The following is a 109,805-nucleotide window of genomic DNA, read 5'->3' as shown; positions in this document are numbered from 1 at the left end:
GGGCGTCTACCTGAAGAAGGTGGCCGTGTCCTCCACGATGGGCGTTGGCGCCCGCGTGGACATCAGCTCGATCGCGCTGAACGCTGCGGCCTGATCGGCCGACGTGACAAACCGGCGGGTGCGGCCGTCTTGACGCATCCGCCGCTGAATTGGTGGGCCGGCATCGTCTTCGGATGATGCCGGGCCATCCAAGACCGCTGGCGGCGTTCTCCGGAACGCCTTAATCGGAAGGTGGGGCTGGCCCCGCCGCCCCGCCAGCGCAGATGGCGTCCCCGCCGTGAACGACAGAGATTCCAGTGATGGGTGCTCTTTCTCCGACACGGCAAGGTCGCTGCAACCCAGGTGTGTCCGCGGGTGTTCGCACCCCAGGACACGTTGATGTGAGGAGTAGACCTTGAGTCTCAACCGCAACGAAAAGGCGGCCGTGATCGAGGAAGTGGCAGCGCAAGCCGCCAAGTCCCAGACCCTGGCGCTGGCCGAGTACCGTGGCCTCACCGTGGAAGCCCTGAACAAGCTGCGCGTCGATGCGCGTGCCAAGGGTGTGTATCTTCACGTGCTGAAGAACACCCTGGCCCGTCGCGCCGTCGCCGGCACCCCGTTCGAGGTGGCCGCGGAGAGCATGGCCGGTCCGCTGATCTACGGCTTCTCGGAAGATGCCGTCGCCGCCGCCAAAGTCATCGCCGACTTTGCCAAGGGCAACGACAAGCTGATCATCAAGGCGGGCGCATACGCCGGCAAGGCTCTGGACGTCGATGGCGTCAAGGCCCTGGCGTCGATCCCCAGCCGCGAGGTTCTGCTGTCGCAGATCGCCGGTCTGCTGAAGTCGCCGGTCCAGCGCACCGCCGCTGTGCTGGCCGCGCTGGCCCAACAAAAGGGTGGCGCCGAGGCGCCTGCCGAAGCTGTCGCAGCCTGATTGCTGCGCACGCCCTGCATCCCATTCACTGAATCACTGAAATAGGTACATCAAATGGCATTCGACAAAGACGCCTTCCTGACCGCCCTGGATTCCATGACCGTCATGGAACTGAATGACCTGGTCAAGGCCATCGAAGAGAAGTTCGGCGTGTCCGCCGCCTCCATGGCGGCCCCGGCTGCTGGTGGCGCTGCCGCCGGCGGTGCTGCTGCTGCCGAAGAGAAGACCGAGTTCAACGTCGTGCTGACCGAAGCCGGCGCCAACAAGGTCTCCGTCATCAAGGCCGTGCGCGAACTGACCGGCCTGGGCCTGAAGGAAGCCAAGGACATGGTCGACGGCGCTCCGAAGGTCGTGAAGGAAGGCATTGCCAAGGCCGACGCCGAAGCTGCCGTGAAGAAGCTGACCGAAGCCGGCGCCAAGGCCGAGCTGAAGTAATTCGCTTCTCGCTCAAGAGGCTGGGGGTCCGAAAGGCCTCCGGCCTTTTGTGCTTGAGGAGACCCTTTCGAGAGCAGTTGGAAAATCCCGAGTGATAATCGGGGGTTTTCCAAGTGTTCTCTGATCCGACTGCAGAAGAACAGGTTTGGTCGGGCTCCGGTGCAACGCCGGGGTTGTCCGCCAGCGGCTGGTAGTGGCCAGCCACCAAGCTTTCAGGCCCTCCATGGTGGACGCGTGCCTGCAAAAGCCAGTCGCCTTGCGAGGAGCGCGCCACGGCCGGGCGCCCTCGTCGCTACGGAGTGTTCAATGGCGCAAGCAACCCCCTACAGCTACACCGAGCGCAAGCGTATCCGCAAGAGCTTCGGCAAGCGTGAGAGCGTTCTCAACGTCCCCTACCTGCTGACCACGCAGCAGGACTCGTATGCCGCCTTCCTGCAGAAGGATGTGCCCCCGACCCTGCGCAAGCCCGAAGGGCTGCAGGCCGCCTTCCTGTCCGCGTTCCCGATTGTTTCGCACAACGGGTTCGTGGAGATGAAGTTCATCGAATTCAACATCGCCAAGCCCACCTTCGACGTGCGCGAATGCCAGCAGCGGGGTCTGACCTTCGCGGCCGCCGTGCGCGCCAAGTTGCAGATGATCATCTATGACCGTGAGGCGCATCCCGCCAAGGTGGTCAAGGAGATCAAGGAGCAGGAGGTCTACATGGGCGAGGTGCCCCTGATGACCGACTATGGCTCGTTCATCGTCAACGGCACCGAGCGCGTCATCGTCTCCCAGCTGCACCGCTCGCCGGGCGTGTTCTTCGAACACGACAAGGGCAAGACCCACAGCTCGGGCAAGCTGCTGTTCAGCGCCCGCATCATCCCCTACCGTGGCTCCTGGCTGGACTTCGAGTTCGACCCGAAGGACATCCTGTACTTCCGCGTTGACCGTCGCCGCAAGATGCCGGTCACGATCCTGCTCAAGGCCATCGGCCTGAACCCCGAGCAGATCCTGGCCCACTTCTTCAAGAACGACAGCTTCCGCCTGATGGAGTCGGGTGCCCAGCTGGAGTTTGTGCCGGAGCGCCTGAAGGGCGAAGTGGCTCGCTTCGACATCACCGACAAGGACGGCAACGTCATTGTCGAGAAGGACAAGCGCATCACCGCCCGCCACGCGCGTCAGCTGGAACAGACCGGCACCCAGTTCATCTCGGTGCCCGAGGACTTCCTGGTGGGCCGCGTCGTGGCCCGCAACATGGTCGACCCCGACACCGGCGAGATCATTGCCAAGGCCAACGATGAACTGACCGAGACGCTGCTGAAGAAGCTGCGTTCGGCCGGCATCAAGGACGTGCAGTGCATCTTCACCAATGAGCTGGACCAAGGCGCGTACATCAGCCAGACCCTGGCGCTGGACGAGACCGTCGACCAGCTGGCCGCCCGCGTCGCGATCTACCGCATGATGCGCCCTGGCGAGCCGCCGACCGAGGATGCCGTCGAGGCGCTGTTCAACCGCCTGTTCTACAGCGCCGACACCTATGACCTGTCGCGCGTGGGCCGGATGAAGTTCAACGCCCGCGTGGGCCGCGACACCGCCGAAGGTGCGATGACCCTGTCCAACGAGGACATCCTGGACGTGGTCAAGATCCTGGTCGAGCTGCGCAACGGCCGTGGCGAGGTGGACGACATCGACCACCTGGGCAACCGTCGCGTGCGCTGCGTGGGCGAACTGGCCGAGAACCAGTACCGCTCGGGCCTGGCGCGTATCGAGAAGGCCGTCAAGGAGCGTCTGGGCCAGGCCGAGACCGAAGCCCTGATGCCGCACGACCTGATCAACTCCAAGCCGATTTCCGCGGCCCTGAAGGAGTTCTTCGGTGCGTCGCAGCTGTCGCAGTTCATGGACCAGACCAACCCCCTGTCCGAGATCACGCACAAGCGTCGCGTCTCGGCCCTGGGCCCGGGCGGTCTGACCCGCGAGCGTGCCGGCTTCGAAGTCCGTGACGTGCACCCGACCCACTACGGCCGCGTGTGCCCGATCGAAACCCCGGAAGGCCCGAACATCGGCCTGATCAACTCGCTGGCCCTGTACGCCCGCCTGAACGAGTACGGCTTCCTGGAAACGCCGTACCGCCGTGTGGTGGACGGCAAGGTGACCGACCAGATCGACTACCTGTCGGCCATCGAGGAAGGCAAGTACGTGATCGCCCAGGCGAATGCGTCGCTGGATGCCGAAGGCAAGCTGATCGACGAGCTGGTGTCGGCCCGTGAGCGTGGTGAATCCGTGCTGCTGTCGCCCGAGCGCGTGCAGTACATGGACGTGGCGCCGGCGCAGATCGTGTCGGTGGCGGCCTCGCTGGTGCCCTTCCTGGAGCACGATGATGCGAACCGCGCGCTGATGGGCGCCAACATGTCGCGTCAGGCCGTGCCGGTGCTGCGTCCCGAGAAGCCGATGGTCGGCACGGGCGTCGAGCGCGTGGCCGCGGTCGACTCCGGCACCGTGGTGACCGCCCGCCGTGGTGGTGTGGTGGACTATGTCGACACCAACCGGGTGGTGATCCGCGTGAACGACGCGGAAACCGTCGCCGGTGAAGTCGGCGTGGACATCTACAACCTGATCAAGTATCAGCGTTCCAACCAGAACACCAACATCCACCAGCGCGCCATCGTCCAACGCGGCGACCAGGTGGGTGCCGGTGACGTGCTGGCCGACGGTGGCTCGACCGATCTGGGCGAACTGGCGCTGGGGCAGAACATGCTCATCGCGTTCATGCCCTGGAACGGCTACAACTTCGAAGACTCGATCCTGATCTCCGAACGCGTGGTGGCCGACGACCGCTACACCTCGATCCACATCGAGGAACTGGTGGTCATGGCCCGCGACACCAAGCTGGGCTCCGAGGAAATCACCCGCGACATCCCGAACCTGTCCGAGCAGCAACTGGCTCGCCTGGACGAGTCCGGCATCGTCTACATCGGCGCAGAAGTGAACCCCGGCGACGTGCTGGTCGGCAAGGTGACCCCGAAGGGCGAAACCACGCTGACCCCGGAAGAAAAGCTGCTGCGCGCGATCTTCGGCGAAAAAGCGTCCGACGTGAAGGACACCTCGCTGCGCGTGGACCAAGGCACGCAGGGCACGGTGATCGACGTGCAGGTCTTCACCCGTGAAGGCATCCAGCGTGACAAGCGCGCCCAGCAGATCATCGACGACGAGCTCAAGCGCTTCCGCCTGGACCTGAACGACCAGCTGCGGATCGTGGAAGCCGACGCCTTCGACCGGATCAAGAAGCTGCTGGTCGGCGCTGTCGCCAATGGCGGCCCGCAGAAGCTGGCCAAGGGCACTGCGATCAGCGAGGAGTACCTGTCGAGCATCGACAAGTACCACTGGTTTGACGTGCGCCCGGCCGAAGAGGCCCTGGCCAACCAGCTCGAGTCGATCAAGAACGCGCTGGAACAGACCCGCCACGGCTTCGACCTGGCCTTCGAAGAGAAGCGCAAGAAGCTGACCCAAGGCGACGAACTGCCGGCCGGCGTGCTGAAGATGGTCAAGGTCTACCTGGCCGTCAAGCGCCGCCTGCAGCCGGGTGACAAGATGGCCGGCCGTCACGGCAACAAGGGCGTGGTGTCCAAGATCGTCCCGATCGAAGACATGCCCTACATGGCCGATGGCACCCCTGCCGACGTCGTGCTGAACCCGCTGGGCGTGCCCTCGCGGATGAACGTGGGTCAGGTGCTGGAAGTCCACCTGGGCTGGGCCGGCAAGGGCCTGGGCGAGCGCATCGGCGACATGCTGCAGCGTGAAGCAGCCGTGGCGGAGATCCGCCAGTTCCTGGACCAGATCTACAACAAGTCCGGTGGCAAGCAGGAACACCTGGACGATCTGTCCGACCGGCAGGTGCTGGACATGGCCCAGGAGCTGACCAAGGGTGTGCCGTTCGCCACCCCGGTGTTCGACGGCGCCGAGGAAGAAGAGATCCAGCACATGCTGCAGCTGGCCTTCCCGGAAGACGTGGCCGCGAAGAAGGGTCTGACCCCGACGCGCACCCAGGCCTGGCTGTCCGACGGCCGCACTGGCGAGCCCTTCGAGCGTCCGACGACCATCGGCTACATGCACTACCTGAAGCTGCACCACTTGGTCGACGACAAGATGCACGCCCGTTCGACCGGTCCGTACTCGCTCGTCACCCAGCAGCCGCTGGGCGGCAAGGCGCAGTTCGGTGGCCAGCGCTTCGGTGAGATGGAAGTGTGGGCCCTGGAAGCCTACGGCGCGGCTTACGTGCTGCAGGAAATGCTGACCGTGAAGTCCGATGACGTGAACGGCCGCACCAAGGTCTACGAGAACATCGTCAAGGGCGAACACGCCATCGACGCCGGCATGCCGGAATCGTTCAACGTTCTGGTCAAGGAAATCCGTTCGCTGGGTATCGACATGGAACTGGAGAAGGACTGAGCGCCTTTGCGCGCCCTGTTGGTTTCCATTCCCCCTGATCGATACACAGTCAACCTGGAGAAAGACACATGAAAGGCTTGCTGGACCTGTTCAAGCAGTTCACCCCCGACGAGCACTTCGACGCGATCAAGATTGGGCTGGCCTCGCCCGAGAAGATCCGCTCGTGGTCCTTCGGTGAGGTGAAGAAGCCCGAGACGATCAACTACCGCACGTTCAAGCCTGAGCGTGACGGTCTGTTCTGCGCCAAGATCTTCGGCCCGATCAAGGACTACGAGTGCCTGTGCGGCAAGTACAAGCGCCTGAAGCACCGCGGCGTGATCTGCGAGAAGTGCGGCGTTGAAGTCACGCAGACCAAGGTGCGTCGCGAGCGCATGGGTCACATCGACCTGGCCGCGCCTTGCGCCCACATCTGGTTCCTGAAGTCACTGCCGTCGCGCCTGGGCCTGGTGCTCGACATGACGCTGCGCGACATCGAACGCGTGCTGTACTTCGAAGCCTACGTGGTGGTGGACCCCGGCATGACCCCGCTGAAGAAGTTCGGCATCATGTCCGAGGACGACTACGACGCGAAGCGTCAGGAGTTCGGTGACGAGTTCGTCGCGCTGATGGGGGCCGAAGGCATCCAGAAGCTGCTGGCCGACATGGACCTGGACGTCGAGATCGACCGCCTGCGCAACGACATGACCGGCAGTGAGCTGAAGGTCAAGAAGAACAGCAAGCGCCTGAAGGTCATGGAGGCCTTCAAGAAGTCGGGCATCAAGCCCGAGTGGATGGTGCTGACGGTGCTGCCGGTGCTGCCGCCGGACCTGCGTCCGCTGGTGCCGCTGGATGGCGGCCGCTTCGCCACGTCGGATCTGAACGACCTGTACCGCCGCGTCATCAACCGGAACAACCGGTTGGCCCGCCTGCTGGAGCTGAAGGCCCCTGAGATCATCGTGCGCAACGAAAAGCGCATGCTGCAGGAAGCCGTGGACAGCCTGCTGGACAACGGCCGCCGCGGCAAGGCCATGACCGGCGCGAACAAGCGCGCGCTGAAGTCCCTGGCCGACATGATCAAGGGCAAGTCGGGTCGCTTCCGCCAGAACCTGCTGGGCAAGCGCGTCGACTACTCCGGTCGTTCGGTCATCACCGTGGGCCCGACCCTGAAACTGCACCAGTGCGGTCTGCCCAAGCTGATGGCCCTGGAGCTGTTCAAGCCCTTCATCTTCTCGCGCCTGGAGGCGATGGGCATCGCCACCACCATCAAGGCGGCGAAGAAGGAAGTGGAATCGGGCACGCCGGTGGTCTGGGACATCCTTGAAGAAGTCATCAAGGAACACCCGATCATGCTGAACCGTGCCCCGACGCTGCACCGTTTGGGCATCCAGGCGTTCGAGCCGGTGCTGATCGAAGGCAAGGCCATCCAGCTGCACCCGCTGGTCTGCGCGGCCTTCAACGCCGACTTCGACGGTGACCAGATGGCCGTCCACGTGCCGCTGTCGATCGAAGCCCAGATGGAAGCCCGCGCGCTGATGCTGGCCTCCAACAACGTGCTGTTCCCGGCCTCGGGCGAACCGTCGATCGTGCCGTCGCAGGACGTGGTGCTGGGTCTGTACTACTCGACCCGCGAGCGCACCAATGCCAAGGGCGAGGGCATGATCTTCTCGGACACCGTGGAACTGCGCCGTGCGCTGGACTGCGGGGCCGTCGAGATCACCGCCAAGATCAGCGTCCGTCTGACCGAGTGGACCAAGGACGACAACGGTGAGTTCCAACCCCAGCTCAAGCTGGTGGAAACCACCGTCGGCCGTGCGCTGCTGTCGGAGATCCTGCCCAAGGGCCTGCCGTTCGCGAACATCAACAAGGCGCTGAAGAAGAAGGAAATCTCGCGCCTGATCAACACCTCCTTCCGCAAGTGCGGTCTGAAGGAAACGGTGGTGTTCGCCGACAAGCTGCTGCAGTCGGGCTTCCGTCTGGCCACGCGTGCCGGCATCTCGATCGCCATCGAGGACATGCTGGTGCCGCCGCAGAAGCCGGGCCTGATCGAGCGTGCCGAGAAGGAAGTCAAGGAGATCGAGCAGCAGTACGTCTCGGGTCTCGTGACTGCCGGCGAGCGCTACAACAAGGTCGTGGACATCTGGGGCAAAACCGGCGACGAGGTCGGCAAGGTCATGATGGCTCAGCTCTCCAAGCAAAAGACCATCGACCGTCACACCAAGGAAGTCGACCAGGAGTCGTTCAACTCCATCTACATGATGGCCGACTCCGGGGCGCGGGGTTCTGCCGCCCAGATCCGCCAGCTGGCGGGCATGCGCGGCCTGATGGCCAAGCCGGACGGCTCGATCATCGAGACCCCCATCACCGCGAACTTCCGCGAAGGCCTGAACGTTCTGCAGTACTTCATCTCCACCCACGGGGCCCGGAAGGGCTTGGCGGATACGGCGCTGAAGACCGCGAACTCCGGCTACCTGACCCGTCGTCTGGTGGACGTGACCCAGGATCTGGTGGTGACCGAGGACGATTGCGGTACCGAAGCCGGCTTCGCGATGCGCGCGCTGGTCGAGGGCGGTGAAGTCATCGAATCGCTGCGCGACCGCGTGCTGGGTCGCGTGACGGCCGTCGAGGTGCTGCACCCCGAGACCCAACAGGTCGTGGTGCCGGCCGGCACCATGCTGGACGAGGACACCCTGGACATCGTCGAAGCCGCCGGCGTGGACGAGATCAAGGTCCGCACCCCGCTGACCTGTGAAACCCGCTACGGCCTGTGTGCCAAGTGCTATGGCCGCGACCTGGGCCGTGGCGGCCTGGTGAACACCGGTGAGGCGGTGGGCGTGATCGCCGCGCAGTCGATCGGTGAGCCGGGCACGCAGCTGACCATGCGGACCTTCCACATCGGTGGTGCGGCTTCGCGTGCGGCGGTGGCCTCCAGCGTGGAAGCCAAGTCCGACGGCATCATCGGCTTCAACGCCACGATGCGCTACGTGACCAACGGCAAGGGCGAGCTGGTGGTGATCTCCCGTTCGGGCGAGATCGTCATCTCCGATCCGCACGGCCGTGAGCGCGAGCGTCACAAGGTGCCGTATGGCGCGATCCTGAACGTCAAGGCCGACCAGACCATCAAGGCTGGCACCATCCTGGGCAACTGGGACCCGCTGACCCGCCCGATCATCACGGAATTCGCCGGCAAGGCGCGTTTCGAGAACGTCGAGGAAGGCGTCACCGTGGCCAAGCAGGTGGACGAGGTCACCGGCCTGTCCACCCTGGTGGTGATCGACCCGAAGCGCCGCGGCGCGGCCAAGGTCGTGCGCCCGCAGGTCAAGCTGCTGGACGCCAACGGCCAGGAAGTGAAGATCCCGGGCACCGACCACTCGGTGACCATCGGCTTCCAGGTTGGCGCGCTGATCCAGGTGCGCGACGGCCAGGACCTGTTCCCGGGTGAAGTGCTGGCACGCATCCCGGTGGAAGGCCAGAAGACCCGTGACATCACCGGCGGTCTGCCGCGGGTGGCCGAGCTCTTCGAAGCCCGCTCGCCCAAGGACAAGGGCACGCTGGCCGAGATCACCGGCACGGTGTCGTTCGGCAAGGAAACCAAGGGCAAGGTCCGCCTGCAGATCACCGATCCGGACGGCAAGGTCTGGGAAGAGCTGGTGCCCAAGGAAAAGAACATCCTGGTGCACGAAGGCCAGGTGGTCAACCGTGGCGAACTGATCGTCGACGGCGCGGCCGATCCGCAGGACATCCTGCGTCTGCTGGGCCTTGAGGAGCTGGCGCGCTACATCGTCGACGAAGTGCAGGACGTCTACCGTCTGCAGGGTGTGAAGATCAACGACAAGCACATCGAGGTGATCGTTCGCCAGATGCTGCGTCGCGTGCAGATCGTCAACCCGGGCGACTCGTCCTACATCGCCGGCGAGCAGGTCGAGCGCTCGGAGCTGTTCATCACCAACGAGAAGCTGCGTGGCGAGGACAAGGTCCCGGCCACCTACGCCGACGTGCTGCTGGGCATCACCAAGGCGTCCTTGTCGACCGACTCGTTCATCTCCGCGGCCTCCTTCCAGGAGACCACCCGCGTGCTGACCGAAGCGGCCATCATGGGCAAGCGTGACGAGTTGCGTGGCCTGAAGGAAAACGTGATCGTGGGTCGTCTGATCCCGGCCGGTACCGGCATGGCCTACCACCAAGCCCGCAAGGCCAAGGAAGAGATGGACGACGCCGAGCGCCGCGCCATCGCGCTGCAGGAAGCCGAGGAACTGGCCTCGGCCCAACTGGCCAGCCTGGACGCTGCCTCGTCGGAAGGCGAACCCAGCGCCGAATAAGTCTGGCGACAGACCAGGCTCGCAAGGGCGCCCCTCGGGGCGCCCTTTTTCGTTGGGGCGGACGCTCGGGGCGGTTCAGGGCGGCGGGTTCAGCCAGCGTTCCGGCGGCAGCACGGCCAGGCCGGTCAGCGCCTGGCAACGGCGGGCCAGCTTGAGCACTGCCTTGTCCCGGCTCACCAGCCAGCGGGCTCCCGCCAGCAGGGCCAGATCGATGAACTTTTGATCGTCCCGGTCCCTGCAGCGCGGCCAGGGGGCCAGGGGAGGGGCGGGGGCCGGGCGCAGCTCGACCCAGCGGTCGAAGAAGGCCAGCACCTCGGCCGGGGTACGAGGCCAGCCGCCGCCAATGCCCCGTTCCAGTACGCAGGCCAGCTCCTGGCGCATCGCCGGGGTGGCGATCCAACGCCAGGCCCCGGCTTGCCGTGCGCTCAGCCAGTCGCGGCAGGTGGGGTGTTCAAAGAAACACCAGTCCAGCACGGACTGGGTGTCGATCACCACGCAAGGGGTGGCGGCGGAAGAGGGGACTGACACGGGGGGAGGGCCGGCTTGCATGTGAAGTGAGGCTGCCACTATAATCGAGGGCTTTTCGGCGCATTCACGCCGGGAATACGCCTGCCTGCGGGCTGCTTTGGCTGAACCGGTTGACGGGGCGCCGGCGCAGAAGACGCAGGGGGCATTGTGGTGTCGGGGGGTGCAGGCCTGCTTGCCAAGGGCAGGAGGGCACGCCCGGGCACCTTTTTGTCGTCGTAACTTCAAACGGGAACAAGTTACTCATGCCCACCATCAACCAGCTCGTGCGCCACGGCCGTCAGGTCGAAACCACGAAGTCCAAGTCGCCTGCGATGCAGAACTGCCCGCAGCGCCGCGGCGTTTGCACCCGCGTCTACACCACGACCCCGAAGAAGCCGAACTCGGCGCTGCGGAAGGTCGCCAAGGTGCGCCTGACCAATGGTTTCGAGGTCATCTCGTACATCGGCGGTGAAGGCCACAACCTGCAAGAACACAGTGTCGTGCTCGTGCGCGGCGGCCGTGTGAAGGACTTGCCTGGCGTGCGCTACCACATCGTCCGCGGTTCTCTGGACCTGCAAGGCGTGAAGGATCGCAAGCAGTCGCGTTCCAAGTACGGCGCCAAGCGCCCCAAGAAGGCCTAAGCCGCTTTCTTGAAAACAGGATGTCACACCCGGCCCTCAGGCTGTGGTGCTGAAGATTGCGGTGAGTCCAGGATGTCTGGATGCCACCGAGTAAGTGAGGGTCCTGCCGCCATACCTCTGAGCCGGCGGTTCATGGTCTCTCGCGGTGTCGGGATTGCGAATCCCGCTGCCAACTGAAGATGAAGGAAGAGAAATGCCTCGTCGTCGCGAAGTCCCCAAGCGCGAAATCCTGCCGGATCCGAAGTTCGGGTCGGTGGATCTGTCCAAGTTCATGAACGTGATCATGGAATCCGGCAAGAAGGCCGTGGCTGAACGCATCATCTACGGTGCGCTCGAGCAGGTCGAACAGAAGGCCAAGAAGGACCCGCTGGAGGTCTTCATGGTCGCGCTGAACAACGTCAAGCCGATGGTCGAAGTCAAGAGCCGCCGCGTCGGCGGTGCGAACTACCAAGTTCCCGTGGAAGTTCGCCCCGTCCGTCGGATGGCCCTGGCCATGCGTTGGCTGAAGGAATCGGCCCGCAAGCGCGGTGAGAAGTCGATGGCGGCCCGCCTGGCCAATGAGCTGTTGGAAGCCTCGGAAGGCCGTGGCGGCGCCATGAAGAAGCGTGACGAAGTGCACCGCATGGCCGAGGCCAACAAGGCCTTCTCGCACTTCCGCTTCTAAACCCTGTCCCCAGGCCGCCGCCGGTCATCCCCGGTGGCGGCAATTCCTCTTTGGAGTGAACCATGGCTCGCAAGACCCCCATCGAGCGCTACCGCAACATCGGTATCTCGGCGCACATCGACGCTGGCAAGACCACGACGACCGAACGCATCCTGTACTACACCGGTGTGAACCACAAGATCGGTGAAGTGCACGATGGCGCCGCCACGATGGACTGGATGGAGCAAGAGCAGGAACGCGGCATCACCATCACGTCTGCGGCCACCACCTGCTTCTGGAAGGGCATGGACATGTCCTATCCGGAGCACCGCTTCAACATCATCGACACCCCGGGACACGTGGACTTCACCATCGAGGTGGAGCGTTCCATGCGCGTGCTGGACGGCGCCTGCATGGTCTACTGTGCCGTGGGTGGCGTGCAGCCCCAGTCGGAAACCGTCTGGCGCCAGGCCAACAAGTACAAGGTGCCCCGTCTGGCGTTCGTCAACAAGATGGACCGCACCGGCGCGAACTTCTTCAAGGTCGTTGACCAGATGAAGACCCGCCTGAAGGCCAACCCTGTGCCCATCGTGATCCCCATCGGCGCCGAAGACAACTTCACCGGCGTGGTGGACCTGATCAAGATGAAGGCCATCATCTGGGACGAGGCCTCGCAGGGCATGAAGTTCGCCTACGAGGACATCCCGGCTGAGCTGGCTGCATCCGCTCAGGAATGGCGCGAGAAGATGGTCGAGGCTGCTGCCGAAGCCAACGAAGAGCTGATGAACAAGTACCTGGAAGAGGGTGACCTCTCCGAGGAAGAGATCAAGCTCGCCCTGCGTCAGCGCACCATCGCGACCGAAATCCAGCCGATGCTGTGCGGCACCGCCTTCAAGAACAAGGGTGTGCAGCGCATGCTGGACGCCGTGATCGACTTCCTGCCGTCGCCGGTGGACATTCCCCCGGTGAAGGGCACGGACGAGGACGAAAACGAAGTCACCCGCAAGGCCGACGACAACGAGAAGTTCGCCGCGCTGGCCTTCAAGCTGATGACCGACCCGTTCGTCGGCCAACTAACCTTCGTGCGCGTCTACTCGGGCATCCTGGCTTCGGGCGCCAGCGTCTTCAATCCCATCAAGGGCAAGAAGGAGCGCATCGGCCGGATCCTGCAGATGCACGCCAACCAGCGTGAAGAAATCAAGGAAATTCTGGCGGGCGACATCGCGGCCTGCGTGGGTCTGAAGGACGTGACCACGGGTGAAACCCTGTGCGATCCGGATGCCGTGATCACGCTGGAAAAGATGGTCTTCCCCGAGCCGGTGATCTCGCAGGCCGTGGAACCCAAGACCAAGGCCGACCAGGAAAAGATGGGCATCGCGCTGGGCCGTCTGGCTGCAGAGGATCCCTCCTTCCGCGTGCGCACCGACGAAGAGTCTGGTCAGACCATCATTTCCGGCATGGGCGAGCTGCACCTGGAAATCATCGTCGACCGCATGAAGCGCGAGTTCGGCGTGGAAGCCAACGTGGGCAAGCCGCAGGTGGCCTACCGCGAAACCATCCGCAAGGCGGTGGAAGACGTGGAAGGCAAGTTCGTTCGCCAGTCCGGTGGTAAGGGCCAGTACGGTCACGTCGTGCTGAAGATCGAGCCGATGGAGCCGGGCAAGGGCTTCGAGTTCGTCGACGCCATCAAGGGCGGCGTGGTGCCGCGTGAATTCATTCCCGCGGTGGAGAAGGGCCTGATCGACACGCTGCCCAACGGCGTGCTGGCCGGCTTCCCGGTGGTGGACGTGAAGGTCACGCTGACCTTCGGTTCGTACCACGATGTGGACTCGAACGAAAACGCCTTCAAGATGGCGGCCTCGATCGGCTTCAAGGACGGTTGCCGCAAGGCCAACCCGGTGATCCTGGAGCCGATGATGGCCGTGGAAGTCGAAACGCCGGAAGACTATGCCGGGACGGTGATGGGCGACCTGTCCAGCCGCCGTGGCATGGTGCAGGGCATGGACGACATGGTCGGCGGTGGCAAGATCATCAAGGCCGAGGTGCCGCTGTCCGAGATGTTCGGCTACTCGACCACGCTGCGTTCGGCCACCCAGGGCCGTGCCACGTACACGATGGAGTTCAAGCACTACAGCGAAGCTCCGAAGAACGTGGCCGACGCGATCATCACCGCTCGCGCGAAGTAAGCCCCTCACCGCCGGCGGCCCCTTGGCCGCTGGCGTGTCGAGAACGTTCAATGGTCTTCGGCGCCCCGCACGACGGGGTGGGTCTGCTGCCCGTGGCAGGCCTGTGCTGGAGACCCTAAACCGACACGGGCGATTGTTCTTTACCGGAGATTGAGAAATGGCAAAAGGCAAGTTTGAACGGACCAAGCCGCACGTGAACGTGGGCACGATTGGTCACGTGGACCATGGCAAGACGACGCTGACGGCGGCGATCACGACCATCCTGTCGAGCAAGTTTGGTGGCGAGGCCAAGGCCTACGACCAGATTGACGCGGCGCCGGAAGAAAAGGCCCGTGGTATCACGATCAACACCGCGCACGTGGAATACGAGACGGCCACCCGTCACTACGCCCACGTGGACTGCCCGGGACACGCCGACTATGTGAAGAACATGATCACCGGCGCGGCGCAGATGGACGGCGCGATCCTGGTGTGCTCGGCCGCTGACGGCCCGATGCCCCAGACCCGCGAGCACATTCTGCTGGCCCGTCAGGTGGGCGTGCCTTACATCATCGTGTTCCTGAACAAGTGCGACATGGTCGATGACGCCGAGCTGCTGGAACTGGTGGAAATGGAAGTGCGCGAGCTGCTGAGCAAGTACGACTTCCCGGGCGACGACACCCCGATCATCAAGGGCTCGGCCAAGCTGGCGCTCGAAGGCGACAAGGGCGAGCTGGGCGAGAAGGCCATCCTGAACCTGGCCGACGCGCTGGACACCTACATCCCGACGCCGGAACGCGCCGTGGACGGTGCCTTCCTGATGCCGGTGGAAGACGTGTTCTCGATCTCGGGTCGCGGCACCGTGGTGACCGGCCGTGTCGAACGCGGCGTGATCAAGGTCGGCGAAGAAATCGAAATCGTCGGTATCAAGCCGACCCAGAAGACCACCTGCACCGGCGTGGAAATGTTCCGCAAGCTGCTGGACCAAGGTCAGGCGGGCGACAACGTCGGTATCCTGCTGCGCGGCACCAAGCGTGAAGACGTCGAGCGCGGCCAAGTGCTGGCCAAGCCCGGCTCGATCACCCCGCACACGCACTTCACCGCCGAGGTGTACGTGCTGAGCAAGGACGAAGGCGGCCGCCACACCCCGTTCTTCAACAACTACCGTCCCCAGTTCTACTTCCGTACCACGGACGTGACCGGCGCGGTGGAGCTGCCGAAGGACAAGGAAATGGTGATGCCGGGCGACAACGTGTCGATCACGGTCAAGCTGATCGCCCCGATCGCGATGGAAGAGGGCCTGCGCTTCGCCATCCGTGAAGGCGGCCGCACCGTCGGCGCCGGCGTCGTCGCCAAGATCATCGAGTAATTGCATGACCTGCCGGCCCAGGCGTTCTCGCCGGGTCGGCCTCATCGCTCTTTACAAGGAACCGTCATGCAAAAGCAAAAGATCCGCATCCGTCTGAAGGCCTTCGATTACAAGCTGATCGACCAATCGGCCCTGGAAATTGTCGACACCGCCAAGCGCACTGGCGCGATCGTCAAGGGCCCGGTGCCCCTGCCGACCCGCATGCAACGTTTCGACATCCTGCGTTCGCCGCACGTCAACAAGACCAGCCGCGACCAGTTCGAGATCCGCACCCATCAGCGCCTGATGGACATCGTCGATCCGACCGACAAGACCGTCGACGCCCTGATGAAGCTGGACCTGCCGGCTGGCGTGGACGTCGAGATCAAGCTGCAGTAATTCACTGCCGCATGGGTGGGGCAGTTGCGGCTTGCGCCGTAACTGCTATACTCGCAAGCTTTTGGACGATTGGCCGCCTTCGGGCGGCCTTTCGTCCACTGTCCGTTTCGGGCGATCTCTCTTCGGGGAGAGCGCGCGCAGCGGGAACCGTCGGCCCGGCCAATCGATGTCGGGTCTGTGAAAACCAGCCCTTCGAGTCCTTGGAGACCAGAAGGGGCGGAGAAAAACCATGAGTCTGAGCAACCGTCTCGGCTTGCTGGGCCGCAAGGTGGGCATGATGCGTGTGTTCACGGACGATGGCGACGCCATCCCCGTGACCGTGCTGGATGTGTCCAACAACCGCGTCACCCAGATCAAGACCGTCGAGACCGACGGCTACAACGCCGTTCAGCTGGCGTTCGGTACGCGCAAAGCATCGCGCGTGACCAAGCCGGAAGCTGGCCACCTCGCCAAGGCAGGTGTCGAAGCCGGTGAGATCCTGAAGGAATTCCGCGTCGAGGCGTCGGTCGCTGCCGAATACAAGGCTGGCGCCACCGTGCCCGTGACGCTGTTTGCCGCGGGCGAAAAGGTCGATGTGCAAGGCACCTCGATCGGTAAGGGCTACGCCGGCACCATCAAGCGCCACAACTTCGGCTCGCAGCGCGCGTCGCACGGTAACAGCCGTTCGCACAACGTGCCGGGCTCGATCTCCATGGCGCAGGATCCGGGTCGCGTGTTCCCGGGCAAGAAGATGACCGGTCACATGGGCGACGAGACCGTGACCACCCAAAACCTGGACATCGTCCGCGTGGACGAAGCCCGCCAGCTGCTGCTGGTCAAGGGTGCGGTGCCGGGCGCCAAGAACGGCCATGTGGTCGTGCGTCCTGCCGTCAAGGTCAAGGGCAAGAAGGGAGCCAACTGATGCAACTCGAGCTCCTGAACGAACAAGGTCAGGCCACCTCGAAGGTGGATGCTCCTGACACCGTGTTTGCCCGCGACTACAACGAAGCGCTGGTGCACCAGATCGTGGTGGCCTACCAGGCCAACGCCCGTTCCGGCACGCGCAAGCAGCTGACCCGTCGCGAGGTTCACCACTCGACCAAGAAGCCCTTCCGCCAGAAGGGCACCGGCAATGCACGTGCCGGTATGACCTCGTCGCCGCTGTGGCGTGGGGGCGGTCGCACCTTCCCGAACACCCCTGAAGAGAACTTCTCTCAGAAGGTCAACAAGAAGATGTATCGCGCCGGCATGGCGACCATCCTGTCCCAGCTGGCCCGCGATGGCCGTCTGGCGATCGTGGATTCGCTGACGGTGGACGCGCCCAAGACCAAGCTGCTGGCTTCGAAGTTCAAGGCCATGGGTCTGGACTCCGTGATGGTCATCACCGACCAGCTGGACGACAACCTGGCCCTGGCCTCGCGCAACCTGTCCAACGTGCTGGTTGTCGAGCCGCGTTACGCCGATCCCCTGTCGCTGGTCTTCTACAAGAAGGTGCTGGTGACCAAGGCCGCCGTGGAGCAGCTCAAGGAGATGTACGCATGAGCGCCAAGTTCAATGAGGGCCGTCTGGCCCAGGTGCTGATCGCGCCGGTGATCTCCGAGAAGGCCACCCAGGTCGCTGAAAAGCACAACCAGGTCCTGTTCAAGGTCCTGCGTGACGCCACCAAGCCTGAGATCAAGGCGGCTGTCGAGCAGCTGTTCAAGGTCGAAGTCGAGTCCGTGGCAGTGGTCAACGTGAAGGGCAAGGTCAAGCGCTTCGGCAAGAACATGGGCCGTCGCGACCACGTCAAGAAGGCGTATGTCTCGCTGAAGGCCGGCCAGGAGCTCAACTTCTCCGGGGAGGCCGCGTAAATCATGGCAGTCGTCAAAGTCAAACCAACCTCCGCCGGCCGTCGTGCCGTCGTGAAGGTGGTGCACAAGCACCTGCACAAGGGCGCTCCCGAAGCTTCGCTGCTGGAACCCCAGAAGCAGAACTCCGGCCGCAACAACAACGGTCACATCACCATCCGTCACAAGGGCGGTGGTCACAAGCACCACTACCGCGTGGTGGACTTCAAGCGCAACAAGGACGGCATCCCTGCCAAGGTGGAGCGCATTGAGTACGACCCGAACCGCACGGCCCACATCGCGCTGGTGTGCTACGCCGACGGTGAGCGTCGTTACGTCATCGCCCCGCGTGGTCTGGAAGTCGGTTCCACCATCCTGAGCGGCTCGGAAGCGCCGATCAAGGCTGGCAACACCCTGCCGATCCGCAACATCCCCGTGGGTTCGACCATCCACTGCGTGGAGCTGCAGCCTGGCAAGGGTGCGCAGATCGCTCGCTCGGCCGGTACCTCCGTGACGCTGATGGCCCGCGAAGGCGCTTACTCGCAGGTCCGCCTGCGTTCCGGTGAAGTGCGCAAGATCCACATCGATTGCCGCGCCACCATCGGTGAAGTGAGCAACGAAGAGCACAACCTGCGTCAGTACGGCAAGGCTGGCGCAATCCGCTGGAAGGGCATCCGTCCGACCGTCCGCGGTACTGCCATGAACCCGGTGGATCACCCGCACGGTGGTGGTGAAGGCCGCACGGGCGAGGGCCAGGCTCCGGTGTCGCCGTGGAACACGCTGACCAAGGGCTACCGCACTCGCAACAACAAGCGCACGCAGACTTTCATCGTCTCGCGTCGCAAGAAGTAAGGGCTGGACCATGGCACGTTCACTCAAGAAGGGTCCGTTCGTGGACCATCACCTTCAGGCCAAGGCCGAAAAGGCTGTGGCCACGAAGGACAAGAAGCCGATCAAGACCTGGTCTCGTCGTTCGACGATCCTGCCTGACTTCATCGGTCTGACGATTGCCGTGCACAACGGCAAGCAGCATGTTCCCGTGTACGTGACCGACCAGATGGTCGGCCACAAGCTGGGCGAGTTCGCGCTGACCCGCACGTTCAAGGGTCACCCTGCGGACAAGAAGGCCAAGAAGTAAGGAGCACCGACGATGGAAACCAAAGCAATCGTCCGTGGTGTGCGCCTCTCTGTGGACAAGGGTCGCCTGGTGGCGGACCTGATCCGCGGTAAGAAGGTGGATCAGGCTCTGAACATCCTGACCTACACCCAGAAGAAGGCCGCCGGTATCGTCAAGAAGGCGCTGGAAAGCGCGATCGCCAACGCCGAGCACAACGACGGCGCTGACATTGACGAACTGAAGGTCACCTCGATCTACGTGGAGCAGGGCACGACCCTGAAGCGTTTCGCCGCTCGCGCCAAGGGCCGCGGCAACCGCATCAGCAAGCCGACTTGCCACATCTACGTGACCGTGGGCAACTGAGGCTAAAGGAAGACCATGGGACAGAAAATCCATCCGACCGGCTTCCGCCTGCCCGTCACGCGTGCGTGGGCGTCTCGCTGGTATGCGAACAACCGCAACTTCGCCGGCATGCTGGCCGAAGACCTGGAGGTGCGTGAGTACCTGAAGGCCCGGTTGAAGAACGCCGCAGTGTCGCGCATCCTGATCGAGCGTCCTGCCAAGAACGCCCGCATCACGATCTACTCCGCCCGTCCGGGTGTGGTGATCGGCAAGAAGGGTGAGGACATCGAAAACCTGAAGGCCGAACTGACCAAGCGTCTGGGCGTGCCGGTGGCCGTGAACATCGAGGAAGTGCGCAAGCCCGAAATCGATGCTCAGCTGATCGCCGACTCGATCACCCAGCAGCTGGAAAAGCGCATCATGTTCCGTCGCGCCATGAAGCGCGCGATGCAGAACGCGATGCGTCTGGGCGCCCAGGGCATCAAGATCATGTCCGGCGGCCGTTTGAACGGCATCGAAATTGCCCGCACCGAGTGGTACCGCGAAGGTCGCGTGCCCCTGCACACCCTGAAGGCCGACATCGACTATGGCTTCTCCGAAGCCAAGACGACCTACGGCGTGATCGGCGTGAAGGTGTGGGTGTACCGCGGTGACCGCTTGGCCAATGGCGAGGCTCCCGTGATCAAGAGCGAAGGCCCCGAAGAGGATCGCCGTCCGCGCCGCAACGCCCGTCCGGGCGCGCCGGCCGGTCGTGGTCGTCCGGGTGACCGTGCCCCGCGTGGCGACAAGCCCGCCGAGGCCGGCGCTGGCCCGGCTGCCGTGAAGCGCGTCCGCAAGGCCGCTCCGGTTGCCGGCGAGGGCAAAGGAGAATAAGCATGCTGCAACCATCCCGTCGCAAGTTCCGTAAGGAACAGAAGGGCCGCAACACCGGTGTCGCCACCCGTGGCGCTGCGGTGTCCTTCGGTGAGTTCGGCCTGAAGGCGACCGAGCGCGGTCGTCTGACCGCCCGCCAGATCGAGGCTGCCCGTCGTGCCATCTCCCGCCATATCAAGCGCGGTGGCCGCATCTTCATCCGGATCTTCCCGGACAAGCCGATCTCGCAAAAGCCCGCCGAAGTCCGTATGGGTAACGGTAAGGGCAACCCGGAGTACTACGTGGCTGAGATCCAGCCCGGCAAGGTGCTCTACGAGATCAACGGTGTGCCGGAAGAGCTGGCCCGTGAAGCGTTCACGCTGGCGGCTGCCAAGCTGCCCCTGCGTTGCACCTTCGTGGCCCGCCAGGTTGGCGCCTGAGAGGAGCATTCATGAAAGCATCTGAACTGCGCGCCAAGGATGTCGCTGCGCTCGAGAAGGAAGTCTCTGACCTCCTGAAGGCGCACTTCAACCTGCGCATGCAAAAGGGCACGCAGCAGCTGGGCAACACCTCGCTGCTGGGCAACACCCGTCGTGACATCGCGCGTGCCAAGACGATCCTGGCCGAGAAGAAGGGAGCCGCCAAGTGAGCGAGACCCAAGCCACCAAGAACACGCGCACCCTGATTGGTCGCGTGGTGAGCGACAAGCGTGCCAAGAGCGTCACCGTGCTGGTGGAAAGCCGCGTCAAGCACCCGCTGTACGGCAAGATCGTCGGTCAATCCCGCAAGTACCACGCCCACGACGAGAAGGGCGAGTTCCACATGGGTGACACCGTTGAGATCGCCGAGTCGCGTCCGATCTCGAAGACCAAGAGCTGGGTGGTGACCCGCCTGGTCGAAAAGGCCCGTCTGGTCTGACGGGGCTGCGGGGTGGCGTTCCACGCCATCCTCGCAGGGAGCCGGAAGGTGCCGAAGGTGCCTTCCGGTTTTTTCGTTTTGCAGTCTGTTCGCTGTTGACAGTGGTGGGTGGACTGTGGATAATGCTGAGCTTCGCCGGAGAAAGGTACGGCTGTACTTTCGCTTTGTGCTCCTTGTGTGAGGGGTGCCAGGTGGAAAACCCAGTCGAGGCCGCTTTGGTTTCAGCCCAACCGGCAGGTCTATGACCTGCAAGACGGGCCCAATACTGACCGCTCACGCGTCGCCAAGGGGGTGATGGGGTGCGGGAGCAAGTTGGGGAATTGACATGATCCAAATGCAATCGCGGCTCGATGTCGCGGACAACACTGGCGCCAAGACCGTCATGTGCATCAAGGTGCTGGGCGGCTCCAAGCGTCGCTATGCCGGCATCGGTGACATCATCAAGGTCAGCGTCAAGGATGCTGCCCCGCGTGGTCGCGTGAAGAAGGGCGAGGTCTACAGTGCCGTGGTCGTGCGCACCGCCAAGGGTGTGCGTCGCCAGGACGGCTCGCTCGTCAAGTTCGATGGCAATGCCGCTGTGCTGCTGAACAGCAAGCTGGAGCCGATCGGCACCCGTATCTTTGGCCCGGTGACGCGTGAACTGCGCTCCGAGCGCTTCATGAAGATCGTGTCGCTGGCACCGGAAGTCCTCTGATCGGCCGGGTGCGGAAAAAGGAAACGCGATGAACAAGATTCGCAAGGGCGACCATGTGGTCGTGTTGACCGGTCGTGACAAGGGCAAGCGTGGCACCGTGCTGGAGCGCATTGATGCCGACCATGTGGTGGTCGAAGGCATCAACGTGGCCAAGAAGCACGTGAAGCCGAACCCGATGAAGGGGACGACCGGTGGTGTGGTCGACAAGACCATGCCGATCCACCAGTCGAACGTCGCCATCTGGAACGCGGCGGCCGGCAAGGCGGACCGCGTGGGCATCAAGACCGCTGCCGATGGCAAGCGCGTCCGGGTGTTCAAGTCCTCCGGTGAAGAGATCAAGGCTTAAGGCGGGTATCCAGCATGAGTCAACAGCAACAAGCCGCAGTCGTGTCCCGGCTGCAGGCCTTCTACAAAGAGAAGGTGGTGCCCGACCTGATGGCCAAGTTTGGCTACAAGTCGGTGATGGAAGTGCCGCGCCTGACCAAGATCACGCTGAACATGGGCGTGAGCGAGGCCGTGGCCGACAAGAAGGTCATGGAGCACGCCGTGGGCGACCTGACCAAGATTGCCGGTCAAAAGCCCGTGGTCACCAAGTCCCGCAAGGCCATCGCCGGCTTCAAGATCCGTGACGGTGTGCCCATCGGCTGCATGGTGACGCTGCGCAGCGCCCGGATGTTCGAATTCCTGGACCGCTTCGTGACGATCGCACTGCCCCGCGTGCGCGACTTCCGTGGTATCTCCGGCCGTGCTTTCGACGGTCGCGGCAACTACAACATCGGCGTCAAGGAACAGATCATCTTCCCGGAAATCGAGTACGACAAGATCGACGCGATCCGTGGCATGAACATCTCGTTCACGACGACCGCCAAGACCGACGAAGAGTGCAAGGCCCTGCTGGCTGCCTTCCGCTTCCCGTTCAAGAACTGAGGTGACACGTGGCTAAACTTTCCCTCAAGCAGCGTGAAGACAAGCGCGAGAAGCTGGTGGCCAAGTACGCGAAGAAGTACGCCGAGCTGAAGGCCATCATCGACAACGCGAACAAGTCGGACGAAGAGCGTTACCTGGCTCGCCTCGAGCTGCAGAAGCTCCCCCGCAATGCCAACCCGACCCGTCTGCGCAACCGTTGCGGCCTGACTGGTCGTCCGCGCGGCACGTTCCGCACCTTTGGTCTGGCCCGTAACAAGATCCGCGAACTCGCCTTCAAGGGCGACATTCCTGGCGTGATCAAGGCCAGCTGGTAATCGAGGCGAATTGGAGAAAACGCTATGAGCATGAGTGATCCCATCGCCGACATGCTGACCCGCATCCGCAATGCGCAGGCCGTCGAGAAGACCACGGTTGTGATGCCGTCGTCCAAGCTCAAGGTGGCCATTGCCCAGGTGCTGAAGGACGAAGGCTACATCGACGGTTTCGCCATCAAGGGCGAGGCTGGCAAGAATGAGCTGGAAATCGGCCTGAAGTACTACGCTGGCCGCCCCGTCATCGAGCGCATTGAGCGCGTGAGCCGTCCTGGTCTGCGCATCTACCGCGGTTGTGGCGCCATCCCTCAGGTCATGAATGGCCTGGGTGTGGCGATCGTCACGACCCCGAAGGGTGTGATGACCGATCGCAAGGCGCGCGCTGCCGGTGTCGGTGGCGAAGTGCTGTGCTACGTGGCCTAACGGAAGGAGTCGAGCAAATGTCCCGCGTTGGAAAGATGCCGATCGCCGTCCCGCAGGGCGTGGACGTCAAGATCGCTGCGGACCAAATCACCGTGAAGGGCGCCAATGGCAGCCTGGCTCGTGCGACGAGCACGCTGGTGACGGTCAAGCAAGAGGGTGCCTCGCTGCAGGTGGTTCCGGTCAATGAAACGACCGAAGCCAATGCGATGAGTGGCACCGTCCGCGCGCTGCTGGCCAACATGGTCAGCGGTGTCAGCAAGGGTTTCGAGAAGAAGCTGACCCTGGTCGGCGTGGGCTTTCGCGCCCAGGCCCAAGGGCAGAAGCTGAACCTGCAAATTGGCTTCTCGCACCCGGTCGTGAAGGAGATGCCTGCTGGCATCGCCGTCGCCACCCCGACTCCGACGGAAATCATCATCAAGGGCGCTGATAGCCAGGTGGTGGGTCAGTTGGCTGCCGAGGTGCGTGCCTTCCGGCCGCCCGAGCCTTACAAGGGCAAGGGTATCCGCTACGCCGATGAGCGCGTGGTCCTGAAAGAGACCAAGAAGAAGTAAGGAGCGACACCATGCTGAACAAGAAAGAACAGCGTCTGCGTCGTGCGCGCCAAACCCGCGCCCGCATCGCCAAGCAAGGCGTCGCTCGCCTGACGGTCTACCGTTCGAACACCCACATCTACGCGTCGGTCATCTCCGAAGACGGCGCCAAGGTGGTGGCTTCGGCGTCGACCGTGGAAAAGGAACTGCGCGAGCAGCTGTCCGGCAATGGCGGCAACGCTGCTGCCGCGGCCCTGGTCGGCAAGCGCATCGCCGAGAAGGCCAAGGCCGCTGGCGTCGAGAAGGTGGCCTTCGATCGTGCGGGCTTCGCCTACCACGGCCGCATCAAGGCACTGGCCGACGCGGCGCGTGAAGCCGGTCTGCAGTTCTGATCGCGAAGGAATACAGAAATGGCAAAGTTCACTCCCCGCGCTCAGGCGGAAGCCAATGACGACGGCCTGAAGGAAAAGATGATCGCGGTCAACCGCGTGACGAAGGTGGTCAAGGGTGGTCGCACCCTCAGCTTCGCCGCGCTGACCGTGGTCGGTGATGGCGATGGTCGCGTTGGCATGGGCAAGGGCAAGGCCAAGGAAGTGCCGGTTTCGGTGCAGAAGGCCATGGAATCGGCCCGCCACAGCATGGTGAAGGTCAGCCTGAAGAACGGCACCATCCACCATCGCGTGGAAGGCCAGCACGGCGCTGCCCGCGTGCTGATGATGCCCGCTCCCGCGGGTACCGGCATCATCGCTGGCGGCCCGATGCGTGCCGTCTTCGAAGTGCTGGGCATCACCGACATCGTGGCGAAGAGCCACGGCACGTCGAACGCCTACAACATGGTGCGCGCCACGCTGGACGCGCTGAAGAACCTCACCACCCCGGCTGAAGTCGCTTCCAAGCGCGGCAAGTCGGTGGAAGAGATCTTCAACTGATCGGCTCAGGAGAATCGCAATGACTGAAGCCAAGAAGACCCTCAAGGTCAAGCTGGTCAAGAGCCCGATCGGCTGCAAGCAGTCTCACCGCGAGACCGTGCGTGGCCTGGGCCTGCGTCGTCTGAACAGCGAGCGCGTCCTTGAGGACACGCCCGCTGTGCGCGGCATGATCAACAAGATTGCCTACCTGGTCCAGGTGCTGTAAGGCGCCCACCGGTACAAGGAAAAGCAACATGGAACTCAATAGCATCAAGCCCGCTGACGGTGCCAAGCACGTCAAGCGTCGCGTGGGTCGCGGCATCGGCTCCGGCCTCGGCAAGACGGCCGGCCGTGGTCACAAGGGGCAGAAGTCGCGTGCCGGTGGCTACCACAAGGTCGGCTTCGAGGGCGGCCAGATGCCGATGCAGCGTCGTCTGCCCAAGCGCGGCTTCAAGTCGGCCCTGCTGAAGTACAACGCCGAGGTCACGCTGAGTGAGCTGCAGGCGCTGGACCTGGCGGAAGTCGATGTGCTGGCCCTGAAGCAGGTCGGCCTGGTGGCCCAGATCGTGAAGAACGTGAAGGTCATCAAGTCGGGCGAGCTGTCCAAGAAGGTGGTCCTGAAGGGCATCGGCGCGACTGCCGGCGCCAAGGCCGCCATCGAGGCCGCTGGCGGCCAGGTCGCCTGAGTCTGATCGTCATCAGAGGATCCCACGCTCGTGGCAACCGCTCCCAATCAGCTGGCCAAGACTGGTAAGTTCGGCGACCTGCGTCGCCGGCTGACCTTCTTGTTGCTGGCCCTGGTCGTCTACCGGATCGGTGCGCACATTCCCGTGCCCGGCATCAACCCGCATCAACTGCAGTCCCTGTTCCAGGGGCAGCAGGGTGGCATCCTGAACCTGTTCAACATGTTCTCGGGTGGCGCCCTGTCGCGGTTCACGGTGTTTGCGCTGGGCATCATGCCCTACATCTCGGCCTCGATCATCATGCAGTTGATGACCTACGTGGTGCCGAGCCTGGAGGCACTGAAGAAGGAAGGTGAGGCCGGTCGTCGCAAGATCACCCAGTACACGCGCTACGGTACCCTGTTGCTGGGCATCTTCCAGTCGCTGGGCATCGCCCTGGCGCTGGAGGGCTCGCAGGGGCTGGTGCTGGACCCCGGCTTCGGCTTCCGGATCACCACGGTGGTCAGCCTGGTCGCCGGCACCATGTTCCTGATGTGGCTGGGTGAGCAGATCACGGAGCGCGGGCTGGGCAACGGCATCTCGATCCTGATCTTCGGCGGTATCGCGGCGGGCCTGCCCAGTGCGATCGGGGGTCTGTTCGAACTGGTGCGCACCGGTGCGATGAGCGTGATCGCCTGTCTGTTCATCTTGGCGATCGTCGTCCTGGTGACGTTTGCGGTGGTGTTCGTCGAGCGCGGTCAACGCAAGATCCTGGTGAACTACGCCAAGCGTCAGGTGGGCAACAAGGTGTATGGCGGTCAATCGTCGCACCTGCCGCTCAAGCTGAACATGTCGGGCGTGATCCCGCCGATCTTCGCGTCGTCGATCATCCTGCTGCCGGCGACGGTGGTGGGCTGGTTCGCCACCGGTGACAACATGCGCTGGTTGAAGGACATCTCGTCGGCCCTGTCGCCGGGACAACCGATCTACGTGCTGCTCTACGCTGCGATGATCGTGTTCTTCAGCTTCTTCTACACGGCCCTGGTGTTCAACAGCCGGGAAACGGCCGACAACCTGAAGAAGAGCGGTGCCTTCATCCCCGGGATCCGTCCTGGTGATCAGACAGCCAAGCACATTGACAGGATCCTCTCGCGTCTGACCTTTGCCGGCGCGATCTACATCACCCTGGTGTGCCTGCTGCCCGAGTTCCTGGTTCTGAAGTACAACGTGCCGTTCTATTTCGGCGGCACCTCTCTGTTGATCATCGTGGTGGTGACGATGGACTTCTGGGCCCAGGTGCAGTCTTACGTGATGAGTCAGCAGTACGAATCATTGCTGAAGAAGGCGAATTTCAAGGCAAGCTGAACAGGCTACGGTTCAGCGTGGGTTGAACATGGCGAAAGACGACCTCATCCAGATGCAGGGTGAAGTTCTGGAAAACCTGCCCAACGCCACCTTCCGGGTCAAACTGGAAAATGGGCATGTGGTTCTGGGTCACATCTCCGGCAAGATGCGGATGCACTACATCCGGATCCTGCCGGGTGACAGGGTGACGGTCGAGATGACGCCTTACGATTTGAGTCGCGCTCGCATCGTCTTCCGGGCGAAGTGAGTGTTAGAGAAGGTCAAGGAGAAGATCATGAAAGTCGCAGCATCTGTGAAGAAGATGTGCCGCAATTGCAAGATCATCCGCCGCCACGGCGTGGTGCGCGTGATCTGCACCGACCCCCGCCATAAGCAGCGGCAAGGTTGAGCTGAGAGCGAATCCAAGGAAGCACCATGGCACGTATTGCTGGTATCAACATTCCGCCGCAAAAGCACGCGGAAATCGGTCTGACCTACATCTACGGCATCGGCCGTACGACGGCGCAGAAGATCTGCGAAGCGGTCGGCATCCCCTTTTCGAAGAAGGTCAAGGACCTGACTGACGGCGACCTGGAAAAGATCCGGGACGAAGTCAGCAAGCTGACCATCGAAGGCGACCTGCGCCGCGAACAGTCCATGAACATCAAGCGTTTGATGGACCTGGGCTGCTACCGCGGTTTCCGTCATCGCCGTGGTCTGCCGATGCGCGGCCAGCGCACCCGTACCAATGCCCGTACCCGCAAGGGTCCGCGCAAGGGTGCTGCCGCGCTGAAGAAGTGAGCCCGGCTCGAACCGAACATCTGAAGAGATAAAGACATGGCCAAGTCCCCTGCCAACAGCGCCGCGCGGCGTGTGAGCAAGAAGGTCCGCAAGAACGTGGCGGACGGCATCGCCCACGTGCACGCGTCGTTCAACAACACCATCATCACCATCACCGATCGTCAGGGCGGCGCGCTGTCCTGGGCGTCGTCGGGTGGTCAGGGCTTCAAGGGCTCGCGCAAGTCGACCCCGTTCGCTGCCCAGGTGGCTGCCGAAATGGCCGGCCGCGCTGCGCAAGAGCAGGGCATCAAGAACCTGGACGTGCGCATCAAGGGCCCGGGCCCCGGCCGCGAGTCCTCGGTGCGTGCGCTGGCTTCGCTGGGCATCCGGATCAACTCGATCTCGGACATCACCCCGATCCCGCACAACGGCTGCCGCCCCCAAAAGCGTCGCCGCATCTAACTTGCAGTGAGGGCGCTGCCCTCGCTATAATTTAGAGTTACCTGAAACGCCGACTGCGGAGCAATTCGCCGTCGGCTGTTTCAACTCTCAGTCCGATACAGCCGCGTGTCTTGCGCGCCTGTGCAGGACGCCACCGTCTGAGCGCATCCAACAATACCCGCCAGACTTGCGTGGTCCGCCGTGCCGTTGCCTGTGCAGCCTTCGGTCGGGTCGCGTCAGATTAGACAAAGGACACTGCAGTGGCACGTTATCTTGGCCCCAAGGCGAAACTGTCTCGCCGCGAAGGCACTGACCTGTTCCTGAAGAGCGCCCGTCGCGCCATCAGCGACAAGGCGAAGTTCGAATCCAAGCCGGGCCAGCATGGCCGTACTTCCGGTTCCCGCACCTCTGACTTCGGTCTGCAGTTGCGCGAGAAGCAGAAGGTCAAGCGCATGTACGGCGTGCTGGAACGTCAGTTCCGCCGCTACTTCGCCGAGGCCGAGCGTCGCAAGGGCAACACCGGTGCCAACCTGCTGGGCCTGCTGGAAACCCGCCTGGACAACGTCGTCTATCGCATGGGCTTCGGTTCGACCCGTGCCGAAGCGCGCCAGCTGGTGTCGCACAAGGCGCTGACCGTGAATGGCATCGTGGTGAACATCGCCTCGTACCAGGTCAAGGTGGGTGATGTGATCGCGATCCGCGAGAAGGCCAAGAAGCAGCTGCGCGTCGCTGACGCCCTGAAGCTGGCTGACTCCATCGGTCTGCCGGCCTGGGTGCAAGTCGACATCTCCAAGATGGAAGGCGTGTTCAAGAAGGTGCCGGACCGCGATGAGTTCGGTTCCGAAATCAATGAATCGCTGATCGTCGAGTTGTACTCGCGTTGATGATCCAACGTACCGGTGCCCGTTCGGGCGCCTGGGCGACCCCGCTGCGGCATGCCGGTTCCGCGGCGGGTTTTTTTGCTTCCGGCGTGGTCCGTCAGCCTTATCGGTGTAACGAGCCGAGGGTATTGAGAGGAACAGGACTTACATGCAAACGAATCTGCTGAAACCCAAAGCCATCGTTGCGGAGCCCCTGGGCGGCAACCGCGCCAAGGTCACGCTGGAGCCGTTCGAGCGGGGCTATGGCCACACGCTCGGCAACGCGCTGCGCCGCGTGCTGTTGTCGTCGATGGTGGGTTACGCACCGACCGAGGTCACGATCGCCGGTGTGCTGCATGAGTACTCCACCATCGACGGCGTGGCCGAAGACGTGGTGAACATCATGCTGAACCTGAAGGGCGTGGTGTTCCGTCTGCACAACCGCGACGAAGTCACCCTGGTCCTGCGCAAGGAGGGGGAAGGCCCCGTCAAGGCGTCGGACATCCAGACCCCGCACGATGTCGAGATCGTCAACCCCGACCATGTGATCGCTCACCTGGCCCAGGGTGGCAAGCTGGACATGCAGATCAAGGTCGAGAAGGGCCGTGGCTACGTGCCGGGCAACCTGCGCCGCTATGCCGATGAGCCGACCAAGTCGATCGGTCGCATCGTGCTGGACGCCTCGTTCTCGCCGGTCAAGCGCGTCAGCTACGCGGTCGAGAACGCCCGCGTGGAGCAGCGCACCGACCTGGACAAGCTGGTCATGGAGATCGAGACCAACGGCGCCATCTCGCCCGAGGAAGCGATCCGCGCCTCGGCCAAGATCCTGGTCGAGCAGTTGGCCGTCTTCGCCCAGCTGGACGCGGGTGACATCGCTTCGTTCAGCGGCGATCAAGGCGCCAAGAGCGCGGCGGTGTTCGACCCGATCCTGCTGCGTCCGGTCGACGAGCTGGAGCTGACGGTGCGTTCGGCCAACTGTCTGAAGGCCGAGAACATCTACTACATCGGCGACCTGATCCAGCGCACCGAGACCGAGCTGCTGAAGACCCCGAATCTGGGCCGCAAGTCGCTCAACGAAATCAAGGAAGTGCTGGCCTCGCGTGGTCTGACCCTGGGCTCGCGCCTGGAGAACTGGCCGCCGCAGGGTCTGGACAAGCGCTGACCCATTGTTTCCGGGGCCGGCAAGGAGAGCTGGCCTCGCCAACCGCCCATCCAGGGCACTGTGCACACCCCGGTACCTGATCCGGCCGGGGTTCCATAAAGAGAAAGGAAAGCACCATGCGTCACCGTAACGGCCTGCGCAAGCTGAACCGCACGAGCGAACACCGCGCTGCCATGCTGCGCAACATGTCCGTCTCGCTGCTGCAGCACGAAGCCATCAAGACCACCCTGCCCAAGGCCAAGGAACTGCGCCGCGTCGTCGAGCCGCTGATCACCCTGGCCAAGGTGGACAGCGTCGCCAACCGTCGTCTGGCGTTCGCCCGCCTGCGCGATCGCGACATCGTCACCAAGCTCTTCACCGAGCTGGCCCAGCGCTACAACACCCGTCCGGGCGGCTACACCCGCATCCTGAAGATGGGTTTCCGCGTCGGTGACAATGCCCCGATGGCGTTCGTCGAGCTGGTGGACCGCCCCGAAGAGGCGGCCGCTCCGGCCGAGGCTGCGGCCGCCGAATAAATGCCGTGAGCCCCTGGGGGCCTTGGCATCACGCTCGAAAAGGGTCAGCCTCGGCTGGCCCTTTTTCTTTTTCGGGTTCGCCCCCGGAAAGCCTGGAACCGCGGCGCCTGCGCGCCGTCAGACTGCCCATGACGCTGTCGCATTCCCTTGTCCGTTTTCGTGCCGGCCTGTGGCCGGTGTTGTGCTGGCTTTTGCTGGGGTTGTGGGCCTGTTCGGGGGCCGCCCGGGCGGCCGATGACCAGTTCTTGGATCCCGAGCAGGCCTTTGTGCTGGCGGCGCCCAGGGCCGAAGCACAGGCTGTGGGCCTGCATTTCGACATCGCGCCGGGCTACTACCTCTACCGCGAGCACTTCAAGTTCGAGGCAGACGGGGCCACCCTGGGTGAGGCGGTGCTGCCCCAGGGGACGGTCAAATTCGACACCACCTTCCAGAAGAACGTCGAGATCTACCATGCGGCCGTGGCGGCAACGCTGCCGGTGACGCAGGCCAGCGGTCCGTTCACGCTGCGCGTGACCTACCAGGGTTGCGCCGAAGCCGGGCTGTGCTACCCCCCCGTCACCCGGGCCTATCGGGTGACGCTGGGGACGGGTGGCGCCGGCTCGGCGACGCCGCTGGGCGATGGTGACGTCCCCGTGGCCACGCCCGTGCCCTCGGCCCAGGGGGCTGCTGTGCGGGCCGAGGCGCCGTTGGCCTCTTCGGCGTCCGAGGCGACGACCGCGCCGGGCAATCGCATCGAGGCCCTGCTGCGTGGCGGCCATTGGTGGGCCGTGGTGGGCGGCTTCTGGCTGATGGGCCTGCTGCTGGCCTTCACGCCGTGTGTGTTGCCGATGTTGCCCATCCTCTCGTCCATCATCGCCGGCAGTGGCGAGGTCAGCCGCCACAAGGGCTTCCTGCTGGCCGTGGCCTATGCCCTGGGCATGGCGCTGCTCTACACGGCCCTGGGCGTGGCGGCCGGGCTGGCTGGCGAAGGGCTGGCGGCCGCGCTGCAGCGTCCCTGGGTGGTGCTCAGCTTCGCCGGGCTGCTGCTGGTGCTGGCCCTGGCGATGTTCGATGTGTACGAGCTGCGCCTGCCCCATGGGTTCTCGAACCGGCTGGACGGTCTGTCGCGCCGCCTGCCGGGTGGGCAGTTCGTCGGGGTGTTCCTGATGGGCGGGCTGTCCGCGCTGATCGTCAGCCCGTGTGTGACCGCGCCGCTGGCTGGCACGTTGGTCTTTCTCAGCCAGAGCCGCGACGTGGTGCTGGCCGGTTCGGCCCTGTTCGCGATGGCGATGGGGATGAGCATGCCGCTGCTGTTGCTGGGGGCCTCCGCCGGCCATTGGCTGCCGCGGTCCGGCGCCTGGATGCACACCGTCAAGCGCTTCTTCGGCCTGGTGCTGGTGGGGGTGGCGCTGTGGGTGGCTCAGCCGGCCCTGCCACCCGTTCTGGCCCTGGCGGCTTGGGCGGCGCTGCTGCTGGTGATCGGCTTCATGCTGCGGCCTTTCGATCCCCATCCCCATGCGGCGTCGCCACGGGTCTGGCTGCAGCGGGCGGCGGGTGTTGCGGCCCTGGCCTATGGGGTGATGCAGCTGGCGGGGGCTGCGTCGGGTGGTACGGATGCGCTGCAGCCGCTGCGGCACTGGGCCGGGGCCTCGGCCGCAACGCCCGCCACGGCGACGAATTTCCGGCGCGTGCGGACCGTGGCCGAGCTCGATCAACTGCTGCAGTCCACCGACCGCCCGGTGATGCTGGACTTCTATGCTGACTGGTGCGTGGCCTGCAAGGAGATGGAGCGTTTCACCTTCAGCGATCAGGGCATCGCGGCCCGCCTGTCCAAGGCCTTGCTGTTGCAGGCGGATGTGACGGCCAACAACCCGGACGACAAGGCACTGTTGCAGCGCTTCCAGCTGTTCGGCCCCCCAGGCATGATCTTCTTCGATGCCCAGGGCCGGGAGACCGGCGTGCGGGCCGTCGGATTCGAGTCCGTCGAGGTCTTTGAAAAAACTTTGGAAAAGACTGGACTCTGAGAAAACTTCCATGCCATAATTACAGCTTCAGTCGCGGGGTGGAGCAGTCTGGTAGCTCGTTGGGCTCATAACCCAAAGGTCGCAGGTTCAAATCCTGCCCCCGCAACCAAAGCTTCAGCAAAAGCCCTCGGCGCGCAAGTGCCGGGGGCTTTTTTGCTTGGGGCCCGCGAAAGGCGGGTCGGGCGCTCCCGGGGAGCGTCGTGACCACGCCCTACAATGGCCCGCTCACGTGCCCGCACGGGCACCTTCATGCTGGACCGGTGCGCGCGTGTCGCGCGCACCTCACGACAAAGGAATCAAGACGTGTTCATCTCCAACGCTTACGCTGCGGACGCTGCCGCGCCGGCCGGTGGCCTGGCGGGCCTGGTTCAGTACCTGCCGCTGGTCATCATGCTGGTGGCGCTGTACTTCATCATGATCCGGCCCCAGATCAAGCAGCAGAAGGAGCACAAGGCCATGATCGACGCCCTCAGCAAGGGTGACGAAGTGGTGGTGGGCAGCGGCATGATGGGGCGCATCACCAAGGTGGGCGAGGGCGTGGTCCACGTGGAGATCGCCCAGGGCGTGGAAGTGCAGATGCAGCGCCAATCGGTCACGCGCGTGCTGCCCAAGGGCACGCTGAAGTAAGCACAACACAGACGCTCCCGCTTGTCGGGGGCGTTCCTGGACGGGGCGGTGTCGCCCCGTCGTCACATGGCGCGGGCTGGCGTCCGCGAACGGTCCATGAATCGCTATCCCTGGTGGAAATATGCCGTGCTGGCGCTCGCGCTGGTCATCGGTCTCGTCTACACCCTGCCGAACTTCTACGGCGAGGCGCCTGCGGTGCAGGTGTCCAGTGGCAAGGCCACGCTCAAGGTCGATGCGGCGCTGGAGGCGCGGGTCGGCAAGGTGATCACCGATGCCGGTCTGACCGCGGACTATGTCCAGTTCGAGGGCAATTCAGTGAAGGCACGCTTTGCCGACACCGACACCCAGTTGAAGGCCAAGGACGCGCTGACCAAGGCGCTCAACGCCGACCCGGCCGACCCGTCCTACATCGTGGCGCTGAACCTGGTGTCACGCTCGCCTCAGTGGCTCACCAGCCTGCATGCGCTGCCCATGTACCTGGGCCTGGATCTGCGCGGGGGCGTGCATTTCCTGATGCAGGTGGACATGAAGGCCGCGCTGGACAAGAAGGCCGAGTCGATGACGGGGGATGTGCGCACCGCGCTGCGCGACAAGAACATCCGCCACACCGGCATCAGCCGCAATGGCAACGCCATCGTCATCAACTTCCGCGACGACGCCATCCGCCAGCAGGCTCTGGCCTTGCTGACGGACACCCAGCCGGAAATGCAGTGGACCCCCGCCGCCGGCGCCAATGGCGACTTGGCCCTGACGGGCGAGCTCAAGCCAGCCTCCGCGGTGAAGATCCAGCAGGCGGCGCTCAAGCAGAACATCACCACGCTGCACAACCGGGTCAATGAGCTGGGCGTGGCCGAGCCGGTGATCCAGCAGCAGGGCCTGGACCGGGTGGTGGTGCAGTTGCCGGGGGTGCAGGACACCGCCAAGGCCAAGGACATCATCGGCCGCACCGCCACGCTGGAACTGCGCATGGTGGACGACAGCGCTGAGGCAGCCGCGGCGGCCACCGGCTCCGGCCCGGTGCCGTTTGGCGATGAGCTCTACGTCGAGCGCGGCGGTGGCCCGCTGGTGGTCAAGCGCCAGGTCATCCTGACGGGCGAGAACCTGTCCGACGCCCAGCCCGGCTTTGACGACCACCAGCAGCCGGCGGTGCACCTGACGGTGGACGCCAAGGGCGCGCGCATCATCCGCGACGTCTCGCGCGACAACATCGGCAAGCGCATGGCCATCCTGCTGTTCGAGAAGGGCAAGGGCGAGGTGGTGACGGCGCCGGTGATCCGGGGCGAGCTGGGCTCGCGCTTCCAGATCTCCGGCAGCATGAGCACCCAGGAAGCCAACGACACGGCCCTGCTGCTGCGCGCCGGTTCGCTGGCCGCGCCGATGGAGATCATCGAAGAACGCACGATCGGCCCGAGCCTGGGGGCGGAGAACATCACCAAGGGCTTCCACAGCCTGGCCTATGGCTTTGCCGCCATCGCGGTGTTCATGTGCCTGTACTACGCGCTGTTCGGCGTGTTCTCGACGCTGGCCCTGGCCTTCAACCTGCTGATGCTGGTCGCCATCCTGTCGATGCTGCAGGCCACGCTGACGCTGCCCGGCATCGCGGCCATCGCGTTGGCACTGGGCATGGCCATCGACGCCAACGTGCTGATCAACGAACGCGTGCGTGAAGAGCTGCGTGCCGGCTCCTCGCCGCAGGCGGCCATCCATGTCGGCTACGAACGGGCCTGGGCCACCATCCTGGACTCGAACATCACCACGCTGATCGCCGGTCTGGCGCTGCTGGCCTTCGGTTCCGGCCCGGTGCGCGGTTTTGCGGTCGTCCACTGCCTGGGCATCCTGACCTCGATGTTCTCGGCCGTGATGTTCTCGCGCGGGCTGGTGAACCTCTGGTACGGCCGGCAGAAGAAGCTCAAGTCGGTGTCCATTGGGCAGATCTGGCGCCCTGAGGGCACCGCCGCGGTTCAGCCGCCGTCTTCCGACGCCCACTGATCCGGCGCCACGCAACGTCTCCCACGAGGCTTCACCATGGAATTCTTCCGTATTCGGCGCGACATCCCGTTCATGCGGTACGCGCTGGTGTTCAATGTCATCTCGGCCGTCACCTTCGTGGCCGCGGTGTTCTTCCTGTTCACGCGCGGCCTGCACCTGTCCAACGAGTTCACTGGCGGCACCGTGCTGGAGGTGTCGTACGCCCAGTCCGCCGATCTGGGGCGGGTGCGGGGCGTGGTTCAGCAACTGGGCTTTGGCGATGTGCAGGTGCAGAACTTCGGCACCTCGCGCGACGTGATGATCCGCCTGCCGGTCAGCAAGGACGCCAAGCCGCAGGAACTGGCCACCCGTGTCTTCACCCAGCTGTGCCTGGCGGAGAACGGCACGGTGGCCGACCGCCAGTACACCACCCCGCAGGGGGAACAGGTCAGCCGCAAGGCCTGCGAAGCCGGCAGTGCCGAGCCGCTGACGCTGTCGCGCACCGAGTTCGTCGGCCCCTCGGTGGGCGAGGAACTGGTCTGGGATGGCGGCAAGGCGCTGATCTTTGTGGTGCTGGGCATCGTGGGCTATTTGGCGATCCGCTTCGAGAAGAAGTTCGCCGTCGCGGCCATCATCGCCAACCTGCACGACGTGGTGATCATCCTGGGCTTCTTCGCCTTCTTCCAGTGGGAGTTCTCGCTCTCGGTGCTGGCGGCGGTGCTGGCGGTGCTGGGCTACTCGGTCAACGAGTCGGTGGTGATCTTCGACCGGATTCGCGAGGCCTTCCGCAAATTCCGCAAGATGAACACCCACGAGGTGATCGACCACGCCATCACCAGCACCATGAGCCGGACCATCATCACCCACGGTTCGACCCAGATGATGGTGCTGTCGATGCTGCTGTTTGGTGGGCCGACGCTGCACTACTTCGCGGTGGCGCTGACGATCGGCATCCTGTTCGGCATCTACTCCTCGGTCTTCGTGGCCGCGGCGATCGCGATGTGGCTGGGGGTGACCCGGGATGACCTGGTCAAGGGCGGTGGCGCCGGCGGCAAGGATGCCGATCCGAGCGATCCCAACACCGGAGCCGTGGTGTAGAGTCGACGCACATCACCTCGCCACTGGCGCCATCCATGCCCGTAGCCGCAGCCGGCCTGCCCTCGCTGGACGAGGCGCGACGCTATTTCGCCGACCTCGTTCTGAAGGACCTGCAGCCGTTGCTGGAGGCGGCGATGCGGGCCGCCCAGGTCCTCAACGACACGCCCGCCGAACGGGCGGTGGCACAGCAGCGGGCCGACATGCTGCAGGGCCTGATGCGGCATGGCCGCCAGTGGCTGCCCGGAATCGGCAAACAGGTCCGCGAGCAGCTCCAGTCTCCGGGGGCCGGGCATGCCCTGACCACCCTGGCCGCCGGGCTCAGCACCGACGGCGGGCTGCAGTTGGTGGATGACGACACCGTCACCCGCAACATCCTGATCTCCCGGCTGACGCTGGCCCTGCTGGACCGCACGACCTGGGAGTTCGCGGACCTGCGGGCCCGACTGGGGCAGCTCAGCGCGCAGCCGGATCTGGAGGATGACGACCTGTTCCGGCCGCAAATGCTGGCGCGGTGCATCGTCCGCGCCTGGCTCGACGCCGGGATGGACATGGACGCCTGGCGCGCCCTGGAGACGGACCTGCAGAAGGCCTGCTCCGACCTGTTGGAGGGGGCCTTCCACGACACCAACAGCTGGCTGGTCGAGCGCGGTGTGCTGCCACAGGTGGATCTGCGGCCCTTCATCCGCCGGACGGAGGGGCGCACCACGGGGGCGGCCCCGCTGGATGTGCAGGACAGCCGGATGGGCGCGACGACCGGGCCGGTGTCCGGGCATTTCGGTGTCACGGAGGCGCCGCCGCTGGGGGCCCACATCGCCCGGATGATGCCCGCCAGCCTGGGCGGCGGGGAGGGCGGGGGCGATGCGCGCAGCGCGTCCGGCCGGGGCCGGGCCCCGGGGCTGACCCTTCGGCCGGGGGTGGATTTCCGCACCGACGGCGTGGCCTCCACGCCGGGCGGTCTGGGGGGCGGCCGCGCGGACGGGCTGTCCGGCGGCGGAGCGGCGGCGGACAGCCCCGGGCTGACCACGACCGGTGGCCGGTGGACGGGGGCCAGCGGCCGCATCGGCCTGGACGAAGAGACGCGCCTGATGACCCGGCAGTCCCCCGGCTCGCTGCCGCGGGGCGACGTGGTGTTGCAGCGCTTTGGCGACATCGTCGAGCAGCACGTGCCCGGCTTCCTGCAGCAGGTGCCCGGGCGGGCGCCGTCGCAGCAACTGTCGCAGGCCATGGGGCAGGTGCAGCAGCGGGTGGCGGCCGAGGTGGCGGCCCAAGGGGCGGCGGGTGAGGCTGCGCCGACGCCGGCCCGCCTGATCGCCGAGCTGCGCGAGCGCCAACAGGCCCTCAAGCAGGCCGCGGCCACGCCGGAAGAGCGGGCCACGGTCGAGCTGGTGGCCCTGCTGTTCCAGAGCATCCTGACCGACGAGCGCGTGCCGGCGGCGCTGCGGGTCTGGTTCGCGCGCCTGCAGATGCCCGTGTTGCGGGTGGCGCTGGCCGAGCCTGACTTTTTCTCTGGTGCCGACCATCCGGCCCGGCGGCTGATCGACCGCATGGGCGCCTGCGTGATGGGCTTCGAAGGCAATGCCGACCTGATCGGCACCCCGCTGGAGGCCGAGATCCGGCGCGTGGTCCAGGTGGTCGAGGCCTTCCCGGACACCGGTCGCCGCGTGTTCCAGGCGGTGCTCAACGAATTCGAGAAGTTCCTCGAGAAGTACTTTCGCGAGCACAACGAGGCGGCCAAGGCCGGCGTGTCGCTGGCGCAGCAGATCGAGCAGCGGGAGACGCTGGCCATCCAGTACACCATCGAGCTGCGCAAGATGCTCAACGATGTGCCGGTGCAGGACGGCGTGCGCGACTTCCTGTTCCACATCTGGGCCGATGTGCTGGCCACCACTGCGGTGCGCCATGGCGCACAGGGCGCGGAGGTGAAGGCGGTGCGGGATGCGGCGGCCGACCTGATGTGGATGGCCTCGGCCAAGACCACGCGCGAGGAGCGGGCCGAGGTGATCCGGCGCCTGCCCCCGCTGCTGGGGACCGTGCGTCAGGGCATGGCGGCGGCCGGCCTGGATGCCCGCCGGCAGGAGGATGCGATCAAGGCGCTGAACCAGGCCCTCACCGCGGCCTTCAGTGCGCGCTCGGTCAGCATGTCCAACGAGCAGCTGGAGCAACTCAAGCAACGCCTCGAGACCATTGAGGAAATGCTGCCCGACGACGACTTCGAGCTGGACGACGCCTGGGTATTGGACGAGGCCAATCACCAGCACGAAGGGCTGGACATCGTCGCGGAGGGCGGCTCCATGCCGGGGCCGACCATGCTGGCTGCGGCCAGCGAACTCGAGGTGGGCAGTGCCTACACGCTGGATTTCCGCAACCGGCATGAGACGGTGCGGCTGGTCTGGCAAGGCATGCACAAGCAGCTGTCACTCTTCGCCTCGCCGCAGGGCCGCTGCGTGCTGTTCCAGAAGGCCCGCCTGGCGGCCTTCCTGCAGGCCGGCCTGCTGCTGCCGGTCGAGGACGAGCCCCTGACCATGGCGGCCACCCGGGATGCGCTGCGCAAGATCAGCGCCGACCCGGATCGCCTGGTGCACTGACCGACGCGGCGAGCGCCCCATGAAAAACGGCTGCCGAGGCAGCCGTCGCGGAGGGTCAGTGGATCAGCCGGTCTTCCGGGGCGACGAACAGCTCGTCGAGGATCAGCGCGTCGGGCTCCTCGCCCAGGCTCCAGAACACCATCAGGATGATGATCTTCAGGTCGTCCAACTCCAGCGGGCCGCTGCCAATCGCGGTGGCGCGGTCAATGACCATCTCGCGCAGGGGCGGCGGCAGCACGCCAGCCGACTCCAGGAAGCTGATGAAGCCGATCGATTCCTCGCCCAGCAGTTCCAGCTCCCGGGGCTGGTAGATGCGCATGCTGTCCTTGCCGGGCAGACCCGCGGGCGCGGTGTCCGTCGTGGCCGTCAGGCCGTCCAGCCAATTCAAAGCCTCCTGGATTTCATCGGTTTCGAAACCCACTGCCGACAGCTTGCGCGACAACTGCTCGTGATCCGGGCAGGCGTCAGGCCGCCAGTAGTTCTCGTACAGGTAGACCAGCACATCAAACATGGGCTGACTATAACCGAGTGCCAAAGGCACGCCAGCGCCCGAAAAGGCCTGCGCCGGGCTGGGTGTTGGGGGGCTCAGCCGCGGCCGCGGCGCTGCAGCAGCCCCCCGGGCAGACGGGCGATCTCGCCGTCGAGCTCCAAGGTCAGCAGGCGGGCCTGCAGCTGGTCCACCGGCCAGCCGGTGCGGGCCACCAGGGTGTCCAGGGTCAGCGGATCGTGGCCCATGGCGGCCAGCAAGGCATCCTCCGTGGCGGCAGCCCCCGGCGCGCCCCCGGTGGGCTCGGCCGGTGCGGACAGGGTGGGGTGGGGCAGGACGCCACCCTGCAGGCCGCGCAGGGCGTCGAGGAGTTCCTCGGGGGTCTCGACCAGCGCGGCCCCGTCGCGGATGAGCTGGTGGCAGCCCCGTGCCTGGGCCGACAGCACGGAGCCCGGGATGGCCCACACTTCGCGGCCCATTTCGCCGGCCAGGCGGGCGGTGATCAGCGACCCGGAACGCAGTGCCGCCTCCACCACCAGCGTGCCCAGGCTGAGCCCGGCAATGATGCGGTTGCGGCTCGGAAAGTGCTCTGCCCGGGGTGGGGCCCCCAGCGGGAACTCGCTCAGCAGCAGGCCTTGTTCGCTGATGCGATGGGCCAGGGCCTTGTGCCGGGCGGGATAGACGCGGTCCAGACCCGTGCCGACCACGGCCACCGTGGCCCCGCCGGCGGCCAGCGCGCCCTCATGGGCCGCGCCATCGATGCCCAGGGCCAGCCCGGAGACGACGCACACCCCGGCCTGGGCGAGGGCCCGGGCGAAGTCGCGTGCCAGGTCCAGGCCCTGGGCGGTGGCATGCCGGCTGCCGACAATGGCCACGCAGGGGGCCTGCAGCCGGCCAGAGTGGCCCAGTGCGTACAGCAGCAGCGGGGGATCGGCGGTGTGCAGCAAGGCGGCCGGATAGCCGGGGTCACCCAGGGCCAGCAGATGGCGGGTGGTGGGCTGCGCGTCCAGCCAGTCCAGCGTCCGCAAGGCCTGCTCGTGCGCGGCCGCCCGGGGGGCCGACAGGGCCTGGGCCGCCGCCGGGCCGGCCACCTGTCGCCAGACCGCCTCCGAGGCTGAAAGCACCGCCTCAGGGGCGCCCAGGGCGGCCAGCAGGCGGCGCTGGGCTTCACGCCCCAGACCAGGGGTCTGGGTCAGGACGAGCCAGCCGAGACGGTCTGGCCGGTCCGAGGACACTGGCTGACGGAACGGGGCGCTCACCCGGACCGGGGCTCAGGGTTGCGAGAAGCGATCGCCCGGCTTCACCGGGTTCTGCACATGCATGATCAGGGCGTAGGAGACGCGCTCGAACACGCGGAAGACGAACAGCAGGCCGTTGCGCTCGTCGGGCAGCTGCAGCATGGTGTGCTCGGGGTCCGTCGGGTCGGGCCGGGTGGTGCCGGCCGTCCACAGGGCCAGCACATGGCCGCGTTCCATGCCATCTTGCAGCCCGCGGTTCAGGGCCACGATCTGGTTCTGCCCGGCGTTGAGGCCGTCGCCGTAGATCGAGATGATGCGGCCGGCCACCGGGGCCGTCGGCGCATGCGGGGCGAAGGGGCTGTAATCCTTGGCGGGCAGCGGGGCCAGGCGGTCGCCCACGCTGGCTTCTTCACGCAGTTGGGCGATCTGGAAGGTCGACGGCACGACCGCGCCGCCTTCGGGAACGTGCTGTTCGTCCGCGGCCTGGACCAGATCGGCGGTGCCGACATAGCGGGCTTCGAAGCCCAGCACCGCGCCGGTGTCCGGATCGGCCAGCGGCTTGGGCTCGCGGAAGATCTGCCAGATGCGGGCGTTGGTGACGTCGCCGCGCACATAGGCCTTGTCGCCGCGGCCCAGCAGCACCCGCCCTTCCTGGGTGGCGACGATGCGCGGGGCGGTGGCCAGTTCATTGGTCTCGAAGACGATGGCGTCGGTCAGGAACGGGCCGATCAGGTCCATCGGCACCGAGGAGATCGCGTCGCTGACCAGCGGCTCGGCGCGGACCTGCGGCGACAGCCGGCCGTCCCGCGACGCCAGCGGCCGTGCCAGGCTGAGCCGCGCGCGGCCGTTGGATTTGTCGAGGTACAGCACCTGGCCGGGGTAGATCAGGTGGGGGTTGTGGATCTGCTGCAGGTTCATGCCCCACAGCTCCGGCCAGCGCCAGGGCTTGCGCAGGTAGAGCTTGGAGATGTCCCACAGCGTGTCGCCCTTCTTGACGGTGTAGCTGTCCGGGGCGTTGGGCGCCAGCTCGGACAGCGGCACCCCCGCCTGGGCCACTTCCTGGGCCGTGGCGCGCTGGCCGGGCGTGACGGGATAGGTGGCTGCGCCGGCCGGGCCGACCCACAGAGCGCCCAGGCCCAGCAGGGTGGCAGAAACAGCGGTGCGTGCAAGCGTACGGCTCATGTGTGGACACTCCCGGGCAATGAGCCGGAATACGGTGACGGTGCAACAATCCCGGCTTGCAATTCGTGCATGGCATGCACATCTTGGCAAACACCAGGGCGGGACGATCATGAGAAAGTCTGGCAAATTCTGCCCCTAAACCCTTGATGTCGCAATGAAATCGGTACGACGAAACCCACCCTGACGGGCTTGGGTTGAAACCGGACGTTGCACCGGCTCCACAGTTTCGGTCTGCCATCGGCAACCATTTTTCGTGTCTTCATGGCTCAGCTTTCCATTCTTCGCTACCCCGACCCCCGCCTGCACACCGTGGCTGCCCCGGTGGACGAGGTGGATGACACCCTTCGGCGCCTGATCGACGACATGCTGGAAACCATGTACGCCGCCGAGGGCGTGGGCCTGGCCGCCACCCAGGTGGATGTGCACCGTCGGCTGATCGTGATGGACACCTCGGAAGGCCGCGATGAGCCCCGGGTGCTGATCAACCCGGAACTGATCGAGGTCAGCGAGGAGAGGGTGGTGGGCGACGAGGGCTGTCTCTCGGTGCCCAGCATCTACGATGCGGTGGAACGCCATGCGCGGGTCACGGTGCGGGCGCTGGACCGCGATGGGCAGTCCTACGACATGGCGGTCGAGGGGTTGGCCGCGGTCTGCGTGCAGCACGAAATGGACCACCTGCTGGGCAAGGTCTTCGTCGAGTACCTCAGCCCGCTCAAGCGGGAGCGGATCAAGGCCAAGATGCTCAAGCGCACCCGCGAAGAGCAGAAGCGCCGCTGAGGTCGGCCCGCATGAACGCACCGTCTTCCGCCACCCCGCTGCGGGTGGCCTTCGCTGGCACGCCTGAATTCGCCGCGGTGGCACTGCAGGCCCTGCGCGATGCCGGATTCACCATTCCCCTGGTGCTGACCCAGCCGGACCGCCCGGCTGGGCGCGGCATGAAGCTGACCCCATCGCCGGTCAAGCAGTTGGGCCTGTCCCTCGGGGCGCAGATCGCCCAGCCGCGCAGCCTGCGGCTGGATGGACGCTACCCGGACGAGGCCGCCGCCGCCCGGGCCGCGCTGGACGCCGCCGCCATCGACGTGATGGTGGTGGCGGCCTATGGCCTGATCCTGCCGGCCTGGGTGCTGCAATGGCCGCGCCTGGGGTGCCTGAACATCCACGCCTCGCTGCTGCCGCGCTGGCGCGGCGCGGCGCCGATCCACCGGGCCATCGAAGCCGGGGATGCCGTGACCGGCATCACGGTGATGCAGATGGACGAGGGCCTGGACACGGGCGACATGCTGCTGACGGCCGAGGAGCCGATCCGGCCCGACGACACCACCGCCTGCCTGCACGACCGCCTGGCGGCGCTGGGGGGGCGGTTGATCGTGCAGGCGCTGCGGGACGCCCAGGCCGGTGCGCTGGTGGCCCAGCCCCAGCCGGCCGAGGGGGTCTGCTACGCGCACAAGATCGACAAGGCCGAGAGCGCGATCGACTGGCAGCTGCCGGCCGTGGTGATCGAGCGCCGCATCCGCGCCTTTGATCCCTTCCCCGGCGCCACGCTGGTCTGCGAGGGCGAACTGGTCAAGATCTGGCAGGCCCGCTGCCGACCGGAGGTCACCGGCACGCCGGGGACGGTGGTCTCGGTGGCGCCGGACCGCTTCACCGTGGCCTGCGGTGAAGGGGGCCTGGAGGTCCTGACCCTCCAGCGGCCGGGCGGACGGCGTCAGCCGGCCTCGGCCCTGCTGCAGGCCCGCCCGACGCTGCTGGGCCAAGTGCTGGTGCCGCCCTCGGCCGGTCCCCTGCACTGAGCTGGGTCGACTGGCCGGTTGAACTTTGGCCCGCCGGCCGCATCTGAACCACACTGTGTTTGAATCGCTCTGAAGGAGTGCACCCGCAATGTTCAACCTGATGAAGACAGCCGTCCTGATGGCTGCCATCACGGCGCTGTTCATGGCCATTGGCCGCCTGTTGGGCGGCCAGCAGGGCATGGTGCTGGCGCTGCTGCTGGCGCTGGGGATGAATTTCTTCAGCTACTGGTTTTCCGACAAGATGGTCCTGCGCATGTACAACGCGCAGGAGGTCGACGCCCAGACCGCGCCGCAGTTCTACCGCCTGGTGCAGGAGCTGGCGGCCAATGCCGGACTGCCGATGCCGCGCGTCTACCTGATCAACGAGGACGCGCCAAACGCCTTTGCCACCGGCCGCAACCCGGATCACGCGGCGGTGGCGGCCACCACCGGCATCCTGCGGGTGCTGAGCGAGCGCGAACTGCGCGGCGTGATGGCCCACGAGCTGGCCCACGTGAAGCACCGCGACATCCTGATCTCGACCGTTAGCGCGACCATGGCCGGTGCGATCGGCATGCTGGCCAACTTCGCGATGATCTTCGGCGGGCGGGACGAGGAAGGCCGGCCGGTCAACCCCATCGTCTCGATCCTGGTCATGATCCTGGCACCGATCGCCGCCAGCCTCATCCAGATGGCCATCAGCCGGGCCCGCGAGTTCGAGGCCGACCGGGGTGGGGCCGAGATCTCCGGCGACCCGGTGGCGCTGGCCAGCGCTCTGCAGAAGATCCAGCGCTACGCCCAGGGCATTCCGCTGGAGACGGCCGAGGCCCACCCGGAAACCGCGCAGATGATGATCATGAACCCGCTGTCGGGCCGGGGCCTGAGCGGGCTGTTCTCGACCCACCCGTCCACCGAGGAGCGGGTCGAACGCCTGATGGCGCTGGCGCAGGCCCAGGGCCGGCGCGCCTGAGCCGCGCGGCGGACGGGCTCAAGTCCGCCGCCAGGCGGGCCGATATCCAGAGGGAACGGGCAACCGTTCCCTTTGTGCTTTCGGGGCCCGCCATGCGATCCGTTCCTTTCCTGCTCGCCACGTTCCTGCTGCTGTCCGGCTGTGACCAGCTGGGCATCGACACGCCCAAGGTGACGGCCGAGAAGCGCGAGGCCGAGGGCAAGGCCATCGGTGGCGCCTGCCGCAATGGCGGGCGGGCGATCGAGGATTGCTACCTGCTCAACCGCAAGGCCGACAAGGCCGCCGTCTACGCCGGCTGGCGGGAGATGGACGAGTACATGCGCGAGAACAAGCTCGACGCCGTGCCGCCGCAGCTCAAGCCGGAAGATGTCGCCAAGCCCAAGGCCCGCGAGGCATCCGACCCGGTCGACGGGGGCGATGGTGGCGGGGATGCCGATGGGGCCGATGCGGCCCCGGCCGACAGCCACGCCAAGCACTGAGCGCCCCCGCACGGGTGCGGCGCTCATGCGCTCACTCACGCGGTCACTTCTGGGCGGGTGGCAGCGACAGAATCCACTGCACCAGCCGACGCGCATCCGCTTCAGACACCGCCACCGCATTGGGCGGCATGGCCAGGCCGCTGACCCGGCCCTTCCAGTGGCTGGCATAGGGGTTGGACCCCGTCATCACCGTGTGGGTCAGGGCGTCCAGCGCGTCGGGGTTGCCGCGGTACTTGTCCGCCACGTCCTGCCAGTCCGGCCCGATCGGGGCCATGCCGTCAGGCCCCTTGGAGCCCGGCTCCACATGGTGGCAGGTGAAGCAGCCACTGTGGGTGGCCAGGGCCTTCATCACCGCATCGTTGTTGTCGGCCGCCAGGGCCGGTTGGGTGGCGGCCAGGGCCAGCGGCAGTGCCGCGGCCAGCAGGGGCAGGAATCGGGTCATCGTAGTGTCTCCTCGGGGTGTTGTTCGGAAGGGGCGGTTCAGGCGGCCTGCCAGGGCAGGTGCTGCTGGGCAAAGATCTGGCGCATCCGGCCGTTCTGGCCCAGGGTGCCCAGCGCGCCGCTCAGGGCTTCGGCCAGGTCCTGCGCATCGCGCTTGACGGCCATGCCCACGGCCCAGCCATCGCGTGGGGCACGGGGCATCGGCAGCGGGGTGATGGCGTAGCGCGGGTCGCTCTGGATCACGCTCTGCAGCTCGGACGCCAGCCCGGCGGCGGCCACCACCTCACCCTGCAACAGGGCGCGGGCGGCCTCGGTGCCGTCCTTCCACTGGGTGCGCAGGGTGTCGCGCAGCAGGCCGTTGTTGGCGCCGATCAGCAGCCAGCCCGCCAGTGTCTGGCCGGGCACCGCCACCGGCTGGCCGACCAGCGGGGTCAGCGTGTCCAGCCGGGGCAGGGCGTCCAGCCGGCGGGCGATGGCGACGCGTTCGCGGCAATAGGGGCCGAAGATCAGCACCTGCGGGTTGGCGTCCATCAGCGGCCCGTCCACCGGCACGTGCAGCAGCACGTCGGCCGGCCCATAGCCCAGGTAATGCCCCTTCCAGACCATGTTGCGCAGGTCGTCGTTCATGTTGTCGTCGGCGTTGAAGGGCAGCAGGGCCAGCTTCACGCCCAGCGCGTCAGCCAGGGCCCGGGCCAGATCCACGTCGATGCCCTGACCGTTCTGGTGGAACGGCGGCATGTCGTTGTAGAGCCCGACCTTCAGGGTGCCGCGTTCGCGCACCTGGGTCAGGGTGGTGGCCGCCGCCGGCCACAGCGGGCTGACGAGCGCGGCCGCGGCCAGGCCGCGCAGCAGGGCGCGGCGGCTCCGATCGGTGGTGTGCATGGGAGAACCTCCTGCCCGCTCAGGGCATGGGCTTTTCGCGACGGGTTTCCAGGTAGGCCTTGATGGTCCAGAGGGCCTCCTGGCTCAGCACGCCCTCGAACGGCGGCATGTAGACCGCGCCGTTGCGGGTGCGGCCATGGCGCACGGTGGTGATGAAGTACTCGTCCATCTCCGTCTTGCAGGCCTTGCGCTGATCGGCGTCGGGCATGCCCACGCAGTCGTTGTCCAGCCGGCGCAGGTCGGGCGCGATGCCGCCGGAGATGGCCTCCAGGCCATGGCAGCGGGCGCAGTTCTGGTTGAAGCCGGACGTGCCAACGCGGATCGCCAGCTCATTGCCGCTGTAGGGGTTCTCGGTGCGCCAGCCTTCGCCCAGGTTGGGCAGGCCGGTGGTGTCGATCGGCTGCGGGGTCACGTCGCCGTGGGCCCAGGCGGCCAGGCCGGCGGCGCCCAGGCTGCACAGCAGGGTGCCCAGGCGGGCCCAGCGCGCCAGAGGGGCCAATCGTTGGCGGGAAGCGGTCGGGGTCATGTGCTTGTCTCCTGTTTGTGGATGTGAGGTCCCGTACCGCCGTCCAACGCAAACCATGTGCCATGGCCAAATGCTTCACGCGGGAACAGTTGTTGCACGGATTCCCTCCGGTCCGGGCATCTGCTTGAATCGCTTCGCGGCCTCTGTGGCGCAGGTGACGACCTGGTGGACGGCCTTCTGAGACATGGGACCTGATCCCTGTTGCAGGAATGAACAGTCTTGGGCAGCCGAGGGACAAGCGCCCTCAGGGTTGACCCGGGACACCGATGGAGACAAGCCCGTTCGCGGGTGGCAGGAGAACCGACATGACGATCTCGACGGGCGAGCCTTCGACCGATGAGCACACCGGCGGGCGGGCGGGGGGCTGGACTTCGCCCACGGCGGAGGTGCGGGCGCGGGTCCAGCGCATCGAGCAGTCCCATCTGCGCTGCGCGGCGCTGGGCCTGTCCCGCGTGGAGCGGCCGGACTTCGAGCCCATGCTGCGCGGTGACCTGAGCGTGGCCCGGGACCGCAACCTGCGCCTGCTGAGCCGGGCCGCGCCGGTGATGGAGCTGCTGCTCGAACAGATCGTCAACACCGAGAGCATGATCGCGCTCACCGACGCGCAGGGCACTGTCCTGCACACAGTGGGGGACGACGGCTTCATGGGGCGGGCTCACAAGGTGGCCCTGTCGCCCGGGGTGAACTGGGCCGAGCAGTCCAAGGGCACGAACGCGGTGGGCACGGCCTTGGTGGAGGAGCGGCCGACCCTGGTCCATGCCACCGAGCACTTCATGCATGTCAACAGCTTCATGACCTGCTCGGCCGCGCCGATCTTCGATCCGCGGGGCAACATCCTGGGGGTGCTGGATGTCAGCGGCGATCAGCGCTCCTACCACCAGCACACCATGGGCCTGGTGCGCATGTCGGCCCGCATGATCGAGAACCACTGGCTGACCGATGACAGCGGGGACCGGTTGCGTCTGCACTTCCACATCCGGCCTGAGTTCATCGGCACCTTGCTGGAAGGCATCGTGGTGATCGCGCCGGACGGCCGCATCCAGGGGGCCAACCGGGCCGCGCTCGACCTGCTGGACATGAGCAGCGCGGCGGTGCGGCTGCACACGCTGGAGAGCCTGTTCAACATCAGCGCGGGCATGCTGGTGGACCACTTGCGCGCGCCGCTGGCTCAACCCATGCGCCTGCAGCTGTCCAATGGGCGCCAGCTGCATGCCAGCCCCCGCATCAGCGGGGCGTTGCACCGGCTCACCCCAGTGGCGGAAATCCCGCTGGGAACGGAGCCGCTGACGGGCGCAGCGCAGGCCGCGGAGGTGTCCGTGATGCCGGCGGCCCGCGCCGCAGCGCCGGAGTCGGTCGCGCTGCGGGCCGATCCCCTGGGTGGGGAGTCCCGCCTGTCGGGTCTGCATTACCTGGCCACGGGCGATGCACAGATCGAGGCCGTGGTCCGCAAGGTGCAGCGGGTGCTCAACCGCGACATTCCGCTGATGATCCTGGGCGAGACGGGGACCGGCAAGGAGCTGCTGGCGCGTGCGGTCCACCAGGATTCGGAGCGGGCCAAGCAGCCCTTCGTCGCGGTGAACTGTGCCTCCATCCCGGAGACGCTGATCGAGGCCGAACTGTTTGGCTACGAGGAGGGGGCCTTCACCGGCGCACGGCGCAAGGGGGCCACCGGGCGCATTGTGCAGGCCAATGGCGGCACGCTGTTCCTGGACGAGATCGGCGACATGCCGCTGGGCCTGCAGGCCCACCTGCTGCGCGTGCTGCAGGAGCGCTGCGTCACGCCGCTGGGCAGCCAGAAGTCCATCCCGGTGGACATCGCGGTGGTCAGCGCCACCCACCGCGACCTGCGCGGCATGATCGAACAGGGCAAGTTCCGCGAGGACCTCTACTATCGGCTCAATGGTCTGGTGGTGCGTCTGCCGGCCCTGCGGGACCGCAGCGACCTGGCGGTGGTGGCGCGGCGCATCCTCAGCGCGCTGGGGGTGTCGGGCAGCCTGGAGATCAGCCCCGCGGTGATGGCGATGTTCCTGCACTACCACTGGCCCGGCAACGTGCGCCAGTTGGCGACCGTGCTGCGCACCGCGGCCGTGATGGCCGCCGGCGAGCCTTTGATCACCGAACAGCATCTGTCCGACGACTTCCTGGATGACGTGCGCCGCCAGATGCCGGCGCCAGCCGCCGCCGTCCCGTCTGCCGCGCCCCGGCCCGTCGAGCGCCCGGTCTGGGCGGCGGCGCCCTGGGCCGCGCGCGGCGAGCCCGTGTTCGCCGAGCCGGCCGCCGCTGTGCCCGCCAGTGCCGTGGCAGAGCCGGCGCCGGCCGGGCCGCGCACCCTGGGCGAGGCCGAGATCGACCTGATCCGGGCGGCTGTGGAGGCCGCACAGGGCAACATCTCGCTGGCTTCCAAGCAGCTGGGCATCAGCCGCAACACCATCTACCGCAAGCTGCGCTGGACGCAGAAGCTCTGAACGGGGCAGGCCGGCGGCGGCTGGGGACAACCCTGTGCCAGCGCGGCGGTGGCTGTCCCTGGGCTGTCCCAGCCTGAGACACCCCGGGGACCGGTCCGGGCAGGGCGCGGCGTCCGCCGCGACGGTGGGCATGCAGGCAAACCCGCGCTCACGGCGGGGCTGCTCGGGCGAAGGGCGGGCGGCGCTCGGGATGAACCCCTAAACCCCACCGGTTCGAGGTGAAAGGGCATGGGCTTTGCAAAAGGATCGGTGTCTGGCGCGGGATGGGCCCACGCCGGCAACAGACCGACCCTGATGGAGACCTCCATGACCTGGACCACCCCCGCCTACCAAGACCTGCGCTTCGGCTTCGAAATCACGATGTACATCGCCGCGCGCTGAGCGTCGGCCTGTGCCGGGTGGCAGCCGGGGGCGTGCCCCCTCGGCCTGGCCACCCCTTCCCACGAACCCTCTGGGTCACCACACCATGAAGATTCTCGTGCTCGGCTCCGGTGCGGGTGGCGGCTTCCCGCAGTGGAACTGCAACTGTGCCCTGTGTGCCGGCCAGCGGCAGGGGCGGATCGCCGCCCACGCCCGCACCCAGAGTTCCATTGCCGTCTCGCCCGATGGCGAGCGCTGGGTGCTGCTCAATGCCTCGCCGGACATCGGCACGCAGATCCGGCAGCATCCCCCCCTGCATCCGCGCCAGGGGCTGCGCCACACGCCCATCGAGGCGGTGGTGCTGATGGATGCGCAGATCGACCACGTCACCGGCCTGCTGGGGCTGCGTGAAGGCCCGCGCATCGACCTCTACGCCACGCCCTGCGTGTTCGAGGACCTGACCACCGGCCTGCCCCTGCTCAATGTGCTGGAGCACTACTGCGGCACCCGCTGGCACATGGTGCCGGTGGGCGGCGAGCAGCAGAGCGCCGAATTCGAGATCCCCGGCTTCGAGGACCTGGCCTTCACCGCCATCGCCATCCCCGGCAAGGCGCCGCCGTACTCGCCGCATCGGCGCGAGCAGGTGGTGGGCGACAACATCGCGCTGCTGATCGAGGACCGGCGCGACGGCCAGACCCTGTTCTATTCCCCCGGCCTGGCCGAAGTGGGCGATCTGGAGCTGGGCTGGATGCGCCGAGCCGACTGCCTGCTGGTCGATGGCACCTTCTGGCGCGAAGACGAGATGCAGGCCGCCGGCCTGAGTGCCAAGTCCGCCGCCGAGATGGGCCACCTGCCGCAGACCGGCCAGCCTGGACGCCCCGGCATGCTGGACGTGCTGCAGACCACCCTGGCGCGCCGCAAGGTGCTCATCCACATCAACAACAGCAACCCCATCCTGGACGAAGGCAGCGCGCAGCGCGCCCTGCTGACCGCCCGCGGTGTCGAGGTGGCTTACGACGGCATGGAGATCACGCTGTGAACGCCCTGGTCTTTGACAGTGCCCCCCCGGCCTTCGACGAGCGCAGCCCCTGGGGCTGGGCCGAGTTCGAGGCCCGGCTGCGCGCGCGCGAATCGCGCTACCACATCCACCACCCCTTCAACGGCCGCCTCAACCGCGGCGAGCTGGCGCCTTTCCAGGTGCGCGGCTGGGTGGCCAACCGCTTCTACTACCAGGTCCGCATTCCGCAGAAGGATGCGGCGGTGCTGGCCCACTGCCCGGACCGCGAGGAGCGGCGCCGCTGGGTCGAGCGCATCCTGGACCACGATGGCCGGGGCGACTACGAGGGCAGCAACGCCGGCGGCATCGAGGCCTGGAGCCGCCTGGGCGAGGCCACCGGTCTGGCCCGCGAGGACCTCTGGAGCCACCGCCACGTGCAGGCGGGCGTGCGCTTCGCGGTCGATGCCTATCTGAACTTCGCCGCCCAGTCGCCCTGGGAGGAAGCCGCCATCTCCTCGCTGACCGAGATGTTCGCGCCGCGCATCCACGCCGACCGCCTGGCCGGCTGGCCCTCGCTCTACCCCTGGATCCAGCCCGAGGGCCTGGGCTACTTCCGCAGCCGCATCCCGCTGGCCACGCGCGACGTGGAGCACGGCCTGGAAGTGGCGCGGCGTTGGTGCAGCACCCGGGCCCGCCAGGAGCGGGCGCTGGAGATCCTGGATTTCAAGCTCGATGTGCTGTGGTGCATGCTCGACGCCATCGAGCGCGCCTATCCCGATGATCTGCCCGAGGAGCGCCGGCCATGAACGCATCCCTGCCGCTGTCTGTGTCGCCGCGCATCGCGCCGCTGTTTCGCCTGCAGTACGAGCCGGCGCAAGAGGCCTGGGTGCTGCTCTACCCCGAGGGCATGGTGCGGCTCAACACGCCGGCGGCCGAGATCCTGCGCCGCTGCGATGGCCAGCGCGATGTGGCCGCCATCATCGCGGACCTGGAACAGTGCTTCCAGCAGACCGGGCTGGCCGACGACGTGCAGTCCTTCCTGGGGCAGGCCGGCGAGCACGGCTGGCTGGTCTGAGCGCGGACAGGCCCCCGGAGACTGACACCATGGCCCCGCTCACCGCCCCATCCCCGGCCACGACCAAGCCGCCGTTCTGGCTGCTGGCCGAGCTGACCTACCGCTGCCCGCTGCACTGCGCCTTCTGCTCCAACCCGGTGGACTACGCCCGCCATGACCAGGAGCTGGACACCGCGACCTGGAAGCGGGTGCTCGCCGAGGCACGGGCGATGGGGGCGGTGCAACTGGGCTTCTCCGGCGGCGAGCCGCTGCTGCGCGAGGACCTGGAGGAACTGGTGGCCCACGCCCACGGCCTGGGCTACTACACCAACCTGATCACCTCGGGCGTGGGCCTGACCGAGGCCCGGGCCCGGGCGCTGAAGGCAGCCGGCCTGGACCACATCCAGCTTTCCTTCCAGGACTCCACCCGCGAGCTCAACGACTTCATCAGCTCCACCCGCACCTTCGAGCTCAAGAACAAGGTGGCAGGCATCATCAAGTCGCTGGGCTACCCGATGGTGCTCAACTGCGTGATGCACCGCTTCAACCTGCCGCATGTGGGCCGCATCATCGAGATGGCCGACCGCATGGGCGCGGACTACCTGGAGCTGGCCAACACCCAGTACTACGGCTGGGCCTGGCTCAACCGCGAGGCCCTGATGCCCACCCGCGACGAGCTGCGCGACGCCGAGGCGATGGTCATGGCCTACCGCGAGCGCGGCGTCTCGCGCATGAAGGTGCTGTGGGTCTCGCCCGACTACGCCGACGCCAAGCCCAAGCCCTGCATGGCCGGCTGGGGATCGGTGTTCCTGGTGGTGGCGCCCGATGGTGTGGCGCTGCCCTGCCACAGCGCGCGGATGCTGCCCGGGCTGGACCTTCCCAACCTGCGCGACACCCCGGTGCATGACGCCTGGTTCGAGAGCCGCGGCTTCAATGCCTACCGGGGCCAGGACTGGATGGACCCGACCTGCGGCAGCTGCGATGAGCGCCACACCGACATGGGGGGCTGCCGCTGCCAGGCCTTCCTGGTGACGGGCAACGCCGCGGCCACCGACCCGGTCTGCCCCAAGAGCCCGGCCCGCGGACTGATCGATGCCGTGCTCGACGGTGCCCGCCAGCGCGGCGCTGCCACCACGGCACCGCTGCGCTTCGTGCCCGGCGCGGCCAAGGCGGGCGGGTTGGTGTTCCGCGGGGACGCCGCCTCCCTGGCCCTCTCTGCGGACCCGGTCTCCACGCCGGCCGGGGCATGCTGAGCGTGCGGGGGCTGACCCAGCGTTATGGCACCCTGGTGGCCCTGGACCGCCTGGATCTGGACATCCCGGCGGGCAGCTTCACCGCCTTGCTGGGCCCCAATGGCGCTGGCAAGAGCACGCTGTTCCAGGTGCTCAGCGGCCTGTTCGCGGCCGACGAGGGCGAGGTGAGCGTGGCCGGCTGCTCGCTGGCGCGCCAGCCCACCCGGGCGCTGGCGCGGCTGGGCGTGGTGTTCCAACAGCCCTCGCTGGACCTGGACCTGACCGTGCGGCGCAACCTGTTCTTCCATGCCCGCCTGCACGGCCTGGTGGCGGCCGACGCGCAGGACCGCATTGAGGCGCTGGCCCGGCGCCTGCGGCTGACCGAGCAGCTGGACCGGCCGGCGCGCGCACTCTCGGGCGGGCAGCGCCGCAAGGTGGAGCTGGCGCGGGCCCTGCTGCACGCCCCGGCCCTGCTGCTGATGGACGAGGCCACCGTGGGTCTGGACCCGCGTTCGCGCCAGGAGCTGCTGGCCGACCTGCAGGCCGGCGTGCGCGAGCACGGCCTGACCGTGCTGTGGGCCACCCACCTGGTGGACGAGGCCGCCCAGGCCGACCGGGTGCTGGTGCTGCACCACGGCCAGTTACTGGCCGATGGCCCGCCCGAGGCAGTCACCCGGACCTTGGGGGGCGACACCCTGGAAGCGGCCTTTCTGCACGCCACCCGGCACTGAGTTCCGTCCCGGCCACCGTCCACCCCACCGCCCGCCGCCATGCGTTCGCCCCATTCCGCCACCGTGTTCGCGTCGCTGCCGCGCCGTCGCACCGCCCTGGCTCACGTCGCCGGGGCGGTCGGGGCCATCGTCGGGCGGGAACTGCAGCGCTTTGTGCAGCAGCGCGGCCGCCTGGTCTCGGCCCTGGTGCGGCCGCTGCTGTGGCTGGCGGTGTTCGCCGCGGGCTTCCGCCATGACCTGGGTGGCCAGCCCACCGCGCCCTACGGCGCTGCGGTGGACTACGCCACCTATGTGCTGCCCGGGCTGATGGGCATGGTCATGCTGTTCAACGGCATGCAGTCCTCGCTGGCGCTGGTCTACGACCGCGAGATGGGCCTGATGCGCCTGCTGCTGACCGCGCCGCTGCCGCGCCCACTGCTGTTGGCGGCCCGGCTGCTGGCGGCCGCGGTGCTGAGCCTGGTGCAGGTGGCCGCCTTTCTGGCGGTGGCGGCGCTGATGGGCAGCACGCTGCCCTGGCAGCCCCTGGCGGCGCTGCAAGGAGCGTGGGCGCTGCTGGCCAGCGCGCTGATGCTGGCCGCCCTCGGGCTGCTGCTCTCGGTCACGGTGCGCCAGCTGGAGAACTTCGCCGGGGCGATGAATTTCGTGATCTTCCCGTTGTACTTCCTGTCCACCGCGCTCTACCCGCTGTGGAAGCTGCAGGCCTCTGGCGCCGGCTGGGTCAACGCGGTGGCTCGGCTCAATCCCTTCACCCATGCGGTGGAGTGGATGCGCTTCGCCTTCCACGGCCAGTCGGCCGGGGCGTCACCGTGGGTCGTGCTGGGCACGCTGGTTGTCTGTTTCGCGCTGTCCTGTTGGGCCTACGACCCGCGCCGCGGGCTGGGGCGCGCTGGCGGCCGGGGACTGGCCGGATGAGCGCCCCCACCGTGGCCCTGCGCCTGTGGCTGCGGGCGGTGGCGATCGGCCGCCACGGGGTGGCCGCCTGGACGGCCGTCTGGCTGCTGCTGGCCAGCCTGCCGGGCTGGGCGGGGCAGTTGGATGCGGCGGCGCTGCAAGCCCGGCTGCCGGCGCCGTTGGTGCTGGGCGAGCGCGATGCGCAGCTGCCGGTCTGGCCGGTGTTCCGGCCGGAGACCACCTCCCGCTCGCTGGCCGGCTACGTCTTCGAGTCGGTGGATTTCGCCGCGCTGCCGGGCTTCTCCGGCACGCCGGTGGACCTGCTGATCGTGCTGGACCCGCAGGGCCGCCTGGTCGATGTGCAGGTGGTGTCCCAGCATGAGCCGGTGTTCGTCGATGGCCTGGGGCCGGCACCGCTGCTGCACTTCGTCGAGCAGTACAAGGGCCTGTCGCTGCGCCAGTCGGTGCGCATCGGTGGACCGGGGCCGCGCGGCGTGCAGGCCAGCAGCGCCAACGTCACCTTTGACGGGGTGGCCAAGGCCACCGCCTCGGTGCGCATCGTCAACCAGAGCGTGCTGTCCGCCGCGCTGCAGGTGGCCCGGGCCAAGATGGGCTGGGCCGGTGGCACCGACCCGGCCAGCCTGGCCCGGGTGCGCGAGGACCGCTGGCGGCCGATGGACGCGGCGGCCTTGCAGCGCGCGGGCCTGCTGAAGGTGCTGACCGTGGGCGCCGCCAAGGGCGAGCAGGCCTTTGCCGGCAGCGGCGTGGAGCAGCCGGCGCCGCCGGGTGCGCCGCCGCTGGCCGAGCTGGCGGTGGCCTGGCTGAGCGCGCCCATCGTCGGCCGCAACCTGCTCAGCGAGGCCGGTTGGGCGCATCTGAAAGGGCGGCTGGACCCGGGCGACCAGGCGCTGCTGGTGGTGCCGCTGTCGGGCTACAGCTTCGTGGGCGAGGATTTCACCCGCGGTGCGGTGCCCGACCGCCTGAACCTGCACCAGGGCGAGCTCTCGATCGAGCTGCGTGACCTGGACCTGGACGAGCCGCTGAAGCTGCCGCCCGGCTGGAACGGCCGCGACGCCAAGGTGATGCGCGTCATCGGCGCGGCCGGGCTGGACCCGGGCCAGCCGCTGGACTTCGGCCTGCGGGTGGTGCGCAGCAAGGGCTCGGGCTTCGTCGAGAAGATCGCCCGCGACTTCACGCTGCGCTACCGCCTGCCGGAGGACCAGCTGATCCGCCCCGAGCCGCCGCAGGCACCCTGGGTGGCGGCCTGGAAGAGCCGGTTGCCGGATCTGGCCGTGCTGGCCGTGGCGCTGGCCCTGCTGGGCGCTGCGCTGCTGCGGCCGTCGGTGTGGGTGAGCCGGCCGCACTGGCTGCCGCGGGCGCGGGTGGGCTTCCTGCTGTTCACGCTGGGCTTCATCGGCTGGTGGGCGCAGGGGCAGCTCTCCATCGTCAACCTGACGGCCTTGATCCAGGCCCTGCGCGAGGGGCGCGGCCTGGGCTTCTTCCTGCTGGACCCGATGACGGTGGCGCTGTGGGCCGTGGTGGCGGTGAGCCTGGTGCTGTGGGGCCGTGGCACCTTCTGCGGCTGGCTGTGCCCCTTCGGCGCCTTCCAGGAGCTGGTGTCGCAGTTGGGGCAGCGTCTGGGGATCAAGCCCCGGCGCTTGCACAGAACCTGGGACCGGCGCCTCAAGCGCCTGAAGTACGTCGTGCTGGCGGCGGTCGTCGGCGTGGCCGCCGTGGCGCCGGTGCACGGCGCCTGGGTGGACCGGGTGGTGGAGTTCGAGCCCTTCAAGACGGCCATCACCCTGGGCTTCCAGCGGGCGGGGCCGGCGGTGGCCTGGGCGGTGGCGCTGCTGGCCCTGTCGCTGTTTCTCTACAAGGGCTTCTGCCGCTACCTGTGCCCCTTGGGCGCCGGCCTGGCCCTGCTGGGCCGGTTGCGCCGCTGGGACTGGATCGCCCGACGCATGGCGTGCGGCACGCCCTGCCAGACCTGCCGCCACCGCTGCCACTACCAGGCCATCGCGCCCGAGGGCACGGTGGACTACGCCGAGTGCTTCCAGTGCCTGGACTGCGTGGCCATCCACGACGACCCGGCCCGCTGTGCCCCGCTGATCGCCCAGGCGCGCCAGCGGGTGATCCCGATCCGCGCGGTGTCGGCCCAGCAGCCCGGCCGTGCGCCGGCCTGAACCCGCAGGAGGTTTGCCATGCGCCGACATCAGTTCCTCCGCTGCGCCCTGGGGACACTGCTGGCCCCGGCCGTGGCCCGTGCCGCGGCGGGAGCCGAGCCCCTGCACTGGGACACCCGTTCGCTGCTGGGCTTCGGCACCACGCTGAGCCTGCAGGCGGCCCATGCCGACCCGGAGCGCCTGCGCGAGGCGCTGGACGGCGCGGTGGCCCTGCTGCAAGGCCTGCATGGGCAGATGAACCTGTTCGACCCGGACAGCGCGCTCTCGCGCCTGAACCGCGAAGGGCGGCTGGCGCATCCGCCGGCCGAACTGCTGGGCCTGCTGCGCCGCGCCCAGGCCATCTCGGCGCGCAGCGGGGGCAGCTTCGATGTCACGGTGCAACCGCTCTGGGCCTTGTATGACCGCTGCCGCCAGGCCGGTCGCCTGCCCACCGCCGCCGAGCGCGAGGCCGCCCGCGCCCGGGTGGGCTGGCAGGGCCTGCAGCTGGCAACAAACGAGATCCGCCTGGCGCGGCCGGGCATGGGCGTCACGCTCAACGGCATTGCCCAGGGCCATGCGGCCGACCTGACGGCCCAGCTGCTGCGCCGCCACGGCGTGGCCCATGCCCTGGTCGATGCCGGCGAATGGGCCGCCCAGGGCCGCAACGCCCAGGGTCAGCCCTGGACGCTGGCGGTGGCCGACCCGCGTCAGGCCGATGCCTGGGTGGACCGGGTGGGGCTGCAGGGCGCCTGCCTGGCCACCTCGGCCGACAACCCGAGCTGCTTCACGCCGGACTTCCGCCACCACCACATCCTGGACCCGCGCAGCGGCGACTCGCCGCCCGCCTTCGCCGAGGTCAGCGTGCTGGCGCACGAGGGCGCCCTGGCCGATGCGCTGACCAAGGTCGTCTTCATGGCCGGCCCACAGGGGGCCGCGGCCGTGGCGCGGGCCTGGGGCGTGGCGGTGATGACCGTCGACAAGACCGGCCAGCGTTGGGCCAGCCCCGGCTGGCCGGGGCGCAGGGGCTGAGCCGGGCTGTCCCGCCGCGGCGCGCCGGCCTGGGACACCGTCTGCTCAAGCCTGTAGCAACCCTGGAGCGATCGAACGGGGAAACCCGTGGAGAAACCGGCCTGTGCAGCCCGGCGCAGGCCCCGGAAACCGGCCCCGGCCATGGCACGGACATTGCGCTGTTTGACGGCGCTCAACTGCGTCGCCAGCCCGGTCCACCGGGCGGCATCCACCCACGAGGAGACAACATGCGACCGACTCTCTTGAACCTGCTGATGGCCATCGGCCTGGCCACGGCGGCCAGCAGCCACGCCGCCGGCGTGACCGACCAGATGATCGACACCGAGTCTTCGGCCTCGGGCAATGTGCTGAGCTGGGGTGGCACCCCGCAAGGCCAGCGTTTCTCGCCGCTCAAGAAGATCAACACCAGCAATGTGAGCAAGCTGACCCCCGCGTGGGCCTTCTCCTTCGGCGGTGAGAAGCAGCGCGGCCAGGAATCCCAACCGGTGGTCTACAACGGCCGCATGTTCGTGACCGGCTCGTACTCGCGCCTCTATGCGCTGGATGCGACCACCGGCAAGAAGCTCTGGAAGTACGAGCACCGTCTGCCCGAGGGCATCATGCCCTGCTGCGACGTGATCAACCGCGGCGCGGCGCTCTACGACAACCTGGTGATCTTCGCCACGCTGGACGCCCAGCTGGTGGCCCTGAAGCAGGACACCGGTGAGCTGGCCTGGAAGACCAAGATCGACGACTACGCCGCGGGCTACTCGGCCACCGCCGCGCCCATCATCGCCAACGGCCTGCTGCTGACCGGTGTCTCCGGCGGCGAGTTCGGCGTGGTCGGCCGCGTCGAGGCGCGCGACCCCAAGACCGGCAAGCTGGTCTGGACCCGCCCGACCGTCGAAGGCCACATGGGCTACATCTGGGACAAGGACGGCACCAAGAAGGAGAACGGCATCTCCGGCACCGTCAACCAGACCTGGCCGGGCGACCTGTGGAAGACCGGCGGCTCGGCCACCTGGCTGGGCGGCACCTACGATGCCAAGACCGGCCTGGCCTACTTCGGCACCGGCAACCCCGCCCCCTGGAACAGCCACCTGCGCAAGGGGGACAACCTGTTCTCCTGCTCCACCGTCGCCATCGACGTGAAGACCGGCAAGATCGTCTGGCACTACCAGGGCACGCCCAACGACAGCTGGGACTTCGACGGCGCCAACGAGTTCATCACCTACGACCAGGACGGCAAGCGCCTGGGCGCCAAGGCCGACCGCAACGGCTTCTTCTACGTGCTGGACGCCACCACCGGCAAGCTGCAGAACGCCTTCCCCTTCGTCAAGAAGATCACCTGGGCCACCGGCGTCGACATGAAGACCGGCCGGCCGAACTTCGTGCCGGAAAACCGCCCGGGTGACCCGACCGCAGGCGACGGCAAGAAGGGCAGCGAGGTCTTCGCGGCGCCGGGCTTCCTGGGCGGCAAGAACCAGATGCCGATGGCCTACAGCCCGCAAACCCGGCTCTTCTACGTGCCGTCCAATGAATGGGGCATGGAGATCTGGAATGAGCCGGTGGCTTACAAGAAGGGCGCGGCCTACCTGGGCGCGGGCTTCACCATCAAGCCGCTGAACGACGACTACATCGGTGCGCTGCGCGCGGTGGACCCCAAGACCGGCAAGATCGTCTGGGAGGTCAAGGACAACGCGCCGCTGTGGGGCGGCGTGCTGACCACCGGCGGCAACCTGGTCTTCTGGGGCACGCCGGAGGGCTACCTGAAGGCCGCGGACGCCAAGACCGGCAAGGTCGTCTGGCAGTTCCAGACCGGCTCCGGCATCGTGGCGCCCCCGATCACCTGGCAGCAGAACGGCGAGCAGTACGTGGCCGTGGCCTCGGGCTGGGGGGGCGCCGTGCCGCTGTGGGGGGGCGAGGTGGCCAAGCGGGTCAACTTCCTGGAACAGGGCGGCATGATGTGGGTGTTCAAGCTGCCCAAGAGCTGAGCCGCCTTTTCCTTCCCATTTGTCTTTGATCGGGGAGGGGGCCGGAGGTCCCCTCCCAGGCCGGGCTGCACGTTGGTCCGGTTGGAGCAGCAACATGAACGCCACTTTCTTCTCCCGTCGTGTCTTCATGATCCAGGCCCTGGGTGTGGCCGGTGCGGGCGCCGCCTTGTCCGAATCGGCGTTGGCGGCCCTGCCGGTCAAGCACCTGGAGGAAACCGACGAAACCGCCGTGGCCCTGGGCTACAAGCACGACACCACCCAGGTCGACAGCGCCAAGTTCCCCAAGCACCAGCCCTCGCAGCGCTGCATGGACTGCAGCTTCTTCCAGGGCGCCGCCACCGACGAATGGGGTGGCTGTGCGATGTTCGGCCGCAAGCAGGTGCACGCCAACGGCTGGTGCAACGCCTGGGTCAAGAAGCCGGGCTGAAGCGCGAGAGGCCCTGCCGGGGCGCAGCGCCCAGCCCCTGCGCCACAATGGCCGGATGCTTGAAGACAGTCCCGGTTCCCTGCCGCTGTGGCGGCAACCTGAGTTTGCACGCGGCTTCCGGGACCTGGGCAGTGCCTCGCTGGGCATCGGCGCCTGGGGCCTGGTGACTGGCGTGGCCATGGTCAAGAGCGGCCTGGGCGTGCCGCTCTCGCTGGCCATGACCTTCCTGGTCTTTGCCGGCAGCGCCCAGCTCGCGGCCTTGCCGCTGATCGTGCAGGGCGCGCCGATGTGGCTGGTTTGGGCCACGGCGGCCTGCGTGAACCTGCGCTTCGTGATCTTCAGTGCCGGCTGGCGGCCGTATTTCGGCCACCGGCCGTTCTGGCAGAAGGTGGCCCACGCCTACCTGGCGGGCGACCTGAACTACGTCATGTTCCTGAAGCGTTTCCCGGACCCGGTGCCGCAGGACGGGCAGTGGGCCTATTACTGGGGCGGCGCGACGGTGAACTGGCTGGGCTGGCAGGGCTTCTCGGTGCTGGGCATCGTGCTGGCCCACCACATCCCGACCGAATGGGGCCTGGGCTTTGCCGGCACGCTGGCGCTGCTGGGGTTGACCGGCTCCTTGCTGGTCGACCGGGCCACCTGGGTCGCGGCGGCAGTGGCGGCCTGCGCGGCGGTGGCGGCCTACGCGCTGCCGCTCAAGCTCAACATCGTGGTGGCCATCGCCGCGGCCCTGGCCGTGGGGCTGGTGATGGACCGCCTGGCCCCGGCCGGCCGCCTGCTGGCTCAGCGCAAGGAGCTGTGATGAGCGCGCTGGAGACCTGGCTGACGCTCATTGGCATGACCGCGATCACCATCCTGACGCGCGGCTTCTTCCTGCTGCCGCGCCGGGAGGTGCCGATGCCCGGCTGGCTGCGCGACGCCTTGCGCTACGCACCGCTGGCCGCGTTGGTGGCCGTGGTCGCGCCCGAGGTCGTGCTCACGCAGGGGCATTTGCTGAACACCTGGCAGGAGCCGCGGCTCTGGGGCGCCGTGGCGGCGGCGGGCTGGTTCGCATGGCGGCGCGACATCCTGGGCACCATCGTCTGCGGGACGGCGGTGATGCTGGTGCTGCGCCTGGGGCTGGGCTGGACCGGTGGCTGACGCGACAATACGGGTTTCATCGTCATTACATCCCCCGACCGACCATGAACGTGATCCGTTTCGCCGACCTCGTCGCCCAAGGCCATGTGGCGGGCCAGCGCGTCTTCATCCGTGCCGACCTGAACGTGCCGCTGGATGACGCGGGCCACATCACCGAGGACACCCGCATCCGCGCCTCGGTGCCCTGCATCGAGATGGCCCTGAAGGCCGGTGCCGCGGTGATGGTCACCTCCCACCTGGGCCGCCCCACCGAGGGCGAGTTCAAGCCCGAGGATTCGCTGGCCCCGGTGGCCAAGCGCCTGTCCGAGCTGCTGGGCCGGGAGGTCAAGCTGCTGTCCGGCTGGGTCGATGGCGTGGACGTGGCCCCCGGTGAGGTGGTACTGCTGGAGAACTGCCGCGTCAACAAGGGCGAGAAGAAGAACAACCCCGAGCTGGCGAAGAAGATGGCCGCGCTGTGCGACATCTACGTCAACGACGCCTTCGGCACCGCCCACCGCGCCGAGGGCACCACCTACGGCATCGCCGAATACGCCAAGGTGGCCTGCGCCGGCCCGCTGCTGGCCGCCGAGATCGACGCCATCACCCAGGCCCTGGCCCAGCCCAAGCGTCCGCTGGTCGCCATCGTCGCGGGCTCCAAGGTCTCGACCAAGCTGACCATCCTGCAGTCGCTGGCCGAGAAGGTCGATGGCCTGGTCGTCGGCGGCGGCATTGCCAACACCTTCATGCTGGCCGCGGGCCTGAAGATCGGCAAGTCGCTGGCCGAGCCGGCCCTGACGGACGAGGCGCTGGCGGTGATGGCGGCCATGAAGGCCCGTGGCGCCGAGGTGCCCATCCCCGTGGACGTGGTCTGCGCCAAGACCTTCGCCGCCGATGCGCCGGCCACCGTGAAGGCGGCCACCGAGGTGGCCGACGACGACCTGATCCTGGACATCGGCCCCAAGACCGCCGCGTTGCTGGCCGACCGGCTCAAGGCCGCCGGCACCATCGTCTGGAACGGCCCGGTGGGCGTGTTCGAGTTCGATGCCTTCGCCCACGGCACCGAGACCATCGCCCGCGCCATCGCCAACAGCGACGCCTTCAGCATCGCCGGCGGTGGCGACACCCTGGCGGCGATCGCCAAGTACGGCATCGAGAAGGATGTCGGCTACATCTCCACCGGCGGCGGCGCCTTCCTGGAGGTGTTGGAAGGCAAGACCCTGCCGGCCTTCGAGATCCTGAGCAAGCGCGCCCAGGGCTGAGACCGGGGCCGGCCGCGGCCGGGAGGGCCGCTCCGGCGTGGGACATGGCGTCATGCAAGTTATGCATGATTGACCCCCGACAAGGGGAACCGCCCTCGGTCAGGAATAGATTGTGCGTCCGCTGCCGCGGATGCCTCCGGCCATCGGGGCCCCTGGCATCCACGCACCTTTTTGACGCCATCGTTCATGACCAAGCCTTCTCTTTCGCCTGCCGAACAAGCCCTGCGCGACGCTGCGCTGGAATACCACCGCAGCCCGACGCGCGGCAAGATCGCCGTCACGGCGACCAAGCCGCTGGCCAACCAGCGTGACCTGAGCCTGGCGTATTCGCCCGGTGTGGCCTATGCCTGCCTGGCGATCGAGGAGGACCCTTCGCTGGCGGCCGACTACACCTCGCGCGCCAACCTGGTCGGCGTGGTGACCAACGGCACCGCCGTGCTGGGCCTGGGCAACATCGGCCCGCTGGCCGGCAAGCCGGTGATGGAAGGCAAGGGCTGCCTGTTCAAGAAGTTCGCCGGCGTCGATGTGTTCGACATCGAACTGGCCGAGCACGACCCCGACAAGCTGGTCGACATCATCGCGGCGATGGAGCCCACGCTGGGCGGCATCAACCTCGAGGACATCAAGGCCCCCGAGTGCTTCTACATCGAGAGGAAGCTGCGCGAGCGTCTCTCGATTCCCGTCTTCCACGACGACCAGCACGGCACGGCCATCATCTCCAGTGCCGCGCTGCTCAACGGCCTGGAACTGGTGGGCAAGAAGATCAGCGAGGTCAAGCTGGCCGTCTCCGGCGCCGGTGCCGCCGCCACCGCCTGCCTGGACCTGATGGTCAGCCTGGGCGTGAAGACCGAGAACATCTTCGTCTGCGACTCCAAGGGCCTGATCCAGAGCGAGCGCGCCGACGCGCTGGCCGGCAAGCTCGACGAATCCAAGCAGCGCTTCTGCCAGAAGACCGCCGGCCGCACCCTGGCCGATGCGGTCAAGGACGCCGATGTCTTCCTGGGCTGCTCCACCGCCGGCGTGCTGACCGGCGAGATGGTCAGCACCATGGCCCGCGACCCGATCATCCTGGCGCTGGCCAACCCCGAGCCGGAGATCCGCCCCGAGATCGCCAAGGCGGCGCGCCCGGACTGCATCATCGCCACCGGCCGGTCGGACTACCCGAACCAGGTCAACAACGTCCTGTGCTTCCCGTACATCTTCCGCGGCGCGCTCGACTGCGGCGCCACCAAGATCACCGAGGCGATGAAGGTCGCCTGCGTGCACGAGATCGCCGCGCTGGCCAAGGCCGAGCCTTCCGATGAGGTGGCTGCCGCCTACGCTGGCAAGGATCTGCGCTTTGGCCCGGACTACCTGATCCCGACCCCGTTCGATGCCCGCCTGATCCTGCGCATCGCGCCGGCGGTGGCCCGCGCCGCCGCCGAGTCCGGTGTGGCCACCCGGCCGATCACCGACCTGGAGGCCTATCGCGTCAGCCTGGGTCAGTATGTCTACCAGACCGGCATGTTCATGCGCCCGGTGTTCGTGGCCGCCAAGGCCGCGCCGGCCCGCGTCGTCTACGCCGAGGGCGAGGACGAGCGCGTGCTGCGCGCGGTGCAGGAGGTGATCTACGAAGGCCTGGCCAAGCCGATCCTGATCGGCCGCCCGGCGGTGATCGCGATGCGCATCGAACGTGCCGGCCTGCGCCTGAAGCCCGGTGTGGACTTCGAGCTGGTCAACCCAGAGGACGACCCGCGCTTCCGCGCGTGCTGGGAGGCTTATCACAAGCTGATGGGCCGCGAAGGCGTCTCGCCCGAGGCCGCCAAGGCCGCGGTGCGCCGCTCCAACACGCTGATCGCCAGCCTGCTGGTCAAGCTGGGCTATGCCGACGCGATGCTGTGTGGCCTGGTGGGGCGTTTCGACGCCCATTTCGACCACGTCAGCACGGTGATCGGTGCCCGCCCCGGCGTCTCGACGCTGGCGACGATGAACGCGCTGATCATGGACCAGCAGACGCTGTTCCTGACCGACACCTTCGTCAACGAGCTGCCCTCCGCCGAAGAGCTGGCCAGCATCGCCCAGATGGCGGCCGAGGAGGTCCAGCGCTTCGGCGTGCCGCCCAAGGTGGCGTTCCTGAGCCATTCGATGTTTGGCAGCTCCAACCGGCCCAGTGCCAAGCGCGTGCGCGCGGCGCGGGATCTGTTCGTGCAGCGCGCCCCGCACATCGAGTGCGATGGCGAGATGCAGGGCGACGCGGCGCTGTCCGAATCGGTGCGCGAAACCCGTCTGCCGGGCTCGACCCTGCATGGCGCGGCCAATGTGCTGGTGCTGCCCAACCTGGATGCGGCCAACATCCTGTTCAACGTGCTGAAGGTCTCCTCCGGCCACAACGTCACGGTGGGCCCGATCCTGCTGGGCGCCGCGGCACCGGCCCACATCCTGACGCCCTCGGCGTCGATGCGCCGGGTGGTCAACATGACCGCGCTGGCCTCGGCCGACGTGGCGGCGGCCAAGACGGCCGGTTGAGCGGCGGGCTGAGCGGCCCCTGCGGCCGCCGGGGCTGCGGATAATCGGCAACGCGCGGGATCTCCCGCGCGACCTGCCAGGAGACCGCTGCCCATGTCCCGTGCCACCAAGATCGTCGCCACCCTCGGCCCCGCTTCCAACGACCCCGCGGTCCTGGAGCGGCTGATCGTCGCCGGGGTGGACCTGGTCCGGCTCAACTTCAGCCACGGCAGCGCCCAGGACCACATTGACCGGGCGGCCCGGGTGCGCGAGATCGCCACCCGGCTGGGCCGGCCGGTGGCGCTGATGGCCGACCTGCAGGGCCCCAAGATCCGGGTCGGCAAGTTCGCCGAGGGGAAGGTGATGCTGACGCCTGGCGCGTCCTTTGTGCTGGACGCGGCCCGCACCGCGCCGGGCGACCTGGATGGCGTCGGTCTGGACTACAAGGAGCTGCCCCGCGACGTGCGCCCCGGCGACGTGCTGCTGCTCAACGACGGCCTGATCGTGCTGACCGTGGACCGGGTGCAGGGCGAGCAGGTGCACACCGTCGTCACCGTCGGTGGCGAGCTGTCCAACAACAAGGGCATCAACAAGCAGGGCGGTGGCCTGACCGCGCCGGCCCTGACCGCCAAGGACATGGAGGACATCAAGACCGCGATGTCCTTCCAGTGCGACTACCTGGCGGTGAGCTTTCCCAAGAACGCCACCGACATGGAAATGGCCCGCCAGCTGGCCAATGTGGCGGGCGAGCCCTGGCGCCACAAGCCGGCGATGATCGCCAAGATCGAGCGCAGCGAGGCCATTCCGCAGCTGGAGGCCATCCTGAAGGCCAGCGACGGCATCATGGTGGCCCGCGGCGACCTGGCCGTCGAGGTGGGCAATGCCGCGGTGCCGGGCCTGCAGAAGAAGATGATCCGCATGGCCCGCGAGATGGACCGGGTGGTCATCACCGCCACGCAGATGATGGAGTCGATGATCCAGAACCCGGTGCCGACCCGGGCGGAGGTCTCGGACGTGGCCAATGCGGTGCTGGACGGCACCGATGCGGTGATGCTCAGCGCCGAGACCGCGGCGGGCAAGTACCCGGTCGAGACGGTGCAGGCCATGGCCGCCATCGCCGAGGAGGCCGAGCGCTCGGAAGACCTCAGCCTGGACGCGCGCTTCAGCGACCGCATCTATGGCCGCATCGACCAGGCCATTGCGATGGGCGCGCTGTTCACGGCGCACCACCTGGGCTGCAAGGCCATCCTGGCGCTGACCGAATCGGGCTCCACCACCTTGTGGATGAGCCGGCACAACATCCACGTGCCGATCTACGGCCTGACCAGCCAGCCGGTCGCGCAGGGCCGCATGGCCTTGTTCCGCAACGTGCGGCCGGTGCTGATCCCGCGCTACACCGACCGCGACCAGGCCCTGGCCGAGGCCGAGCGGCTGCTGGTGGCCAGCGGCGTGCTGCGGCCGGGGGACGCCTATGCCATCACCTGTGGGGAGCCGATGGGCACGCCCGGGGGCACCAACATGCTCAAGGTCTGCCGGGTGGCCTGAGCCCCCCACTAGAACACTAGAATTCAGCCAGTTACGGCGCAGTTACCGCGTCCCTCCCATTTCTCTCTATCCCTCTTTCTGGAGCCGACCATGCCTCTCGTCTCGATGCGCCAACTGCTGGACCATGCCGCCGAAAACGGCTACGGCATCCCCGCGTTCAACGTCAACAACCTGGAACAGGTCCAGGCCGTGATGTCGGCGGCCGACGAGGTGGGCGCACCGGTGATCCTGCAGGCCAGCGCCGGCGCCCGCAAGTACGCGGGGGAGCCGTTCATCAAGCACCTGATCCTGGCCGCCAGCGAGATGTACCCCCACATCCCCCTGGTGATGCACCAGGACCATGGCACCAGCCCCAAGGTCTGCGAAGGCGCGATCGGCCTGGGCTTCGGCTCGGTGATGATGGACGGCTCGCTGATGGAAGACGGCAAGACGCCGTCGTCCTTCGACTACAACGTCGAGGTGACCCGCAAGGTGGTGGACATGGCCCACAAGGTGGGCGTCACCGTCGAAGGTGAACTGGGCTGCCTGGGCAACCTGGAAACCGGCGATGCCGGCGAGGAAGACGGCATCGGCGCGGCCGGCAAGCTGGACCACAGCCAGATGCTGACCGACCCGGAAGAGGCCGCCACCTTCGTCAAGGCCACGCAGCTGGACGCGCTGGCGATCGCCATCGGCACCAGCCACGGCGCCTACAAGTTCTCGCGCAAGCCCACCGGCGACATCCTGGCCATCTCGCGCGTGAAGGAGATCCACGCCCGCATCCCCAACACCCACCTGGTGATGCACGGCTCGTCGTCGGTGCCGCAGGACCTGCTGGCCATCATCAACCAGTACGGCGGCAAGATGAAGGAGACCTACGGCGTGCCGGTCGAGGAGATCCAGGAAGCCATCAAGTACGGCGTGCGCAAGATCAACATCGACACCGACATCCGCCTGGCGATGACCGGTGCGGTGCGCAAGTTCCTGGCGGAGAACCCGGACAAGTTCGACGCCCGTGAGTGGCTCAAGCCGGCCCGCGAGGCGGCCAAGCAGGTCTGCAAGCAGCGCTATCTGGAGTTCGGCTGCGAAGGCCAGGGCAGCAAGATCCAGGGCGTGGCGCTGGAGGCCATGGCCGCCCGCTACGCCAGCGGCGCGCTGGCCCAGCAGGTGATCTGAGCCCCGCGTCTCCCCTGAACAAGGCGGCCGCATCCGCGAGGGTGCGGCCGCTTTTTCGTGCGCCGGCCTAAAATGACGCGCTTTCCTCACTTTCGTCACGCCATGGCTACCGCGCTGCTCCAGAGTTCCCTGCACTCCCTTCCGCTGCTGGCCCGCGGCAAGGTCCGCGACAACTACGCCGTCGGTGACGACCGCATCCTGATGATCGCCTCGGACCGGCTGTCGGCCTTCGACGTGGTGATGGGCGAACCCATCCCCGGCAAGGGCGAGCTGCTGACGAAGATGGCCCTGTTCTGGTTCGAGCGCCTGGCCCATGTGGTGCCCAACCACCTGACCGGCGAAGCGCCGGAATCGGTGGTCGCCCCCGACGAGGTGGACCAGGTCCGTGGCCGTTCGATGCTGGTCAAGCGCCTGAAGCCGCTGCCGATCGAGGCCGTGGTGCGCGGCTACCTGGCCGGCTCCGGCTGGAAGGAATACCAGCAGAGCCAGTCGGTCTGCGGCGTGGCCCTGCCGGCCGGCCTGAAGAATGCCTCCAAGCTGCCCGAGCCGATCTTCACCCCGGCCACCAAGGCCGAGGCCGGTGAGCACGACGAGAACATCTCCTTCGACCGCATGGCCGACATGGTGGGCCGCGAGCTGGCCTCCCATGTGCGCGAGGTGGCGATCCGCCTCTACCAGGAGGCGGCCGCCTACGCCCTGACCAAGGGCATCATCATCGCCGACACCAAGTTCGAATTCGGTCTGGACGTGGACGGCACGCTGACCCTGATGGACGAGGTGCTGACGCCCGACTCATCGCGCTACTGGCCGGTCGAGGGCTACCAGGAAGGCACCAACCCGCCCAGCTATGACAAGCAGTTCGTGCGTGACTGGCTGGAGCAGGCCACGGTGAACGGCCAGCCCTGGGGCAAGAAGGCCCCGGCGCCCGCCCTGCCGGCCGACGTGATTGAGCGCACCGCATCGAAGTACCGCGAAGCGCTGGATCGCCTGACCCGCTGAGTCGGGACATGGCCTCCCGACTGGTGGCGCGGCTGGACGCCGCGATCGCCGCCGCGGACGACCCTCTGCAACGGGAATGCCTGAAGGCCGAGCGGGCCGGCGCGCTGGCCCGTCAGGGCCAGCTGGCCGACGCCCGCTTTGCGCTCAACGGCCTGCGCAGCCTGGCCCAGCGCCGCCGCGACCCACGTCTGACGGCCTGGGTCAGCCTGGTGGATGGCCAGATCGACCATTTCGCGTCGATCGCGCCCCAGGCCATGGCCAAGTTCCAGCGCGCCCTGGCGCTGGCGCAGGAGGCCGGGGACACCCCGCTGCAGGCGCTGGTGCTGGGCTGGATGGCCACCCTGAACTTCAATGCCTCGCGCCTGCCCGCCCTGGCGGCCCAGGTGCGCGAGGCCCTGACGCTGGCCGGGCCCGACCACCACGCCGCCCGGGCCCGGGTGGCGCTGGTGCTGGCCGATGCCTACCGCTTTGCCGGCGACGACGCGCGCTCGCAGGCCTGGTACCAGAGCGCCCGCGAGCACGCCAGCGCCGAGGGCGACACCTCGATGATCAGCGCGCTGCTGCACAACATCGCGGCGATGCGGGCGGCGGGCATCGGGCTGGATGACGCCTTCGGGCGGGGCGACCTGGAAGCGGCGCACCGCGCGCTGCTGGAGGCCGAATCGACCGCCCACTATGACTGGGGCGCCGGGGCTTCGGCGCTCCAGGCCATGGTGCCGCTGCAGGGCCGGGCCCAGCTGCTGGTGGTGCTGGGGCGCTGGGACGAGGCCACCGCCTTGTTCGACCGCCACCTGGCCCGCGCCAAGGCCGAGGGCATGGCCCACCGCGAGGCGCGCTTCGTCGCTGAGCGGGCCTGGTGCCACCTGCGGCGCGATCGCCCGCGGGAGGCGCTCAAGGACGCCCGGCAGGCGGCCAAGTGCCTTGACGCCCAGTTCGACCCGGACGATTGCGCCGCCACCCATGCGCGCCTGGCCCGGGTGTTCGCTGAACTGGGACGGGCCGACGAGGCCCAGCACCACCAGGCCCTGGCCGACGCGGCCCTCGCGGCCTACCGGGACAGCCAGCGCCTCTGGCGCGAGGCGCTGAACCAGGCCCTGGCCGGGCTCAGAACAGCGCCATGCTGAGCTTGCGGCGGTACTGGTCCAGCACCGGATCGCTGGGGGCCACGGCGGCCCGGCCGGCAATCTCCAGCGTGCTGCCGCTGGGGGCCGCTTCGGGCCCGGCCTTGGGGGCCGGCTTGGTCATCAGCTCCAGGATGGCCACATAGGTCTTGCGCGCCGCCTCGTCCTGCCAGGCCTTGTCGCGCATGATGATTTCCAGCAGTTCATCCATCGCGTCGGTCAGCTGGCCGGTCACGAACAGCTGCTGGGCACGCAGGAAGCGGGCCGTGAAGTCGCGCTTGTTGGCGGCGATCGCGGCGTCCAGCGTGGCCAGGTCGGGGGCCTGCTGCACGGCCTCGGCGGCCTCCAGCCAGCGCTCGATGGCGGCAAAGCGGCTGTCCGTCATCACCTTGACGGCGGCGGGCTCGAAGGCGGCGCGGGCCTGGGCCACGCGCTCGGGCTCGGTGCGGGCCAGGCCCAGCAGCACCTTCAGGTAGTCCAGCCGGGCGACGTCGTTGGCCGGGTCGATCGCCACAGCCTCCTGCAGCTTGCCCAGCACGCTCTCGATGTCATGGCTCTCGTCGGCCAGCATGGCCTCGGCTTCCTGCACCTCGGCCTCGGCGTCCAGCGCCTCCGGGCTGGGCACGTGCTTGTCCAGGAACTCGCGGATCTGGGCCTCGGGCAGGGCGCCCACGAAGCCGTCGACCGGCTGGCCGCCGGAGAACATCACGCAGAAGGGGATGGAGCGCACGCCGAAGGCCTGGCTGAGCTGGCCGGCGATCTCGGGCTGCTCGTCGCTGTTGAGCTTGGCCAGCAGGAAGCGGCCGGCGTAGGCCGTCTCCAGCTTTTCGAGCACCGGGCCCAGGGATTTGCACGGACCGCACCAGGGCGCCCAGATGTCCAGCAGCACCGGTTGCTGCCGGGAGGCCTCGATCAGCTCGGTCTGGAAGTTCTCGATGGTGATGTCAATCATGGTCTCGGATTCCTGTGGGGGCCGGCGTCAGCGGCGCCGGGCAGCAAATGGGGCTGAACACGGGGGAAACAAGCCCGGCCTAAAATCCGGGGTTTCGTGATCGGAGCATGAAGCCTTGAACAGCGCCTCGCCCGCAACTGCGCCCGTGGTCGGCATCGTCATGGGATCTTCCAGCGACTGGGAGACCATGAAGGCTGCGGCCCAGATTCTCGCCGAGTTCGGCGTGTCCTATGAGGCCCGCGTGGTCTCGGCGCACCGCATGCCCGATGACATGTTCGCCTACGCCGAGCAGGCCGCGCCCCGGGGGCTGCAGGCCATCATCGCCGGCGCCGGTGGCGCCGCCCACCTGCCGGGCATGCTGGCCGCCAAGACGGTGGTGCCGGTGCTGGGGGTGCCGGTGGCCAGCCGCCACCTGCAGGGCGTCGATTCTCTGCACTCCATCGTCCAGATGCCCAAGGGCATTCCGGTGGCCACCTTTGCGATCGGCACCGGTGGCGCGGCCAATGCGGCGCTGTTTGCCGTCGCCATGCTGGCCAACCGCGACCCGGCCCTGCGCGCACAGCTGGAAGCCTTCCGCGCCCGCCAGACCGAGGCGGCGCGGGCCATGACGCAGGATCTGGTCTGACATGGCCGCTCCCCTGACCTTGTTGCAGCCCGGCGCCACGCTGGGCGTGATGGGCGGCGGCCAGCTGGGCCGCATGTTTGTGCATGCGGCCCAGGCCATGGGCTACCGCACCGCGGTGCTGGACCCGGACCCGGCCAGCCCGGCCGGGCTGGTCTCGCATGTGCACATCCAGGCCGACTACCTGGATGCCGCCGGCCTGAACCAGCTGGCCGACGCGGCCGATGCGATCACGACCGAGTTCGAAAATGTGCCGGCCCAGGCGCTGCGCACGCTGGCGACCCGCCGGCCGGTGGCCCCGGCTGGCGAGGCGGTGGCGATCTGCCAGGACCGCGCGGCCGAGAAGGCGCACTTCTGCGCCTCCGGCGTGCCCTGCGCCCCGTTCGCGGTGATCGAGACGGCCGAGCAACTGGCGGCGGTGGACGACACGCTGCTGCCGGGCATCCTGAAGACGGCCCGCCTGGGCTACGACGGCAAGGGTCAGGTGCGTGTGGCCGACCGGGCCGAGCTGGTGGCCGCCTGGTCCGAGCTCCGGCAGGTGCCCTGTGTGCTGGAAAAGCGCCTGGCGCTGCAGCGGGAGCTGAGCGTCATCGTCGCCCGCGGGGCCGATGGCCAGATCGTCCACTTCCCGGTGCAGCAGAACCTGCACCGTGACGGCATCCTGGCGGTAACCCAGGTGCCCGCCCCGCAGGTGCCACCGGCGCTGGCCGCCCAGGCGGTCGAGCGGGCGGGCAAGATCGCCGCCGAGATGGGCTATGTCGGCGTGCTGTGCGTCGAGTTCTTTGTGGTGGACGATGGCCAGGGCGGCTCGACCCTGGTGGCCAACGAGATGGCGCCGCGGCCCCACAACTCCGGCCACTACACGATCGATGCCTGCGACCTGTCGCAGTTCGCGCTGCAGGTGCGCACCATGGCCGGCCTGCCGCTGGTGATGCCGCGGCTGCATTCGGCCACCGTGATGCTCAACCTGCTGGGCGACCTCTGGTTCCGCGATGGCGATGAACCCCTCACGCCACCCTGGGAGCAGCTGCTGGCGCTGCCGGGCGTGCACCTGCACCTGTATGGCAAGACCAGCGCCCGCCGTGGCCGCAAGATGGGCCATCTGACCATCACCGCCGAAACGCCTGAGGCCGCCCGCGCCACCGCCCTGCAGGCCTGTGCCGTGCTGGGTCTGCCGGTCTTCTGAACCATGCCCGTACTGCAGGGGAATGATCCCGCCGCGCTGCAACGCGCGGCCCAGGCCCTGGCCGCGGGCGAGCTGGTGGCCTTGCCGACCGAGACCGTCTACGGCCTGGGCGCCCGGGCCGATGACGATGCCGCGGTGGCGAAGATCTACGCCGCCAAGGGGCGGCCGGTGGGCCATCCGCTGATCGTCCATGTGGCCGACGAGGCGGGGGCCGCCGCCTTTGCTGCCGCCTGGCCGGCCTCTGCCCGCCGCCTGGCCCAGGCCTTCTGGCCCGGGCCGGTGACGGTGATCGTGCCGCGCCGCCCCGGGGTGGCCACGGCCTCGGCCGGGGGGCAGGACAGCATCGGCCTGCGCTGCCCCTCGCATCCGGTGGCCCAGGCGCTGTTGCGCGCGGCCGCGGCGCTGGGCGTGCCGGGCGTCTCGGCCCCCAGCGCCAACCGCTTCGGCCGGGTCAGCCCCACCCGTGCCGCCCACGTGGCCGGCGAGTTCGAGCCGGACCTGCTGGTGCTCGACGGCGGCGATTGCGAGGTGGGCATTGAATCCACCATCGTTGACTGCACCCGGGCCCATCCGGTGCTGCTGCGGCCGGGCCGGCTCACGCGGGCCGAGCTGGAGGCCGCGCTGGGCGAGCCGCTGCAGGAACGCGATGCGGCGGCGCCCCGGGCCTCGGGCACCTTGACGTCCCATTACGCGCCGCGCGCCCAGGTCCGCCTGATGGACGCTGGCCACCTGCGCCAGGCCCTGGCGGTGCTGCCGCCGACGGGGGCCGATGGGCGGCCGCCGGTGGCGCTATATTCGCGCACCGTCCGTCCGGCCTCGGCGGCGATGCCATTCCGGCCCATGCCGGAGGACGCCGCCGCCACCGCCCACGAACTGTTTGCCGCCCTGCGGGAACTGGACGCCAGCGGCGCGGCACTGATCTGGATCGAGACCCCGCCCGCCGTGCCTGCGTGGGAAGGGGTGCGCGATCGACTGCAACGGGCCGCGGCCACCTGATGGCCCCGGACCCCCTCGACTGACGAACTGGAGCCAAGATGAAATTCGCAATGCCTGCCCGCCTGTGGCGTGTTCTCGCCGCCGTCGGGTGCTCGGCCGGGCTGCTGGCGTCCTGCGGGGGCGGCACCTCGCACTACGACACGTTCGTGCCCGCCCGGCTGGTCGTGTTCGGTGACGAGTTCAGCACGCTGGTGGACGTGAATGGCAACGGCAACAGCTACAGCTACGCGATGAACGGGCTGGACAGCACCGACACCAGCAACAACACCGTGAAGTGCAGCGACAGCAGCCGCCTGATCTGGGTGCAGAAGCTGGCCTCCAACTATGGGCTGGTGTTCAAGGAATGCAACCCGAACAGCGTGGCCAGCAGCGCGATCAATGCCTACATGATGGCGGGCTACGGGGCCACCGAGCGGGCGGTCGAGGCGCAGGTGACCCGCTTCCAGTCCAACATCGCGCATGACGCGCTGGGCAGCAAGGATCTGGTGACGGTCTGGGTCGGCATGAACGACGTCGTCGAGATCTACAAGGACAACGTCACTTACAGCTCGACGGCTGATAAAAAGGCAGAGGCTTACGCTCGCGGCCAACGGGTGGGCAGCCTGGTCAACAGCCTGGCCGACACCGGGGCCCGGGTGCTGGTGGGGCAGGTGTTCGAGCTGGGCTCGACCCCCTGGGCGCAAAGCCTGGGCTCGTCGGAAGCCAGCCTGCTGACCGACCTGTCGGATGACTTCAACGAGGGGCTGCGCAACAAGTTGCTCAACGACGGCAGCAAGATCGGCCTGCTGACCTTCAATGACACCGTGGCCAACCTGGTGCAGTACGGGGGCTATGACAACAGCACGCCGGCCTGCAACACGCTGCATGTCTCCGACACCGATGCCGCGTCCGCGGACAGCAATGGTTATCTCAGTGGTTCCGGCACGCTGCTGACCTGCACGACGAACACCGCCACCAGCGACACCTCGGCCACCAAGAATCTGTGGGTGGATGGGTTCCATCTGAACGCCTACATGGCCCATGTGCAGCTGGGCAACCTGGCGATCACCCGGGCCGAGAGCAACCCGTTCTGACGGGAGGGCGGAGGCTCAGGGGCCCGGGCTGTCGTCCATGACCCACTGGGTCAGGGCCTCCAGTGCGGGGCGGGCGCGGCTGGCCTGGGGGGCGTTCACCAGCGCCACCAGCACATAGCGGCGGCCGCTGCGTGAGAGCACAAAGCCCGCCTGGGCCGTCACGTCGCGCAGCGAGCCGGTCTTCAGGTGGGCACGGCCGCCGCTGACGGTGGAGCGCTTGAGCGTGCCATCCACCCCGCTGGCCGGCAGCGAGCTGACCAGCTCCGGCATCACCGGGCTGCGCCAGGCCTGCTGCAGCAGCTGGGCCAGTTGCGCGGCGCTGATGCGGGTCTCGCGGGACAGGCCCGAGCCGTTGTCCACCGTGATCTGCGCGGCCTGTGCGGCCCCCAGGCGCTCGGCCAGCCAGGCCCGCACCACGGCCCGGGCATCGTCCGGCCCGGCCGGCTGCCGGTTGTCCGGGCGCAGCGTCGCGCCCAGGCTCAGGAAGAGCTGCTGGGCCATCAGGTTGTTGCTGAACTTGTTGATGTCGCGCACCACCTCGGCCAGCGGCGGGGAGTCTTCGGTCCAGGTCGGTGTCGTGGCGGGGGTCGAGCCCTCGCGCACCTGTCCCTCCAGCCGGCCGCCCATCTCGCGCCACAGCGCGGTGAGCAGCCGCGCGTTGTAGCTGGTCGGGTCGGCATAGGCCACCGGCCAGGTCTTTTCGCCGCAGTCCGCGCCGAAACCGCCGGCCAGTTGGATGCGCAGCGGGTCGCGCCAGTCCGCCTGCAGCGCGCTGCGCCAGTCGCCGCAGGGGCGGGGGCTCAGCGGCACGGTGGCCGGCAGGTCCACGCCATCCAGCGCCGGCTCGACGCTGACCCGGGCCACGCCCTGGCTGGGCTGCGGCTCGAAGCGCAGCGTCAGCGATTTGAAGTTCAGCAGCAGCACGTCGGGCTGCACGTTGTAGGCCTTGCTGGTCTCGCCGTCGAAGTCGGCGGCCGAGCTCGGCGGCAGCTGCCAGGCACTGCGGTCGAGCAGGATGTCGCCCCGGATGGTTCGCACGCCGCGCTGCTGCAGGTGGTGCAGTAGCAGCCAGACCCGCTCCAGCACCCAGGTTGGGTCGCCGGTGCCGCGCAGCACCACCGAGCCGTCGAGCACGCCGTCGTGCACCGGGCCGGTCAGCAGCACCGGGGTCTGCCAAGTCCAGGCCGGCCCCAGCCGGTCCAGGGCCGCGTAGGTGGTGACCAGCTTGAACACCGAGGCCGGGTTGCGCGGCTGATCCGCGCGCTGGCTCAGCCGTGTGCGGCCGCTGTCCACCTCCTGCACCACGACCGAGAGCGTGTCCTCCGGCACCTGGGCCCGCCGCAGCGCCTCGCGCACCGTGTCCGGCAGTGGGCCGGTCTGGGCCAGGAGCCCACTGGGCAGGCACAGCACCAGCAGCAGGCCCGCCAGCCGGTGCCGACGCGGGCGGGGAGGGCATCCAGTCATGCCGGGATGATCGCACGGCTACACTGACGGGATGTGCTCTCCCGACCCCTGCCGCCGCCTGTTGGTGCCGCGGCGCCTGCCTCTGATCTGCCGATGAAACTGCTGGCGCTGGACACCGCCACCGAGCAGCTGGCCGTGGCGGTGGCCCACGGGGAGGCGAGCTGGACCCTCAACGCCGCGGGCGGGGCCTTGGCCTCGGCCACGCTGGTGCCCGACCTGCTGGGCCTGCTGGCCCAGGCTGGGTTGACGGTGGGCGAGCTGGATGCCGTGGCCTTCGGCCAGGGGCCAGGCGCCTTCACCGGCCTGCGCACCGCGGTGTCGGTGGCCCAGGGGCTGGCCTTTGGGGCCGGCAAGCCGGTGCTGGCGCTGGACAGCCTGCTGATCGTGGCCGAGGACGCCCGGGCCCAGGGGGCGCTGGACGAGGCGCCCGAGGCCCTGCTGTGGGTGGCGATGGACGCTCGCATGGACGAGGTCTATGCCGCCGCCTACCGCCGCCAGGCCGGGCGCTGGCAGGCCGTGGTGGCGCCACACCTGTCGGACCTGCCGACGCTGGTCGCTCGCTTTGGCAGCGCGCCGCTGCGGCTGGCCGGCAATGCCCCGGCGGCCTTTGGCGAGCGCCTGCCGCTGCCGCCGGGCAGCCGGGTCTGGGACACGCCGCAGGACCGCGCCAGCGCGGCGCTGCGCCTGGCGCGCGAGGCTTGGGCCGATGGCCAAGGCCAGCCGCCCGAGGCGGCGCTGCCGGTCTACCTGCGCGACAAGGTGGCCCTGACCACGGCCGAACGCGAGGCCCTGAAGGCCCAGGCCGCGTCGGCCGGGGGTGGAGCCCAGCCATGACGGGGGCGGCGGCTGGGGCTGACCCGCGGGTGCAACCGATGACGGTGCGGGACCTGGACGAGGTCACGGCCATCGAACAGCAGGCCTATGCCTTCCCGTGGACGCGCGGCAATTTCATCGATTCGCTGTCGTCCGGCCATCTGGCCTGGACGCTGCGGGCCGCGCCGGGTGGGCCGCTGCTGGCCTACTACGTGGCGATGGAGGGGGTGGAGGAGATGCACCTGCTCAACATCACCGTCGCGCCGGCCGAACAGGGGCGGGGCCATGCCCGGGCCTTGCTGGCCCACCTGGCTGACCAAGCCCGGGCCCTGAGGGCCTTGCAGCTGTGGCTGGAGGTGCGGGAGAGCAATGCCCGCGCATTGCAGCTGTACCTGCGCCACGGCTTCGAGACCGTGGGGCGCCGCAAGGGCTACTACCCGGCGGTGCAGGGGCGGGAGGACGCCATCGTGATGCGGCTCCCCTTGTCGGACCCGGAGGGAGACAGCCATGCCGTGGACTGAGCGTCAGCAGGCCTTGCTGCAAGGCATGGGCCTGAAGGTCTGGTCGCCGGCGTCGACCGCCGGGCCGGAGGCTTCCACCGCCCCGGCGACGCGGTCCGAGGCAGTGGAGCCGCCGCTGGAGCGGCCTGCCGAGCGGCCCGTTTCGGTGGTCAAGACGCCTCCCGCGCCTTCCCGCCGGGCCGCCGGGTCCCCTGTGGCCGACGTCGCCGTGCCCGTGGTGGCTGCGCCTTCGGCGCCGGCCGGGCGGGCCGACGGCCCGGTGGCCACGATGGACTGGCCGGCGCTGCGGGCGGCCGTGGCCGGCTGCCAGGCCTGCGCGCTGTGCGAGAGCCGCAAGAACACCGTGTTCGGCGTGGGCAACCCGGCGGCCGAGTGGATGATCGTCGGTGAGGCGCCGGGCGAGCAGGAGGACAAGCAGGGCGAGCCCTTCGTCGGCGCGGCCGGTCAGCTGCTCGACGCCATGCTGAAGGCCATCGGCCTGACCCGCAGCGAGGCCGATGCCGCGCACCAGGTCTTCATCGCCAACACGCTCAAGTGCCGGCCGCCGCGCAACCGCAACCCGCTGCCCGAGGAGCTGGCGCAGTGCACCCCGTACCTGCAGCGGCAGATCGCGCTGGTGCAGCCCCGGGTGTTGCTGGCCATGGGCCGTTTCGCCATCCAGCAGCTGCTGCACACCGAAGAGCCGGTGGGCCGGCTGCGCGGCAAGGTGCATGAGCACCAGGGCATCCCGGTGATCGTGACCTACCACCCGGCCTACCTGCTGCGCCAGCCGACCGAGAAGGCCAAGGCCTGGCAGGACCTGCTGCTGGCCGTCCAGGTCTACCGTCGCTCGCAGGGCGGCTGAATCGGCTAGACTGCGGGCCTGGTCGGCAGTTCACCCAGGCGTCGTCGCGCGGTTCTCCGCGAGCTAAACCTGCCTTCATGGTCCGTTTCTCACGAGTATCTGCCCTGGCCCGATGGGTCCGGACGGTGGCGGTGGGTCTTCGGCAAGTCGACGACCCCCGAGCCGGGCGTGCGTGCGCTTGGCCTTGTCCCCGCCGCTGCCCACCCGAGGAGCAGCCTTCATGGCCCGAGAAACCACCCCGCTGGTCATTGCCGACCTGTCGTCCTTTGCGCGCCAGCTGGCGCGCGCCCTGGCGGAGCAGCCCACGCCGCCCAGCCACCTCCAGTTCCTGAACCAGATCGCCCGTGCGGCGGGCTATCGCAACCTGCAGGCCTTGCAGGCCAGTGCGCCACCAGTGCCGCCGATGGACGCGGCGCCCCTGCCGTTGAGCGACACCGCCCGGCGCGCGCTGCAGCAGTTTGACGCCGCTGGCCGCCTGCAGCGCTGGCCGGCCAAGTACAGCGTGCAGCGCCTGATCCTGTGGCCGCTGTGGGCCCGCTTCGAGCCCCGGCGCCGCTACACCGAGGCCGAGGTCAACACGGTGCTGAAGGCCGCCAATGCCTTCGGCGACCATGTGACGTTGCGGCGTGAGCTGGTGAACCACCGGCTGCTGGCGCGCGAGTCCGACTGCTCGGCCTACTGGAAGCTGCCGGCCCGGCCCGACGACGAGGCCCGCGCCCTGATGGCGGCCTGGCGGGAACGCCAGCGGCAGCGCGACGGTGCGCGGGCCCTGGCGCCGGAACGCGAGGCCGCCCGCGCGGCCTTCACGCAGCGGCTCAGGGCTTCGGCGTCTTCTTCGGCCGGGTCCAGCCACCCAGGCTGACCTGGCGGGCCCGGGCCACGGTGAGCTGGCCCGGCGGCGTGTCCTTGCTGATGGTGGAGCCGCCGCCGATGGTGCCGCCCTCGCCCAGGGTGACCGGGGCGATCAGCACGCAGTTGCTGCCCACATGCACATCCGCGCCGATCACGGTGCGGTGCTTGTTGGCGCCGTCGTAGTTGGCGGTGATGCTGCCGGCACCGTAGTTGACCCGCTCGCCCACCGTGGCATCGCCCAGGTAGGCCAGGTGGTTGGCCTTGGCGCCGTCGGCCAGCGTGCTGTTCTTGACCTCGACGAAGTTGCCGATGTGCACGCCGCGGCCCAGCACCGCGCCGGGGCGCAGGCGGGCGAAGGGGCCGATCAGCGCGCCTTCGCCTACGGTGACGCCGGCCTGTTCGCCGTCGATGTGGGTGAAGGGGTGGATCACCGCGCCGGCGGCGATCGTGGCGTTGCGGATCACGCAGTTCGCGCCCACCCGCACGCCGTCGCCCAGCGTCACCTTGCCTTCGAAGAGACAGTTGACGTCGATCTCCACATCCTGCCCGCAGGCCAGCGTGCCGCGCTGGTCGAAGCGGGCCGGGTCGGCCAGGCGCACGCCGGCCTCCAGCAGGGCCTGGGCCTGGCGGCGCTGCAGGCGCCGCTCCAGGTCCGCCAGCTGGGTGGGGCTGTTGACGCCCAGCACTTCGGTCTCGTCCGCCGCCTGGGCCGCCACCACCGGCACGCCCTCGGCCACCGCCATCGCGACGATGTCGGTCAGGTAGTACTCCTGCTGGGCGTTGTCGTTCTTCAGCGCGGCCACCCAGCGCTGCAGCGCGGCGGTGGGGGCGGCCATCATGCCGGTGTAGACCTCACGGATGGCGCGCTGGGCTTCGCTGGCGTCCTTGTGCTCGACGATGCATTGCACCTGGGGGCCGTCGGCGCTGCGCACGATGCGGCCGTAGCCGGTCGGGTCGTCCAGCACCACCGTCAGCAGGGCCAGGCGCTCGCCGCCGCTGGCCTCGGCCAGGGCGCGGGCGGTGGCCGGCTCGATCAGCGGCACATCGCCGTTCAGGATCAGCGTGGTGCTGGCCGTGCCGTCCAGCGCGGGGCTGGCCTGCAGCACCGCGTGGCCGGTGCCCAGCTGGGGCTGCTGGCGCACGCAGCGCACCTCGGGGGCCGTGGCGCTCACGTGGCGCTCGACCTGTTCGGCCTCGTGGCCGGTGATGACCAGGGTGCGCTGCGGCTGCAGCGCGGCGGCGCGTTGCAGCACATGCTGCAGCAGGCTCTGACCGGCCAGGGTGTGCAGCACCTTGGGCCGGGCCGAGCGCATGCGGGTGCCCTTGCCCGCGGCCATGATGACGACGTTCAGCGCCATGGAGAGAGTTTCCTTGTCCAGGCCATCCCAGGGGATGGCGAAGCGGGAATTATCGGCGCTGGCCGCGGGGGCAGCCGGTTCAGGGCAGGGTCACGTTCACCGAATGCGGCTTGCCGTCCACGGCTGGGAACTCCTTCATCGCGGCCAGGAACATGGCCTCGAACAGGCTGCGGCCGCCGGTGGTGCTGCCGTTGGTGCTCGCGCGCGATTCGTAGAGCGCGGCGCCGCTCTCGCGGTCACGGATCAGCACGGCCACCTCGCGGGTGTACTCGGGCTGGTAGTAGCCCCAGCCCCAACCCGGGCCAGCCCAGGGCGTCATGCGCCAGCGCGGGCCCCAGGGGTGCATCCACAGCGGGTCGTCCCAGGGCGAGCGGTCGGCGCGGTCCCAGCGGGCGCCGATCTGCACCAGCACATCGGGCTTCTGCCCTTCGGCGGCGGCGGTGAAGCCCGCGTCTTCCAGGGCCGGGCGGGCCATGTCTTCCAGGGCCTGCTGCTTGTCTTCCTGGGCCTGCTGCGAGGGCAGGCGGTCGAAGGCATAGGTGCCGACGTGGCGCTCGGTGGGCCAGTTGCCGAAGCTGCTGACCTCGACGTTCATCGTGTTGAAGGCGGCGCAGCCGCTCAACCCCAGGCTGGCCGCCAGGCCCAGCGCGAGCGCCGGGCGGCAGAGATGACGGCAGATGTCCATGGCACGCATTGCATTGGCTCCCAAGCTTGGAACGAGACGATTGTGGCGCTGCCTCAGAGCTTGTCCAGCCGGATGGTCTGCACGGCGCCGCCCGGGGGCGTGCCGCAACCCTCCTCTTCGTCCTCGTCGAAGGCCTTGTCGCCCTGCGGATCGGGCCGGCCCGTCGGTTGGAGGCTGGTGAAGGGGTAGAGGTTCCGGTCCATCATGTGCGAGAGCGTGATGTTGCCCATCGCGGTGAACATGTTGTCGATGCGGCCGGGGTATGCCTTGTCCCACTCGCGGATCATGCGCTTGATGGTCACGCGCTGCAGGTTGTCCTGGTTGCCGCACAGGCTGCAGGGGATGATCGGGAATTCGCGGTGCGCGGCCCAGGTTTCCAGGTCGGTCTCGGCCACATAGGCCAGCGGGCGGATCACGATGAACTCGCCGTTGTCCGTCACCAGCTTGGGCGGCATGCCCTTCATGCGGCTGCCGAAGAACATGTTCATCAGCAGCGTGACCACCATGTCGTCGCGGTGGTGGCCCAGCGCGATCTTGTTGCAGCCCAGCTCCCGCGCCACGCGGTAGAGGATGCCCCGGCGCAGCCGCGAGCACAGGCTGCACATGGTCTGCCCTTCCGGGATGTGCTTCTTGACGATGGAGTAGGTGTCCTGCGTCTCGATGTGGAAGGGCACGCCCACGCCCTTCAGGTAGTTGGGCAGCACCTCGGCGGGGAAGCCCGGCTGCTTCTGGTCCAGGTTGACCGCGACGATCTCGAACCGGATGGGCGCCCGCTTCTGCAGGTTCATCAGGATGTCGAGCATCGAGTAGCTGTCCTTGCCGCCGGACAGGCAGACCATCACCTTGTCGCCGTCCTCGATCATGGCGAAGTCGGCAATCGCCTGGCCGACCTGGCGGTGCAGGCGCTTGCTGAGCTTGTTCATCTCGAAGGCGTGCTTCTTGGCCTTGCGGGCCTCCTCGGCGGCGGCCGCCTCGGCCTCGGTCAGCACCGGGGCGGTGGTGTCGTTCATCGCGTTCATTCCTGGGGTTCCTTCAGGCCGAAGACTTCGCAGCCCACCGACTCGCAGTCGGGGTAGACATCGGGCTTCTCGGTCGAGACACGGGCGGCGCGCACCTTGGGGTGGGCCAGCATGCGGGCCAGCACGTCGTCGCACAGCGTCTCCTGCAGCTGGATGTGCCCTTGCGAGACCCGCTCGGCGATGGTGCGGCGCATGAAGTCATAGTCCAGCACCTCCTCCAGCTCGTCACGGGCCGGGGTGGAGACGGCCAGCGGCACGTACAGATCCACGTTGATCAGCACCCGCTGCTCGCCGCGCTTCTCGAATTCGTGCACGCCGATGTTGATGCGCACCTCGTAGTTGCGCAGAAAGAGCCGGCGGCAGTCGCGCAGGCTGGGAAGGGAGAGGGCGGAGGTCATCGTCAATCTTTCTCTTGGGCCAGGAACAGCACGTCGCGCGCCTGGGCGGCGAGGTGCTGGCCACCGTCCACGATCAACGTGGTGCCCGTGATGGCAGGGGATTCGATCAGGTAGCGCACCGCGCGGGCCACGTCCTCGGGGGTGGAGGAGCGCCCCAGCGGCGTCATGCGGTGGGCCTTGGCGTACTCCTCGGCCGACATCGGGCCCGACAGCAGGGTGACGCCGGGGGCCACGCCCACCACCCGCACCCGCGGCGCCAGCGCCTGGGCCAGCAGCACGGTGGCCTCGCGCAGTGCGGCCTTGCTCAGCGTGTAGGAGAAGTAGTCCGGGTTGGGGTTCCAGAGCTTCTGGTCCAGCAGGTTGACCACGCAGCCCTGGCCCTCGCGTTCGGCCACATGGGCCGCCAGGGCCTGGGCCAGCGCGATGGGCGCCGCGGTGTTGGTGCGCCAGTGGCGTTCCAGCTGGGCGCTGCCGGCCGTCTGGGCGCTGTCGTAGGCGAACAGCGAGGCGTTGTTGACCACCGCGTCGAGCCGGCCGAAGCGGTCCAGCACCTGCGGCACCAGGCCGCGGCAGCCGGCCTCGTCGGCCAGGTCGGCCACCACCACGGCGGCCCGGGCACCCAGCGCGCGCAGCTCGGCCGCGGTGGCGTCGGCCTCGGCGCGGGAGTGGTGGCAGTGCACCGCCACGTCATGCCCGTGCGCGGCCAGCTCCAGCGCGATCTGCCGGCCGATGCGCCGCGCCGCACCGGTCACCAGGGCGACCGGACGGTGGGGGAAAGGGGAATGCGGCGGGGTGGGCGGGGATGAGGACATGCCAAACCTACAATCTCGCGATGCCAACAAGCGAACCCGACAGTGTATCGGCGGCCCTGACCGTACGCCTGCGTGCGGCCATCGAGGCCGAAGGGGGCTGGCTGCCCTTCGACCGCTACATGGCCGAGGCCCTGTACGCCCCGGGCCTGGGCTATTACGCCAACAGCAGCCGCAAATTCGGCTGGCTGCCCGAGAGCGGCAGTGATTTCGTCACCGCCCCCGAATTGTCGCCGCTGTTCGGCCGCGCGCTGGCGCTGCAGGTGGCGCAGGCGCTGCAGGCCAGTGGCACGCGGGAGGTTTTCGAGTTCGGCGCCGGCTCCGGCGCGCTGGCCGAGCAGGTGCTGGACGCCCTGGCCGCCGCCGGCGTGGCGCTGGACCACTACAGCATCGTGGACCTGTCGGGCACGTTGCGCGCGCGCCAGGCCCAGCGCCTGGCCCGCTTTGGCGACACGGTGCGCTGGCTGGACGCCTGGCCCGCCGAGATGCGCGGCGTGGTGCTGGGCAATGAGGTGCTGGATGCGATGCCGGTGCAGCTGCTGGTGCGCAGCGACGATGGCACGCAATGGCTGGAGCGCGGCGTGGTCTGGCACGAGGGCCAGTTGGTCTTCGCCGACCGGCCGACCGAGCTCGCCATTCCCTTCGACGGCCCGGTGCTGCCCGGCACGGTGACCGAGATCCACCCCCAGGCCGAGGCCTTCGTGCGCAGCCTGGCCAGTCACCTGAAGGCCGGCGCGGCCTTCTTCATCGACTACGGCTTCCCGGAGGCCGAGTACTACCACCCGCAGCGCCACCAGGGCACGCTGATGTGCCACGCCGCCCACCAGGCCGACCCGGATCCGCTGGACCGCCCGGGCGAGAAGGACATCACCGCCCACGTGAACTTCACCGGCATCGCGCTGGCCGCGCAGGAGGCCGGGCTGCAGGTGCTGGGCTACACCAGCCAGGCGCGCTTCCTGTTCAACTGCGGCCTGCTGGACCTGATGGCCGCGGCCGACCTGAAGACCAAGACCATGGCGCTCAAGCTGGTGGACGAGCACGAGATGGGCGAGCTGTTCAAGGTGATCGCGCTGGGCGCGCCCGGGCTGGACCTGGACCCGCTCGGCTTCACCGAGGGTGACCGCACCCACCGCCTCTGAAAGAGCCACGATGCGCTGGATGCTGGTCTTCCTGATCGCCCTGCTGATCTTCAACCGCGCCGGTGCCTGGCTGCAGAAGATCGGCCTGGGCCGCCTGCCCGGCGACATCCGGCTGCGCCTGTTCGGCCGCGAGCTCTTCCTTCCGCTGGCCAGCAGTGTCGTGCTGGGGCTGATCGCCAGCGTGATCGGGCTGCTGCTCTGAGGCCGTGCGGCTGAAGGCGGGGCAGGCGTTCTGCACGCCCGCCCCGGGGCCACCGTCAGTGGACGGCGCCGGCCTTCAGTTCCTGCACCAGCCGGTCGGCGTGGTAGACCTTGTCCAGGGTCTCCAGGATGGCGCCGGCATGCACGCTGACCGCACGGTTGTCGGCTTCGTCATACCAGTAGGCGCCCCCCAGCGAGCCCAGGTTGCCGTCGAAGATCAGTCCCACCAGCTCGCCGCGGCGGTTGATCAACGGGCTGCCCGAGTTGCCGCCGATGATGTCGTTGGTGCTGACCATGTTGAAGCGCTGCGCCGGGTTCAGGGCCGGCTGGGCGGTCAGCCAGCTCTGGGGCAGGGCGAACGGGTCTTCACCGGTGGCGCGGGCGAAGGTGCCGCCGATCTCGGTGAAGGGGGCCACGGGCTGGCCGTTCTTCTTGAAGCCGCGGATCTCGCCGAAGCTCAGGCGCAGCGAGAAGGTGGCGTCCGGGTAGACCGAGGTGCCGGTGCGGGCGAAGCGCACCCGGGCGATCTGCTCGGCCGCGCGGGTCTGCACGGCCTCGACCTCGTTCTCCTCGCGGGCGCGCAGGGCGCGGGCCTGCGCGTCGGTGGCCAGGGCCAGGCGGATGAACGGATCCTGCGAGGCCGCGATGGCAGCGGCACCGCCTTGCCACAGGGCTTGACGCACCTTCGGGTCGCCCAGGGTCGTGCCATCCACCAGCTCGGTGGCCAGCGCCTGCGGTGACTTGCGTCCCAGCACCTGGCGCACCAGCGGGTCGTCCGCGCCCAGCCACTGGCGCATCTGGGCCAGTGACCAGGCCAGCTTCACCTTTTCCAGGGCCGGTGCCACGGGCTTGGGCGCGAGCAGGTGGCGCTCGGTGGCCAGCAGGGCCGCATCGGCGAACTCCGGCAGGCGTTCGCCGCTGGGCTTGGCGCGCTCGGTCGCGGCGCGCACCAGGGTGCGGGCCCAGCCGTGGTAATCCGTCCAGTAGCCCTGGGCGCCTTCGGTGTAGGCCAGGTGCGGCTGGATCTCGCGGTAGACCCGGGCGGCGCGGGCGATGTCGTCCCAGGCGCCCAGCGTGTCCTTCAGGTTCGGCTGGTTGGCGGCGAACTGGCGCAGCGCGGCCTCTTCGGCCTGCTTGCGGGCCATCACTTCGGGGTCGCGCAGGGTCTCGAGCTGACCGTACTGCGCCTTGAAGCCGTTCTCGATCCAGCGCAGCGCCTTGCGGGCCAGGCGGTCCTGCTCCGGCCCCTCCGTGCCGTACTGGTTCAGCAGGCCGCGCTGCTCGGCTTCCCGCAGCAGGCGCTGGGGCAGGTCCACGTCGCGCAGCGTCTCCAGTTGCGCCACGGTCAGCAGGCGCTGGGTGCGGCCGGGGTTGCCGGCGGTGATGACCAGCTCGCCGGCCTCGGGGCCGCGCGGGTTGAGCGGGAAGAACTCGGGCGTGGCCGCCGGGTGGCCGTTCTCGTAGACGCGCAGCAGGCCCATGTCCAGGTCATAGCGCGGGAAGTCGAAGTTGTCCGGGTCGCCGCCGAAGGCGCCGATGGCCACCTCGGGCGCGAAGGCCAGGCGCACGTCCTGGTAGCGGTGGTAGCGGTAGAGGTGGCGGGCGCCGCCCTGGTAGAGCGTGACCACATCGCAGCGCACGGTGGCGTCCTTGCCGTTGACGCAGGCCGACTCCAGCCGGGCGCGGGTGGCGTTGACGGCCTCGGTGTAGGCCTGGCCGGTCTTGCCGGCGGTGGCCTGGGCGAAGGTGGCGCTCACGTCGGTGATCTGCTCCAGCCGGTTGAGCTCCATGCCCGGGCACTGGCGCTCCTCTTCGGGGCGCTGGGCGATGAAGCCGCTGCGGCGCAGATCCTGGCCGGGACGGGAGAGGTCGCCCAGGCAGCTGTCCACGCAGTGGTGGTTGGTCAGCACCAGGCCGCCGGCCGAGACGAAGGAGGTGGAGCAGCCGCCGGCCATGCGGGCCGCCGAGTGCATCACCTTGTTCACCCAGGCGTCGTCGGGGGTGAAGCCGTATTTCTGGGCCAGCGTGGCCTTGGGCAGGTTGTCCAGGGTCCACATGCCTTCCATCGCGGAGGCAGCCAGGGGGGGCAGGGCGCACAGCAGGGTGGCGCCCAGCAGCGACATGGCGCTGCGGCGGTGCCGGGGCACGGGCATCGTGAAAGGTCCTTTGTGAGGCGGAAAAAGCAAGGACCCCGTGGCAGGTGGTGTCGACGGGGCCCAGCGTCGGAGCCCGGCGGATCGATCGCCGGACCCGATCGAGTGTCGCTCAGATCGCCATCGACACCGCGTTGGCCCGGGCCAGGTGGATGGCTTCGCCGATGGCCGGGCCCTTGGCGCCGCGGGCCTGGGCTTCGGCCGCCACGCGGGCGGTGTCCACATCCAGCCCGGCCTGCAGGGCCTGGCGCAGCAGCGGGGCGCTGGGGTAGTCGGCGTGTTCCAGGCCCAGGCGGCCGCGGGCATCGGCCTCGCAGGCCAGCAGGGCCAGCTCAAAGCGCTCGGGCCGGCGGAAGGCGTCGCAGCGTTCCAACAGGCGCAGCACCGCGGCGGCCCCAAAGGTGGCGGCCTGGTGGATGTGGGTGTGCTCGCGCGCCACCACCAGGGCCAGTTCGCTGCACTCGGCGGGTGGCTTCAGGCGGGCGCAGAGTTCGCGGGTCAGGCGTTCGCCGCGGGCCTCGTGGGCGATGTGGCGCGGCCATTCCTCGGGCGGGGTCGTGCCCTTGCCCAGGTCGTGGCACAGCGCGGCAAAGCGGGCGGACAGTGGGGCCTGCAGGCGCGCGGCCTGGTCCAGCACCAGCAGCAGGTGGGCGCCGGTGTCCACCTCGGGGTGGAACTCGGGCCGCTGGGGCACGCCCCACAGGCGGTCCACCTCCGGCAGCAGCCGGGCCAGGGCGCCGCAGTCGCGCAGCACCTCCAGCATGCGGCTGGGGCGTGTCTCCATCAGGCCGGTGGCCAGCTCCTGCCAGACCCGCTCGGCCACCAGCGCGTCCACTTCGCCGGCCTCGACCATCTGGCGCATCAGCGCCAACGTTTCCGGCGCCACGGAAAAATCGGGGAAGCGGGCGGCGAAGCGGGCCAGGCGCAGGATGCGCACCGGGTCCTCGGCAAAGGCGGCGCTGACATGGCGCAGCACCTTGGCGGCCAGGTCGCGCTGGCCGTCGCAGGGGTCGATCAGCGTGCCGTCCTCGGCGCGGGCGATGGCATTGATCGTCAGGTCGCGGCGCTGCAGGTCCTGCTCCAGCGTGACCTCGGGCGCAGCGTGGAAGACGAAGCCGTGGTAACCCGGCGCGGTCTTGCGCTCGGTGCGGGCCAGGGCGTATTCCTCGTGCGTCTGCGGGTGCAGGAAGACCGGGAAGTCCTTGCCCACCGGGGTGTAGCCGGCGGCCAGCATCTGCTCGGGCGTGGCACCCACCACCACCCAGTCATGGTCGTGCACCGGCCGCCCCAGCAGCGCATCGCGCACCGCGCCTCCGACGACATAGGCTTGCATGGCCAGGCTCCTTGTGGGATGGGGAAGGTCAGCGGTGCCGGGCGCGCCAGGCGTCCAGCCGCGCACAGCGTTGGCCGGGGCGCAGGTAGCCCGGGACGACGGCCAGCAGCGGGGTCGGCGTGATGCCCAGCGCCGCCAAGCCGGGCAGCTGTCCGGTGGCCACGTTGGGGACGGTCATCGAGGCCAGGTTGTCCCGGCTCATCAGCGGCTCGCCCGGGGCCAGCTCCATCAGCCAGGCCTGCAGCGTGGCCAGCGGGGCCGGCAGCGGCAGGATGGGCCGCGGGTGGCCGCTGGCCTCGCCGGCCAGCCGCACCAGCTGGGCCAGGGTGGCTTCCTCGGGTCCGGCGCATTCGAAGGTCTGGCCGGCGGTGGCGGGGCGTTCCAGGCAGGTGGCGATCGCGGCGGCCACATCTGCCACCCAGACCGGCTGGAAGCGGGCGTTCGCCCCGGCCAGCGGCAACACCGGGAACAGGGCCTGCAACTGCGCGAACAGATTGAGGAGACGGTCGCCCGCGCCAAAGATGACGGAGGGGCGCAGCAGGGTCAGGTCCAGGTCGGCCTCGCGCAGCACGGCCTCGCCCCGACCCTTGCTGCGCAGGTAGCGCGACGGGCCCTGCGGATCGGCGCCCAGCGCGCTGACATGGATCAGCCGGCGCACGCCCTGGCGCTGGCAGGCGGCGGCCAGCCGGCGTGGCAGGGTCACGTGCACGGCCTCGAAGGCGGCTTCGCTGCCCTGCAGGATGGCCACCAGGTTGACCACCGCATCGCAGCCGGCCACCAGGCGGTCCAGTGTCGCGTCGTCATGCACGTCGGCGGGCAGCACGTCCACCAGCGGCAGCGGCAGCAGGGCCTGGGCGTGTGACAGCCGACGGGTGGGCACCCGCAGCCGCGGCCCGGCCACCCAGCGGTCCACCAGGGTTTCGCAGAGGGCGCGGCCGACAAAGCCGCTGCCGCCCAGGATGAGCACCGTGTTCAGGGCCATGCGCGTCAGGAGGTGGGTGGGTGGTCGTTCAGGGCAGGTCGGCGTCCAGTGCCGGGGGCGGGGTGGTGCGGGGGCCGATGCTGCTGCCCAGGCGGGCCTTCAGCGATGCCGGCTTGCCGCTCATCAGGCCCGCATAGTAGGTGGCGTTGGAGAGGACCTTTTTGACATAGTCCCGGGTTTCGGTGAATGGCACGTTCTCGACCCACATCGCCGGCTCCAGCACCGGACCGTCGCGCCAGCGGCGGGGCCGGTTCGGGCCGGCGTTGTAGGCCGCCGCGGCCAAGGCCTGCGAGCCGTCCATGTCGTCGAGCACCAGCTTCAGGTAGGCGGTGCCCAGTTTCAGGTTGACCGAGCGCTCGGACAGCAGCTCGGGCCGGTAGTCGCTCATGCCGATCTTCTTGGCCGTCCACTTGGCGGTGGCGGGCATCACCTGCATCAGCCCGTTCGCCCCGACGCCAGAGCGGGCGCTGGTGATGAAGCGCGATTCCTGGCGGATCAGCCCGTAGGCGTAGGCCGGGTCCAGGCCGATGGCGTTGGCGCGCGGCAGCAGGTCCTCGCTGTGGGGGGTGGGGAAGCGCTGGGCCATGTCGAACTCGGCCCGGGTCTTTTCGCTGCTGTTGATGCAGCGGTCCCAGATCTCGCGCTCACAGGCGATCTGCGCGGCCGAGAGCAGCTCGCGGTCGCTCAGGCCGATCAGCGAGAAGTTCCATTCGCGCACCGCCTCGGAGCGCAAGCCGATGTCGAGCATCGCGAGCGAGCGCTGCAGGCCGGGGTGGCGTCGCATCGCGTCGCGCTCGGTCGGGGTCAGCGGGGTGGGCCGCGGGGGCAGGGCCTGCGGGGCGCCCAGGTCTTCCGAGGCCAGCTGGCCGTAATAGCCCAGCTGCGGCGCCAGGGCCTGCAGCAGGGCCGTGCCTTCCTGGCGCTGGGCCTGACCGGCGGTGCCCGGCTTGGCCAGGGCCAGCAGGGCCCGGCCGCGCCAGTACTGCCAGACCGGGCTGTTGCGTTCCTCGACGTTCATCGCCTCGATGCAGCGCAGAACGCCGGTCCAGCGCTCTTCGCCCTGGCCCAGCCGCAGCCAGACCCGGGCATGCCAGGCCAGGGTGTCGTCGGTCCAATCGGGGTCCTGGGCATCGCGCTTCTTCAGCCGGGCCCAGGCCTTGCGGGTCCAGTCCAGCGCATCGGGCAGCAGTGCAAAGCCGGCCTGGCGGGCGGTGATGGCCCAGGCCCAGGCAGCGTCGTCGGCATCGAGCCGGCGGCTCCATCCGTCGTCCAGCTGGCGGGCGGCCTGGGCCGGATCGGCGGCGGCCAGCCGGGCCAGGGCCAGCGCGGTCAGGTGGTCGGCCTGCCGGCCGCCGCTGCCGGCCTTGCGGGCCAGGTAGCGGGCCGGGTTGTCGAAGATGTCGTTGAGCGGCTTGGCGACTGCCTCGCCCAGCAGCCCAGCGATGGCGCGGGCCTGCTTCTGGCGGTTGAACTCCACGGCCTGACGCAGCTTGCGCCAGACATCGGTCTCGCTGAACTGGTGCGCGTCGAACAGGGTCTGGGCCATCAGCTGGCAGCCGTCGTCGGCCTCCTTCTGGGCCATCCAGGCGCGGCGGGCGGCGTCGACCACCGGCTGGCCGGCCTGTTGCGAGGCGACCAGCGCGTAGCAGGTGACCTCGCGGTCGTCGTCCATCCGGAAGCGCGGGTATTCGCGCGCCACGTTGGCCCAGTCGCGCCGCTTGCCCAGTTCCAGCAGCCAGTCGTTGCGCAGCCGGTCCTCGACATAGCTGCCCGGCCAGCGGGCGTAGAAGGCCTCGACCTCGGGCACCTGGGCTTCGCGGAGGCGGCTGCTGAGCTCCCAGTAGTCCACCCAGGTGGCCAAGGGGTAGCGGCTGTCCAGCGCGACAGTCTTGAGCATGGCCAAGCGGGCCTTGTCGCGTTTCTGGAAGGCGTCGCGGGCCTGGCGGATGAGACTGTCGTCGATGGCCTGGGCCGTGGCTTCGGGCGACCAGGCGGCCGCGCCAATCAGCAGGCCCATCGACAGGGCGGCCAGGGGGCGGAACAGGGGGATGCGCATCGTCTATCCACTGTACCGCAGGGGCGCCGACGCGCCTGGGGTCAACCCGGGGCGCCCGCCTTGCGGTAGGGCTCTTCGAACGGCAGGAAATCCCGCTCTTGCAGCGCCTGCGCCACCCAGGCCGCCACGCCCGGGCTGGCCCAGACGCGGTCCATGTAGGCCTGCACCACCGGGCTGACCGGCAGGGCATAGCTGCGCAGCCGGGCCACGACGGGGGCGTAGTACGCATCGACGATGCCGAACGGCCCGAACAGGAAGGGGCCGCCGCTGGCCGCCAGGGCCTCGGTCCACATGGTCTGCAGGCGGGCCAGGTCGGCGGCCACGTCCGGCTGCTCGCGCAGCACCTGGGTGCCCACCTCCGGCAGGTGGGCCTCGATGTTCATCGGACAGGCGTTGCGCAGGGCGCCAAAACCGCTGTGCATCTCGGCGCACAGGCTGCGGGCGCGGGCCCGCTGCAGCGGGTCGGCCGGCCACAGCGGGTGCTGCGGGAAGCGCTCGGCCAGCGTCTCGGCAATCGCCAGCGAGTCCCAGACGACCAGCTCGCCCTCCACCAGCAGCGGCACCTTGCCGGTGGGGGCCAGCGCGCCCACCACGGTCTTGAAGCGGGAGCCGGGGTCGAAGCTGTCGAAGCGGACCAGGACCTCCTCAAAGGGCAGGCCAAAGTGGGTCATCAGCACCCAGGGGCGCATGGACCAGGACGAGTAGTTCTTGTTGCCGATGTAGAGCTGCATGGGGTGGCCTTGGGATGCGAAGCTGCCCATGCTACGGGGCCGGTCCGGGCGGCGGGGTGATTTCGGCGCATCACCGCCATGCGCGCACGGCATGGATGGGCGGTCAGTCGGCGTGGGCCAGGCTGTCGGGGTCGGCGTGGTCGCCGATCGCCGCCCGGGTGGCGGCCGCCTGGTCCAGCACCCAGGCGGTGAAGGCCTCCAGTTCGGGGCGCGGGGGCTGGCTGCCGCCCAGCGGCACCATCCAGTAGACGTGCGGGCTCCACAGCCGGGCCGCGGGGCCGAAGGGCTCCACCAGCTCGCCGCGGCTCAGGCCGTCGTGCACCAGGGCCAGCCGGGCCAGCGCCACCCCCTGGCCGGCCAGCGCGGCCTGCATCTGCTGGTGGGTGTAGTTGGTGCTGAACCAGCGCTTGGGCTGCAGGCGCTCCAGCCCTTGTGCGGCCAGCCAGGCCGGCCAGGCCAGGCTGCCGGCCTGGGTGCTGCTGTCCTCCATCTCCAGCAAGGTGTGCTGGGCCAGGTCGGCCGGCGTGTCCAGCGGTGGCGCATCGCCCCGGGCCACCGCGGCGGCCAGGCCGGCGCCGATCACCGGGCTCAGCACCTCGCCAAAGAGCCGGATGGCCGAAGCCGGCGCGCGCTCGGCCCGGCACTGGCGCAGCGCCAGGTCCAGCTCGGGGTCGTCCTCGTCGACCAGGCGGTCCGAGGCGGAGATGCGGATGTCCAGCGCCGGGTGGGCGCGTTCGAAGTCCACCAGCCGCGGCATCAGCCACAGCGAGGCGAAGGACGGGAAGGTGGTCAGGCTGACCTGGTGACGCGAACGCGCCAGACGGATCTGCCGCACCGTGGCGTCCAGCCGGGTCAGCAAAGGGGCCACAGCCCGCAGCAGGGTCTGGCCGGCCACGGTCAGCTCCACCCGGCGGGTGCCGCGGGAGAACAGCGGGGCGCCCAACTCTTCCTCCAGCCCCTTGATCTGGCGGCTGATGGCCGGCTGGGTCAGGTGCATCTCTTCCGCCGCGGCGCTGAAGCTCAGGCGCCGGGCCACCGCCTCGAAGCTGCGCAGGCAGTCCAGGGACAGGGCGCGCTGGCTGGGGTAATTCATGCGCAAATGGTATCAATCAAGGTTCCACTCGTCATTGGATTTCCGGCCGAATCATCTTCAAGATAAGGCTTGTGATGGCCCCGGTGGGCCGGGGAGATTGATGATGAAGCTGCATTCCACGATGTGCCTGCAAGGGGTCTGGCGCGGCCGGACGGCGCGGGCGGGCGAACTGCTGGTGGCCACCGGCCAGGTGTGGCTGACCCGGGATGGCGACGCCGAGGACCATGTGCTGTCGGCGGGCGACCGCCTGGCGCTGCGGGCGGGCGAATGCATCACGCTGGAGCCCTGGCAAGCGGGCGCACGGGCGCCGGTGCTGCTGTGGCAGGTGCCGGTCCATGCAGTCGGGGCCCGTGCCTGGCGGCGTGCCCTGGCTGCGGCCTTGGCGGTCCGGCTGGAGCGGGCGGCGCGGCGTCTGCAGGCCTGGGCGGCCAGCCTGGCGCCCGCCGGTGACGAGGCCCTGGGCCTGCACCGCTGAGTGTTCCACCCGGGCTTGGCGCGGTGGCGGGTGGGCTTGGTCGCACAATCGGGGCGTGTTCCCGACGGTCTGACCCACACCACGCCATGACCCTGCCGTTCAAGCTCAACCTCGAACCTTCGCGTGACAAGGCCCAGCTGCGCAAGCAGTTGCAGGCCGAACGCATGGCCCTGCTGGACCGCCACCAGCGGGCTGCGCACCTGCAGGAGGTGCTGATGGTCTGGCTGATCAGCCGGCCGGAGAAGACGATTGGCGCCTACTGGCCGATCAAGGGCGAGTTTGACGCCTTGCCGGCGCTCTACCGTTGGAGCGAGGCGGCGGAACCGGGGGAGGAGCGCCGTATCGGCCTGCCGGTGATCAACCGCGAGACCAAGCAACTGACCTTTCATGTCTGGTACCCCGGCTGCCCGATGGAAGAGGATGCCTATGGCATTCCCAAGCCCAAGGACACCGAGGCCTTCCACCCCGAGCTGCTGCTGGTGCCCTGCGTGGGCTATGGCCCGGGGGGCGTGCGGCTGGGTTATGGCGGTGGTTTCTACGACCGCACGCTGGCCGCGTTGCAGCCCCGTCCGGCCACGGCGGGTGTGGGCTACACGCATGGCTACGTGCCCTGGCTGCAGCCCGAGCCGCACGACATTCCCTTGGACGCCATCCTGACGGACGAGGGCGTGTACTGGCAGCGCGGCGAGGACTGAACAACGGCCACAAAAAAGGGCTGCCCGGAGGCAGCCCTTTGACGCATGGACCCTTCAACCGGGCACCCGCAGGTGCCCGCGCTTCATCAGAAGCGGTAGCCGACGCCGACGCTGAACAGCAGCGGGTCGATGTCAAATTCGCCCACCTTGGTGCCGGACGACTTGACGTCCACACCGATCTTGACCTTCTTGACGTCCACGTTGACCAGCCAGCCCTTGCCGACGGGGATGTCCACACCGGCTTGCACGGCCCAGCCGAAGCTGTCACGGGTGACGCTCGGGTGCAGAGCGGTTTCAACCGCCGGATCCCAGGTCACCTTGGTCACATTGGTGTAGTTCACACCAGCACCCAGGTACGGGCGGAAGCCTTCGAAGTTGGTGAAGTGGTACTGGGCCGTCAGGGTCGGGGGCAGGTGACGCAGGCCACCGATCTTGGTGCCGCCCGCTTCAATCTTGTGGTACTGCGGATAGGTCAGGATCAGCTCAGCCGCGATGTTGGGCGTGAAGAAATAGCTGATGTCCAGTTCCGGAAAGGCCTTGTCGTTCACCGACAGGTCCAGCCCCGTGGTGTCGTGGTTGTCCGACTGCAGGTACAGCGCACGGCCACGCACAATCCAGTTGCCCGAATCCTGGGCAGAGGCGAATTGAGGGGCCAGGGTGGCGGCCACGGCGGCCAGAGCGATCAGTTGCTTGCGCATGGTGGGAGACTCCGTCTTCTCTCGGTTGCAATGTAGGTAAGACCCTGCGGTCTGAAATGGATTGCACCGTGAATGGACCGAAGTCAACCTGCGTCGGCGCAAACCACCCCCATGCTCGGGCTGTCCGGCGGATGTGACTTGATCTGCATCAGATCCGCAGGGTGGGCCTGACGCGCGCGCGCAACATCCGGCCACGTACCGGTCAGATCAGCCCCAGCCGGCGGCAGATCTCCAGCGTCGGGCCGCTCTGGTTCATCGTGTAGAAGTGCAGCCCCGGGGCGCCGCCAGCGCGCAGCCGCTCGCACAGGGCCGTCACCACCTCCAGGCCGAAGGCCTTGATGCTGGCGCTGTCGTCGCCAAAGCTCTGCAGGCGCAGCCGCACCCAGCGCGGAATGTCCGCGCCGCAGCCGTCGGCGAAGCGCAGGATGCCGCTGGCATTGGTGATGGGCATGATGCCCGGCACGATGGGCACGGTCACGCCCAGCGCGCGGGCCTCGTCGACGAAGCGGAAGTAGGCGTCGGCGTTGAAGAAGAACTGGGTGATGGCGGAGCTGGCGCCGGCCTGGACCTTGGCCGCGAAGGCCTGCAGGTCGGCCTGCGGGCTGCGCGCCTGCGGGTGCATCTCGGGATAGGCCGCCACCTCCAGATGGAAGTGTTCGCCCGTCTCCGCGCGGATGAAGGCCACCAGCTCGCTGGCGTGGCGGAACTCACCCATGCTGCCATAGCCGCTGGGCAGGTCCCCCCGCAAGGCAACGATGCGCCGCAGGCCCATGGCCTGGAACTGGGCGAGCTTCTCGCGCACCGAGTCGCGGGTGGCACCCACGCAGGTGAAGTGCGAAGCGCCGTCGTGGCCTTCGGCCAGGATGGCCTGCACCGTTTGCAGTGTGCCGTCCTGGGTGGAACCGCCGGCACCGTAGGTGACCGAGCAGAAGGTCGGGTCCAGCGCATAGAGCTGCTGGCGCGTCGCGCTCAGCTTCTCGGCGCCTTCGGGCGTCTTGGGCGGGAAGAATTCCAGGCTCAGGGGAAAGTCGGGGTTCATCGTCTCGTGTTCCAGGGCTCAGGCCCGTTGCGCCTGAACGAAAAATTCGCGGTTGCCATCGCCACCGGTGATCGGGCTGTCACGCCAGGCCGTGACGGCCAGGCCACAGGCGGCGCAGGCCTCGCGCAGCCGGGCCTCGACCCGGGCGTAGGCCGTCGGGTCCTTCACCAGCCCGCCCTTGCCGATGTCGGCCGGCTGCAGCTCGAACTGCGGCTTGACCAGCATCAGCAGCGTGCCGCTCGGCGCCAGCAGCGGCGCCAGGGCCGGCAGCACCAGGGTGAGCGAGATGAACGACAGGTCGCCGGTGATGAGGTCGAAACCCGCCGCCGGCCAGACTGCACCGAGCGTGGCGGGACTGAGCTCGCGGGCGTTGACGCCTTCCAGCGCCGTCACCCGCGGGTCCTGGCGCAGCCGCGGCAGCAGTTGATCGCGGCCCACGTCCACGCCCACCACCTGGCGGCAGCCGGCGTGCAGCAGCACGTCGGTGAAGCCGCCGGTGCTCTGGCCCACGTCCAAGGCCACCGCGCCCTGCAGGTCCAGGCCGGCCTCGCGCAGCGCACCTTCGAGCTTGAGTCCGCCGCGTGAGGCCCAGCGCAGCTCGGCATCGTCGGTGACCTCGATCTCGCAGCCCTCGGGCAGGTCTTCGCCCGCCTTCTTGGGCGGCTGCCAGCCGCGTGGGCCCAGCCAGCGCACGGCACCGCGTTCGATCAGCCGCTGGGCGGCCGACCGGCTGGGCGCCAGGCCCTGCTGAACCAGAAGCTGGTCGGCGCGCACGGGCTCAGTACCGGTACGAATCCGGCTTGTACGGACCTTCGACCGGCACGCCAATGTAGGCGGCCTGCTCGGGCGTCAGCGTGGTCAGCTGGGCGTTGAGCGTGGTCAGCTGCAGGCGAGCCACCTTCTCGTCGAGCTTCTTGGGCAGCACATAGACCTGACCGGCCTGGTAGTCGTTCGGGCGGGTGAACAGCTCGATCTGCGCCAGGGTCTGGTTGGCGAAGCTGGAGCTCATCACGTAGCTGGGGTGGCCGGTGGCGCAACCCAGGTTCACCAGGCGGCCCTTGGCCAGCAGGATGATGCGGTGGCCGTCCGGGAAGATCACATGGTCCACCTGGGGCTTGATCTCCTCCCACTGGCACTTCTCTTCCAGCTTGGCGACCTGGATCTCGTTGTCGAAGTGGCCGATGTTGCAGACGATGGCGTTGTTCTTCATCGCCGCCATGTGCTCGTAGCGGATCACGTCGCGGTTGCCGGTGGTGGTCACGAAGATGTCGGCCTGGGAAGCGGCCCACTCCATGGTCACCACGCGGAAGCCTTCCATCGCGGCCTGCAGGGCGTTGATCGGGTCGACCTCGGTCACCCAGACCTGGGCCGACAGGGCGCGCAGGGCCTGGGCCGAGCCCTTGCCCACGTCACCGTAGCCGCAGACCACGGCGATCTTGCCGGCCACCATCACGTCGGTGGCGCGCTTGATGCCGTCCACCAGCGATTCGCGGCAGCCGTACAGGTTGTCGAACTTGCTCTTGGTGACTGAGTCGTTGACATTGATGGCGCGGAACAGCAGCGTGCCCTTGGCGCTCATCTCGTTCAAGCGGTGCACGCCGGTGGTGGTTTCCTCGGTCACGCCGAGGATCTCGGCCGACTTGCGGCTGTACCAGGTCGGGTCCTGGGCCAGCTTGGCCTGGATCGCGGCGAACAGGACGCGCTCTTCCTCGGAGCCCGGGTGGGCCAGCACCGACGGGTCCTTCTCGGCCTTCTGGCCCAGGTGCATCAGCAGCGTCGCGTCGCCGCCGTCGTCCAGGATCATGTTCGGGCCTTCGCCGGCCGTGCCCTTGGCGCCGAATTCGAAGATGCGGTGGGTGTAGTCCCAGTAGTCCTTGAGGGTTTCACCCTTGTAGGCGAACACCGGCGTGCCGGCGGCCACCAGCGCCGAGGCGGCGTGGTCCTGGGTCGAGAAGATGTTGCAGGAGGCCCAGCGCACCTCGGCGCCCAGAGCCTGCAGCGTCTCGACCAGCACGCCGGTCTGGATCGTCATGTGCAGCGAGCCGGCGATGCGCGCGCCCTTCAGGGGCTGGCTGGCGGCGTATTCGGTGCGGATGGCCATCAGCGCGGGCATCTCGTGCTCGGCAATGGTCAGTTCCTTGCGGCCCCAGTCGGCCAGCGACAGGTCGGCCACCACGTACTGTTCGGGGGCCAGGGAGGTCTTGGGCAGTGCAGCGTTCATCGGTTGCTCCATCGGTTCGACAAGCCCGCACGCGCGGGGCCGAAGGACAACCAGCGGGGCGGCGTGTCAAACGCTCGCCCAGGGCTCACCGCGGCACCACGGGGGTGCGGGTGAGCGCCGTTGCAGAAGAAGGGGTTCCGAGCCTGGGGACCGCCGTGCGACGGCCCTTGCAACGCTCCTCGGAAGCAGGGCGCCAGTGTAGCAGCGGGGCGCTGGCGTCGCCCAGGGCCCGACCCGGCGCCAGGTGTGACAAAGCGGGCACCTTGGCCCGCTTTTGTCGTGGCGGGAGGTCAGGCCTGGCCGTCCATCGTGGCCAGCTGGTCCTCGCCCAGGCTGGGCACCAGCGAGGGCCGGCCGACGATCAGCGGATCCACCGAGCCGATCCCGTCCAGGTTCTTCTTGCCATAGGGCAGGCGGTGCAGCACATAGCGCATCGCGTTCAGGCGCGCGCGCTTCTTGCAGTCGCTCTTGATCACCGTCCAGGGCGCGTCCGAGGTGTCGCACTGCAGGAACATCGCTTCCTTGGCGCGGGTGTAGTCGTCCCATTTGTCCAGGCTGGCCATGTCGATCGGACTGAGCTTCCACTGCTTGAGCGGATGCAGTTTGCGCTCCTTGAAGCGGCGGCGCTGCTCATCCCGGCTGACCGAGAACCAGAACTTGAACAGGTGCACCCCGTCGCGCACCAACTGGCGCTCGAACTCCGGCGCCTGACGCAGGAACTCCTGGTACTGGTGTTCGGAGCAGAAGCCCATCACCCGTTCGACGCCGGCGCGGTTGTACCAGCTGCGGTCGAACATCACGATCTCGCCGCGGGTGGGCAGGTGCTGGATGTAGCGCTGGAAGTACCACTGGCCCTGTTCCACTTCGCTGGGTTTTTCCAGCGCGACGACACGCGCGCCGCGCGGATTCAGGTGTTCCATGAAGCGCTTGATCGTGCCGCCCTTGCCGGCGGCGTCCCGGCCCTCGAACAGGATCACCACCCGCTGGCGGTTCTCCTTGACCCAGGCCTGCAGCTTCAGCAGCTCCACCTGCAGGCGGTACTTCTGTTCCTCGTAGCTGCGGCGCGAGAGCAGGTTCTTGTAGGGGTAGTGCCCTTCGCGCCAGCCGGCGGACAGCTCCAGATCGGGGTCCAGACCGGCGGCGGCCGGCTTGCGCCGGACGTTCAGCTCGCGACGCAGGGCCTTGAGGTCGTCGGGCGAGGCGCCGTCCAGCAGCGCGCGCAACTGGTCGATCGGCTCGCCGTCGCGGAGCAGACTGCCCACCACCTCGGCCTGGACCAGTTGCGCCGCCTCGGTGGCCTCGTCCACGCGCAGCTTCTTCAGCTGGCGGGCATTGGCGCGCGGCTTGACGCTGCCCACGGCCACCGGTGTGCTGCGGCGGGCGGGGCTCGATGGGGTGGGGGCGGGTTCAGCGGCCGGCGTGGCAAAGGTGTCCGAAACGGTGGGGGTGTGGGTACGGGCCATGGTGTGTGTGACAGATCAAGCTGACCATCATGAAACTTTGGCGGTCACCGATCTTGAGGAACATCAAGCGTTCCCCCAGGGGCCGGCGGCGCCACCTTGGCGACAATATCGGCCGTTGTCACCACTGCATGAGGTCTCGCCATGGCCGTCCAGCCCCTGGGCACCCCGTTGTCCCCGTCTGCCACCCGCGTGATGCTGCTGGGCTCCGGCGAGCTTGGCAAGGAGGTGCTGATCGCGCTGCAGCGTCTGGGCGTGGAAACCATCGCGGTGGACCGTTACCACAACGCCCCCGGCCAGCAGGTGGCCCACCACGCCCGCACCATCGCGATGAGCGACCCCGAGCAGCTGCGCCCGCTGATCGAGGCCGAGCAGCCCGACCTGGTGGTGCCCGAGATCGAGGCCATCGCCACCCCGGTGCTGGAGGCGCTGGAGGCCGAGGGCACCATCCGCTGCATCCCGACCGCCCGCGCCGCGCGGCTGACCATGGACCGCGAGGGCATCCGCCGCCTGGCGGCCGAGGAACTGGACCTGCCCACCAGCCCCTACCGCTTCTGCGATTCGCTGGCCGAGCTGCAGGCCGCCATTGATGGCGCGGATGGTCGACCTGGCATCGGCTACCCCTGCATCGTCAAGCCGGTGATGAGCAGCTCCGGCAAGGGGCAGAGCAAGATCGACAGCCCGGCCGACGTGCAGAAGGCCTGGGACTACGCCATGGCCGGCGGCCGCGTCGCCAAGGGCCGCATCATCGTCGAGGGCTTCATCGACTTCGACTACGAGATCACCCAGTTGACCGTGCGGGCCGTGGGCGCCACGGGCCAGGTCGAGACCCATTTCTGCGAGCCGATCGGCCATGTGCAGGTGAGCGGTGATTACGTGGAGAGCTGGCAGCCGCACCCGATGAGCCCGGTGGCCCAGCAGCAGGCGCGCGACATCGCCCTGGCCATCACCGCCAACCTGGGCGGCCAGGGCCTGTTCGGCGTCGAGCTCTTCGTTAAGGGCGACAGGGTCTGGTTCAGCGAGGTCAGCCCCCGCCCGCACGACACCGGCATGGTGACGATGATCACCCAGTGGCAGAACGAGTTCGAGCTGCATGCCCGTGCCATCCTGGGCCTGCCGGTGGACACCTCGCTCAAGAGCCCCGGGGCCAGCGCGGTGATCTACGGTGGGGTGGATGCCTGCGGCATCGTCTTTGACGGCGTGGCCGAGGCGCTGCAAGTGCCCAACTCCGACATCCGCCTGTTTGGCAAGCCCGAGAGCTTCGTCAAACGCCGCATGGGCGTGGCCCTGGTGCACGATGCCGATGTCGAGGTGGCCCGGACCCAGGCCAAGCTGGCGGCCAGCAAGGTCAAGCCGCGGCAGGCCTGAGCGCCCGCGCCAGACAGCAAACAGGCCGCCCTCGGGCGGCCTGTTCACTCAGACGTGGGGCGTTCAGAGCCCTGCGGCGGCGCGCAGCTCGGCGGCCTTGTCGGTGCGCTCCCAGGTGAACTCGGGCTCTTCGCGGCCGAAGTGGCCGTAGGCCGCGGTCTTGGCGAAGATCGGGCGCTGCAGGTCCAGCATCTGGATGATGCCCTTGGGCCGCAGGTCGAAATGCCCTTGCACCAGTTCGGCGATCTTCTCGTCCGAGATCACGCCGGTGCCCTCGGTGTAGACCGTGATGTTGATCGGGCGGGCCACGCCGATGGCGTAGCTGACCTGGATCTGGCACTGGCGGGCCAGGCCGGCGGCCACGATGTTCTTGGCCACGTAGCGCGCTGCGTAGGCGGCCGAGCGGTCCACCTTGGTCGGGTCCTTGCCCGAGAAGGCGCCACCGCCATGCGGGCAGGCGCCGCCGTAGGTGTCGACGATGATCTTGCGGCCGGTCAGGCCGCAGTCGCCCTGCGGGCCCCCAACCACGAAGCGGCCGGTCGGGTTGATCAGGTACTTGGTGTCCAGCAGCCATTCGGCCGGCAGCACCGGCTTGATGATCTCCTCGATGCAGGCCTCGTAGAAGCTGGCCTTCATCTTCGTGGCGGTCTCGGACTGGTCCGGGCTGTGCTGGGTGGACAGCACCACGGTGTCGATCGAGTGCGGCTTGCCGTCCACGTAGCGCATCGTGATCTGGCTCTTGGCGTCCGGGCGCAGGAAGGGCAGGCGGCCGTCCTTGCGCAGCTGGGCCTGGCGCTCGACCACGCGGTGGGCGTAGTAGATCGGCGCGGGCATCAGCTCGGGCGTCTCGTCGCAGGCGTAGCCGAACATCAGGCCCTGGTCGCCGGCGCCGATGTTCAGGTAGTCGTCGCTGGCGCGGTCCACGCCCTGGGCGATGTCGGCGCTCTGCTTGTCATAGGCCACCAGCACCGCGCAGCCCTTGTAGTCGATGCCGTACTCGGTGTTGTCGTAGCCGATGCGCTTGATGGTGTCGCGCGCGACCTGGATGTAGTCGACGTTGGTGCCTTCCTTGGCGGTGATCTCACCGGCCAGCACCACCAACCCGGTGTTGGTCAGCGTCTCGGCCGCCACCCGGGCGTAGGGATCCTGCGTCAGCAGGGCGTCCAGGATGGCATCGGAGATTTGGTCGGCGACCTTGTCCGGATGGCCTTCCGAAACCGACTCGGAGGTGAAGAGATAATCGTTCGCCACTGTGGTTTTTCTTTCGGTTGCGTATCAAGGGAGCGTCGTCCAACTCGGCAACCATGGGAGCGGCGAACGCTTTAGCGGCATTTGGTCGGGCGATTCTGTCGGAACCGTTCCGGCGGCATCGGTTGAAAACCGGCCACGTCGCCCCGCAAGTTGTCCTGTTAACTCGGCGACGCCGGAATCTTAGCTGAAGCATGATGTTGTTGCTGCGTTGGGTCGCTTATTGGCCCCTTTGGCTGGTGCAGTTCGCGGGCGCCCTGCTGGGCTGGATCGTGTGGGCTGCCTCGCCCACCTACCGCCGCCGGCTGGCGGCCAATGCCGCGCGTGCCGGCCTGACACCGGCCCAGCGCCGCGCCGCCGTGGCCCATGCCGGCCGCATGTCGGCCGAGGTGCCCTGGCTCTGGTTCCGCACGCCCGATCGCCGGCTGGCACCCTACCTGCAGTGGGACAACGAGGCCCTGGTGGAGCAGGCCATCGCCGCCGGCAAGGGGCTGTTGCTGCTCACGCCCCACCTGGGGGCGTTCGAGTTCGCCGCCCGCGGCTATGCCGAGCGCTATGGCCACCGTCAGCCGGTCACGGTGCTGTACCGGCCGGCCCGCCAGGCCCGCATCGCCCAGTGGCAAACCTACTCCCGCACCGCGCCGGGCATGCAGGCCGCGCCGGCCAACCTGTCGGGGGTGCGGCAGATGCTGCGCGCGCTGCGCAAGGGCGAAACGGTGGGCCTGTTGCCCGACCAGGTACCGCCCGAAGGGCAGGGCGTCTGGGCGCCGTTCTTCGGCCAGTCGGCCTACACCATGACGCTGGCGGCGCGCCTGGTGCAGCAGACCGGGTGCATCCCCCTGCTGACCTGGACCGAGCGGCTGCCCCATGGCCGGGGCTTCATCAACCACTACCGGCCGTTCCAGCTGCCGCCCCCCGAGGCGGGTGAGCAGGCTTGCGCTGCCGCCGTCAACGAGGCCATGGCCTGGGTGATCGGCCAGTGCCCGGCCCAGTACCTGTGGGGCTACAACCGGTTCAAACAACCCCGCCGGGCCGAGCCACCGGCCGGGGGACAATCCCGGGCATGATCAAACGTTGGGGATCGCAGGCTGCCATTTTTCTGATGTGGCTGCTGCACTGGTTGCCGCTGCCGTTGCTGGCGGCCCTTGGGGAGGGCGTGGGCGCGCTGCTGTGGTGCTTGGCCGGTTCGCGCCGGCGCGTGGTGTTGAAGAACCTGGCCCTGTGCTTTCCGGAACTGGACGAGGCCGCCCGCCGCCGGCTGGCCCGAGAGCACTTCGGCTGCGTGGCGCGGGGCTTTCTGGAGCACAGCTACCTGTGGTTCGCCTCCGAGCAGCGGCTGCTGCGCATGGTGCACATCGAGGGCGACATCCACCTGGCCGAGCGCACTGGCCGGCCGGTGATGTGGCTGCTGCCGCACTTCGTCGGGCTGGACTACACCGCACCGGCGCTGATGCTCAAGCAGAGCAAGCCGGCGATCACCATCTACCAGCGCCAGAGCAACGCGGTGTTCGACGAGGCCCTGCTGAAGGCCCGGGCCCGCTTCGGCCAGGCCCGGCTGTTCGACCGCCAGGCCGGCATCCGGCCGGTGATCCGCGCCATCCAGAAGGAAGGCGCCGGCTTTGTGAACCTGCCGGACATGGACTTCGGCACCAAGGATGCGGCCTTCGTGCCCTTCTTCGGGGTGCCGGCGGCCACGCTGCTGGCGCCAGCGCGCATGGCGCAGTCGATGAACATGCTGGTGCAGCCCATCGTCGTGACCATGCTGCCGCGCGGCCAGGGCTATGTGGTGCGCTTCTGCGAGGCGCCCGAGGGCTTCGACAACCCCGACCTGCCCCAGGCCGCGGCGGCCTTCAACCGCTGGCTGGAAGCCCGCATCCGCGAGCAGCCGGCCCAGTACTACTGGGTGCACCGGCGCTTCAAAACCCGGCCCGAGGGCGAAGCCAAGCTCTACTGACGCGGGGCCAGCACCGCGTCGACCCGCTCGCGCCGCAGCGTGCCCAGCGCTGGCAGCAGCGTGGTCCAGGCGCCGAAGCCGGCGGCCTCGCCCAGCTGGCGGGCGGTCTGTTCGGCCTGAGCCAGGGCCTGCGGCGTGTCGGGCGCGTTCGCCGCGGCCAGTTCGTCCGCCCAGCCGGCCAGCCGCTGGCGCAGCCGCTCGGTCTGGCGCTGCACCCAGCTCTGGGCCCGCACCACGGCCTGCAGCGTGGCGCGCTGGTCGGCGGTGCTCTCCAGGCTCCAGGCCCGGGCCTGCAGGATGTCGGGCTGGGTCTCCAGGCGGGGGCGGGTGGGTTGACCGGCCGGGAAGCGCTGGCCGCCGCCGCGCACGGTCAGCCCGTCGCGCAGTGCAGGCCACTGTTCCTCGGCCACCGACAGCCACACCGTGCCGTCGTCGCCGACCTGGGTCTGCAGTTCGGCCGGGGCCAGGGTCTGTGCCAGGGCGCGCAAGGCCTCGGCACTGGACCGGCTGCCGCCCAGCAGCAGGGTGAGCGGCTGGCGCAGCCCGGGGACCGAGAAGGTCAGGGCTTCGCGCTCCGGGCTTTGCAGGCTGGCCTGGTCCAGGCCCTTGATCTGCACGTTGCGGCGGGCCTGGCCATCGGCCACCCAGCGGCCCTGGCTGTCCAGGGTGCCGGCGGTGGCGGCCCGGCGCTGGTCCCACAGGCTGGCCACGGCATCGCGTTGCTGGCGCAGTGAGGCCGGGGCGTCGGTGCCCAGGGCCAGGGTGCGGCTCAAGCCGGTCTTGAAGTCTGTCAGGCCCTGGCCGAGTTCGTCGAGGTAGGCCAGGCTCTGCTGGGCACCGGCGACCTGGCGCTGCCAGCCCGTGGTCCAGCTGGCCACGCCGCGGCCGGGCAGCGTGCGGCGGCCGGCCACCGGGGCGTCGGGCGCCGCGCGAAGGTCGGACAGCGGGGTGACCCCCGCGGGCGCGTTGCTGCGCTGCGTGCGGGGGCCGGCCGTTGGGGCCGTCCGGGCGAGGGAAGGGTCCAGCGAGCGGATCTGCATGACGCCCAGTGTGCCGCGCCGCGGCGACTCACAAGGCGTTGAAAAGCGACAGTGCGCTGACCTTGGCGTACGCTTTCTGCGTCGCCTGGACCGCCGTGGTGTAGCCGTTGAGCAGCACCGCGGCCTGGTTGTAGTCCAGCTTGCCCAGCGTCAGCGCAGCCTGCTGGTTGGACAGGCTCACGTTGGCATGGCCGGTGTCCAGGGTGTCGAGCATGTTCTGCGCGCCGCCCAGCTTGGAGATGCGGGCGGTGACCGAGCCCATGCTGCTGTCGAGCTGGTTCAGCGCGGTGGTCAGCTGGGCCTGCACGGCGGCGTCGTTGACGTTCACGCCGGGCGTGGTCAGCGTCGCGATCATCTGGTCGAGCTGGTTGAGCAGGGGCGCGACCTCCGGCAGGGCCACGTTGGCCGCCTGGGTCACGCCATTGCCCACCACCACCTGCTGGGTCTGGCCGTTGCCGGTGTAGCTGTAGCGCGAACCCACCGCGGCGGCGGCGTTGTAGGTGACCGTGGGGGTGGTCGAGGCGGTGCCCGAGAACAGGTAGCGCCCTTCCTGGTCCTTGCTGTTGCTGGTGTAGAGCAGGCTGTCGCGCAGCGTGGTCAGCGAGCTGGCCATGGCGGCCACGTCCTCGGAGGTGTTGCTGCCGTTGGGCGCCCACACCATCAGGTCGCGCACCTCCTGCATGTCGGTGTTCATGCTGTCGAGCAGGGCTTCGCTGTTGCTCAACCGGGTCTTCAGCGCGGCGATGTTGTCGCGGTACTGGGTGGTGGCCGCGTCCTCGCGGGTCAGGCGCGACAGGCGCACGTTGGTCACCGGGTCGTCCGAGGGCTTCTGGATGCGCGCGCCGCTGGACATCTGCTCCATCGTCTGCTCCAGCTTGGCCTGGGCCCGCTGCAGCGCCGTGCTCATCGTGGTGTGGTACTGGGTGCTGGCAATGCGCATCATCGTTCTCCGGCTCAGCCCACCATTTGCAACATGGCGTCGAACAGTTCGTTGGCCACCGAGATGACCTTCATGTTGGCGTTGTACATCTGCTGGTACTGCATCAGGTTCACCGCCTCTTCGTCCTCGTTCACGCCGCTGGTGGACTTCCAGTTGGCATCGGCCTGGTCGCGCACGGTCTGGGCCGTGGTCGTGGCGGTCTGGTTGGCCTGGCTGGCCATGCCCAGCTTGCCGACCAGCTGGGTGTAGACATCGCCCAGCAGCACATTGCCCAGGCCGGTGATGCTGACCGGCTGCGACTTCAGCGCGATCAGGGCCTGCAGCTGGTCGCTGTTGCCCGGCTCGGTGGCGCTGCCCGAGAAACCCAGGTCGGCCGCCTGCAGGCTGTGGTCGATCGTCACCAGGGACGAGGTGCTGGTGGTGTCGATCACGAACAGTGGCTTGCCGGCGCTGCCATTCATGGCATAGCCCGCGGTCAGCGTGTTGTTGACCCCGGTGGCCAGGCCGCTGGCCATGTCCTGCAGTGACTGCACCATGGGCTTGAGCTGGATTTGCTCGAAGGTGTCCAGCCCGCCCAACTGGCCGCCCAGCGGGCTGCTGCCCAGCGCGAAGGTCTCGCTGGCGAAGGTCAGCGACATCTGCTGGCTGCCGTTGGGCAGGGTGTTGACCGCCAGCGTGGAGGCCTGCTGTCCCACCACCAGCGGCTGGCCGCCCTTGAGCGAGACATTGGCGCTGCCATCGGGCTGGGTGACGACCTGCACGCCCACCAGCGAGGCCAGCTTGTCGATCTTCTGGTCGCGCTCGTCGATCAGGCCCGAGGCGTTGACGCCGGTGGCATTGGCTTCGGCGATGCGCTGGTTCAGGTTGGCGATGTCGGCGGTGTAGGTGTTGGTCTGGGCCACCAGGTCCTTGCGCTGCTGGGCCACGGCCTGCTGCTGGCTGGACAGGGTCTGGCGCAGGCTGTTGAAGCGCTGGGCCAGGGCGTCGGCGGCGTTGAGCACGCTGTCGCGCAGCGGACTGGAGGTGGGCTCCACGCTGGCCGCGTTGAGCGCGTTGAAGAACTTGTCCAGGCCATCGGCGATGCTGGCCGTGTCGTCGCCCATCACCTGTTCCAGCTGGGTCAGGTAGGGCTGGATCACGCTGTTCTGGCCCAGCGTCGAGTTGGACTGCCAGAGCTGCAGGTTCTTGTAGCTGTCGCTGAAGCGGAACAGCGAGGGCACCGAAACGCCGTCACCCGCGGCGGCGGTGCCGCTGCGCGAGGGCTGGGCCGAGCGCAGCATCACGCCCTGGCGGGTGTAGCCCTCGGTCATCACGTTGGCGATGTTCTGGCTGGTGGTGTTCAGCGCGGTCTGCGCCGCCACGGCACCGGAGAGGGCATTCGTCAGGAGGGTCATCGGTCGGGCGTCGGTGTCGTTTCAGGAGGGGTTCAACAGGGAAAGGCGACCGCCGGGGCGGACCGCTTAAGCCGGCTTGGCCGGTTTCGGCGCGGTGGGCGGGGTCGCGTCCTGCGGCAGCACCTGGCGCAGCAGCAGGTCGGCGATCCCGAAGGCCCCCTGCGTGGCCAGCTGGTCGGCCACCATCGTGTCGGCCAGGTCCAGCATCTCCTGGCCCTGGCTGGGGTGGCTGCCGTCCGGGTCGGACAGGGCCTGGCTGCTGCGCCGCATGTCGTGCAGCATCTGGGCGATGAAGTGGCTCTCGAACTGCTGGGCGGCCTTGCGGGCGGCCTGGGCCGTGGCGGCATCGCTGTCCAGCGCGGGCCGGATGGTGTTCAGGCCCAGCGGGTCGGTGGGCGAGGTGGCGCCCAGGCTGGCGGTGGTGATCGGGGTGTCGGGCGAGCTCATCAGATCACCTCCAGCGTGCCGTCGATCGCGCCGGCTTGGTCCAGCGCCTGCAGGATGGACATGATGTCGTCGGGCGTCGCGCCGGTGGCGTTGACCGCGTCGATGATGGACTGCAGGCTGGCGCCCGGGGCCCACTTGAACATGCGGCCACCGCCCTGTTCGACGCTGACCTGCGAGCGCGGCACGGTCTGCGTCTGGCCCTGGCTGAACGGGGCGGGCTGGCTGACCTGCGGGGCTTCCGAGATGACCACCTTGAGCGAGCCATGCGAGACCGCAGCCGGCCGCACCCGCACCCCTTCGGTGATGACCACCGTGCCGGTGCGGGAGTTGAAGATCACGCGCGGCGTGGCGGTGCCGGCGTCCACACTCATCGCCTCCAGCGCGGCGACGAAGGCCACGCGCTGGGTCGGGTCGGCCGGGGCCTGCACCTCGACGCTGGTGGCGTCACGCGCCGTGGCCACCGGGCCGAAGCGGCGGTTGATGGCCTCGACGATGTTGGTCGCGGTCTGGAAATGGGGCCGGCGCAGGCTCAGCCGCACGGTCGGGGCCTGGTCGAAATCGGTCTCGATCTCGCGCTCGATGCTGGCGCCGTTGGGCACCCGGCCCGAGGTCGGGGTGTTGATCGTCACGCTGGAGCCGCTGGCGCCCTGGGCCGAGACGCCGCCGACCACCACGTTGCCCTGGGCCAGCGCATAGACCTCGCCGTTGGCCGCCCGCATCGGGGTGAGCAGCAGCATGCCGCCGCGCAGGCTCTTGGCATCGCCCAGCGAGGCCACCGTGATGTCGATCGTCTGGCCCTTGCGGTAACCCGGTGGGAAGCTGGCGCTGACCATCACGGTGGCGACGTTCTTGGACTTGGCGTCCACGTTGTCGGGCAGCTTGACGCCGAACTGCTTGAGCATGTTGTTGACCGACTGGCCGGCGTACTTCACCTGCGTGCTGTCGCCGCTGCCGTTCAGGCCGACCACCAGGCCGTAGCCCAGCAGCTGGTTCTCGCGCTGGCCTTCGATGCTGACCAGGTTGCGCAGGGCCTGGCCGGCCGGCAGCGCGGTCGCCGGGGTGGCGTGGGTGGGCCGGGGGACCGCCTGGGCCGCCGGCAGGGCCAGGCCGCCCAGGGCGGCCAGCAGGAACAGGGAACGGAGGGCAGCGGACATCGTGGGGCCTGTGCTCAAGCGGTCGTGTCGGGGGGTCAGAACGGCATCCAGGGGCTGGCGAAGAAGCGCGTCAGCCAGCCGGCGTTGTTGGCATCGGCCAGGGCGCCGCTGCCGGCGTAGGCGATGCGGGCGTTGGCCAGGCGCTGCGACGAGACCCGGTTGTCCGGCGTCACATCGGCGGCGCGCACATAGCCGGCCAGGCGGATCATCTCCTCGCCCTGGTTCAGGTACAGGCTCTTCTCGCCCTGCACCCGCAGCAGGCCATTGGGCAGCACCTCGTGCACGACCACGGTGATCGCGCCCTGCAGCGTGTTCTGCTGCGTGCTGGCGGCCGTGCCGGAGAAGTCGGTCTTGTTGGTCAGGCCGATGTCGGTCTTGATCGACTTGCCGGCGATCACCGCGGGCGACACCGCCACGTCGCTGTTCTTGCCAAAGCTGGTGTCGGCCTTCTTGCTGGCCTGGGTGGTCTCGTTGAGCATCACGGTCAGCACGTCGCCCGGGTGGAAGGTGCGCACATCCGAGGTGAGCGACCAGCCGTTGTCGGGCACGAAGACGCCGCCGGCCGAGCCCTGGCGCGGCTTCTCCTGCACCAGCGGCAGGGGATCGGGGGTGCTCAGCTCGGGCGGCCGCGGCGGCTCGATCACCGCGCAGCCGCCCAGGATCCAGGCCGGGAGGGCGCCCAGCCACAGCAGGAGACGGCGGGTCATCATCGTGCGGCCTGGGCCAGGTTCTGCAGCATGTTGTCGGCGGCGGAGAGCACCTTGGTGTT

115 protein-coding genes, 1 tRNA gene and 1 riboswitch (2 of these 117 running past the window's edge) are annotated in these 109,805 nt (G+C 68.4%); of the genes, 83 read left to right on the top strand and 33 right to left on the bottom strand.

The window, feature by feature from the left end; all coding sequences use genetic code 11:
• The 5 genes from rplA to rpoC all read left to right on the top strand — a co-directional run.
• Positions 1 to 94, top strand: the end of a protein-coding gene (gene rplA / locus KGA65_RS12470; protein ID WP_225863419.1) for a 50S ribosomal protein L1. Its footprint begins 614 nt before the window's first position; 94 of the gene's 708 nt are visible here — the last part of the coding sequence; its start codon lies beyond the left edge, outside the window; its stop codon occupies positions 92 to 94.
• 300 nt (positions 95 to 394) lie between these two features.
• Positions 395 to 913 carry a 50S ribosomal protein L10 gene (gene rplJ / locus KGA65_RS12465; protein WP_225863418.1) on the top strand — a complete coding sequence of 173 codons (519 nt, stop codon included), beginning with the start codon at positions 395 to 397 and terminating at the stop codon, positions 911 to 913.
• A gap of 54 nt (positions 914 to 967) precedes the next feature.
• The gene (rplL, locus tag KGA65_RS12460; protein WP_225863417.1) at positions 968 to 1,348 is read left to right on the top strand and encodes a 50S ribosomal protein L7/L12; all 381 of its coding nucleotides are present in this window, start codon (positions 968 to 970) and stop codon (positions 1,346 to 1,348) included.
• Between the two features lie 306 nt (positions 1,349 to 1,654).
• The gene (gene rpoB / locus KGA65_RS12455) at positions 1,655 to 5,776 is read left to right on the top strand and encodes a DNA-directed RNA polymerase subunit beta (protein WP_225863416.1); all 4,122 of its coding nucleotides are present in this window, start codon (positions 1,655 to 1,657) and stop codon (positions 5,774 to 5,776) included.
• 68 nt (positions 5,777 to 5,844) lie between these two features.
• Complete coding sequence (rpoC, locus tag KGA65_RS12450; RefSeq protein ID WP_225863415.1) at positions 5,845 to 10,071, top strand: DNA-directed RNA polymerase subunit beta'; 4,227 nt, start codon at positions 5,845 to 5,847, stop codon at positions 10,069 to 10,071.
• A 75-nt stretch (positions 10,072 to 10,146) separates the two neighbouring features.
• Here the strand turns inward: rpoC and KGA65_RS12445 are convergent, their stop codons facing one another.
• A complete protein-coding gene (locus tag KGA65_RS12445; RefSeq protein WP_225863414.1) occupies positions 10,147 to 10,599 on the bottom strand; it encodes a PIN domain-containing protein in 453 nt (150 codons plus the stop codon).
• 242 nt (positions 10,600 to 10,841) lie between these two features.
• Between KGA65_RS12445 and rpsL the strand changes: the two genes are divergently transcribed.
• The 39 genes from rpsL (at position 10,842) to KGA65_RS12250 (ending at position 38,646) form a co-directional block, all read left to right on the top strand.
• A complete protein-coding gene (rpsL, locus tag KGA65_RS12440) occupies positions 10,842 to 11,219 on the top strand; it encodes a 30S ribosomal protein S12 (protein WP_225863413.1) in 378 nt (125 codons plus the stop codon).
• A 193-nt stretch (positions 11,220 to 11,412) separates the two neighbouring features.
• Complete coding sequence (gene rpsG / locus KGA65_RS12435) at positions 11,413 to 11,883, top strand: 30S ribosomal protein S7 (protein ID WP_225863412.1); 471 nt, start codon at positions 11,413 to 11,415, stop codon at positions 11,881 to 11,883.
• Between the two features lie 62 nt (positions 11,884 to 11,945).
• Positions 11,946 to 14,048, top strand: coding sequence for an elongation factor G (gene fusA / locus KGA65_RS12430; protein WP_225863411.1), 2,103 nt, complete (start codon positions 11,946 to 11,948; stop codon positions 14,046 to 14,048).
• A gap of 157 nt (positions 14,049 to 14,205) precedes the next feature.
• Positions 14,206 to 15,396 carry an elongation factor Tu gene (gene tuf, locus KGA65_RS12425; RefSeq protein ID WP_225863410.1) on the top strand — a complete coding sequence of 397 codons (1,191 nt, stop codon included), beginning with the start codon at positions 14,206 to 14,208 and terminating at the stop codon, positions 15,394 to 15,396.
• A gap of 66 nt (positions 15,397 to 15,462) precedes the next feature.
• Positions 15,463 to 15,774 (top strand): 30S ribosomal protein S10, encoded by a 312-nt coding sequence (gene rpsJ, locus KGA65_RS12420; protein WP_019561663.1) that lies wholly within the window; start codon positions 15,463 to 15,465, stop codon positions 15,772 to 15,774.
• A gap of 229 nt (positions 15,775 to 16,003) precedes the next feature.
• Complete coding sequence (gene rplC, locus KGA65_RS12415) at positions 16,004 to 16,675, top strand: 50S ribosomal protein L3 (RefSeq protein WP_225863409.1); 672 nt, start codon at positions 16,004 to 16,006, stop codon at positions 16,673 to 16,675.
• Positions 16,675 to 17,295, top strand: a complete 621-nt coding sequence (rplD, locus tag KGA65_RS12410) for a 50S ribosomal protein L4 (protein WP_225863408.1) — start codon at positions 16,675 to 16,677, stop codon at positions 17,293 to 17,295. Before rplC ends, rplD begins: the two co-directional genes overlap by 1 nt.
• The gene (gene rplW / locus KGA65_RS12405; RefSeq protein WP_225863407.1) at positions 17,292 to 17,603 is read left to right on the top strand and encodes a 50S ribosomal protein L23; all 312 of its coding nucleotides are present in this window, start codon (positions 17,292 to 17,294) and stop codon (positions 17,601 to 17,603) included. The genes rplD and rplW overlap by 4 nt, the downstream gene beginning before the upstream one ends.
• 3 nt (positions 17,604 to 17,606) lie before the next feature.
• A complete protein-coding gene (gene rplB, locus KGA65_RS12400) occupies positions 17,607 to 18,431 on the top strand; it encodes a 50S ribosomal protein L2 (protein WP_225863406.1) in 825 nt (274 codons plus the stop codon).
• A 10-nt stretch (positions 18,432 to 18,441) separates the two neighbouring features.
• Positions 18,442 to 18,717, top strand: a complete 276-nt coding sequence (gene rpsS / locus KGA65_RS12395) for a 30S ribosomal protein S19 (RefSeq protein ID WP_022982228.1) — start codon at positions 18,442 to 18,444, stop codon at positions 18,715 to 18,717.
• 12 nt (positions 18,718 to 18,729) lie between these two features.
• Positions 18,730 to 19,059 carry a 50S ribosomal protein L22 gene (gene rplV, locus KGA65_RS12390; protein WP_225863405.1) on the top strand — a complete coding sequence of 110 codons (330 nt, stop codon included), beginning with the start codon at positions 18,730 to 18,732 and terminating at the stop codon, positions 19,057 to 19,059.
• Between the two features lie 15 nt (positions 19,060 to 19,074).
• Entirely contained in the window at positions 19,075 to 19,911 is an 837-nt protein-coding gene (rpsC, locus tag KGA65_RS12385; protein WP_225863404.1) for a 30S ribosomal protein S3, read from the top strand.
• Positions 19,912 to 19,913: 2 nt separating this feature from the next.
• The gene (gene rplP, locus KGA65_RS12380; RefSeq protein WP_225863403.1) at positions 19,914 to 20,330 is read left to right on the top strand and encodes a 50S ribosomal protein L16; all 417 of its coding nucleotides are present in this window, start codon (positions 19,914 to 19,916) and stop codon (positions 20,328 to 20,330) included.
• 11 nt (positions 20,331 to 20,341) lie between these two features.
• Positions 20,342 to 20,539 (top strand): 50S ribosomal protein L29, encoded by a 198-nt coding sequence (gene rpmC, locus KGA65_RS12375; protein ID WP_225863402.1) that lies wholly within the window; start codon positions 20,342 to 20,344, stop codon positions 20,537 to 20,539.
• Positions 20,536 to 20,808 carry a 30S ribosomal protein S17 gene (gene rpsQ, locus KGA65_RS12370; RefSeq protein ID WP_225863401.1) on the top strand — a complete coding sequence of 91 codons (273 nt, stop codon included), beginning with the start codon at positions 20,536 to 20,538 and terminating at the stop codon, positions 20,806 to 20,808. Before rpmC ends, rpsQ begins: the two co-directional genes overlap by 4 nt.
• Positions 20,809 to 21,133: 325 nt before the next feature.
• Positions 21,134 to 21,502, top strand: a complete 369-nt coding sequence (gene rplN, locus KGA65_RS12365) for a 50S ribosomal protein L14 (protein ID WP_225863400.1) — start codon at positions 21,134 to 21,136, stop codon at positions 21,500 to 21,502.
• Positions 21,503 to 21,530: 28 nt separating this feature from the next.
• Positions 21,531 to 21,848 (top strand): 50S ribosomal protein L24, encoded by a 318-nt coding sequence (gene rplX, locus KGA65_RS12360; RefSeq protein WP_225863399.1) that lies wholly within the window; start codon positions 21,531 to 21,533, stop codon positions 21,846 to 21,848.
• A gap of 41 nt (positions 21,849 to 21,889) precedes the next feature.
• Positions 21,890 to 22,429, top strand: coding sequence for a 50S ribosomal protein L5 (gene rplE / locus KGA65_RS12355; protein ID WP_225863481.1), 540 nt, complete (start codon positions 21,890 to 21,892; stop codon positions 22,427 to 22,429).
• An 8-nt stretch (positions 22,430 to 22,437) separates the two neighbouring features.
• Positions 22,438 to 22,743 (top strand): 30S ribosomal protein S14, encoded by a 306-nt coding sequence (gene rpsN, locus KGA65_RS12350; protein ID WP_225863398.1) that lies wholly within the window; start codon positions 22,438 to 22,440, stop codon positions 22,741 to 22,743.
• Between the two features lie 24 nt (positions 22,744 to 22,767).
• Positions 22,768 to 23,163, top strand: a complete 396-nt coding sequence (rpsH, locus tag KGA65_RS12345) for a 30S ribosomal protein S8 (protein WP_225863397.1) — start codon at positions 22,768 to 22,770, stop codon at positions 23,161 to 23,163.
• A 17-nt stretch (positions 23,164 to 23,180) separates the two neighbouring features.
• On the top strand, positions 23,181 to 23,714 hold the full coding sequence (rplF, locus tag KGA65_RS12340; protein ID WP_225863396.1) for a 50S ribosomal protein L6: 534 nt from the start codon (positions 23,181 to 23,183) through the stop codon (positions 23,712 to 23,714).
• 11 nt (positions 23,715 to 23,725) lie between these two features.
• Positions 23,726 to 24,085: a 50S ribosomal protein L18 gene (gene rplR / locus KGA65_RS12335; protein ID WP_022982216.1), complete on the top strand. Its 360-nt coding sequence runs from the start codon at positions 23,726 to 23,728 to the stop codon at positions 24,083 to 24,085.
• 18 nt (positions 24,086 to 24,103) lie between these two features.
• Complete coding sequence (rpsE, locus tag KGA65_RS12330; protein ID WP_225863395.1) at positions 24,104 to 24,622, top strand: 30S ribosomal protein S5; 519 nt, start codon at positions 24,104 to 24,106, stop codon at positions 24,620 to 24,622.
• Positions 24,623 to 24,641: 19 nt separating this feature from the next.
• A complete protein-coding gene (gene rpmD, locus KGA65_RS12325; RefSeq protein ID WP_225863394.1) occupies positions 24,642 to 24,827 on the top strand; it encodes a 50S ribosomal protein L30 in 186 nt (61 codons plus the stop codon).
• A gap of 28 nt (positions 24,828 to 24,855) precedes the next feature.
• Positions 24,856 to 25,287 (top strand): 50S ribosomal protein L15, encoded by a 432-nt coding sequence (gene rplO, locus KGA65_RS12320; RefSeq protein WP_225863393.1) that lies wholly within the window; start codon positions 24,856 to 24,858, stop codon positions 25,285 to 25,287.
• Between the two features lie 30 nt (positions 25,288 to 25,317).
• Positions 25,318 to 26,628, top strand: a complete 1,311-nt coding sequence (gene secY, locus KGA65_RS12315; protein WP_225863392.1) for a preprotein translocase subunit SecY — start codon at positions 25,318 to 25,320, stop codon at positions 26,626 to 26,628.
• Positions 26,629 to 26,656: 28 nt separating this feature from the next.
• Positions 26,657 to 26,875 (top strand): translation initiation factor IF-1, encoded by a 219-nt coding sequence (gene infA, locus KGA65_RS12310; RefSeq protein ID WP_225863391.1) that lies wholly within the window; start codon positions 26,657 to 26,659, stop codon positions 26,873 to 26,875.
• A 27-nt stretch (positions 26,876 to 26,902) separates the two neighbouring features.
• Positions 26,903 to 27,016, top strand: coding sequence for a 50S ribosomal protein L36 (rpmJ, locus tag KGA65_RS12305; RefSeq protein ID WP_026096976.1), 114 nt, complete (start codon positions 26,903 to 26,905; stop codon positions 27,014 to 27,016).
• Between the two features lie 26 nt (positions 27,017 to 27,042).
• Entirely contained in the window at positions 27,043 to 27,408 is a 366-nt protein-coding gene (gene rpsM / locus KGA65_RS12300; protein ID WP_225863390.1) for a 30S ribosomal protein S13, read from the top strand.
• 36 nt (positions 27,409 to 27,444) lie between these two features.
• Positions 27,445 to 27,849 (top strand): 30S ribosomal protein S11, encoded by a 405-nt coding sequence (rpsK, locus tag KGA65_RS12295; RefSeq protein WP_022982209.1) that lies wholly within the window; start codon positions 27,445 to 27,447, stop codon positions 27,847 to 27,849.
• A gap of 239 nt (positions 27,850 to 28,088) precedes the next feature.
• Positions 28,089 to 28,712: a 30S ribosomal protein S4 gene (rpsD, locus tag KGA65_RS12290; protein WP_225863389.1), complete on the top strand. Its 624-nt coding sequence runs from the start codon at positions 28,089 to 28,091 to the stop codon at positions 28,710 to 28,712.
• A gap of 145 nt (positions 28,713 to 28,857) precedes the next feature.
• Positions 28,858 to 29,850 (top strand): DNA-directed RNA polymerase subunit alpha, encoded by a 993-nt coding sequence (locus tag KGA65_RS12285; protein ID WP_225863388.1) that lies wholly within the window; start codon positions 28,858 to 28,860, stop codon positions 29,848 to 29,850.
• Positions 29,851 to 29,966: 116 nt separating this feature from the next.
• Positions 29,967 to 30,365, top strand: a complete 399-nt coding sequence (rplQ, locus tag KGA65_RS12280) for a 50S ribosomal protein L17 (RefSeq protein ID WP_225863387.1) — start codon at positions 29,967 to 29,969, stop codon at positions 30,363 to 30,365.
• 128 nt (positions 30,366 to 30,493) lie between these two features.
• Positions 30,494 to 32,368 (top strand): protein-disulfide reductase DsbD, encoded by a 1,875-nt coding sequence (gene dsbD, locus KGA65_RS12275; protein ID WP_225863386.1) that lies wholly within the window; start codon positions 30,494 to 30,496, stop codon positions 32,366 to 32,368.
• A gap of 32 nt (positions 32,369 to 32,400) precedes the next feature.
• Positions 32,401 to 32,477 (top strand) — tRNA-Met (locus KGA65_RS12270).
• A gap of 194 nt (positions 32,478 to 32,671) precedes the next feature.
• Positions 32,672 to 32,995: a preprotein translocase subunit YajC gene (gene yajC, locus KGA65_RS12265; RefSeq protein ID WP_225863385.1), complete on the top strand. Its 324-nt coding sequence runs from the start codon at positions 32,672 to 32,674 to the stop codon at positions 32,993 to 32,995.
• 96 nt (positions 32,996 to 33,091) lie between these two features.
• Complete coding sequence (gene secD / locus KGA65_RS12260) at positions 33,092 to 34,984, top strand: protein translocase subunit SecD (RefSeq protein ID WP_225863384.1); 1,893 nt, start codon at positions 33,092 to 33,094, stop codon at positions 34,982 to 34,984.
• Positions 34,985 to 35,020: 36 nt separating this feature from the next.
• Complete coding sequence (gene secF / locus KGA65_RS12255) at positions 35,021 to 36,061, top strand: protein translocase subunit SecF (RefSeq protein WP_225863383.1); 1,041 nt, start codon at positions 35,021 to 35,023, stop codon at positions 36,059 to 36,061.
• Positions 36,062 to 36,096: 35 nt separating this feature from the next.
• Positions 36,097 to 38,646 (top strand): DUF1631 family protein, encoded by a 2,550-nt coding sequence (locus KGA65_RS12250; RefSeq protein WP_225863382.1) that lies wholly within the window; start codon positions 36,097 to 36,099, stop codon positions 38,644 to 38,646.
• 55 nt (positions 38,647 to 38,701) lie between these two features.
• Here the strand turns inward: KGA65_RS12250 and KGA65_RS12245 are convergent, their stop codons facing one another.
• The 3 genes from KGA65_RS12245 to KGA65_RS12235 all read right to left on the bottom strand — a co-directional run bounded on the left by KGA65_RS12245 (position 38,702) and on the right by KGA65_RS12235 (position 41,553).
• Positions 38,702 to 39,157 (bottom strand): Smg family protein, encoded by a 456-nt coding sequence (locus tag KGA65_RS12245; protein WP_225863381.1) that lies wholly within the window; start codon positions 39,155 to 39,157, stop codon positions 38,702 to 38,704.
• A gap of 74 nt (positions 39,158 to 39,231) precedes the next feature.
• A complete protein-coding gene (dprA, locus tag KGA65_RS12240) occupies positions 39,232 to 40,392 on the bottom strand; it encodes a DNA-processing protein DprA (protein ID WP_225863380.1) in 1,161 nt (386 codons plus the stop codon).
• Positions 40,393 to 40,404: 12 nt separating this feature from the next.
• On the bottom strand, positions 40,405 to 41,553 hold the full coding sequence (locus tag KGA65_RS12235; RefSeq protein ID WP_225863379.1) for a LysM peptidoglycan-binding domain-containing protein: 1,149 nt from the start codon (positions 41,551 to 41,553) through the stop codon (positions 40,405 to 40,407).
• Between the two features lie 261 nt (positions 41,554 to 41,814).
• On the opposite strand from KGA65_RS12235, the gene def reads away from it, so the two are divergent.
• The 4 genes from def to KGA65_RS12215 all read left to right on the top strand — a co-directional run bounded on the left by def (position 41,815) and on the right by KGA65_RS12215 (position 44,771).
• Positions 41,815 to 42,330 carry a peptide deformylase gene (def, locus tag KGA65_RS12230; protein ID WP_225863378.1) on the top strand — a complete coding sequence of 172 codons (516 nt, stop codon included), beginning with the start codon at positions 41,815 to 41,817 and terminating at the stop codon, positions 42,328 to 42,330.
• A gap of 38 nt (positions 42,331 to 42,368) precedes the next feature.
• On the top strand, positions 42,369 to 43,343 hold the full coding sequence (gene fmt / locus KGA65_RS12225; RefSeq protein WP_225863480.1) for a methionyl-tRNA formyltransferase: 975 nt from the start codon (positions 42,369 to 42,371) through the stop codon (positions 43,341 to 43,343).
• Between the two features lie 88 nt (positions 43,344 to 43,431).
• On the top strand, positions 43,432 to 44,292 hold the full coding sequence (gene htpX / locus KGA65_RS12220) for a zinc metalloprotease HtpX (protein WP_225863377.1): 861 nt from the start codon (positions 43,432 to 43,434) through the stop codon (positions 44,290 to 44,292).
• Between the two features lie 92 nt (positions 44,293 to 44,384).
• A complete protein-coding gene (locus tag KGA65_RS12215) occupies positions 44,385 to 44,771 on the top strand; it encodes a hypothetical protein (protein WP_225863376.1) in 387 nt (128 codons plus the stop codon).
• 43 nt (positions 44,772 to 44,814) lie between these two features.
• On the opposite strand, the gene KGA65_RS12210 is transcribed toward KGA65_RS12215, so the two are convergent.
• From KGA65_RS12210 to pedF, 3 genes are read right to left on the bottom strand one after another with little or no spacing between them, the layout of a single operon-like run.
• Positions 44,815 to 45,213, bottom strand: coding sequence for a c-type cytochrome (locus KGA65_RS12210; RefSeq protein ID WP_225863375.1), 399 nt, complete (start codon positions 45,211 to 45,213; stop codon positions 44,815 to 44,817).
• 38 nt (positions 45,214 to 45,251) lie between these two features.
• Positions 45,252 to 46,094 (bottom strand): substrate-binding periplasmic protein, encoded by an 843-nt coding sequence (locus tag KGA65_RS12205; RefSeq protein ID WP_225863374.1) that lies wholly within the window; start codon positions 46,092 to 46,094, stop codon positions 45,252 to 45,254.
• Between the two features lie 19 nt (positions 46,095 to 46,113).
• Complete coding sequence (gene pedF / locus KGA65_RS12200) at positions 46,114 to 46,620, bottom strand: cytochrome c-550 PedF (protein ID WP_225863373.1); 507 nt, start codon at positions 46,618 to 46,620, stop codon at positions 46,114 to 46,116.
• 305 nt (positions 46,621 to 46,925) lie between these two features.
• Here pedF and KGA65_RS21065 point away from each other — a divergent pair, with 305 nt between their 5' ends.
• The 20 genes from KGA65_RS21065 to KGA65_RS12095 all read left to right on the top strand — a co-directional run bounded on the left by KGA65_RS21065 (position 46,926) and on the right by KGA65_RS12095 (position 69,626).
• Complete coding sequence (locus KGA65_RS21065) at positions 46,926 to 49,085, top strand: sigma-54-dependent Fis family transcriptional regulator (RefSeq protein WP_310740961.1); 2,160 nt, start codon at positions 46,926 to 46,928, stop codon at positions 49,083 to 49,085.
• A 306-nt stretch (positions 49,086 to 49,391) separates the two neighbouring features.
• Positions 49,392 to 49,466, top strand: a complete 75-nt coding sequence (gene pqqA, locus KGA65_RS20985) for a pyrroloquinoline quinone precursor peptide PqqA (RefSeq protein ID WP_151123661.1) — start codon at positions 49,392 to 49,394, stop codon at positions 49,464 to 49,466.
• An 85-nt stretch (positions 49,467 to 49,551) separates the two neighbouring features.
• Positions 49,552 to 50,484 carry a pyrroloquinoline quinone biosynthesis protein PqqB gene (gene pqqB / locus KGA65_RS12180; RefSeq protein ID WP_225863371.1) on the top strand — a complete coding sequence of 311 codons (933 nt, stop codon included), beginning with the start codon at positions 49,552 to 49,554 and terminating at the stop codon, positions 50,482 to 50,484.
• Between the two features lie 5 nt (positions 50,485 to 50,489).
• Entirely contained in the window at positions 50,490 to 51,248 is a 759-nt protein-coding gene (pqqC, locus tag KGA65_RS12175) for a pyrroloquinoline-quinone synthase PqqC (RefSeq protein WP_225863478.1), read from the top strand.
• Positions 51,245 to 51,517 (top strand): pyrroloquinoline quinone biosynthesis peptide chaperone PqqD, encoded by a 273-nt coding sequence (pqqD, locus tag KGA65_RS12170; RefSeq protein ID WP_225863370.1) that lies wholly within the window; start codon positions 51,245 to 51,247, stop codon positions 51,515 to 51,517. Before pqqC ends, pqqD begins: the two co-directional genes overlap by 4 nt.
• Before the next feature lie 29 nt (positions 51,518 to 51,546).
• On the top strand, positions 51,547 to 52,749 hold the full coding sequence (gene pqqE / locus KGA65_RS12165; RefSeq protein WP_225863369.1) for a pyrroloquinoline quinone biosynthesis protein PqqE: 1,203 nt from the start codon (positions 51,547 to 51,549) through the stop codon (positions 52,747 to 52,749).
• A complete protein-coding gene (gene pedB, locus KGA65_RS12160; RefSeq protein WP_225863368.1) occupies positions 52,743 to 53,459 on the top strand; it encodes a lanthanide ABC transporter ATP-binding protein PedB/LutE in 717 nt (238 codons plus the stop codon). Before pqqE ends, pedB begins: the two co-directional genes overlap by 7 nt.
• Positions 53,460 to 53,498: 39 nt before the next feature.
• Positions 53,499 to 54,371 carry a lanthanide ABC transporter permease protein PedC gene (pedC, locus tag KGA65_RS12155; RefSeq protein ID WP_225863367.1) on the top strand — a complete coding sequence of 291 codons (873 nt, stop codon included), beginning with the start codon at positions 53,499 to 53,501 and terminating at the stop codon, positions 54,369 to 54,371.
• Positions 54,368 to 56,533, top strand: a complete 2,166-nt coding sequence (locus KGA65_RS12150) for a 4Fe-4S binding protein (RefSeq protein WP_225863366.1) — start codon at positions 54,368 to 54,370, stop codon at positions 56,531 to 56,533. The genes pedC and KGA65_RS12150 overlap by 4 nt, the downstream gene beginning before the upstream one ends.
• Positions 56,534 to 56,551: 18 nt before the next feature.
• A complete protein-coding gene (locus KGA65_RS12145) occupies positions 56,552 to 57,541 on the top strand; it encodes an FAD:protein FMN transferase (protein WP_225863365.1) in 990 nt (329 codons plus the stop codon).
• Between the two features lie 227 nt (positions 57,542 to 57,768).
• Entirely contained in the window at positions 57,769 to 59,514 is a 1,746-nt protein-coding gene (locus KGA65_RS12140; RefSeq protein ID WP_225863364.1) for a PQQ-dependent methanol/ethanol family dehydrogenase, read from the top strand.
• Between the two features lie 94 nt (positions 59,515 to 59,608).
• On the top strand, positions 59,609 to 59,941 hold the full coding sequence (locus KGA65_RS12135; RefSeq protein ID WP_225863363.1) for a high-potential iron-sulfur protein: 333 nt from the start codon (positions 59,609 to 59,611) through the stop codon (positions 59,939 to 59,941).
• Between the two features lie 55 nt (positions 59,942 to 59,996).
• A complete protein-coding gene (locus tag KGA65_RS12130) occupies positions 59,997 to 60,743 on the top strand; it encodes an AzlC family ABC transporter permease (RefSeq protein ID WP_225863362.1) in 747 nt (248 codons plus the stop codon).
• Positions 60,743 to 61,081 (top strand): branched-chain amino acid transport AzlD family protein, encoded by a 339-nt coding sequence (locus KGA65_RS12125; protein ID WP_225863361.1) that lies wholly within the window; start codon positions 60,743 to 60,745, stop codon positions 61,079 to 61,081. The genes KGA65_RS12130 and KGA65_RS12125 overlap by 1 nt, the downstream gene beginning before the upstream one ends.
• Before the next feature lie 44 nt (positions 61,082 to 61,125).
• A complete protein-coding gene (locus KGA65_RS12120; protein WP_225863360.1) occupies positions 61,126 to 62,319 on the top strand; it encodes a phosphoglycerate kinase in 1,194 nt (397 codons plus the stop codon).
• A 186-nt stretch (positions 62,320 to 62,505) separates the two neighbouring features.
• Positions 62,506 to 64,824 carry an NADP-dependent malic enzyme gene (locus KGA65_RS12115; protein WP_225863359.1) on the top strand — a complete coding sequence of 773 codons (2,319 nt, stop codon included), beginning with the start codon at positions 62,506 to 62,508 and terminating at the stop codon, positions 64,822 to 64,824.
• A gap of 93 nt (positions 64,825 to 64,917) precedes the next feature.
• On the top strand, positions 64,918 to 66,348 hold the full coding sequence (pyk, locus tag KGA65_RS12110) for a pyruvate kinase (protein ID WP_225863358.1): 1,431 nt from the start codon (positions 64,918 to 64,920) through the stop codon (positions 66,346 to 66,348).
• Positions 66,349 to 66,438: 90 nt separating this feature from the next.
• Positions 66,439 to 67,503 (top strand): class II fructose-bisphosphate aldolase, encoded by a 1,065-nt coding sequence (fba, locus tag KGA65_RS12105; RefSeq protein WP_225863357.1) that lies wholly within the window; start codon positions 66,439 to 66,441, stop codon positions 67,501 to 67,503.
• Between the two features lie 102 nt (positions 67,504 to 67,605).
• The gene (locus tag KGA65_RS12100; protein WP_225863356.1) at positions 67,606 to 68,502 is read left to right on the top strand and encodes a phosphoribosylaminoimidazolesuccinocarboxamide synthase; all 897 of its coding nucleotides are present in this window, start codon (positions 67,606 to 67,608) and stop codon (positions 68,500 to 68,502) included.
• 8 nt (positions 68,503 to 68,510) lie between these two features.
• On the top strand, positions 68,511 to 69,626 hold the full coding sequence (locus KGA65_RS12095) for a hypothetical protein (protein WP_225863355.1): 1,116 nt from the start codon (positions 68,511 to 68,513) through the stop codon (positions 69,624 to 69,626).
• Here the strand turns inward: KGA65_RS12095 and KGA65_RS12090 are convergent.
• Positions 69,607 to 70,575: a tetratricopeptide repeat protein gene (locus KGA65_RS12090; RefSeq protein WP_225863354.1), complete on the bottom strand. Its 969-nt coding sequence runs from the start codon at positions 70,573 to 70,575 to the stop codon at positions 69,607 to 69,609. The genes KGA65_RS12095 and KGA65_RS12090 overlap by 20 nt on opposite strands.
• Positions 70,576 to 70,735: 160 nt before the next feature.
• On the opposite strand from KGA65_RS12090, the gene purE reads away from it, so the two are divergent.
• From purE to KGA65_RS12070, 4 genes are read left to right on the top strand one after another with little or no spacing between them, the layout of a single operon-like run.
• Positions 70,736 to 71,200 carry a 5-(carboxyamino)imidazole ribonucleotide mutase gene (gene purE / locus KGA65_RS12085; protein ID WP_225863477.1) on the top strand — a complete coding sequence of 155 codons (465 nt, stop codon included), beginning with the start codon at positions 70,736 to 70,738 and terminating at the stop codon, positions 71,198 to 71,200.
• 1 nt (position 71,201) lies between these two features.
• Positions 71,202 to 72,383 carry a 5-(carboxyamino)imidazole ribonucleotide synthase gene (locus KGA65_RS12080; RefSeq protein ID WP_225863353.1) on the top strand — a complete coding sequence of 394 codons (1,182 nt, stop codon included), beginning with the start codon at positions 71,202 to 71,204 and terminating at the stop codon, positions 72,381 to 72,383.
• A gap of 3 nt (positions 72,384 to 72,386) precedes the next feature.
• On the top strand, positions 72,387 to 73,379 hold the full coding sequence (locus tag KGA65_RS12075) for an L-threonylcarbamoyladenylate synthase (RefSeq protein ID WP_225863352.1): 993 nt from the start codon (positions 72,387 to 72,389) through the stop codon (positions 73,377 to 73,379).
• A 38-nt stretch (positions 73,380 to 73,417) separates the two neighbouring features.
• Complete coding sequence (locus tag KGA65_RS12070) at positions 73,418 to 74,452, top strand: SGNH/GDSL hydrolase family protein (RefSeq protein ID WP_225863351.1); 1,035 nt, start codon at positions 73,418 to 73,420, stop codon at positions 74,450 to 74,452.
• 15 nt (positions 74,453 to 74,467) lie between these two features.
• On the opposite strand, the gene dacB is transcribed toward KGA65_RS12070, so the two are convergent.
• A complete protein-coding gene (gene dacB / locus KGA65_RS12065; protein WP_225863350.1) occupies positions 74,468 to 75,916 on the bottom strand; it encodes a D-alanyl-D-alanine carboxypeptidase/D-alanyl-D-alanine endopeptidase in 1,449 nt (482 codons plus the stop codon).
• A gap of 93 nt (positions 75,917 to 76,009) precedes the next feature.
• On the opposite strand from dacB, the gene tsaB reads away from it, so the two are divergent.
• From tsaB to KGA65_RS12045, 4 genes are all read left to right on the top strand, one after another.
• On the top strand, positions 76,010 to 76,750 hold the full coding sequence (gene tsaB, locus KGA65_RS12060; protein ID WP_225863349.1) for a tRNA (adenosine(37)-N6)-threonylcarbamoyltransferase complex dimerization subunit type 1 TsaB: 741 nt from the start codon (positions 76,010 to 76,012) through the stop codon (positions 76,748 to 76,750).
• On the top strand, positions 76,747 to 77,250 hold the full coding sequence (rimI, locus tag KGA65_RS12055; protein WP_225863348.1) for a ribosomal protein S18-alanine N-acetyltransferase: 504 nt from the start codon (positions 76,747 to 76,749) through the stop codon (positions 77,248 to 77,250). The genes tsaB and rimI overlap by 4 nt, the downstream gene beginning before the upstream one ends.
• Complete coding sequence (locus tag KGA65_RS12050) at positions 77,237 to 78,094, top strand: uracil-DNA glycosylase (RefSeq protein WP_225863347.1); 858 nt, start codon at positions 77,237 to 77,239, stop codon at positions 78,092 to 78,094. The genes rimI and KGA65_RS12050 overlap by 14 nt, the downstream gene beginning before the upstream one ends.
• Positions 78,095 to 78,314: 220 nt before the next feature.
• Positions 78,315 to 78,956 (top strand): DUF2087 domain-containing protein, encoded by a 642-nt coding sequence (locus tag KGA65_RS12045; RefSeq protein WP_225863346.1) that lies wholly within the window; start codon positions 78,315 to 78,317, stop codon positions 78,954 to 78,956.
• Here KGA65_RS12045 and glmU read toward each other — a convergent pair.
• The 5 genes from glmU to KGA65_RS12020 form a co-directional block, all read right to left on the bottom strand.
• On the bottom strand, positions 78,910 to 80,304 hold the full coding sequence (gene glmU, locus KGA65_RS12040; RefSeq protein WP_225863345.1) for a bifunctional UDP-N-acetylglucosamine diphosphorylase/glucosamine-1-phosphate N-acetyltransferase GlmU: 1,395 nt from the start codon (positions 80,302 to 80,304) through the stop codon (positions 78,910 to 78,912). The two genes, KGA65_RS12045 and glmU, sit on opposite strands and share 47 nt — an antisense overlap.
• A gap of 79 nt (positions 80,305 to 80,383) precedes the next feature.
• Positions 80,384 to 80,989: a DUF4136 domain-containing protein gene (locus tag KGA65_RS12035; protein ID WP_225863344.1), complete on the bottom strand. Its 606-nt coding sequence runs from the start codon at positions 80,987 to 80,989 to the stop codon at positions 80,384 to 80,386.
• Between the two features lie 53 nt (positions 80,990 to 81,042).
• Positions 81,043 to 82,008 (bottom strand): tRNA 2-thiocytidine(32) synthetase TtcA, encoded by a 966-nt coding sequence (gene ttcA, locus KGA65_RS12030; RefSeq protein WP_225863343.1) that lies wholly within the window; start codon positions 82,006 to 82,008, stop codon positions 81,043 to 81,045.
• Positions 82,005 to 82,406 (bottom strand): dihydroneopterin aldolase, encoded by a 402-nt coding sequence (locus tag KGA65_RS12025; protein ID WP_225863342.1) that lies wholly within the window; start codon positions 82,404 to 82,406, stop codon positions 82,005 to 82,007. Before KGA65_RS12025 ends, ttcA begins: the two co-directional genes overlap by 4 nt.
• A 2-nt stretch (positions 82,407 to 82,408) precedes the next feature.
• On the bottom strand, positions 82,409 to 83,218 hold the full coding sequence (locus tag KGA65_RS12020) for an SDR family oxidoreductase (RefSeq protein WP_225863341.1): 810 nt from the start codon (positions 83,216 to 83,218) through the stop codon (positions 82,409 to 82,411).
• 20 nt (positions 83,219 to 83,238) lie between these two features.
• Here KGA65_RS12020 and KGA65_RS12015 point away from each other — a divergent pair, with 20 nt between their 5' ends.
• Together KGA65_RS12015 and KGA65_RS12010 are read left to right on the top strand one after the other, a co-directional pair.
• Complete coding sequence (locus KGA65_RS12015) at positions 83,239 to 84,354, top strand: class I SAM-dependent methyltransferase (RefSeq protein WP_225863340.1); 1,116 nt, start codon at positions 83,239 to 83,241, stop codon at positions 84,352 to 84,354.
• Positions 84,355 to 84,364: 10 nt separating this feature from the next.
• On the top strand, positions 84,365 to 84,556 hold the full coding sequence (locus KGA65_RS12010) for a DUF2905 domain-containing protein (RefSeq protein WP_225863339.1): 192 nt from the start codon (positions 84,365 to 84,367) through the stop codon (positions 84,554 to 84,556).
• Between the two features lie 55 nt (positions 84,557 to 84,611).
• Here KGA65_RS12010 and KGA65_RS12005 read toward each other — a convergent pair whose 3' ends face one another.
• From KGA65_RS12005 to KGA65_RS11980, 6 genes are all read right to left on the bottom strand, one after another.
• A complete protein-coding gene (locus tag KGA65_RS12005) occupies positions 84,612 to 86,708 on the bottom strand; it encodes a S46 family peptidase (protein ID WP_225863338.1) in 2,097 nt (698 codons plus the stop codon).
• 112 nt (positions 86,709 to 86,820) lie between these two features.
• Positions 86,821 to 88,041: a multifunctional CCA addition/repair protein gene (locus KGA65_RS12000; RefSeq protein WP_225863337.1), complete on the bottom strand. Its 1,221-nt coding sequence runs from the start codon at positions 88,039 to 88,041 to the stop codon at positions 86,821 to 86,823.
• Positions 88,042 to 88,069: 28 nt separating this feature from the next.
• The gene (locus KGA65_RS11995) at positions 88,070 to 89,017 is read right to left on the bottom strand and encodes a complex I NDUFA9 subunit family protein (RefSeq protein ID WP_225863476.1); all 948 of its coding nucleotides are present in this window, start codon (positions 89,015 to 89,017) and stop codon (positions 88,070 to 88,072) included.
• Between the two features lie 34 nt (positions 89,018 to 89,051).
• Positions 89,052 to 91,079, bottom strand: a complete 2,028-nt coding sequence (locus KGA65_RS11990; protein WP_225863336.1) for a lytic transglycosylase domain-containing protein — start codon at positions 91,077 to 91,079, stop codon at positions 89,052 to 89,054.
• A 41-nt stretch (positions 91,080 to 91,120) separates the two neighbouring features.
• The gene (locus KGA65_RS11985) at positions 91,121 to 91,810 is read right to left on the bottom strand and encodes a glutathione S-transferase family protein (RefSeq protein WP_225863335.1); all 690 of its coding nucleotides are present in this window, start codon (positions 91,808 to 91,810) and stop codon (positions 91,121 to 91,123) included.
• Positions 91,811 to 91,913: 103 nt separating this feature from the next.
• Positions 91,914 to 92,903 carry a LysR family transcriptional regulator gene (locus KGA65_RS11980; protein ID WP_225863334.1) on the bottom strand — a complete coding sequence of 330 codons (990 nt, stop codon included), beginning with the start codon at positions 92,901 to 92,903 and terminating at the stop codon, positions 91,914 to 91,916.
• Between the two features lie 103 nt (positions 92,904 to 93,006).
• On the opposite strand from KGA65_RS11980, the gene KGA65_RS11975 reads away from it, so the two are divergent.
• Entirely contained in the window at positions 93,007 to 93,378 is a 372-nt protein-coding gene (locus KGA65_RS11975; RefSeq protein ID WP_225863333.1) for a DUF2917 domain-containing protein, read from the top strand.
• A gap of 86 nt (positions 93,379 to 93,464) precedes the next feature.
• Entirely contained in the window at positions 93,465 to 94,073 is a 609-nt protein-coding gene (locus tag KGA65_RS11970; RefSeq protein ID WP_225863332.1) for a 5-formyltetrahydrofolate cyclo-ligase, read from the top strand.
• Between the two features lie 86 nt (positions 94,074 to 94,159).
• On the opposite strand, the gene KGA65_RS11965 is transcribed toward KGA65_RS11970, so the two are convergent.
• The 5 genes from KGA65_RS11965 to ppk2 all read right to left on the bottom strand — a co-directional run bounded on the left by KGA65_RS11965 (position 94,160) and on the right by ppk2 (position 99,494).
• Complete coding sequence (locus tag KGA65_RS11965) at positions 94,160 to 94,771, bottom strand: OmpW/AlkL family protein (RefSeq protein WP_225863331.1); 612 nt, start codon at positions 94,769 to 94,771, stop codon at positions 94,160 to 94,162.
• 202 nt (positions 94,772 to 94,973) lie between these two features.
• Positions 94,974 to 95,810: a methylenetetrahydrofolate reductase [NAD(P)H] gene (metF, locus tag KGA65_RS11960; protein ID WP_225863330.1), complete on the bottom strand. Its 837-nt coding sequence runs from the start codon at positions 95,808 to 95,810 to the stop codon at positions 94,974 to 94,976.
• Between the two features lie 18 nt (positions 95,811 to 95,828).
• Entirely contained in the window at positions 95,829 to 96,584 is a 756-nt protein-coding gene (locus KGA65_RS11955; protein WP_225863329.1) for a TlyA family RNA methyltransferase, read from the bottom strand.
• A gap of 4 nt (positions 96,585 to 96,588) precedes the next feature.
• Complete coding sequence (gene ahcY, locus KGA65_RS11950) at positions 96,589 to 98,031, bottom strand: adenosylhomocysteinase (protein ID WP_225863328.1); 1,443 nt, start codon at positions 98,029 to 98,031, stop codon at positions 96,589 to 96,591.
• Between the two features lie 105 nt (positions 98,032 to 98,136).
• Positions 98,137 to 98,218: riboswitch (S-adenosyl-L-homocysteine riboswitch) on the bottom strand.
• Between the two features lie 103 nt (positions 98,219 to 98,321).
• On the bottom strand, positions 98,322 to 99,494 hold the full coding sequence (gene ppk2, locus KGA65_RS11945; RefSeq protein WP_225863327.1) for a polyphosphate kinase 2: 1,173 nt from the start codon (positions 99,492 to 99,494) through the stop codon (positions 98,322 to 98,324).
• Between the two features lie 141 nt (positions 99,495 to 99,635).
• On the opposite strand from ppk2, the gene purT reads away from it, so the two are divergent.
• Entirely contained in the window at positions 99,636 to 100,859 is a 1,224-nt protein-coding gene (gene purT / locus KGA65_RS11940; RefSeq protein WP_225863326.1) for a formate-dependent phosphoribosylglycinamide formyltransferase, read from the top strand.
• 63 nt (positions 100,860 to 100,922) lie between these two features.
• Here purT and metK read toward each other — a convergent pair whose 3' ends face one another.
• On the bottom strand, positions 100,923 to 102,110 hold the full coding sequence (gene metK / locus KGA65_RS11935) for a methionine adenosyltransferase (protein WP_225863325.1): 1,188 nt from the start codon (positions 102,108 to 102,110) through the stop codon (positions 100,923 to 100,925).
• A 191-nt stretch (positions 102,111 to 102,301) separates the two neighbouring features.
• On the opposite strand from metK, the gene KGA65_RS11930 reads away from it, so the two are divergent.
• A complete protein-coding gene (locus KGA65_RS11930) occupies positions 102,302 to 103,174 on the top strand; it encodes a lysophospholipid acyltransferase family protein (RefSeq protein ID WP_225863324.1) in 873 nt (290 codons plus the stop codon).
• Positions 103,171 to 104,061: a lysophospholipid acyltransferase family protein gene (locus KGA65_RS11925; RefSeq protein WP_225863323.1), complete on the top strand. Its 891-nt coding sequence runs from the start codon at positions 103,171 to 103,173 to the stop codon at positions 104,059 to 104,061. The genes KGA65_RS11930 and KGA65_RS11925 overlap by 4 nt, the downstream gene beginning before the upstream one ends.
• Here KGA65_RS11925 and KGA65_RS11920 read toward each other — a convergent pair.
• The 7 genes from KGA65_RS11920 to flgG all read right to left on the bottom strand — a co-directional run.
• Complete coding sequence (locus tag KGA65_RS11920) at positions 104,055 to 105,101, bottom strand: hypothetical protein (RefSeq protein ID WP_225863322.1); 1,047 nt, start codon at positions 105,099 to 105,101, stop codon at positions 104,055 to 104,057. The genes KGA65_RS11925 and KGA65_RS11920 overlap by 7 nt on opposite strands.
• A gap of 28 nt (positions 105,102 to 105,129) precedes the next feature.
• Positions 105,130 to 106,044: a flagellar hook-associated protein FlgL gene (flgL, locus tag KGA65_RS11915; protein WP_310740960.1), complete on the bottom strand. Its 915-nt coding sequence runs from the start codon at positions 106,042 to 106,044 to the stop codon at positions 105,130 to 105,132.
• An 11-nt stretch (positions 106,045 to 106,055) separates the two neighbouring features.
• A complete protein-coding gene (flgK, locus tag KGA65_RS11910) occupies positions 106,056 to 107,435 on the bottom strand; it encodes a flagellar hook-associated protein FlgK (RefSeq protein ID WP_225863321.1) in 1,380 nt (459 codons plus the stop codon).
• A 66-nt stretch (positions 107,436 to 107,501) separates the two neighbouring features.
• Positions 107,502 to 107,882, bottom strand: coding sequence for a flagellar biosynthesis protein FlgJ (locus tag KGA65_RS11905; RefSeq protein WP_225863320.1), 381 nt, complete (start codon positions 107,880 to 107,882; stop codon positions 107,502 to 107,504).
• The gene (locus KGA65_RS11900; protein ID WP_225863319.1) at positions 107,882 to 109,036 is read right to left on the bottom strand and encodes a flagellar basal body P-ring protein FlgI; all 1,155 of its coding nucleotides are present in this window, start codon (positions 109,034 to 109,036) and stop codon (positions 107,882 to 107,884) included. Before KGA65_RS11900 ends, KGA65_RS11905 begins: the two co-directional genes overlap by 1 nt.
• Positions 109,037 to 109,071: 35 nt before the next feature.
• Positions 109,072 to 109,743 (bottom strand): flagellar basal body L-ring protein FlgH, encoded by a 672-nt coding sequence (gene flgH / locus KGA65_RS11895; RefSeq protein WP_225863474.1) that lies wholly within the window; start codon positions 109,741 to 109,743, stop codon positions 109,072 to 109,074.
• On the bottom strand, positions 109,743 to 109,805 hold the 3' portion of the coding sequence (gene flgG, locus KGA65_RS11890) for a flagellar basal-body rod protein FlgG (RefSeq protein WP_225863318.1). It continues 726 nt past the right edge of the window; 63 of the gene's 789 nt are visible here — the last part of the coding sequence; the start codon falls outside the window, past its right edge; the stop codon is at positions 109,743 to 109,745. Before flgG ends, flgH begins: the two co-directional genes overlap by 1 nt.

This window comes from Ideonella benzenivorans, from assembly GCF_020387415.1.
GTDB lineage: Bacteria > Pseudomonadota > Gammaproteobacteria > Burkholderiales > Burkholderiaceae_C > Ideonella > Ideonella benzenivorans.
The sequence above is the reverse complement of the archived record's forward strand: the minus strand, read 5'-3'. Positions and strand labels throughout refer to the sequence as shown.

Excerpts from the sequence above, each read along its gene's own strand:
- rplQ (WP_225863387.1), top strand. The coding sequence starts at position 29,967 with ATGCGTCACCGTAACGGCCTGCGCAAGCTGAACCGCACGAGCGAACAC.
- rpsM (WP_225863390.1), top strand. The coding sequence starts at position 27,043 with ATGGCACGTATTGCTGGTATCAACATTCCGCCGCAAAAGCACGCGGAA.
- ttcA (WP_225863343.1), bottom strand. The coding sequence starts at position 82,008 with ATGAACGCGATGAACGACACCACCGCCCCGGTGCTGACCGAGGCCGAG.
- KGA65_RS12000 (WP_225863337.1), bottom strand. The coding sequence starts at position 88,041 with ATGCAAGCCTATGTCGTCGGAGGCGCGGTGCGCGATGCGCTGCTGGGG.
- KGA65_RS11925 (WP_225863323.1), top strand. The coding sequence starts at position 103,171 with ATGATCAAACGTTGGGGATCGCAGGCTGCCATTTTTCTGATGTGGCTG.
- rplD (WP_225863408.1), top strand. The coding sequence starts at position 16,675 with ATGCAACTCGAGCTCCTGAACGAACAAGGTCAGGCCACCTCGAAGGTG.
- pqqB (WP_225863371.1), top strand. The coding sequence starts at position 49,552 with ATGAAGATTCTCGTGCTCGGCTCCGGTGCGGGTGGCGGCTTCCCGCAG.
- rplF (WP_225863396.1), top strand. The coding sequence starts at position 23,181 with ATGTCCCGCGTTGGAAAGATGCCGATCGCCGTCCCGCAGGGCGTGGAC.
- ahcY (WP_225863328.1), bottom strand. The coding sequence starts at position 98,031 with ATGAACGCTGCACTGCCCAAGACCTCCCTGGCCCCCGAACAGTACGTG.
- tsaB (WP_225863349.1), top strand. The coding sequence starts at position 76,010 with ATGAAACTGCTGGCGCTGGACACCGCCACCGAGCAGCTGGCCGTGGCG.
- KGA65_RS12250 (WP_225863382.1), top strand. The coding sequence starts at position 36,097 with ATGCCCGTAGCCGCAGCCGGCCTGCCCTCGCTGGACGAGGCGCGACGC.
- KGA65_RS12070 (WP_225863351.1), top strand. The coding sequence starts at position 73,418 with ATGAAATTCGCAATGCCTGCCCGCCTGTGGCGTGTTCTCGCCGCCGTC.
- pqqE (WP_225863369.1), top strand. The coding sequence starts at position 51,547 with ATGGCCCCGCTCACCGCCCCATCCCCGGCCACGACCAAGCCGCCGTTC.
- rpsG (WP_225863412.1), top strand. The coding sequence starts at position 11,413 with ATGCCTCGTCGTCGCGAAGTCCCCAAGCGCGAAATCCTGCCGGATCCG.
- rpmD (WP_225863394.1), top strand. The coding sequence starts at position 24,642 with ATGACTGAAGCCAAGAAGACCCTCAAGGTCAAGCTGGTCAAGAGCCCG.
- secD (WP_225863384.1), top strand. The coding sequence starts at position 33,092 with ATGAATCGCTATCCCTGGTGGAAATATGCCGTGCTGGCGCTCGCGCTG.
- KGA65_RS12125 (WP_225863361.1), top strand. The coding sequence starts at position 60,743 with ATGAGCGCGCTGGAGACCTGGCTGACGCTCATTGGCATGACCGCGATC.
- secF (WP_225863383.1), top strand. The coding sequence starts at position 35,021 with ATGGAATTCTTCCGTATTCGGCGCGACATCCCGTTCATGCGGTACGCG.
- rplX (WP_225863399.1), top strand. The coding sequence starts at position 21,531 with ATGAACAAGATTCGCAAGGGCGACCATGTGGTCGTGTTGACCGGTCGT.
- rplB (WP_225863406.1), top strand. The coding sequence starts at position 17,607 with ATGGCAGTCGTCAAAGTCAAACCAACCTCCGCCGGCCGTCGTGCCGTC.
- pedF (WP_225863373.1), bottom strand. The coding sequence starts at position 46,620 with ATGACCCCGACCGCTTCCCGCCAACGATTGGCCCCTCTGGCGCGCTGG.
- KGA65_RS12090 (WP_225863354.1), bottom strand. The coding sequence starts at position 70,575 with ATGATTGACATCACCATCGAGAACTTCCAGACCGAGCTGATCGAGGCC.
- KGA65_RS12080 (WP_225863353.1), top strand. The coding sequence starts at position 71,202 with ATGGCCGCTCCCCTGACCTTGTTGCAGCCCGGCGCCACGCTGGGCGTG.
- KGA65_RS12010 (WP_225863339.1), top strand. The coding sequence starts at position 84,365 with ATGCGCTGGATGCTGGTCTTCCTGATCGCCCTGCTGATCTTCAACCGC.
- ppk2 (WP_225863327.1), bottom strand. The coding sequence starts at position 99,494 with ATGGCCCGTACCCACACCCCCACCGTTTCGGACACCTTTGCCACGCCG.
- htpX (WP_225863377.1), top strand. The coding sequence starts at position 43,432 with ATGTTCAACCTGATGAAGACAGCCGTCCTGATGGCTGCCATCACGGCG.
- KGA65_RS12095 (WP_225863355.1), top strand. The coding sequence starts at position 68,511 with ATGGCCTCCCGACTGGTGGCGCGGCTGGACGCCGCGATCGCCGCCGCG.
- KGA65_RS12020 (WP_225863341.1), bottom strand. The coding sequence starts at position 83,218 with ATGTCCTCATCCCCGCCCACCCCGCCGCATTCCCCTTTCCCCCACCGT.
- fba (WP_225863357.1), top strand. The coding sequence starts at position 66,439 with ATGCCTCTCGTCTCGATGCGCCAACTGCTGGACCATGCCGCCGAAAAC.
- purE (WP_225863477.1), top strand. The coding sequence starts at position 70,736 with ATGGGATCTTCCAGCGACTGGGAGACCATGAAGGCTGCGGCCCAGATT.
- rpsJ (WP_019561663.1), top strand. The coding sequence starts at position 15,463 with ATGCAAAAGCAAAAGATCCGCATCCGTCTGAAGGCCTTCGATTACAAG.
- rplC (WP_225863409.1), top strand. The coding sequence starts at position 16,004 with ATGAGTCTGAGCAACCGTCTCGGCTTGCTGGGCCGCAAGGTGGGCATG.
- metF (WP_225863330.1), bottom strand. The coding sequence starts at position 95,810 with ATGAACCCCGACTTTCCCCTGAGCCTGGAATTCTTCCCGCCCAAGACG.
- rpsH (WP_225863397.1), top strand. The coding sequence starts at position 22,768 with ATGAGCATGAGTGATCCCATCGCCGACATGCTGACCCGCATCCGCAAT.
- KGA65_RS12145 (WP_225863365.1), top strand. The coding sequence starts at position 56,552 with ATGCGCCGACATCAGTTCCTCCGCTGCGCCCTGGGGACACTGCTGGCC.
- rplR (WP_022982216.1), top strand. The coding sequence starts at position 23,726 with ATGCTGAACAAGAAAGAACAGCGTCTGCGTCGTGCGCGCCAAACCCGC.
- KGA65_RS11990 (WP_225863336.1), bottom strand. The coding sequence starts at position 91,079 with ATGCGCATCCCCCTGTTCCGCCCCCTGGCCGCCCTGTCGATGGGCCTG.
- KGA65_RS12245 (WP_225863381.1), bottom strand. The coding sequence starts at position 39,157 with ATGTTTGATGTGCTGGTCTACCTGTACGAGAACTACTGGCGGCCTGAC.
- KGA65_RS11975 (WP_225863333.1), top strand. The coding sequence starts at position 93,007 with ATGAAGCTGCATTCCACGATGTGCCTGCAAGGGGTCTGGCGCGGCCGG.
- flgK (WP_225863321.1), bottom strand. The coding sequence starts at position 107,435 with ATGACCCTCCTGACGAATGCCCTCTCCGGTGCCGTGGCGGCGCAGACC.
- infA (WP_225863391.1), top strand. The coding sequence starts at position 26,657 with ATGGCGAAAGACGACCTCATCCAGATGCAGGGTGAAGTTCTGGAAAAC.
- rplL (WP_225863417.1), top strand. The coding sequence starts at position 968 with ATGGCATTCGACAAAGACGCCTTCCTGACCGCCCTGGATTCCATGACC.
- KGA65_RS12135 (WP_225863363.1), top strand. The coding sequence starts at position 59,609 with ATGAACGCCACTTTCTTCTCCCGTCGTGTCTTCATGATCCAGGCCCTG.
- KGA65_RS12100 (WP_225863356.1), top strand. The coding sequence starts at position 67,606 with ATGGCTACCGCGCTGCTCCAGAGTTCCCTGCACTCCCTTCCGCTGCTG.
- rpoC (WP_225863415.1), top strand. The coding sequence starts at position 5,845 with ATGAAAGGCTTGCTGGACCTGTTCAAGCAGTTCACCCCCGACGAGCAC.
- KGA65_RS12140 (WP_225863364.1), top strand. The coding sequence starts at position 57,769 with ATGCGACCGACTCTCTTGAACCTGCTGATGGCCATCGGCCTGGCCACG.
- KGA65_RS11905 (WP_225863320.1), bottom strand. The coding sequence starts at position 107,882 with ATGAGCTCGCCCGACACCCCGATCACCACCGCCAGCCTGGGCGCCACC.
- pyk (WP_225863358.1), top strand. The coding sequence starts at position 64,918 with ATGTCCCGTGCCACCAAGATCGTCGCCACCCTCGGCCCCGCTTCCAAC.
- KGA65_RS12035 (WP_225863344.1), bottom strand. The coding sequence starts at position 80,989 with ATGGACATCTGCCGTCATCTCTGCCGCCCGGCGCTCGCGCTGGGCCTG.
- KGA65_RS11930 (WP_225863324.1), top strand. The coding sequence starts at position 102,302 with ATGATGTTGTTGCTGCGTTGGGTCGCTTATTGGCCCCTTTGGCTGGTG.
- pedC (WP_225863367.1), top strand. The coding sequence starts at position 53,499 with ATGCGTTCGCCCCATTCCGCCACCGTGTTCGCGTCGCTGCCGCGCCGT.
- pedB (WP_225863368.1), top strand. The coding sequence starts at position 52,743 with ATGCTGAGCGTGCGGGGGCTGACCCAGCGTTATGGCACCCTGGTGGCC.
- flgL (WP_310740960.1), bottom strand. The coding sequence starts at position 106,044 with ATGATGCGCATTGCCAGCACCCAGTACCACACCACGATGAGCACGGCG.
- rplV (WP_225863405.1), top strand. The coding sequence starts at position 18,730 with ATGGAAACCAAAGCAATCGTCCGTGGTGTGCGCCTCTCTGTGGACAAG.
- rpoB (WP_225863416.1), top strand. The coding sequence starts at position 1,655 with ATGGCGCAAGCAACCCCCTACAGCTACACCGAGCGCAAGCGTATCCGC.
- KGA65_RS12015 (WP_225863340.1), top strand. The coding sequence starts at position 83,239 with ATGCCAACAAGCGAACCCGACAGTGTATCGGCGGCCCTGACCGTACGC.
- KGA65_RS11965 (WP_225863331.1), bottom strand. The coding sequence starts at position 94,771 with ATGCGCAAGCAACTGATCGCTCTGGCCGCCGTGGCCGCCACCCTGGCC.
- def (WP_225863378.1), top strand. The coding sequence starts at position 41,815 with ATGGCTCAGCTTTCCATTCTTCGCTACCCCGACCCCCGCCTGCACACC.
- purT (WP_225863326.1), top strand. The coding sequence starts at position 99,636 with ATGGCCGTCCAGCCCCTGGGCACCCCGTTGTCCCCGTCTGCCACCCGC.
- pqqD (WP_225863370.1), top strand. The coding sequence starts at position 51,245 with ATGAACGCATCCCTGCCGCTGTCTGTGTCGCCGCGCATCGCGCCGCTG.
- rpsE (WP_225863395.1), top strand. The coding sequence starts at position 24,104 with ATGGCAAAGTTCACTCCCCGCGCTCAGGCGGAAGCCAATGACGACGGC.
- KGA65_RS12050 (WP_225863347.1), top strand. The coding sequence starts at position 77,237 with ATGCCGTGGACTGAGCGTCAGCAGGCCTTGCTGCAAGGCATGGGCCTG.
- KGA65_RS11920 (WP_225863322.1), bottom strand. The coding sequence starts at position 105,101 with ATGCAGATCCGCTCGCTGGACCCTTCCCTCGCCCGGACGGCCCCAACG.
- KGA65_RS12285 (WP_225863388.1), top strand. The coding sequence starts at position 28,858 with ATGCAAACGAATCTGCTGAAACCCAAAGCCATCGTTGCGGAGCCCCTG.
- KGA65_RS11900 (WP_225863319.1), bottom strand. The coding sequence starts at position 109,036 with ATGTCCGCTGCCCTCCGTTCCCTGTTCCTGCTGGCCGCCCTGGGCGGC.
- fusA (WP_225863411.1), top strand. The coding sequence starts at position 11,946 with ATGGCTCGCAAGACCCCCATCGAGCGCTACCGCAACATCGGTATCTCG.
- KGA65_RS12215 (WP_225863376.1), top strand. The coding sequence starts at position 44,385 with ATGCGATCCGTTCCTTTCCTGCTCGCCACGTTCCTGCTGCTGTCCGGC.
- rplP (WP_225863403.1), top strand. The coding sequence starts at position 19,914 with ATGCTGCAACCATCCCGTCGCAAGTTCCGTAAGGAACAGAAGGGCCGC.
- rpsK (WP_022982209.1), top strand. The coding sequence starts at position 27,445 with ATGGCCAAGTCCCCTGCCAACAGCGCCGCGCGGCGTGTGAGCAAGAAG.
- KGA65_RS12205 (WP_225863374.1), bottom strand. The coding sequence starts at position 46,094 with ATGCACACCACCGATCGGAGCCGCCGCGCCCTGCTGCGCGGCCTGGCC.
- KGA65_RS11980 (WP_225863334.1), bottom strand. The coding sequence starts at position 92,903 with ATGAATTACCCCAGCCAGCGCGCCCTGTCCCTGGACTGCCTGCGCAGC.
- glmU (WP_225863345.1), bottom strand. The coding sequence starts at position 80,304 with ATGGCGCTGAACGTCGTCATCATGGCCGCGGGCAAGGGCACCCGCATG.
- rplW (WP_225863407.1), top strand. The coding sequence starts at position 17,292 with ATGAGCGCCAAGTTCAATGAGGGCCGTCTGGCCCAGGTGCTGATCGCG.
- KGA65_RS11970 (WP_225863332.1), top strand. The coding sequence starts at position 93,465 with ATGACCCTGCCGTTCAAGCTCAACCTCGAACCTTCGCGTGACAAGGCC.
- KGA65_RS12075 (WP_225863352.1), top strand. The coding sequence starts at position 72,387 with ATGCCCGTACTGCAGGGGAATGATCCCGCCGCGCTGCAACGCGCGGCC.
- KGA65_RS12120 (WP_225863360.1), top strand. The coding sequence starts at position 61,126 with ATGAACGTGATCCGTTTCGCCGACCTCGTCGCCCAAGGCCATGTGGCG.
- KGA65_RS21065 (WP_310740961.1), top strand. The coding sequence starts at position 46,926 with ATGACGATCTCGACGGGCGAGCCTTCGACCGATGAGCACACCGGCGGG.
- KGA65_RS12115 (WP_225863359.1), top strand. The coding sequence starts at position 62,506 with ATGACCAAGCCTTCTCTTTCGCCTGCCGAACAAGCCCTGCGCGACGCT.
- rpsS (WP_022982228.1), top strand. The coding sequence starts at position 18,442 with ATGGCACGTTCACTCAAGAAGGGTCCGTTCGTGGACCATCACCTTCAG.
- rpmJ (WP_026096976.1), top strand. The coding sequence starts at position 26,903 with ATGAAAGTCGCAGCATCTGTGAAGAAGATGTGCCGCAATTGCAAGATC.
- KGA65_RS12130 (WP_225863362.1), top strand. The coding sequence starts at position 59,997 with ATGCTTGAAGACAGTCCCGGTTCCCTGCCGCTGTGGCGGCAACCTGAG.
- dsbD (WP_225863386.1), top strand. The coding sequence starts at position 30,494 with ATGACGCTGTCGCATTCCCTTGTCCGTTTTCGTGCCGGCCTGTGGCCG.
- rplN (WP_225863400.1), top strand. The coding sequence starts at position 21,134 with ATGATCCAAATGCAATCGCGGCTCGATGTCGCGGACAACACTGGCGCC.
- KGA65_RS12150 (WP_225863366.1), top strand. The coding sequence starts at position 54,368 with ATGAGCGCCCCCACCGTGGCCCTGCGCCTGTGGCTGCGGGCGGTGGCG.
- flgH (WP_225863474.1), bottom strand. The coding sequence starts at position 109,743 with ATGACCCGCCGTCTCCTGCTGTGGCTGGGCGCCCTCCCGGCCTGGATC.
- KGA65_RS12210 (WP_225863375.1), bottom strand. The coding sequence starts at position 45,213 with ATGACCCGATTCCTGCCCCTGCTGGCCGCGGCACTGCCGCTGGCCCTG.
- rplO (WP_225863393.1), top strand. The coding sequence starts at position 24,856 with ATGGAACTCAATAGCATCAAGCCCGCTGACGGTGCCAAGCACGTCAAG.
- KGA65_RS11985 (WP_225863335.1), bottom strand. The coding sequence starts at position 91,810 with ATGCAGCTCTACATCGGCAACAAGAACTACTCGTCCTGGTCCATGCGC.
- rpsC (WP_225863404.1), top strand. The coding sequence starts at position 19,075 with ATGGGACAGAAAATCCATCCGACCGGCTTCCGCCTGCCCGTCACGCGT.
- tuf (WP_225863410.1), top strand. The coding sequence starts at position 14,206 with ATGGCAAAAGGCAAGTTTGAACGGACCAAGCCGCACGTGAACGTGGGC.
- KGA65_RS12235 (WP_225863379.1), bottom strand. The coding sequence starts at position 41,553 with ATGAGCCGTACGCTTGCACGCACCGCTGTTTCTGCCACCCTGCTGGGC.
- KGA65_RS12025 (WP_225863342.1), bottom strand. The coding sequence starts at position 82,406 with ATGACCTCCGCCCTCTCCCTTCCCAGCCTGCGCGACTGCCGCCGGCTC.
- rpmC (WP_225863402.1), top strand. The coding sequence starts at position 20,342 with ATGAAAGCATCTGAACTGCGCGCCAAGGATGTCGCTGCGCTCGAGAAG.
- rimI (WP_225863348.1), top strand. The coding sequence starts at position 76,747 with ATGACGGGGGCGGCGGCTGGGGCTGACCCGCGGGTGCAACCGATGACG.
- KGA65_RS12005 (WP_225863338.1), bottom strand. The coding sequence starts at position 86,708 with ATGCCCGTGCCCCGGCACCGCCGCAGCGCCATGTCGCTGCTGGGCGCC.
- dacB (WP_225863350.1), bottom strand. The coding sequence starts at position 75,916 with ATGACTGGATGCCCTCCCCGCCCGCGTCGGCACCGGCTGGCGGGCCTG.
- rpsL (WP_225863413.1), top strand. The coding sequence starts at position 10,842 with ATGCCCACCATCAACCAGCTCGTGCGCCACGGCCGTCAGGTCGAAACC.
- KGA65_RS12045 (WP_225863346.1), top strand. The coding sequence starts at position 78,315 with ATGGCCCGAGAAACCACCCCGCTGGTCATTGCCGACCTGTCGTCCTTT.